The sequence below is a fragment of the Arthrobacter sp. ASL1 genome (assembly GCF_056680475.1).
The window spans coordinates 2819279-2933488 of the sequence record NZ_CM155284.1; the positions used below are offsets into that span (position 1 = coordinate 2819279).

General features: G+C 68.0%; 104 protein-coding genes, 1 tRNA gene, 2 pseudogenes and 2 riboswitches (2 of these 109 only partly in view). Of the genes and pseudogenes, 63 read left to right on the forward strand and 44 right to left on the reverse strand.

Features of this window, described 5'->3' with window-relative positions; genetic code table 11:
• From AC1MEQ_RS13325 to AC1MEQ_RS13360, 8 genes are all read left to right on the forward strand, one after another.
• Positions 1-631 carry the end of a permease gene (locus tag AC1MEQ_RS13325; RefSeq protein ID WP_479791318.1) on the forward strand. The gene continues 686 nt to the left of window position 1, outside the view, so only the last 631 of its 1317 coding nucleotides appear in the window; the start codon falls outside the window, past its left edge; its stop codon occupies positions 629-631.
• A 215-nt stretch (positions 632-846) separates the two neighbouring features.
• A complete protein-coding gene (locus tag AC1MEQ_RS13330) occupies positions 847-1824 on the forward strand; it encodes a siderophore ABC transporter substrate-binding protein (RefSeq protein ID WP_479791320.1) in 978 nt (325 codons plus the stop codon).
• Positions 1825-1839: 15 nt separating this feature from the next.
• The gene (locus AC1MEQ_RS13335; RefSeq protein ID WP_479791321.1) at positions 1840-2820 is read left to right on the forward strand and encodes an ABC transporter permease; all 981 of its coding nucleotides are present in this window, start codon (positions 1840-1842) and stop codon (positions 2818-2820) included.
• Positions 2813-3868 carry an iron chelate uptake ABC transporter family permease subunit gene (locus AC1MEQ_RS13340; protein WP_479791322.1) on the forward strand — a complete coding sequence of 352 codons (1056 nt, stop codon included), beginning with the start codon at positions 2813-2815 and terminating at the stop codon, positions 3866-3868. Before AC1MEQ_RS13335 ends, AC1MEQ_RS13340 begins: the two co-directional genes overlap by 8 nt.
• On the forward strand, positions 3865-4620 hold the full coding sequence (locus AC1MEQ_RS13345; protein ID WP_479791324.1) for an iron ABC transporter ATP-binding protein: 756 nt from the start codon (positions 3865-3867) through the stop codon (positions 4618-4620). Before AC1MEQ_RS13340 ends, AC1MEQ_RS13345 begins: the two co-directional genes overlap by 4 nt.
• Positions 4621-4692: 72 nt before the next feature.
• Positions 4693-5232: a GNAT family N-acetyltransferase gene (locus AC1MEQ_RS13350; RefSeq protein WP_479791328.1), complete on the forward strand. Its 540-nt coding sequence runs from the start codon at positions 4693-4695 to the stop codon at positions 5230-5232.
• A gap of 105 nt (positions 5233-5337) precedes the next feature.
• A complete protein-coding gene (locus AC1MEQ_RS13355) occupies positions 5338-5616 on the forward strand; it encodes a hypothetical protein (protein WP_479791332.1) in 279 nt (92 codons plus the stop codon).
• A gap of 382 nt (positions 5617-5998) precedes the next feature.
• The gene (locus AC1MEQ_RS13360) at positions 5999-7468 is read left to right on the forward strand and encodes a S8 family peptidase (RefSeq protein WP_479791337.1); all 1470 of its coding nucleotides are present in this window, start codon (positions 5999-6001) and stop codon (positions 7466-7468) included.
• Between the two features lie 39 nt (positions 7469-7507).
• Here the strand turns inward: AC1MEQ_RS13360 and AC1MEQ_RS13365 are convergent, their stop codons facing one another.
• The 3 genes from AC1MEQ_RS13365 to AC1MEQ_RS13375 form a co-directional block, all read right to left on the reverse strand.
• Positions 7508-7633: a hypothetical protein gene (locus AC1MEQ_RS13365; protein WP_479791339.1), complete on the reverse strand. Its 126-nt coding sequence runs from the start codon at positions 7631-7633 to the stop codon at positions 7508-7510.
• Positions 7634-7678: 45 nt separating this feature from the next.
• Positions 7679-8482 (reverse strand): SDR family NAD(P)-dependent oxidoreductase, encoded by an 804-nt coding sequence (locus AC1MEQ_RS13370; protein WP_479791343.1) that lies wholly within the window; start codon positions 8480-8482, stop codon positions 7679-7681.
• A 250-nt stretch (positions 8483-8732) separates the two neighbouring features.
• The gene (locus AC1MEQ_RS13375) at positions 8733-9548 is read right to left on the reverse strand and encodes an MBL fold metallo-hydrolase (protein WP_479791346.1); all 816 of its coding nucleotides are present in this window, start codon (positions 9546-9548) and stop codon (positions 8733-8735) included.
• Between the two features lie 98 nt (positions 9549-9646).
• Here AC1MEQ_RS13375 and AC1MEQ_RS13380 point away from each other — a divergent pair, with 98 nt between their 5' ends.
• Both AC1MEQ_RS13380 and AC1MEQ_RS13385 read left to right on the forward strand, forming a co-directional pair.
• Positions 9647-11542 carry an SIP domain-containing protein gene (locus AC1MEQ_RS13380; RefSeq protein WP_479791349.1) on the forward strand — a complete coding sequence of 632 codons (1896 nt, stop codon included), beginning with the start codon at positions 9647-9649 and terminating at the stop codon, positions 11540-11542.
• A 66-nt stretch (positions 11543-11608) separates the two neighbouring features.
• The gene (locus AC1MEQ_RS13385; protein ID WP_479791353.1) at positions 11609-12115 is read left to right on the forward strand and encodes a GNAT family N-acetyltransferase; all 507 of its coding nucleotides are present in this window, start codon (positions 11609-11611) and stop codon (positions 12113-12115) included.
• A 6-nt stretch (positions 12116-12121) separates the two neighbouring features.
• Here the strand turns inward: AC1MEQ_RS13385 and AC1MEQ_RS13390 are convergent, their stop codons facing one another.
• Complete coding sequence (locus AC1MEQ_RS13390) at positions 12122-13075, reverse strand: oxidoreductase (RefSeq protein ID WP_479791355.1); 954 nt, start codon at positions 13073-13075, stop codon at positions 12122-12124.
• A 42-nt stretch (positions 13076-13117) separates the two neighbouring features.
• Positions 13118-13660 carry a MarR family winged helix-turn-helix transcriptional regulator gene (locus AC1MEQ_RS13395; protein WP_479791358.1) on the reverse strand — a complete coding sequence of 181 codons (543 nt, stop codon included), beginning with the start codon at positions 13658-13660 and terminating at the stop codon, positions 13118-13120.
• Positions 13661-13761: 101 nt separating this feature from the next.
• On the opposite strand from AC1MEQ_RS13395, the gene AC1MEQ_RS13400 reads away from it, so the two are divergent.
• On the forward strand, positions 13762-15663 hold the full coding sequence (locus tag AC1MEQ_RS13400) for an ABC transporter ATP-binding protein (RefSeq protein ID WP_479791362.1): 1902 nt from the start codon (positions 13762-13764) through the stop codon (positions 15661-15663).
• A 1326-nt stretch (positions 15664-16989) separates the two neighbouring features.
• Here AC1MEQ_RS13400 and AC1MEQ_RS13405 read toward each other — a convergent pair.
• Together AC1MEQ_RS13405 and AC1MEQ_RS13410 are read right to left on the reverse strand one after the other, a co-directional pair.
• Positions 16990-18282 carry an MFS transporter gene (locus AC1MEQ_RS13405; protein ID WP_479791364.1) on the reverse strand — a complete coding sequence of 431 codons (1293 nt, stop codon included), beginning with the start codon at positions 18280-18282 and terminating at the stop codon, positions 16990-16992.
• A 42-nt stretch (positions 18283-18324) separates the two neighbouring features.
• Positions 18325-19725, reverse strand: a complete 1401-nt coding sequence (locus AC1MEQ_RS13410) for a M20 family metallopeptidase (RefSeq protein WP_479791365.1) — start codon at positions 19723-19725, stop codon at positions 18325-18327.
• 237 nt (positions 19726-19962) lie between these two features.
• Between AC1MEQ_RS13410 and AC1MEQ_RS13415 the strand changes: the two genes are divergently transcribed.
• From AC1MEQ_RS13415 to AC1MEQ_RS13445, 7 genes are all read left to right on the forward strand, one after another.
• Positions 19963-20865, forward strand: a complete 903-nt coding sequence (locus AC1MEQ_RS13415) for a LysR family transcriptional regulator (RefSeq protein WP_479791366.1) — start codon at positions 19963-19965, stop codon at positions 20863-20865.
• 213 nt (positions 20866-21078) lie between these two features.
• Positions 21079-21360 (forward strand): helix-turn-helix domain-containing protein, encoded by a 282-nt coding sequence (locus tag AC1MEQ_RS13420; protein ID WP_479791368.1) that lies wholly within the window; start codon positions 21079-21081, stop codon positions 21358-21360.
• The gene (locus tag AC1MEQ_RS13425; protein ID WP_479791369.1) at positions 21357-22631 is read left to right on the forward strand and encodes a HipA domain-containing protein; all 1275 of its coding nucleotides are present in this window, start codon (positions 21357-21359) and stop codon (positions 22629-22631) included. The genes AC1MEQ_RS13420 and AC1MEQ_RS13425 overlap by 4 nt, the downstream gene beginning before the upstream one ends.
• A gap of 220 nt (positions 22632-22851) precedes the next feature.
• The gene (locus tag AC1MEQ_RS13430; protein ID WP_479791371.1) at positions 22852-23253 is read left to right on the forward strand and encodes an ATP-binding cassette domain-containing protein; all 402 of its coding nucleotides are present in this window, start codon (positions 22852-22854) and stop codon (positions 23251-23253) included.
• Positions 23226-23420 carry an ATP-binding cassette domain-containing protein gene (locus tag AC1MEQ_RS13435; RefSeq protein ID WP_479791373.1) on the forward strand — a complete coding sequence of 65 codons (195 nt, stop codon included), beginning with the start codon at positions 23226-23228 and terminating at the stop codon, positions 23418-23420. The genes AC1MEQ_RS13430 and AC1MEQ_RS13435 overlap by 28 nt, the downstream gene beginning before the upstream one ends.
• A 9-nt stretch (positions 23421-23429) precedes the next feature.
• Positions 23430-23603, forward strand: a complete 174-nt coding sequence (locus AC1MEQ_RS13440; RefSeq protein WP_479791374.1) for a hypothetical protein — start codon at positions 23430-23432, stop codon at positions 23601-23603.
• A gap of 129 nt (positions 23604-23732) precedes the next feature.
• A complete protein-coding gene (locus tag AC1MEQ_RS13445) occupies positions 23733-27422 on the forward strand; it encodes a YobI family P-loop NTPase (RefSeq protein WP_479791377.1) in 3690 nt (1229 codons plus the stop codon).
• Positions 27423-27586: 164 nt separating this feature from the next.
• Here the strand turns inward: AC1MEQ_RS13445 and AC1MEQ_RS13450 are convergent, their stop codons facing one another.
• Entirely contained in the window at positions 27587-28288 is a 702-nt protein-coding gene (locus AC1MEQ_RS13450; protein WP_479791380.1) for a metal-dependent transcriptional regulator, read from the reverse strand.
• The gene (locus AC1MEQ_RS13455; protein ID WP_479791382.1) at positions 28288-29532 is read right to left on the reverse strand and encodes an Nramp family divalent metal transporter; all 1245 of its coding nucleotides are present in this window, start codon (positions 29530-29532) and stop codon (positions 28288-28290) included. Before AC1MEQ_RS13455 ends, AC1MEQ_RS13450 begins: the two co-directional genes overlap by 1 nt.
• Positions 29533-29638: 106 nt before the next feature.
• On the opposite strand from AC1MEQ_RS13455, the gene AC1MEQ_RS13460 reads away from it, so the two are divergent.
• Positions 29639-30751 carry a glutathione S-transferase C-terminal domain-containing protein gene (locus AC1MEQ_RS13460; protein WP_479791383.1) on the forward strand — a complete coding sequence of 371 codons (1113 nt, stop codon included), beginning with the start codon at positions 29639-29641 and terminating at the stop codon, positions 30749-30751.
• 5 nt (positions 30752-30756) lie between these two features.
• Here AC1MEQ_RS13460 and AC1MEQ_RS13465 read toward each other — a convergent pair whose 3' ends face one another.
• Positions 30757-31221 carry a hypothetical protein gene (locus AC1MEQ_RS13465; RefSeq protein ID WP_479791385.1) on the reverse strand — a complete coding sequence of 155 codons (465 nt, stop codon included), beginning with the start codon at positions 31219-31221 and terminating at the stop codon, positions 30757-30759.
• Between the two features lie 76 nt (positions 31222-31297).
• Between AC1MEQ_RS13465 and AC1MEQ_RS13470 the strand changes: the two genes are divergently transcribed.
• Genes AC1MEQ_RS13470 through AC1MEQ_RS13480 form a run of 3 tightly spaced genes read left to right on the forward strand, consistent with a single transcriptional unit; the run spans position 31298 to position 35011 of the window.
• Positions 31298-32338 (forward strand): RNase H family protein, encoded by a 1041-nt coding sequence (locus AC1MEQ_RS13470; protein ID WP_479791387.1) that lies wholly within the window; start codon positions 31298-31300, stop codon positions 32336-32338.
• Positions 32339-32375: 37 nt separating this feature from the next.
• On the forward strand, positions 32376-33521 hold the full coding sequence (locus AC1MEQ_RS13475) for a serine hydrolase domain-containing protein (RefSeq protein ID WP_479791389.1): 1146 nt from the start codon (positions 32376-32378) through the stop codon (positions 33519-33521).
• Positions 33522-33571: 50 nt separating this feature from the next.
• Positions 33572-35011: an FAD-dependent oxidoreductase gene (locus AC1MEQ_RS13480; RefSeq protein WP_479791390.1), complete on the forward strand. Its 1440-nt coding sequence runs from the start codon at positions 33572-33574 to the stop codon at positions 35009-35011.
• A 62-nt stretch (positions 35012-35073) separates the two neighbouring features.
• Here the strand turns inward: AC1MEQ_RS13480 and AC1MEQ_RS13485 are convergent, their stop codons facing one another.
• Entirely contained in the window at positions 35074-35892 is an 819-nt protein-coding gene (locus AC1MEQ_RS13485) for a PhzF family phenazine biosynthesis protein (RefSeq protein WP_479791392.1), read from the reverse strand.
• A gap of 125 nt (positions 35893-36017) precedes the next feature.
• Between AC1MEQ_RS13485 and AC1MEQ_RS13490 the strand changes: the two genes are divergently transcribed.
• The 4 genes from AC1MEQ_RS13490 to AC1MEQ_RS13505 all read left to right on the forward strand — a co-directional run bounded on the left by AC1MEQ_RS13490 (position 36018) and on the right by AC1MEQ_RS13505 (position 39936).
• Positions 36018-36959 carry a MerR family DNA-binding transcriptional regulator gene (locus tag AC1MEQ_RS13490; protein ID WP_479791393.1) on the forward strand — a complete coding sequence of 314 codons (942 nt, stop codon included), beginning with the start codon at positions 36018-36020 and terminating at the stop codon, positions 36957-36959.
• 61 nt (positions 36960-37020) lie between these two features.
• Entirely contained in the window at positions 37021-37779 is a 759-nt protein-coding gene (locus tag AC1MEQ_RS13495; protein ID WP_479791395.1) for a B3/B4 domain-containing protein, read from the forward strand.
• 65 nt (positions 37780-37844) lie between these two features.
• Complete coding sequence (locus tag AC1MEQ_RS13500) at positions 37845-38741, forward strand: dihydrodipicolinate synthase family protein (RefSeq protein WP_479791397.1); 897 nt, start codon at positions 37845-37847, stop codon at positions 38739-38741.
• A gap of 4 nt (positions 38742-38745) precedes the next feature.
• On the forward strand, positions 38746-39936 hold the full coding sequence (locus AC1MEQ_RS13505; protein WP_479791398.1) for an MFS transporter: 1191 nt from the start codon (positions 38746-38748) through the stop codon (positions 39934-39936).
• Between the two features lie 52 nt (positions 39937-39988).
• On the opposite strand, the gene AC1MEQ_RS13510 is transcribed toward AC1MEQ_RS13505, so the two are convergent.
• Both AC1MEQ_RS13510 and AC1MEQ_RS13515 read right to left on the reverse strand, forming a co-directional pair.
• Entirely contained in the window at positions 39989-40819 is an 831-nt protein-coding gene (locus tag AC1MEQ_RS13510) for an FAD:protein FMN transferase (protein ID WP_479791400.1), read from the reverse strand.
• The gene (locus AC1MEQ_RS13515) at positions 40816-41121 is read right to left on the reverse strand and encodes a hypothetical protein (protein ID WP_479791402.1); all 306 of its coding nucleotides are present in this window, start codon (positions 41119-41121) and stop codon (positions 40816-40818) included. The genes AC1MEQ_RS13510 and AC1MEQ_RS13515 overlap by 4 nt, the downstream gene beginning before the upstream one ends.
• Before the next feature lie 293 nt (positions 41122-41414).
• On the opposite strand from AC1MEQ_RS13515, the gene AC1MEQ_RS13520 reads away from it, so the two are divergent.
• The gene (locus tag AC1MEQ_RS13520) at positions 41415-42176 is read left to right on the forward strand and encodes an SGNH/GDSL hydrolase family protein (protein WP_479791404.1); all 762 of its coding nucleotides are present in this window, start codon (positions 41415-41417) and stop codon (positions 42174-42176) included.
• Positions 42177-42204: 28 nt separating this feature from the next.
• Here the strand turns inward: AC1MEQ_RS13520 and AC1MEQ_RS13525 are convergent, their stop codons facing one another.
• Positions 42205-42507 (reverse strand): putative quinol monooxygenase, encoded by a 303-nt coding sequence (locus tag AC1MEQ_RS13525; protein ID WP_479791407.1) that lies wholly within the window; start codon positions 42505-42507, stop codon positions 42205-42207.
• A 53-nt stretch (positions 42508-42560) separates the two neighbouring features.
• On the opposite strand from AC1MEQ_RS13525, the gene AC1MEQ_RS13530 reads away from it, so the two are divergent.
• Entirely contained in the window at positions 42561-43295 is a 735-nt protein-coding gene (locus AC1MEQ_RS13530) for a VIT1/CCC1 transporter family protein (RefSeq protein WP_479791409.1), read from the forward strand.
• On the opposite strand, the gene AC1MEQ_RS13535 is transcribed toward AC1MEQ_RS13530, so the two are convergent.
• Positions 43292-44773, reverse strand: coding sequence for an amino acid permease (locus AC1MEQ_RS13535; protein ID WP_479791411.1), 1482 nt, complete (start codon positions 44771-44773; stop codon positions 43292-43294). The two genes, AC1MEQ_RS13530 and AC1MEQ_RS13535, sit on opposite strands and share 4 nt — an antisense overlap.
• 198 nt (positions 44774-44971) lie before the next feature.
• Positions 44972-45071: riboswitch (glycine riboswitch) on the forward strand.
• A gap of 166 nt (positions 45072-45237) precedes the next feature.
• Here AC1MEQ_RS13535 and gcvP point away from each other — a divergent pair.
• The 7 genes from gcvP to AC1MEQ_RS13570 all read left to right on the forward strand — a co-directional run bounded on the left by gcvP (position 45238) and on the right by AC1MEQ_RS13570 (position 54441).
• Complete coding sequence (gene gcvP / locus AC1MEQ_RS13540) at positions 45238-48123, forward strand: aminomethyl-transferring glycine dehydrogenase (RefSeq protein WP_479791413.1); 2886 nt, start codon at positions 45238-45240, stop codon at positions 48121-48123.
• Between the two features lie 37 nt (positions 48124-48160).
• On the forward strand, positions 48161-49288 hold the full coding sequence (gcvT, locus tag AC1MEQ_RS13545) for a glycine cleavage system aminomethyltransferase GcvT (RefSeq protein ID WP_479791417.1): 1128 nt from the start codon (positions 48161-48163) through the stop codon (positions 49286-49288).
• 40 nt (positions 49289-49328) lie between these two features.
• On the forward strand, positions 49329-49709 hold the full coding sequence (gene gcvH / locus AC1MEQ_RS13550; protein WP_479791420.1) for a glycine cleavage system protein GcvH: 381 nt from the start codon (positions 49329-49331) through the stop codon (positions 49707-49709).
• An 8-nt stretch (positions 49710-49717) separates the two neighbouring features.
• Positions 49718-51031: a serine hydroxymethyltransferase gene (gene glyA, locus AC1MEQ_RS13555; protein ID WP_479796135.1), complete on the forward strand. Its 1314-nt coding sequence runs from the start codon at positions 49718-49720 to the stop codon at positions 51029-51031.
• A 176-nt stretch (positions 51032-51207) separates the two neighbouring features.
• Complete coding sequence (locus AC1MEQ_RS13560) at positions 51208-52617, forward strand: L-serine ammonia-lyase (RefSeq protein WP_479791423.1); 1410 nt, start codon at positions 51208-51210, stop codon at positions 52615-52617.
• Entirely contained in the window at positions 52611-53147 is a 537-nt protein-coding gene (locus tag AC1MEQ_RS13565; RefSeq protein WP_479791425.1) for a GNAT family N-acetyltransferase, read from the forward strand. The genes AC1MEQ_RS13560 and AC1MEQ_RS13565 overlap by 7 nt, the downstream gene beginning before the upstream one ends.
• A 154-nt stretch (positions 53148-53301) precedes the next feature.
• Complete coding sequence (locus AC1MEQ_RS13570; protein ID WP_479791427.1) at positions 53302-54441, forward strand: baeRF2 domain-containing protein; 1140 nt, start codon at positions 53302-53304, stop codon at positions 54439-54441.
• Positions 54442-54548: 107 nt separating this feature from the next.
• Here AC1MEQ_RS13570 and AC1MEQ_RS13575 read toward each other — a convergent pair whose 3' ends face one another.
• From AC1MEQ_RS13575 to AC1MEQ_RS13585, 3 genes are all read right to left on the reverse strand, one after another.
• A complete protein-coding gene (locus tag AC1MEQ_RS13575) occupies positions 54549-55502 on the reverse strand; it encodes a metal ABC transporter solute-binding protein, Zn/Mn family (protein ID WP_479791429.1) in 954 nt (317 codons plus the stop codon).
• 37 nt (positions 55503-55539) lie between these two features.
• Positions 55540-56841, reverse strand: a complete 1302-nt coding sequence (locus AC1MEQ_RS13580) for a YibE/F family protein (RefSeq protein WP_479791431.1) — start codon at positions 56839-56841, stop codon at positions 55540-55542.
• Positions 56842-56953: 112 nt separating this feature from the next.
• The gene (locus tag AC1MEQ_RS13585; protein WP_479791434.1) at positions 56954-58918 is read right to left on the reverse strand and encodes an acyl-CoA dehydrogenase family protein; all 1965 of its coding nucleotides are present in this window, start codon (positions 58916-58918) and stop codon (positions 56954-56956) included.
• A 190-nt stretch (positions 58919-59108) separates the two neighbouring features.
• Here AC1MEQ_RS13585 and AC1MEQ_RS13590 point away from each other — a divergent pair, with 190 nt between their 5' ends.
• The 4 genes from AC1MEQ_RS13590 to rpsN all read left to right on the forward strand — a co-directional run bounded on the left by AC1MEQ_RS13590 (position 59109) and on the right by rpsN (position 60704).
• A complete protein-coding gene (locus AC1MEQ_RS13590; RefSeq protein ID WP_479791436.1) occupies positions 59109-59582 on the forward strand; it encodes a MarR family winged helix-turn-helix transcriptional regulator in 474 nt (157 codons plus the stop codon).
• Between the two features lie 408 nt (positions 59583-59990).
• Positions 59991-60227, forward strand: a complete 237-nt coding sequence (gene rpmB / locus AC1MEQ_RS13595) for a 50S ribosomal protein L28 (protein WP_343901652.1) — start codon at positions 59991-59993, stop codon at positions 60225-60227.
• A gap of 1 nt (position 60228) precedes the next feature.
• On the forward strand, positions 60229-60396 hold the full coding sequence (gene rpmG / locus AC1MEQ_RS13600) for a 50S ribosomal protein L33 (protein ID WP_372697255.1): 168 nt from the start codon (positions 60229-60231) through the stop codon (positions 60394-60396).
• 2 nt (positions 60397-60398) lie between these two features.
• Positions 60399-60704 (forward strand): 30S ribosomal protein S14, encoded by a 306-nt coding sequence (gene rpsN, locus AC1MEQ_RS13605; RefSeq protein ID WP_479791443.1) that lies wholly within the window; start codon positions 60399-60401, stop codon positions 60702-60704.
• Positions 60705-60789: 85 nt separating this feature from the next.
• On the opposite strand, the gene AC1MEQ_RS13610 is transcribed toward rpsN, so the two are convergent.
• Positions 60790-61473, reverse strand: a complete 684-nt coding sequence (locus AC1MEQ_RS13610) for a DnaJ family domain-containing protein (protein WP_479791444.1) — start codon at positions 61471-61473, stop codon at positions 60790-60792.
• A gap of 398 nt (positions 61474-61871) precedes the next feature.
• Here AC1MEQ_RS13610 and AC1MEQ_RS13615 point away from each other — a divergent pair, with 398 nt between their 5' ends.
• The 7 genes from AC1MEQ_RS13615 to AC1MEQ_RS13645 all read left to right on the forward strand — a co-directional run bounded on the left by AC1MEQ_RS13615 (position 61872) and on the right by AC1MEQ_RS13645 (position 70100).
• Positions 61872-62156, forward strand: a complete 285-nt coding sequence (locus tag AC1MEQ_RS13615; protein WP_479791445.1) for an HU family DNA-binding protein — start codon at positions 61872-61874, stop codon at positions 62154-62156.
• A gap of 160 nt (positions 62157-62316) precedes the next feature.
• Positions 62317-63003: a copper resistance CopC family protein gene (locus tag AC1MEQ_RS13620; RefSeq protein WP_479791446.1), complete on the forward strand. Its 687-nt coding sequence runs from the start codon at positions 62317-62319 to the stop codon at positions 63001-63003.
• An 83-nt stretch (positions 63004-63086) separates the two neighbouring features.
• A complete protein-coding gene (locus AC1MEQ_RS13625) occupies positions 63087-65240 on the forward strand; it encodes a bifunctional copper resistance protein CopD/cytochrome c oxidase assembly protein (protein ID WP_479791447.1) in 2154 nt (717 codons plus the stop codon).
• Positions 65230-66042: a hypothetical protein gene (locus AC1MEQ_RS13630; protein WP_479791448.1), complete on the forward strand. Its 813-nt coding sequence runs from the start codon at positions 65230-65232 to the stop codon at positions 66040-66042. Before AC1MEQ_RS13625 ends, AC1MEQ_RS13630 begins: the two co-directional genes overlap by 11 nt.
• Before the next feature lie 142 nt (positions 66043-66184).
• Positions 66185-68140, forward strand: coding sequence for an NHL domain-containing thioredoxin family protein (locus AC1MEQ_RS13635; protein WP_479791449.1), 1956 nt, complete (start codon positions 66185-66187; stop codon positions 68138-68140).
• Between the two features lie 179 nt (positions 68141-68319).
• Positions 68320-68757 carry a MarR family winged helix-turn-helix transcriptional regulator gene (locus AC1MEQ_RS13640; protein WP_479791450.1) on the forward strand — a complete coding sequence of 146 codons (438 nt, stop codon included), beginning with the start codon at positions 68320-68322 and terminating at the stop codon, positions 68755-68757.
• Positions 68754-70100 (forward strand): MFS transporter, encoded by a 1347-nt coding sequence (locus AC1MEQ_RS13645; RefSeq protein WP_479791451.1) that lies wholly within the window; start codon positions 68754-68756, stop codon positions 70098-70100. The genes AC1MEQ_RS13640 and AC1MEQ_RS13645 overlap by 4 nt, the downstream gene beginning before the upstream one ends.
• A gap of 6 nt (positions 70101-70106) precedes the next feature.
• On the opposite strand, the gene AC1MEQ_RS13650 is transcribed toward AC1MEQ_RS13645, so the two are convergent.
• From AC1MEQ_RS13650 to AC1MEQ_RS13680, 7 genes are all read right to left on the reverse strand, one after another.
• Positions 70107-71099 (reverse strand): hypothetical protein, encoded by a 993-nt coding sequence (locus AC1MEQ_RS13650; protein WP_479791452.1) that lies wholly within the window; start codon positions 71097-71099, stop codon positions 70107-70109.
• A gap of 62 nt (positions 71100-71161) precedes the next feature.
• Positions 71162-72727 carry a helicase HerA-like domain-containing protein gene (locus AC1MEQ_RS13655; protein ID WP_479791453.1) on the reverse strand — a complete coding sequence of 522 codons (1566 nt, stop codon included), beginning with the start codon at positions 72725-72727 and terminating at the stop codon, positions 71162-71164.
• 162 nt (positions 72728-72889) lie between these two features.
• Positions 72890-73576: a GNAT family N-acetyltransferase gene (locus tag AC1MEQ_RS13660; protein ID WP_479791454.1), complete on the reverse strand. Its 687-nt coding sequence runs from the start codon at positions 73574-73576 to the stop codon at positions 72890-72892.
• Between the two features lie 65 nt (positions 73577-73641).
• The gene (locus tag AC1MEQ_RS13665) at positions 73642-74406 is read right to left on the reverse strand and encodes an amino acid ABC transporter ATP-binding protein (protein ID WP_479791457.1); all 765 of its coding nucleotides are present in this window, start codon (positions 74404-74406) and stop codon (positions 73642-73644) included.
• A complete protein-coding gene (locus AC1MEQ_RS13670; RefSeq protein WP_479791462.1) occupies positions 74393-75058 on the reverse strand; it encodes an amino acid ABC transporter permease in 666 nt (221 codons plus the stop codon). The genes AC1MEQ_RS13665 and AC1MEQ_RS13670 overlap by 14 nt, the downstream gene beginning before the upstream one ends.
• 22 nt (positions 75059-75080) lie before the next feature.
• Positions 75081-75899 carry an amino acid ABC transporter substrate-binding protein gene (locus AC1MEQ_RS13675; protein WP_479791467.1) on the reverse strand — a complete coding sequence of 273 codons (819 nt, stop codon included), beginning with the start codon at positions 75897-75899 and terminating at the stop codon, positions 75081-75083.
• A 133-nt stretch (positions 75900-76032) separates the two neighbouring features.
• Positions 76033-76539 (reverse strand): MarR family winged helix-turn-helix transcriptional regulator, encoded by a 507-nt coding sequence (locus tag AC1MEQ_RS13680; RefSeq protein WP_479791472.1) that lies wholly within the window; start codon positions 76537-76539, stop codon positions 76033-76035.
• Between the two features lie 104 nt (positions 76540-76643).
• Here AC1MEQ_RS13680 and AC1MEQ_RS13685 point away from each other — a divergent pair, with 104 nt between their 5' ends.
• Both AC1MEQ_RS13685 and AC1MEQ_RS13690 read left to right on the forward strand, forming a co-directional pair.
• A complete protein-coding gene (locus tag AC1MEQ_RS13685; protein WP_479791477.1) occupies positions 76644-77309 on the forward strand; it encodes an NADPH-dependent F420 reductase in 666 nt (221 codons plus the stop codon).
• A 28-nt stretch (positions 77310-77337) separates the two neighbouring features.
• Positions 77338-78384: an LLM class flavin-dependent oxidoreductase gene (locus AC1MEQ_RS13690; protein WP_479791483.1), complete on the forward strand. Its 1047-nt coding sequence runs from the start codon at positions 77338-77340 to the stop codon at positions 78382-78384.
• Between the two features lie 15 nt (positions 78385-78399).
• Here the strand turns inward: AC1MEQ_RS13690 and AC1MEQ_RS13695 are convergent, their stop codons facing one another.
• The 6 genes from AC1MEQ_RS13695 to AC1MEQ_RS13720 form a co-directional block, all read right to left on the reverse strand.
• Positions 78400-79329 (reverse strand): AEC family transporter, encoded by a 930-nt coding sequence (locus AC1MEQ_RS13695; protein WP_479791486.1) that lies wholly within the window; start codon positions 79327-79329, stop codon positions 78400-78402.
• Positions 79330-79332: 3 nt separating this feature from the next.
• Positions 79333-79764 carry an aspartate 1-decarboxylase gene (gene panD / locus AC1MEQ_RS13700; protein WP_479791491.1) on the reverse strand — a complete coding sequence of 144 codons (432 nt, stop codon included), beginning with the start codon at positions 79762-79764 and terminating at the stop codon, positions 79333-79335.
• A gap of 57 nt (positions 79765-79821) precedes the next feature.
• A tRNA-Gly gene (locus tag AC1MEQ_RS13705) sits at positions 79822-79892 on the reverse strand.
• A gap of 93 nt (positions 79893-79985) precedes the next feature.
• The gene (locus AC1MEQ_RS13710) at positions 79986-81179 is read right to left on the reverse strand and encodes a cation:proton antiporter (RefSeq protein WP_479791496.1); all 1194 of its coding nucleotides are present in this window, start codon (positions 81177-81179) and stop codon (positions 79986-79988) included.
• 9 nt (positions 81180-81188) lie between these two features.
• Positions 81189-81671, reverse strand: coding sequence for a cation:proton antiporter regulatory subunit (locus AC1MEQ_RS13715; protein WP_479791502.1), 483 nt, complete (start codon positions 81669-81671; stop codon positions 81189-81191).
• A 110-nt stretch (positions 81672-81781) separates the two neighbouring features.
• Complete coding sequence (locus AC1MEQ_RS13720; RefSeq protein WP_479791506.1) at positions 81782-82270, reverse strand: SseB family protein; 489 nt, start codon at positions 82268-82270, stop codon at positions 81782-81784.
• A gap of 132 nt (positions 82271-82402) precedes the next feature.
• Between AC1MEQ_RS13720 and AC1MEQ_RS13725 the strand changes: the two genes are divergently transcribed.
• Positions 82403-84109, forward strand: coding sequence for a fumarate hydratase (locus tag AC1MEQ_RS13725; protein WP_479791510.1), 1707 nt, complete (start codon positions 82403-82405; stop codon positions 84107-84109).
• 27 nt (positions 84110-84136) lie between these two features.
• On the opposite strand, the gene AC1MEQ_RS13730 is transcribed toward AC1MEQ_RS13725, so the two are convergent.
• A complete protein-coding gene (locus tag AC1MEQ_RS13730; protein WP_479791512.1) occupies positions 84137-85087 on the reverse strand; it encodes a M15 family metallopeptidase in 951 nt (316 codons plus the stop codon).
• 101 nt (positions 85088-85188) lie between these two features.
• Here AC1MEQ_RS13730 and dcd point away from each other — a divergent pair, with 101 nt between their 5' ends.
• Positions 85189-85770, forward strand: coding sequence for a dCTP deaminase (gene dcd / locus AC1MEQ_RS13735; protein ID WP_479791516.1), 582 nt, complete (start codon positions 85189-85191; stop codon positions 85768-85770).
• Positions 85771-85799: 29 nt separating this feature from the next.
• On the opposite strand, the gene AC1MEQ_RS13740 is transcribed toward dcd, so the two are convergent.
• Both AC1MEQ_RS13740 and AC1MEQ_RS13745 read right to left on the reverse strand, forming a co-directional pair.
• Positions 85800-86567 carry an SDR family oxidoreductase gene (locus AC1MEQ_RS13740; protein WP_479791521.1) on the reverse strand — a complete coding sequence of 256 codons (768 nt, stop codon included), beginning with the start codon at positions 86565-86567 and terminating at the stop codon, positions 85800-85802.
• Positions 86564-87913 carry an MFS transporter gene (locus AC1MEQ_RS13745; protein ID WP_479791525.1) on the reverse strand — a complete coding sequence of 450 codons (1350 nt, stop codon included), beginning with the start codon at positions 87911-87913 and terminating at the stop codon, positions 86564-86566. The genes AC1MEQ_RS13740 and AC1MEQ_RS13745 overlap by 4 nt, the downstream gene beginning before the upstream one ends.
• Positions 87914-88065: 152 nt before the next feature.
• Between AC1MEQ_RS13745 and AC1MEQ_RS13750 the strand changes: the two genes are divergently transcribed.
• The 6 genes from AC1MEQ_RS13750 (at position 88066) to mnhG (ending at position 94573) form a co-directional block, all read left to right on the forward strand.
• Positions 88066-91053, forward strand: coding sequence for a Na+/H+ antiporter subunit A (locus AC1MEQ_RS13750; RefSeq protein ID WP_479791530.1), 2988 nt, complete (start codon positions 88066-88068; stop codon positions 91051-91053).
• Positions 91050-91622 (forward strand): Na(+)/H(+) antiporter subunit C, encoded by a 573-nt coding sequence (locus AC1MEQ_RS13755; RefSeq protein ID WP_479791534.1) that lies wholly within the window; start codon positions 91050-91052, stop codon positions 91620-91622. The genes AC1MEQ_RS13750 and AC1MEQ_RS13755 overlap by 4 nt, the downstream gene beginning before the upstream one ends.
• Positions 91619-93247: a Na+/H+ antiporter subunit D gene (locus tag AC1MEQ_RS13760; protein ID WP_479791538.1), complete on the forward strand. Its 1629-nt coding sequence runs from the start codon at positions 91619-91621 to the stop codon at positions 93245-93247. Before AC1MEQ_RS13755 ends, AC1MEQ_RS13760 begins: the two co-directional genes overlap by 4 nt.
• Before the next feature lie 125 nt (positions 93248-93372).
• Positions 93373-93915, forward strand: coding sequence for a Na+/H+ antiporter subunit E (locus tag AC1MEQ_RS13765; protein WP_479796136.1), 543 nt, complete (start codon positions 93373-93375; stop codon positions 93913-93915).
• Positions 93912-94178, forward strand: coding sequence for an MrpF/PhaF family protein (locus AC1MEQ_RS13770; protein WP_479791539.1), 267 nt, complete (start codon positions 93912-93914; stop codon positions 94176-94178). Before AC1MEQ_RS13765 ends, AC1MEQ_RS13770 begins: the two co-directional genes overlap by 4 nt.
• A 5-nt stretch (positions 94179-94183) precedes the next feature.
• A complete protein-coding gene (gene mnhG, locus AC1MEQ_RS13775; RefSeq protein ID WP_479796137.1) occupies positions 94184-94573 on the forward strand; it encodes a monovalent cation/H(+) antiporter subunit G in 390 nt (129 codons plus the stop codon).
• An 8-nt stretch (positions 94574-94581) separates the two neighbouring features.
• Here the strand turns inward: mnhG and AC1MEQ_RS13780 are convergent, their stop codons facing one another.
• Positions 94582-94851: a DUF4235 domain-containing protein gene (locus AC1MEQ_RS13780; protein WP_479791540.1), complete on the reverse strand. Its 270-nt coding sequence runs from the start codon at positions 94849-94851 to the stop codon at positions 94582-94584.
• Positions 94852-94919: 68 nt separating this feature from the next.
• Positions 94920-95046: riboswitch (TPP riboswitch) on the forward strand.
• 52 nt (positions 95047-95098) lie between these two features.
• Between AC1MEQ_RS13780 and AC1MEQ_RS13785 the strand changes: the two genes are divergently transcribed.
• From AC1MEQ_RS13785 to AC1MEQ_RS13795, 3 genes and pseudogenes are all read left to right on the forward strand, one after another.
• The gene (locus AC1MEQ_RS13785; protein WP_479791541.1) at positions 95099-95719 is read left to right on the forward strand and encodes an ECF transporter S component; all 621 of its coding nucleotides are present in this window, start codon (positions 95099-95101) and stop codon (positions 95717-95719) included.
• A 4-nt stretch (positions 95720-95723) separates the two neighbouring features.
• Positions 95724-97298, forward strand: a pseudogene (locus AC1MEQ_RS13790) (ABC transporter ATP-binding protein); the annotation flags it as partial.
• 117 nt (positions 97299-97415) lie between these two features.
• Positions 97416-98153: pseudogene (locus AC1MEQ_RS13795) on the forward strand (energy-coupling factor transporter transmembrane component T family protein); the annotation flags it as partial.
• A gap of 15 nt (positions 98154-98168) precedes the next feature.
• Here AC1MEQ_RS13795 and AC1MEQ_RS13800 read toward each other — a convergent pair.
• Both AC1MEQ_RS13800 and AC1MEQ_RS13805 read right to left on the reverse strand, forming a co-directional pair.
• A complete protein-coding gene (locus tag AC1MEQ_RS13800) occupies positions 98169-99428 on the reverse strand; it encodes an SH3 domain-containing protein (RefSeq protein WP_479791542.1) in 1260 nt (419 codons plus the stop codon).
• Between the two features lie 25 nt (positions 99429-99453).
• Positions 99454-100401, reverse strand: a complete 948-nt coding sequence (locus tag AC1MEQ_RS13805) for an aminodeoxychorismate lyase (protein ID WP_479791543.1) — start codon at positions 100399-100401, stop codon at positions 99454-99456.
• Between the two features lie 76 nt (positions 100402-100477).
• On the opposite strand from AC1MEQ_RS13805, the gene cls reads away from it, so the two are divergent.
• Positions 100478-101965, forward strand: a complete 1488-nt coding sequence (cls, locus tag AC1MEQ_RS13810; protein WP_479791544.1) for a cardiolipin synthase — start codon at positions 100478-100480, stop codon at positions 101963-101965.
• Positions 101966-102014: 49 nt separating this feature from the next.
• Here the strand turns inward: cls and AC1MEQ_RS13815 are convergent, their stop codons facing one another.
• Genes AC1MEQ_RS13815 through AC1MEQ_RS13840 form a run of 6 tightly spaced genes read right to left on the reverse strand, consistent with a single transcriptional unit; the run spans position 102015 to position 107902 of the window.
• Positions 102015-103253, reverse strand: coding sequence for an FAD-dependent monooxygenase (locus tag AC1MEQ_RS13815; RefSeq protein WP_479791545.1), 1239 nt, complete (start codon positions 103251-103253; stop codon positions 102015-102017).
• The gene (locus AC1MEQ_RS13820) at positions 103250-105379 is read right to left on the reverse strand and encodes a chorismate-binding protein (RefSeq protein WP_479791546.1); all 2130 of its coding nucleotides are present in this window, start codon (positions 105377-105379) and stop codon (positions 103250-103252) included. The genes AC1MEQ_RS13815 and AC1MEQ_RS13820 overlap by 4 nt, the downstream gene beginning before the upstream one ends.
• Positions 105369-105872, reverse strand: a complete 504-nt coding sequence (locus tag AC1MEQ_RS13825; protein WP_479791547.1) for a low molecular weight protein-tyrosine-phosphatase — start codon at positions 105870-105872, stop codon at positions 105369-105371. Before AC1MEQ_RS13825 ends, AC1MEQ_RS13820 begins: the two co-directional genes overlap by 11 nt.
• Positions 105873-105925: 53 nt before the next feature.
• A complete protein-coding gene (locus AC1MEQ_RS13830; RefSeq protein WP_479791548.1) occupies positions 105926-106552 on the reverse strand; it encodes a LysE family transporter in 627 nt (208 codons plus the stop codon).
• A gap of 21 nt (positions 106553-106573) precedes the next feature.
• A complete protein-coding gene (locus AC1MEQ_RS13835) occupies positions 106574-107404 on the reverse strand; it encodes a methyltransferase domain-containing protein (RefSeq protein ID WP_479791549.1) in 831 nt (276 codons plus the stop codon).
• 36 nt (positions 107405-107440) lie between these two features.
• Positions 107441-107902: a MarR family winged helix-turn-helix transcriptional regulator gene (locus tag AC1MEQ_RS13840; protein ID WP_479791550.1), complete on the reverse strand. Its 462-nt coding sequence runs from the start codon at positions 107900-107902 to the stop codon at positions 107441-107443.
• A 33-nt stretch (positions 107903-107935) separates the two neighbouring features.
• On the opposite strand from AC1MEQ_RS13840, the gene AC1MEQ_RS13845 reads away from it, so the two are divergent.
• From AC1MEQ_RS13845 to dnaK, 3 genes are all read left to right on the forward strand, one after another.
• The gene (locus AC1MEQ_RS13845; RefSeq protein WP_479791551.1) at positions 107936-110131 is read left to right on the forward strand and encodes an MMPL family transporter; all 2196 of its coding nucleotides are present in this window, start codon (positions 107936-107938) and stop codon (positions 110129-110131) included.
• A 294-nt stretch (positions 110132-110425) separates the two neighbouring features.
• Positions 110426-112108, forward strand: a complete 1683-nt coding sequence (locus AC1MEQ_RS13850) for a DEAD/DEAH box helicase (RefSeq protein ID WP_479791552.1) — start codon at positions 110426-110428, stop codon at positions 112106-112108.
• Between the two features lie 243 nt (positions 112109-112351).
• A protein-coding gene (gene dnaK, locus AC1MEQ_RS13855) for a molecular chaperone DnaK (protein ID WP_479791553.1) crosses the window boundary here: on the forward strand, positions 112352-114210 show its 5' portion. Its footprint extends 1 nt past the window's final position; the window shows 1859 of its 1860 coding nt (coding positions 1-1859); the start codon lies at positions 112352-112354; its stop codon straddles the right edge of the window (only 2 of its three bases are visible, at positions 114209-114210).

Sequence of the window (114210 nt, forward strand, 5' to 3'; positions counted from 1 at the left end):
CGCCTTCGCCGCCGTGCTGGCGGTGCTCAACGTCGTCGGGCCCTGGGTCGTGGGGCTGCTGGCCAGACGCTCATTGCGCACGGCCGAGACCCCCGAACGGCTCCTGGCCGCCCGCATGATCCTCGAATCCCCGCAGGCGGCCTGGCGGCAGGTCTCCGGCGTGGCAATGACCAGTTTCGTCGCCGTGTTCGGCGGTTCTGGGGCGGCCATGATGAAGGCCACCTCGGCCGGCCAATCGAGCCCGCAGGACCTGGCCCTCGTCGACGATGTCCTGACCGGGGTGCTGGTGACGATCCTCGCCTCCTTCCTCGGCGTCTGCTGCTCGGCGGTCATCAACCAGTGCGCCCTCACCCTGGACCGCCGCGACCTCTATGCGAACCTGGGCCGGCTGGGCATGGATCCGGCCACGATGGACCGCGCCCGGGTGCGCTCGGTCATGGCACCGCTGCTGTGGGTCTCCCTCGGGTCGGCACTGGTCGCCGGCGTCCTGCTCCTGCCGCTGGTCGGCATCGCGATGATCACCTCCCCGCTGACCGTCCTGGTGGTCGCCGCGACGCTGGCGGCCGGGGTGCTGGCGGTCAGGGGAGCACTGACGCTGGCGGGTTCACGCACTGTCCTGCGGGCCGCGTAGGCCCCGGCACACACAACGCGGGGCGGGGCATCGGAAGTGACGCCGGTGACCCGTCCCGCCTTTGGGTGCCAGATTCCGTTGGTTTAATCAACATTTCTCTATGTGACATGAATAACACCAGCATCAATGATCGTTATCTACATAGGGCAGGCTAAGTTAACGGAGAGCCCCTACCTGCTGGCCACCGCGACTCCCATCACTCGTAAGGATCAACGATGTCCTCCATCAAACTGCGCCTCGGCGTCCTGCTCGGCGTCTCCGCCCTCGCCCTCACCGCCTGCGGCGGCACGTCGTCGGCATCGACCGACGCGGGTGGCGACACCACGACCATCGAGGTCCAGGACAACAACGGCACCCAGAACGTGAAGACCCCGCCCGCTTCCGTCGTCGCCACCGACAACCGGACCTTCCAGACCCTCTCGGACTGGGGCGTCGAGCTCTCCGCCGGTGCCGTCAGCCTGATGCCGGACAGCATCGCCTACACGCGGGATGACTCCATCGTGGACCTGGGTAGCCACCGCGAACCGGACCTGGAGTCCGTCGTCGCCGCCGAACCTGATCTGATCGTCAACGGACAGCGCTTCGCCCAGTTCCACGAGGACTTCGCGCGGCTGGCGCCCGAGGCCACCATCCTGGAACTGGACCCCCGCGACGGACAGCCGCTCGACGCGGAACTGAAGCGCCAGACGAGCGTGCTCGGCGAGGTCTTCGGCAAGCAGGCCGAGGCCAGGCAGCTCAACCAGGAGCTCGACGCCTCCATTGCCCGCGCCAAGAAGGCCTACGACAAGAACGACAAGGTCATGGCCGTGATCACCTCCGGTGGCGACATCGGCTACTCGGCACCGGGCAACGGGCGCACGCTCGGACCGGTGTTCGACATCCTGGGCCTGACCCCGGCACTCGAGGTCGATGATGCGAGCGAGGACCACCAGGGCGACGACATCTCCGTGGAGGCCATCGCGAAGTCCAACCCCGACTGGATCCTGGCGATGGACCGCGACGCCGCCGTTGCCGCCGAGGACGCCTCCTACCAGCCCGCCGACAAGCTCCTCGCATCGTCCGCGGCACTGGAGAACGTCCCGGCAGTGAAGAACGAGCGCATCGTCTACATGCCCGCCGACACGTACACCAACGAGGGCATCCAGACCTACACCGAGTTCTTCAACTCCTTCGCCGACGCCCTCGAGGGCTAAGGACGATCCGGCACGATGACCACCACGGCCCAGCGCGCCGCCCCCAAGGGCAGGCTCTTCGAACCACGGCTCCTCATCGGCATCGCCGTCGTCGGTGCCCTGCTGGTGTTCTCCCTGTTCACCGGCGTCTACGACATCTTCGGCGGTGAACAGGGCCGCGAGATGTTCGGCATCACGCGCATCCCACGCACCATCGCCCTCGTCCTGGCCGGCGCGGCCATGTCGATGTCCGGCCTGGTGATGCAGCTGCTGACGCAGAACCGCTTCGTCGAACCCACGACGACGGGGACCACGGAATGGGCCGGGCTGGGACTGCTGGCGGTCATGATCGTGAACCCCGGTGCCAGCATCACCATGAAGATGATCGGCGCCGTCGTCGCCGCGTTCATCGGAACGATGGTCTTCTTCGGCTTCCTGCGCCGGGTCTCGCTGAAGGAGTCCCTGACGGTCCCGATCGTCGGCATCATGCTCGGGGCCGTCGTCGGGGCGGTCTCCACCTACATCGCCCTGCAGACCGACATGCTCCAGAGCCTGGGGATCTGGTTCGCCGGTAGTTTCACGTCGGTGTTGAAGGGCCAGTACGAGGTGCTGTGGATCGTCGCCCTGGTGGGCATCGCCGTCTTCCTGGTCGCCGACCGGTTCACCGTCGCCGGTCTCGGCGAGGAAGTGGCCACCAACGTCGGTTTGAACTACCACCAGGTCATCCTGCTGGGCACCGGTTTGATCGCCATCGCCACGGGGGTCGTCACGGTGGTGGTCGGCAACCTGCCGTTCCTCGGTCTCATCGTGCCGAACATCGTCTCGATGTTCCGCGGCGACGACCTGCGCGGCAACCTGCCGTGGGTCTGCCTGCTGGGCATCGGCATCGTCACCGTCTGCGACCTGATCGGACGCACCATCATCATGCCCTTCGAGGTTCCCGTCTCGCTGATCCTGGGAGTCGTCGGGGCCATCGTCTTCATCGGACTCCTCCTGAGGCAGCGCCGTCGTGCTTGAGACCGCAACACCACCAAGTGCCGCCACCGCCCCGGCCCGCACCACGCCGCGCGGCTCCGGCCCCCTGCCCACCGCCCGCTCGCGCCGGCGCTACCGCATCGTGCTGGGGATCCTCATCATCCTCGCCGCCGGCTTCGGCTGGGGCCTGCTGGCGTGGGACAACCCGATGCCGCCGGGAACCGCCGGATTCTGGCGGATCGCCGAATTACGGGGCACCAGCGTCGTGGTGATGCTCGTCGTCGCCTTCTGCCAGGCCATGGCGACCGTCAGCTTCCAGACGGTGACGAACAACCGGATCATCACCCCCTCGATCATGGGCTTCGAATCCCTCTACATCGCCGTGCAGACCGCTGCCGTGTTCTTCCTGGGGGCCGCCGGCATCACCGCCGTCCAGGGCATCCCGCAATTCATCCTGCAGGTGGTGGTCATGGTCGGGCTGTCGGTCGCCCTTTACGGCTGGCTCCTCTCGGGCAAGTACGGGAACCTGCAGGTCATGCTGCTGATCGGGATCATCATCGGCGGAGGGCTCGGATCCGTATCCACCTTCATGCAACGGCTGCTCTCCCCGAGCGAATTCGACATCCTCACCGCCCGGCTCTTCGGCTCCGTCTCCAATGCCGACGCGTCCTACCTGCCGATCGCCATCCCGGTGTGCCTGGTCGCCGGCGGGCTGATCTGGGCGAACTCCCGGCGCCTGGACGTCGTCGCCCTCGGCCGGGACACCACCATGAACCTCGGGCTCAACCACCGCGCCGAGGTGATGCGGAGCCTGTTCCTGATCTCGCTGCTCATGGCCATCTCCACCGCCCTGGTCGGCCCGATGACCTTCCTGGGGTTCCTCGTCGCGACGCTGGCCTACCAGCTGGCCGGCACCCATGACCACCGCTACGTCTTCCCGGTGGCCGTGCTCATCGGGTTCGTCGTCCTGGCGGGCTCGTACTTCATCATGAAGAACGTCTTCTATGCCCAGGGCGTGGTCTCGATCATCATCGAGGTCATCGGCGGCTCCGTCTTCCTCTACTTCATCCTGCGAAAGGGCCGCCTGTGATCACCCTCAACGACGTCCGCAAGAGCTACGGCGACGACGTCGAAATCGGTCCCGTGAGCCTCGAGATCCCGACCGGCGGCATCACCGCGCTGGTCGGGCCCAACGGCGCCGGTAAATCGACCCTGCTGACCATGATCGGCCGGCTGCTCGGCCTCGACTCCGGTGCCATCGAGGTCGCCGGCTACGACGTGGCCAGCACCGCATCGAAGGACCTGGCCAAGATCGTTTCCATCCTGCGCCAGGAGAACCACTTCACCGCGCGCCTGACGGTCCGCCAACTCGTCGGGTTCGGCCGGTTCCCGCACTCGCGCGGCCGCCTCACCGTGGTCGACGAGGAGGCCATTTCCCGCTCGATCGACTTCCTGAACCTCGGCGACCTCGAGAACCGCTACCTCGACCAGCTCTCGGGTGGCCAACGCCAGCGCGCCTACGTGGCCATGGTGCTGGCCCAGGACACCGAACACGTCCTGCTCGACGAGCCGCTGAACAACCTCGACATGATGCACTCGGTCCAGATGATGCAGCACCTGCGCCGTGCCGCCGAGGAACTGGGCCGCACCATCGTCATCGTCATCCATGACATCAACTTCGCCGGGCACTATGCGGACCACATCTGTGCCGTGAAGGAGGGGAAGGTCGTCGAATTCGGCACCCCCGCGCAGATCATGACCGATGACGTGCTCAGCAGGGTCTTCGACACCCCGGTGCAGGTCATCGACGGCCCCCACGGGCCGCTGGCCGTCTACTACTGATGTGAGTTCCGCCGGAGGCCAGTCGAGGGTCGGTGGTGGCCATGGTCGGTTCCGTCGGGGATCATTCGATGCATGACCCGACCGCTGGCACTTCCCGACCCACCGCCCGCTTCCGGCGAGGTGTTCCTCCGCGCCTTCACGAGCGCCGACATCGCGATGGTGCGCGATCTGGCGACCGATCCCTACGTCCCCCAAATCGGCACGCTTCCCGCCCACGCCGACACGGCCCAGGCCCTCGAATACATCGAACGCCAATGGGCCCGTCTGGTAGCGGGCACGGGATATTCCTTCTGCGTGGCACTGCGCGAAACGGGGCAGGCCGTCGGCCAGGCGGGACTCTGGACGAGCGGAGCGCAGGTGGCTTCGGCCGGCTACGCGATTGCCCCGGCGTATCGGGGCCATGGGTATGCGGGGCAGGCATTGAGGGCCCTGGCGGACTTCGGACGTGCCTTGCCAGACGTAGATCGCATCGAGCTGCACATCGAACCGTGGAATGCCCCATCAATCAGGACGGCCGAAGTGGCGGGGTTTCGCCACGACGACACCACGCGGCATCCCCGCCGGTCCGGTTCCGAGCCGGTGGAGATGCTCCTGTATGCCGTCGGCCGGTGACCTTGCGGTCGCGGCGACAAGCGCCGCATCGTGGGATGAACGGGTCGCCGACAGCCACGTCAGGGGTGCAGTGACCGGGTGTGCGGCGTTGCCTATAGTTGGCCCATGAACATCCGGATCCTCATGCGTTTCCTGCCCCTGGCAGCGGTGGCAGCCGTGATCGGGGGACTCGTCGTCATGCTCCGGGCCGAGGCCCGGCCCGCGACCTTCGGGTGGTTCGCCTATGCGCCCCTGCCCGACGCGACCGGCTCCCTGGAGGGCGTGCACGTCACCTCGACGGCAGGGGTCGTCGGAGCCATCGTCCTGGTCGCCGGGCTGGTGGTTTTGGCGTTTTGGGCCGGCTTGCGCCTGGGTGGACGTCGGCGCCGCCTGCGCAATCCGTAGTCCGACACCAGGCAGCATGCGGTGATATACGGCCGCCGGTGTCCGGTCGGCTCATGACTGTGTGGCTTCCTCCGCGCGGTCGCCATCGACGACCGGTTTCGAAAAATTCTCGGGACTTTAGTCCGGCCTTAGCGTAAACCACTCGGCCACGGGACCGGCGTGTCGCGGGCCGAATTCCCGCAGGACGCCCGGGGAATCCACTTCCCTATGACAGCCACTCTCCTTGTCGACTGTAAAGACAACTCTCAAGTTCTTGATTTTAAATATTGAAGAACTCTTTCAAAAGTAGTCAACACATGCTTAGTATCCGTTGCGTGACTCGGCTGATCCCACGGTGGCGCAGCCGGGCGCATTAGGCGAGAACGACACAAAGGAGTGCACTATGGGTCCGAAACCCAGCAGATCGATCCGTACCATGGCCCTGTCCGCGGCAGCCGTGGTCGGTACCTGTTCATTGATCGGCGGCCTCTCCGTGCTTCCGGCGCAGGCCTCCGGCCCCACAGCCCGGCCGGCATCCACGGACGCACCGGCGGCCCAGCTGGCAACGGTAGCGACGGGTGCCCTGGAATCAGGGCAGAAGTACGACCAGTTCGTCGTGACCTACAAGGACTCCGCGCGCACTGCAACGAAGCAGGCCCGCGTGAAGTCCCTGAGCCCTGCGGCACAAGATGCCGGGGTCAGCATGAAAGAACTGCGCCCCACGGCCACCGGTGCCCACGTCATGAAGGCCGACGGCAAGATGACGGCGGCCGAGGCCAAGCGGTTCATGGTGGATGCCGCCGGTAGCGGGACCATCGCCTCCATCGAACCCGACGTGCTCATGAAGATTTCAGCGCTCACGCCCAACGACTCTCGCTACGGCGAACAGTGGGACTTCACCGGTTCCACCGGCATGCGCACCCCGACCGCCTGGGACTACTCGACCGGCAGCGGTGCCGTCGTGGCGGTCCTGGATACCGGGATCACCAGCCACTCCGACCTTAATGCCAACGTCGTGCCCGGTTACGACTTCGTCTCCGACTCCACGGCGGCCCGCGACGGGAACGGCCGGGACGCCAATGCCGCCGACCAGGGCGACTGGTTCAACGCCGGCGAGTGCGGTTCCGGCAGGGGAAGCAACTCCTCTTGGCACGGAACCCATGTCGCCGGAACCATCGCCGCGGTGACCGACAACGGAAAGGGAGTCGCCGGCGTCGCACCGGATGCCAAGGTCGTCCCCGTCCGGGTCCTGGCCAAGTGTGGCGGCATGCTCTCCGACATCGCCGACGCCATCGTGTGGGCCTCCGGCGGAACCGTCCCGGGCATCCCGTCCAATCCCAACCCCGCAGATGCGATCAACATGTCGCTCGGCGGAGGCGGTGCCTGCGGCACCACCTACCAGAATGCCATCAATTCGGCCGTTTCCCGCGGAACCTCGGTGGTCGTAGCCGCCGGCAACGAGCAGCAGAACGCCGCCAACTCACGTCCGGCCAACTGCAACAACGTGATCACCGTGGCCGCCAGCGACAAGTCCGGTGGGATGTCCTGGTACTCCAACTACGGTTCGCGGATCGACGTCACCGCCCCGGGCGGTGACACCTCGACCGCCGGAGGCGGCATCCTCTCCACACTGAACTCCGGCCGGACGACGCCGGGTGCCGAGGCCTATGCCGAGTACCAAGGCACCTCAATGGCCACCCCGCACGTCGCGGGAGTCGTGGCACTCATGCGCTCCGAGAACCCTTACATGAGCCCGAGCTCGGTGGAGTACTGGCTCAAGCAGGGGACCCGGCCGTTGCCGGGCGGTTGCTCGCTGGGCTGCGGCGCAGGCCTGGTCGACGCCGGAAAGGTCCTGTACAACGTCGGCAGCTGACGCGCTGTAGGACCGGGAGGTCACGCTGGCCGGAACGCCTCAGGGCGTCCCGGCCAGCGTTCCGTCGTGGAGGTGGAGGACGCGTTCAATACGGTCAGCAAGGAGCTGGTCGTGGCTGGTGACGATGGCCGCCACCTCGGCGTTTCGCTCATGCTGCAGCGTCATCCGGTTCGCCGCCACCGATGGCCGGTACGGCCTCGGCGTGGCGGTTCAGCGGCCGCGTTGCGCGATGCGTGCCACCGCGGCGTCTGGGGCGATGCGGGCCAGGAAGGAGATGACCTTGTATTTCGTGCTAGGGATCGACACCGAACGGCCAGCCATGGCATCTGTCAGGCCACTGCGCACGACCTCTTCGGCCTCCAGCCATGACCAGGAGGGGATCGACTTCTTGTCCACCTGCATGCGGTCGTGGAACTCGGTGTGGGTGAAGCCGGGGCAGACTGCGGTGACGGAGATGCCGCGGTCACGGTAGAAGACGTTGGCCCAACGGCTGAAGTTGACCAGGAAGGCCTTCGCCGCGGAGTAGGTGCCCCGCGGGGTGAAGGCGGCGACCGAGGCGATGTTGATGATCCGGCCGCCACCGATTTCCGCCATGGTCCGCAGTGCGGCGTGGGAGAGGATCAGCGGTGTTCGAATGTGGATGCTGATGTGGGTGAGCTCGTCCGCCAGGTCGTTGTCGGCGAAGTTCCCCTTGAGGCCATAGCCGGCGTTGTTGACCAGCGTGGTGACCGGGTGGTTGGAGTCGGCGAGCCGGTTGGCGACCGTCTGCACGCCGGATTCGGTCACCAGGTCGGCGCTGATGGTCTGGACCTGCACGGCGTAGCGGGCCCGCAGCGAGTCGGCCGTGGAGTCCAGGCGCTCCTGGTTGCGGGCCACGAGAACGAGCGAATAGCCCTGCGCCGCCAGCTGTCGGGCGAACTCGGCGCCGAGGCCCGAAGTGGCCCCGGTGATGAGCGCCGTGACGGACGGCTGCGCGGAGTAATGCGTCTCGGGATGCTGCGTGGGACTGGCCATGTCTCGACTGTAGCGGGGCGAACCTGCCAGTCCAAAGAGGCAGCGCGGGCGAGACGGAATCGTCATCGGGAGGCAATAGGGAACCTGGACTTTGCGTAATAACCGCGGCTAAGGCTAGCCTAACAAGACAATGTTCTTCCGGGTCGTTCCCGGGGCCAACCGTGAGGGGAGACCAGCGTGGATGCCAGATGCCATGCCCGCCCCTGCCTGCCGTACTCGGCGCGGGCCTGACGTGCCGGCCGCCGTAACCCTACGCCCGTCCCGTGGCCCCGAACAGGTAATCCAATTGGGCGGCCACCGAGCGTTCGGCTGCCCCGCGCACCGCCGAGTCGACGTCGGCATAGACCAGGTCGGTGACTTTCCCGATGGATGGCCGCGGGTCCGCTTCCCCGGCGCTGGTCCTGGCGACGGCCGCGCGGACCTGGTCCAGGCGCTGCAGGCGATGCGACGCGTACTGCTCGATCACGGTGCCCAGGTGCGGATGCGTCGGCCCATGGGCCGGGAGCATGGCGGCACGGCCGAAGCCGGAGAGCACATCGAGGCTGGCCAGATAGTCGCCGAGCGTCCCATCGGGGAAATCCAGGATCGTCGTTCCGCGACCCAGCACGGTGTCGCCGGTCAGGACGGAGCCGTGGTGGCCATCCTCCGGCAACAGGAAGCACAACGAGTCCGAGGTGTGCCCGGGAGTGGCCACCACCTGGATCGCGACCCCCGCGGCCGCGATGACCTCGCCGTCCACCAGTGGCTCGGCGGACCGGCAGTGTTCCGCGAGCGCGGCGCGCACCGGCGCACCGGTCAACTCATGCAGCCGGTCGATCCCCTCGGTGTGGTCGGCATGCCGGTGGGTGACCAGGATGAGCTCGACGCGCCCCTGGCCCGCCAAGGCTTGCAGGTGGCCCTCGTCGGCGGGCCCCGGGTCCACGACCACGACCGAGTCGGCGTCCGGCGTGGCACGCAGCAGGTACGAATTCGTTCCGTCCAAGGTCATCGGGCCGGGGTTCGGGGCCGTGATCATGGCGGCGCACGTGGTCACGTGCAGGAGCGGGGCGGGCGTCGGCTGGGTCATGCCGCCAGTCTAGGGCAGCAGCACCGAGCCGTATCCGTGAGCCGACTAGCACCAAACCGCGCATGCGCCGCGGCCAAACCCGACCACCGGAGGAAGACATGAACACCCTGAAGGCCGAGAGTCTGTCCCTGGCCGTTGCGTCCCGCGCGGTGCTGCAGGACCTGACGCTGGAATTCCCGACGGGCCAGATCACGATGGTCATCGGAGCCAACGGCAGCGGCAAGTCGACCCTGCTGCGCGATCTCGCGGGGGGTTCCGCGGAGGCCCCGCCCGGCATGGCGGGCCTGCTGGCCGAACCCCATCCGGAGGTCGATGTCGCCACCGCGCGGGAGTACGTTGCCCTCGGCCGGGCGCCGTGGGGCACTGCCTCCGACGGGTGGACGCAGGCCGACGACGAGGCAATCGACCGGGCGCTCGCCTCGACCGGGTGCTCCGGCCTCGTCGACCGTACGGCAGCGGACCTGTCGGCCGATCAGCTCCAGCTGCTCGCGGTGGCCCGGGTCCTGTGCCGGGAGACCGGCGTCGTGCTCCTGGACGAGCCGACCAGTCACCTGGACGTGGCCCAACAGCTGTTCCTGCTCGATGCGATCGCCGACCTCAACCGCCGTCAGGGCACGACGGTCGTCATGGTGGTGCACGACGTCAACCTGGCCACGCGTTACGCCGACCACCTAGTCGCGCTGGTCGGCGGCACGGTGGCCGCCGCCGGGCGCCCCTCCGAGGTCCTGACCGCCGAACTGGTCCAGAACGTGTTCGGGCTGCCGGCCCGGGTGATCACCGACCCCGTCGCCGGCTCCCCGCTGGTGCTGCCGATCGGCCGGCACCGCGTGCAGCGCCCGGAGGCTGCGGAGAACGTGGGCGCCACGCGGTTCCGCACCACCCGGCTGGACGACGAGACCCCGGCCCGGGACGAGGGTTTGGCGGGGGAGCAGGCCCCGGGGCTGGAGGCCGCGGCAGTGCAGGAAGACGGGAAATCCGCCATCGTGCCCGAGCCGCTTCGCCCGGCGGTGGAGGTGTGCCCGACCCTGGCGTTCGGCCTCACGGCCGTCGACGTCCAGGACCTCGGCCCCAGCTTCCGCCGGTTGACTCTGGCCGGCCCCGAGCTCGGGCACTTCGGCACCGGCGGACACCCGCTGGATCTGCGGATCAAGGTCCTGGTACCGCCGCCCGGCGAGGGGGCCATCGAGCGCATGCGCGGGCTCTTTGCCGATCTGTCCCCCGGCGGGATGATCAGCGACGAGGACGCATCGGGCTGGTACCGCGCCTGGCTGGCCAAGGACCCGTCCGAACGGGGGGCGATGCGCACCTATACGGTCAGGTCCTTCCGCCCCGCCGGGCACCCCGGGAATGCCGGGGAGGACCCCGAACTGGACCTGGACTTCGTGCTGCATGTGCGCCGCGAAAACGGTGCCCTGGTCGGCGGGCCCGCCTCGGTGTGGGCCGCGGAGGCGCAGGTCGGTGACGAGGTCATCATCCTGGGACCGAACCGTGCCCTGTGCGGCCACGACTACGGTGGCATCGAATTCCGTCCCGGCCAGGCCCGGCGCATCCTGCTGGCCGGCGACGAGACCGCCGCCCCGGCAATCTGCTCGATCCTGGAGTCGCTGCCGCCGGGCATCACGGGCGACGCGTTCATCGAGGTGCCCTCGGTGGAGGACATCCAGGGCTCGTTCACGCGCTCCGGCGTGGCGGTGCAGTGGCTGCCGCGTGGGATGCAGGCCCCGGGGAACCTGCTGGAGGCGGCGGTCCGGTCCGCTGTCGCCGTTCCCGGTGCGGGTGCGGTGGACCCGGGCAAGGACTTCGAGGACGTGAACGTCGACGAGGGCATCCTCTGGGAGACGACGTCGGGATCGGGCCAGCCGTTCTACGCGTGGATCGCCGGCGAGGCCGGGGTCATCAAGTCGATGCGCCGCTACCTGGTGCGCGACGTCGGCATCGATCGCAAGCAGGTCTCCTTCATGGGTTACTGGAGGGCCGGCCGGGCCGAGGGGTAGCAGGCACAGCCGCTCCCGTCGGGCCGTGCGTGGCCGGGGGACCCTCCGGCGTGCGAGGGTGAGGGCATGACAAGCCCCACGGTCCGACAAGCTGGCGGCCACGACTGGCACGCCTTGCGGGCGGTGCGCCTGCAGGCGCTCGCCGATGCCCCGGCGGCGTTCTGCGCCACCCGGGCCCGCGAATCCGGCTTCACGGAAGCGCAATGGCGCCAGCGGGCCACCCAGGGGAACTGGTTCCTGGCCTGGCCCGAGGCTCCCGCCGGTGCCCCGCCCGTCATACCCGAGGGTGTGGCCAGCGGGATCCTGCGACCCGGATCCGGCGGTTGTGAACTCGCCGGCATGTGGGTGGGGCCCGCGGCCCGAGGATCGGACGTGGCTGGCGAACTCATTGCCGCCGTCGCCGGCTGGGCACGACGATCGGGTGCCGGGCGGCTTGACCTATGGGTTTTTGCGGATAACCGGCGGGCCCGCACCTTCTACCTCCGGCAAGGCCTCCTCGAAACCGGTGAAACGCAGGAGCTCCCCGAACGTCCAGGGCACGTGGAGATTGGCATGACGCTGCCGCTCATCTGACCCAGGTCAGCTTCCGGCCGGGGCGTCCAGGTAGCTGACGCCGGTGAGCCGTTCGGAGACATCCCACAATGTGCGGGCGGCCTCCCGGTCCTGGGCGCCCGCCGCTTCGTGCGCCAGCCGGGGTGCCCCGCGCAATTCACCGGGACCTCCCGGTCCGAAGTATTCGCCACCGGTGGCCGCTGGATCGGTGGCCGCGCGCAAGGTGGGCCGGGCGCCGTCCCGTGGGCGCGGCATCACCGCGTTGAACACAGCACGGGCAGGACGGAGCGCGGGCCGGTCGAAGACATGGCCGAACAGATCAGTCCCCACGACTCCCGGGTGCGCGGCGACGGCGATCGTGTCGCGGTCCGCCGCTTTCAGCCGCCGGTCCAGCTCGTGCGTGAAGAGCAGATTGGCCAGCTTTGAGCGGTTGTAGGCGGTCGTGGGGGAGTACCCGCCCCGCTCGAACATCAGGTTGTCGAACTCCATAGTCCCGCCACGATGGGCCAGGCTCGAAAGCGTGACGACTCGCGCCCGGGGAGCGGCTCCGAGAGCATCCACCAGCAGGCCGGTGAGCGCGAAGTGGCCGAGGTGGTTGGTGCCGAACTGGATCTCATGACCATCCGCGGTGACGCCGGGAGGCGTCATCATGATGCCCGCATTGTTGACCAGCAGGTCGAGTTTGGGGTGGTTTTCCAGGAACTCCGACGCGAAGGAGCGGACCGTGGACAGGATGGACAGGTCCACCGGCATGACCTCCGCACGCACTTCGCCAACGGCTGCGAGCACCTCGGCGCGCAGCTGTTCCACAGCGGCCCGGCCCTTTTCTGCGTTCCGGCAGGCCAGCACCAGGTGGGCACCGTGCAGGAGCAGCTCGCGGGTCGTGGCCAGTCCGAGTCCGTTGTTGGCGCCGGTGACCACGACGGTCTTGCCGGACAGGTCGCCGATATCCTCGGTGGTCCAGCGGGGGGTGCGGGGCATGTGGTGCGCTCCTGGGGGTGGGTGGATGCGTGCCGTCCCACCCTAGACCCGCTGCCCGGCGTGCGCCTCCTCGGCCAGGACGCCCAGCAGCCGGGCCAATTCGGCGCGCTCGCCGGAATCCAGCCGGGCGAAGTATTCGTTGGCCTGCTCGCGCCGCGCGCGCTGCACCCCGGAGCGCAAATCCTGCCCGGTGTCCGTGAGCCGGACCAGCACGGCGCGGCGGTCGTGGGGGTCGGGGATCCGTTCGACCAGCCCCTTGGCCTCGAGCTGGTCGACCACCTCGGTGGCCGAGCGTGGCGCGATCCGCAGCTGCTCGGCCAACGCCTTCAGGCGCAGCACCCCCTCCGGTGAGGCGACCGCTGCACGTAGGGCCTCCGTCGTTCCTCGCCCCGCGCCTGGTGCACAGGCATCCCCGTGCCGGGCCAGCGTGTTCAGGGCGCGCCACTGGTGCGGCGTCATTTCGAATGGGGCCAGTTCGTGGGTCCAACGGCTGCGCAGCCCGCGGAACGCGGCGTGGAAGAGCTCGCCCAGGTCGGGTTCGTCGGCGAACCCTGCGGCGGGGAAGTCGGCATCGCGGGAGGTCATGGAACCAGTGTACCTATTTGCGCGGCAACCACATAGTGAGGTAACCTCTGCATAGTTTACGCGAAACCCGCGCGACCCCTTCGACCCAGGAGGTGGTGCCGATGGCATCGGCCCCAAATCTCACCCCGTCCTCCGCCCCGTCCTCCGCCCCACCCGCAGCCGGAGGCATGGGAGGCGACCGCCCCGGCGGCCCCGGCCCCGCCAAAGTCAGCGCCGCAGACCGCAACCAGCTCACCGACCACCCGGTCAGCCTGCGCCGCGTTGCAGCGCTGTTCTCCCCGCACCGGCGCATGATCACCGTGCTGGTACTGCTGATCAGCCTCGCCTCGATCGCCGGGCTGGCCCAGCCGTTCCTGATCCGCGCGATCATCGACGACGCCATCCCGAACGCGAACATCCCGTTGCTCGCCACCCTGGCCGGCGCCATGGTCGTCATCGCGGCCATCACCGCGCTGATCGGCGTCGTGCAGACCTGGATGGCCACCGACATGGGCCAGCGCGTCATGCACACGCTGCGCTCGGGCATGTTCACCCACCTGCAGGCCCAGTCGCTCGCCTTCTTCACCCGCACCCGCGGAGGCGAGGTCCAGTCCCGGCTGACCAGCGACATCGCCGGCATGCAATCGGTGGTCACCACCACCGCGACGTCCATCGCCTCGAACCTGACCACCGCCGTCGCCACTGCCATCGCCATGGTTGCCCTCTCGCCGATGCTCAGCATCCTCTCGCTCATCGTCATCCCGCCCGCAGTCATTCTCAGCCGCCGGGTGGCCCTGATGCGCCGCGACATCACCGCCGACCGCCAGGCCGAGCTCGCCAATCTCTACACCCAGGTCGAACAGGGCCTCTCCGTCTCCGGGGTGCGCCTGTCCAAGACCCTGGGCACCACCGAGCGCGACGCCGAACGCTTCACCACCAGCTCCCACCGCCTCATCGGCCTGGAACTGCGCTCCCAGCTGGCCGGGCGCTGGCGCATGGCCACCATGCAGATCGTCTTCGCCGCCATCCCCGCGGTGATCTACCTGGCGGGCGGCTTCCCCGCGGCCACCGGAGGCATGACCATCGGCACCATCGTCGCGTTCACCTCCCTGCAGGCCGCGATCTTCCGCCCGATCATGGGCCTGCTCAACGTCGGGGTCCAATGGGTGACTGCCATGGCGCTGTTCAGCCGCATCTTCGAATACCTCGACCTGGTCCCGGAGATCACCCCGCCCGAACACCCCGTCGCCATCGACCCGGCCACCGTGCGTGGGGAGTTGCGCTTCGAGGGCGTGGGCTTCTCGTACGACGGCGATGCCCAGGTTTTGTCGGATATCGATCTGCTGGTGCCGGCAGGGACCGCGACGGCGATTGTCGGGGCCACCGGCTCGGGCAAGTCGACCCTGGGCTCGCTAGTACCGCGCCTGCATGACACCACCGACGGCCGGGTGACCATCGACGGGATCGACGTGCGGGACTTGTCTCCGGCGGACCTGTCGCGGATCGTGGGCGTGGTCTCGCAGGAGTCCTACCTGGTGCACGCCTCGATCCGGGAGAACCTGCTCATGGCTGATCCCGACGCCGACGAGGACACCCTGTGGGCCGCGCTGAAGGCAGCGCAAATCGACGGGCTGATCGCCTCCCTGCCCAAGGACCTGGACACTCTGGTCGGTGCCCGCGGGCACCGGTTCTCCGGCGGAGAGCAGCAACGCCTGGCCATCGCCCGGACCATCTTGCGCAACCCGCGGGTCCTGGTGCTCGACGAGGCGACGTCGGCGCTGGACAACACGACCGAGGCCCTGGTGCAGGCGGCCCTGGACCGGCTGGCGGAGGGCCGGACCACCATCACGATCGCCCACCGGCTCTCCACGGTCGAGCAGGCCGATCAGCTGGTCGTGCTCGATGGCGGACGCATTGTGGAGCGCGGGACGCCCGCCGAGCTGCGTGCTGGCGACGGCCCGTTTGCCCGGTTGGCCCGCTCCCGGTCCCAGGCGGATGGCTTGTCGCTGGGGATCAACCGGTAGATTCGGTCGCATCAACCCCCAATGGCTGGACCAGGAGGCAGCCGGCGTGCCAGCCTTGGGCATCGAGACGGCGAGCACCAAGGAGCGGCGATGGGACGACTAGCAGGCAGGCAGTTCAGCGCAGCGGGGGGCCGCGTTTTCGCCGTCGTTTTCAAGGTCTTGAAGCGGGTTCGCCCTGACCGGCCGATCCACCCGGAAGGTGTGGCCCTGATGGGGACCCTTAAGCGGTACGGCCACGATTCGGCGTCGGGGATACCCTGGGTCGACTCCCCGGGCATGGCGCACATCACTGCCCGGTTCTCCCGATCCCTCGGCCTTCCGGACGCCTGGCCCGACATCCTTGGGCTCGCTGTGCGGATCCCCAACGGGGAAAAACAGGCCGACGTTCTACTTGCCTCCACCGGTGCTTCCCGGGCAGGCCGATACATGCTCACACTGCACCGTCGAGCTGCCGCGGCCGTGTTCACAACCATGATGCCCTACAAGGGCGCAGCCGGGCCGATACTCTTGGCGGCCCGCACCCTTCATGCTCCGACCCGGCTCCCGGCCGCCCCCAGCTCGTTCCGTCGGGTACTTGGGACTCACCAGTGGATTCTCGGTTTGTACTACGCGCGGCCGTGCGATGCCTGGACCCAGTTCGCGACCCTCACCCTGGAAACCGCGCCCGAACTCGCCGACACCGCCACGCGCTTCGACCCGGTCCGGAATCCGCTGTTCGGAACCAGCACCTACGGATGGGCAAGCTGGCTCCGTGAGCCCTCATACGCAACAGCCCGTCGACAGCCACCTTCATCAGCCGGAGGGTGAGCCACACAGCCATTCGGGATGCGGCGGGACGTATCCGGTGGTGCTTGGTCCCTGTAGAGAATGAGGGCGAGGAACTTCAAGCATGTCCCTGCCGCCGACTGCTGACTGCCACGACCATAGCTGGGCAGGCGCGAGGGGTCTCGGGCCTGCCCGACGCAGCGCAGTTCCCCCGCGACAAGGGCTCAACGTCGATGAGTTAAGTCGCGCAGGGGATCGGCGGACGCCGCGCTGGTTGTCGTTACTCCAGCGTTCTTCTTTGGGCTACGCTTTTTTGATCATGATCAAAATGAGGCCAATGGGCCCGTGTCGCCTCGAGCGTTTTCGCGTGGTCTGTTCGGCGGGGCACGAAATGTTTGCCGGTTCCTCCGATACTTGGGGCCGAAACAGCCTCCGAGGGAACCTGCGCTTTCGAGGCATCTTTCCTATGCGGGATTGTTGTGCCCTGAACCTCCCGGTAATGGCAGAAGCGGTGTGATGCGCTTTCCATGACGAGTGGCCGTGAGGCCGTGTGGCCGAGGTTTATCGTTTGCCCAACTTTTTCCAGAGCACAACCATGGAAACGATGCTCACGATGGCAGCGAAAAGGACCCAAAAGCTTGGAGCCATATCATTTCCGGTGGCGTTGATAAGCAAGGTCGCGATTAGCGGTGTGAAGCCGCCAAAGATGGTCACGCCAATGTTGTAGCCGACTGCCATGCCGGTGGCACGCGTTTCTGCAGGAAAGATGGCCGCCATCGCTGCGCCCATCGGGCCGTAGTAGGTGGCCTTGAGCAAAGCCATAAAAAAGAGGACGAGCAGCAGTGTCCCGAGAGCCGGTACCGAGACCATGAGGGCAAACATCGGGTAAATCAGGAGGAGGATAAGTCCGGCGGCCGGAATCATTATTCTCAACTGGCCAAATTTGTCGGAGAAGTGCCCGGCAAAGGGGGTGACTACAAGCAGCACCAGGCCCGCGACGATGGTGGCCATGAACCCGCTCGAGTCGGGAAGGTGCAGGGTCTTGATGGCGTACGTCGGGATGTAGGTGATCATGTAGTTGAGGCAGGTGGTCACCGCGAGCAGGCCTACGGTGAGCAACACCAGCAACTTCTGGTGGCGGAGGATGGTGCGGACCGGTGTCTTGGGTAGGTCGCTCTTGATGTGTGCCTCAGCTTCCGCCGTTTCGGGGATGTGCTTGCGGATGTAGATGCCCACGGGACCTACGAGCAGGCCGAACACGAAGGGGATGCGAAATGCCCATGACTCGATTTGTTCGGAACTCAAGGTCGTGGTCAGCAGGGTACCGATGCCGGCGGCCATCAAGCCGGCCATGGCCTGGCTTGCGAACTGCCAACTGGCCGCGAAGCCCCGACGTCCGGGAAGATGTTCGACCATCATGGCCGTCGCCGCCCCGAATTCGCCGCCTGCGGCGAAGCCCTGGATGAGACGGGCCACAAGAATGCCGATCGGGGCTGCGACGCCAATGACCGAATAGGTCGGCATGATGCAGATGAGCAGTGAGCCGACGACCATCAGGCCAAGGGAGAGCGTGAGTGCTGGCTTGCGACCCGCTCGATCTGCGTATGAGCCGAGGAGAAGTGCTCCGAGAGGCCGGATCAGGAATGACACCGCAAAGGTGCCCAATGCGAGGACGAGCGAAAAGGCGGGATCTTCATTGGGGAAAAACACACGTGCGATGTACACGGCAAAGTAGCCGTAAATTGCAATGTCGTACCATTCGAGGGCATTGCCGACACAAGCCGCGGCAATGATCTTCGAAGGGCTCAACGGCTTCTTGGTGCTCGTCGAGTCATACGTGGCTTTGGTACTCATGACTTACTCCTTGTTGTGACTGAATGTTGTCCGAAACCACGATTAGTCCGCGGTCGAAAGCCAATCCGGATCGAGCTCGCCCAGATCCCAAAAGAGTCCGGCCATAATCTGCATTGCCTCCCTCATGAGGGGAGCCAACAGATGCTCGTTGGGCGCGTGCTGTGCGCAGCCGGGATAGGAATGCGGAATCCAGATCGTCGGCAATCCGAGGACATCGGCGAACGCATCGTTGGGCAAGGTTCCGCCCAGGTTGGGGAGGACCGAAGCTGTCTTGCCGGTAGTGGTTGCTAAGGACGCGAGGGTCCATCTCACCCACTTGTTTTCCGGGTCGAGCCTCGTAGCGGCGACCCCGTGCTCGACATTGACGTCGACCATGGAAAATCCCCGGCTGTCGAGGTGCTCTCGTAAGATCGATTTGGCCGCTTGCCAATCTGTGCCGACGACGAAACGCAGTTGGCAGTGTGCGCGCGCACTGGCTGGGATGGCATTGACCGGCCCGTCGGGATTTCCTGCCGTCATGGCGAGGATCTCCAACGTGTTCCACCCGAAGAGACGCTCGCTTGGGGTAAGCCCCGGCTCGCCCCAGTTTTCTTCGATCCTTGGGCTTTCAGGCGAAGTATCGACGGAGATGTCTGCCAACGCGGCTCGGACTGAAGTGGGGATCGAAGATGGCCTGAGTCCTTTGACAAGAATCTCGCCCCGTCCGCTCACCATGCTAGAAAGGGCGTTGGCCAGCACGATGGCGGGGTTGCTCAACACTCCACCCCAGTTGCCTGAATGGTGGCTCTCGTCGCGTGAGTCGACGGTGAGGGTGAAGTTGACCGCGCCCCTCGCACCCAAGAAGAGTGTGGGGTTTTCGGCAGCGAGCCGCGGCCCATCGGAAGCGATGAGAAGGTCGGCGGACAACTCGTTCTGCAGTAGTTCGCATATCTCGTTGAGACCCGGGGAGCCAGACTCTTCACCCATGTCCAGGAGGACCGTGACGTTGAAACCCAGACGGCCTCCGCGAGCTTGGACAACGCGTTCCAATGCCGCCAAATTGACCGTGTGTTGCCCCTTGTTGTCGGCGGTTCCCCGGCCGTACCAGCGGTCATCTTCCATGACGATTTCCCATGGATCGAGGCCTGCTCGCCAATCAGGCTTATGGGCTAGCTGCACGTCGCCATGGCCGTAGGTCAGTACCGTGGGATACGACGCGTCTTCATTTCGGTGGGCAACGAGAAACGGATGATTGCTGGACACCGGGTTCTCAACCACCCGTGCCGTGAAGCCCATGCGCTCTACATGCGGAATGATTTCATCCGTGAGGTATGCCTGCATGACGGTTGCGCTCTCGGGGTCCTGACTCTCCGTTCGATACGACACCCGCCGGTCAAGATCGGTTTTGAACTGCCCGGAGTCGAAGTATTCTGTGGCAAGTTCGATCGCAGAAGTGCGGGTCAAGTGGGATCCTCCGATGGATCTGATACGCGCAGCACATGGCAGCGGCAGTTGCTGATGTTCCAACTTGTAACCATGATCTGGTCGTACGTTGCTGGCAAAATATGATCGCCTTGGTGGCGGCTCCAGATCATGTTTGCAGGGTGACGTACCTCATACAAGACGAATTCCTCGATCTGGTTCTAGCAATTTGTAGACGCTAGCGTTGCCGCAACGGCAATGGTCCAGTAAGTTCAGTAGGTGCCCCTCTATGATCCTGCCCTGCGATATTTCCTCGCGGTCTTCGAGTCCGGGTCGATCAATGCCGCTGCCCGGCAACTGCATGTGGCCGGCTCGGCCGTTAGCCGGCAAATCAGCAGACTCGAAAAGGAAGTTGGATCCGTCCTTTTTGAACGCTTGCCATCGGGCGTTGTGGCGACGGAATCCGGCGACATGTTTGCCGGATTCGCGCGACGGGTGATCCAGGATGCCGGACATGTCGTCGACGAGATCCACGAGCGCCGCGGCGCGGAATCGCTCATCTCGATCGCCGCACCGAGTGGCGTCGGACACGAATTTCTGCCTCGCATAGCTGCCGACTACAGGAAGATTCATACGGGAACGCGGTTCGTTCTCAAACTGACCGAGCCGGCTACAGCTACTCAGATGGTTCGTGACGGTGCGACAGATTTGGCCGTGACCTTCAACCTCGCGATTGATGCGGGTGTCAAAATCATTGATTCGCGTACTGCGCCACTGATGGCCGTAGTGCGCGCCGGCCACCCTCTGGCATGTGAATCGTCGATTCGTTTGCGAGAGCTCCTCTCGTATCCATTGGCTCTTTCCGCACCCAATACGACCAACCGGCATCTTTTTGACGTTGTCGTCAAGACCGCGTCCCGGGGCGTCGAGCCGGTCTTCGTCTGCGACAACCCGGATGCATTGCTGAGCTTCGTGCGACAAGGGGACGCGGTAACCCTGATGGGTCGAATCACGACCGAGCGCGACTTGGCAGCGGGTGACGTCGTGGCGATTCCCCTCAAAGAGAAGGAACTGGGGCAACGAAACTTGCAGGTTCAGACGAAGGCAGGAAGGGAGCTACCCGCTGCCTTGGCGGATTTCATCGACTTTCTTGTTGCTGCCCTTGGGGCGACGGAAGTCTAAAACCCGGCAAACTGGACCTCGGGGATTTCAAGCGTGGCCACGTCATCTCCCGGGGCGGCCGATGCCCGGCGGTGAGGCTCTGCCCAGCAAACCGCTTATGTGGTCGTTTTTGTCCCTTTAGATCTTCGAAAATCTATTGGGGTGGTTTTCGACCCCAATAGTGCAAATTTATGCTAATGTGTTGTTATCCACCCCATTAGCGCAGGAGGAGCAGTGGACCACCAACTGCAACGCATCGGAGTTGCACTCCGTGCCCGACGCATCGAACTCGGCCTGTCGCAAGGGGAGCTCAGTGACACCACTGGGCTCGACCGCAAGCGGATCAGCAACATCGAACGCGGCGTGCCCGGCCGCTCCTCCATCCTCACCGAAGTCGCCAACGCCTTGGGCATGGACTTGGTTGCCCTCCCGCGCGAGGACCCCCGGGCAGCATCGGCCAGATACGAAGCCGACAACTACGATGCAACGCGTCGACGAGGGCGGAATCAACCATGACGCTCATCGCGTGGCTCAACGGGGACCCTGTCGCCGAACTCCATGACGCGGGTCAGGGATACATGTCCTTGAGGTACACGGAAGAGGTCGTTCGGCAACATGGGCCGGGAAGCATCCTGCTCTCCCTCAAGCTCCCCGTGCGCGCCGCGCCGTACCCTGGGACGGAGGCCAAATACTTCCTGGACGGGTTGCTCCCCGAAGACCACGTCCGTGCAGCCCTCGCGGACAGGGCCCGGGTATCGACCGAGGACACCTACGGACTCCTCAAGGTCTACGGGCTGGATTGTGCCGGCGCTATCCAGGTCACCGAACCAGACCAGGGCCCCGACACCAGGCAAGGCGGAGTCCATTGGCTCGACGGCTCCGACCTGAAGAAGGCGATCTCCGATCTGCCCGCCGCACCTCTGGGCATCGACGTCGACCCCGGTGTCCGGTCTAGCCTCGGAGGCCTGCAGGGCAAGTTGGCCGTGGTCCTCGCCAGCGAACGGATGGGACTGCCGGTGAACGGCGCCCCGTCGACTCATATCCTCAAACCGGCCAGGCTCACCGACGAAGGCATCGAGAGATGGCCGGGCATAGCGGCAGCCGAACACTTTGCCATGCGGTTGACCTTCCTGGCCGGCCGGTTGAAGGGCATGAAGGTCAGCGCAGCGGAAACAGAGGTCCGGGACATGGTGGGTCGGTCCGCCATCCTCGTGCGCAGATTCGACAGACGAGGGAACGGCAAGTCTCTGCGCCGGATACACCAGGAGGATTTCGGGCAGTCGCTGGGCATCACGGAGAAATATCAGAACAACTCCTACGAGATGCCCCGTCTCGTGGACATCGCCCAACTGCTCGTCCAACACTCGACCGGAATCGCCATGCAGCCGCTCCTTGAACGCCTCACCCTGGGAACGATCCTGGGGGACTGCGACGCACACGTCAGAAATCATTCGGTCCTGTTGGAGGACGGGCGGGTGGAGCTATCGCCCGCCTATGACGTGGTGCCCACAGCGGCATGGGCCGACCATAGCCGAGAACTCGCACTGCGTATTGGCGGGGAGATATTACTCGACGATGTCCGGGGCCGGGATCTCGTCGACGAAGCAATGTCCTGGGGGATGAGGCGCCCGGCCGCCACGATGATAATCCGGCGGTCCCTGGAGGTGGCCAGCTCGCTCATGCCGGTCCTGCTCGCCGAATCTAGAGACCAGGGCTGGTACCACCCCGTCCTTGGGGACGTGATCCGGGGCGCCGAAGAGCGCATCCGCGCTCTCGCCCCCAGATAGCCGCTCTCCGTCTGGCAGCCGCCACATTGGTCCTGCGCACGAACCGCGGCGGCCGTAACCAAGGCCTCCGGCGAACGTGGACGTCGGGTCCGAGGTAAGCAGGCTAACCCAAAAGCGTCGCAGATGACCGGTCCCTGCCTGCCGACGGTAGTCGCCGGCAGCATGACCGCCGGCAGCATTGTCGTCCGCACCCCCGCAGTCGGCGATCGTCTGTCCGATCGTGGGCCTGCTCAACGTGGGCGTGCAGTGGGTGACCGCGATGGCGCTGTTCAGCCGCTTCTTCGCATACCTCGACCTCGTCCCGGAGGTCACCCCGCCGGAACACCCGGTGGCCATCGATCTGACCACCGTGCGCGGGGAGCTGCGCTTCGAGGGCGTGGGCTTCTCGTACGACGGCGATGCCCGGGTCTTGTCGGATATCGACCTGCTGGTGCCGGTAGGGACCGCGACGGCGATCGTCGGGGCCACCGGCTCGGGCAAGTCGACCCTGGGCTCGTTGGTCCCGCGCCTGCATGACACCACCACCGGCCGGGTCACCATCGACGGTGTCGACGTGCGGGACCTGGCCCCGGCGGACCTGTCGCGTGGGCAGCGTTGGAGGCCGACCGGATCGACGGGCTGATCGCCTCCTTGCCGGACAGGCTGGAGACGCTGTTGGGCACCCGAGCGCACCGGCTCTTCAACGGCGAGCAGCAACAGCTGGCCATCGCCCGGACGACCCAGCACAATTCGCGGGTCCTCGTGGTGGATGAGGCGACGTCGTCCTTCGACAACACGACCGAGGCCTAGGTGCATGCCGTGCTCGATCGGCTGGCCGAGGACCTGATGACGATCACGATCGCCCACCGGCTCTCCACCGTCGAGCAGGCCGACCAGCTCGTTGTGCTGGACGGCGTGTGCATCGTCGAACTAGGGACGGTGGCCGAGCTGCGCGCCGGAGTTTGCCCCTTTGCTAGGCTGCTGCGGTATTGACGTGCGCGAAAACGCATTGCCCGCGGTCGGAAAGTTCGCACAATGCGCTTGTACTAATTTGGTTGAGGTAATAGTTATAGCAGGAGCCGTTCAAACGGTTACGTGCCTAGTTGATGGAGCAGAGCCGACGTGGAGCCGACGCAGTCACCCGAGCCGCATAAAGTCGCCGATCTTCATCCTTTAACTCCGGAGTACCAGGCGGAAAAGCACGCCGTGTACTTCGACGCGATCGAATCAGCGCTCGGATGGACTGGCGAGAGGGCTGTGCGGAACATTGCGCTGACCGGTAGCTACGGCGTGGGCAAGAGCAGCATCTTGCGACAGGTCGCTAACGACCCGAAGCGGAAGGTGATTCAGGTATCGCTCTCGACGCTTGGATTTGGGACCGAAGCCTCTGCGTCTAAAGCGGCGACGCCAGGTCAGGATGACGACGATCTAGCAAATCCGCGGCGCGAAACGAAGACGAATCAAATCCAGAAGGAAATAGTCAAGCAGCTCCTGTACACGCAGATACCGGAGAAGATGCCCGGCTCACGATACCGTCGGACGTCTGCCTTCAACCCGAAGCGCGAGACGCTCTTCTCGCTTGCCGCGGGCGTTCCGATCTCGTTGATATTCTTCCTCCTCGGATGGACCTCGAAGCTCGCCGCCCTATTCACCGTCCCCGATGATTGGGCGATCGCGGCCAACGCCGCCATGGTTTTGGTATCTGCGGCGTTCGTCTTCGAGATCCGGTACGTGACGCACAACAAGATTCGCATAGATAGCGTAACCGCAGGGGCCGCGACGATCACCCTGTCCGCGGCTTCGGACACGTACTTCGACGAGTACCTCGATGAGATCGTTTACTTCTTCGAGGTAGTAAATACGGACATCGTCCTCTTTGAGGACATTGATCGCTTCGAGGATGCTCACATTTTCGAGACGCTGCGGGAACTCAATTTCATCCTGAATGCGGCGAAGCAGCTCGACGGTCGAGTCATCCGGTTCCTGTATGCGATCAAAGACAGCATCTTCGAAGAGCTCGGCACCCGAGCCGCCCGCGAAGCGGCCGTAGGACCGGACGCGCCCGACGAACCAGCCACTGACGCAGCAACGCTCGAAGTGGCACGCGCAAATCGCACGAAGTTCTTTGACCTCGTGATTCCGGTCGTCCCGTTCGTCACGCACCAGAGCGCCCGCGAGCTCATGGCAGCGGAGCTCGCCGACTTCACACATTCGATCTCCGACGGCCTCATTGACTTGGTCGCTCAGCGCGTAGCCGACATGCGTCTCATTAAAAACATCCGCAATGAATTCGTGATTTTCAAGGAGCAGGTGATCAGCAAATCATCACTTGAACTGGATGATGACCGCTTGTTCGCAATGGTGCTCTACAAGAGCACGCACCTCTCTGACTTCGAGCGCATCAAGCTCGGCACGAGCAACCTCGACATCCTGTACCGCGAGAGCCGGCAAATAGTGCAGAATCATACCGCCCGGCTCAACGCCGAAGTGGCCGTTCTGCACCGACGGCTCCGGAACGGCAACGACCAGTTGGCGCGGAGCAAGAAGGTCGGCGACGCGGTCGAGGCCTATATCGACTTAGTTCTCGGCCACGTTGACTTTTCGATCAATGACATCCGGTACGACGGCACGCCGATCCCCTTACATGATTTGCGGACTACAACATTCTGGCAGAAGTATGCGGCCGGGAACGCTGGCCTCTCGTTCACCTATCAAAACCCATACCGGGGCAGTATCCAAGCGTCTAGCCTTCCCCGTGAGGAACTCGAACGCGCGACCGGAGACTCGCTAGACCCGTCGAAATGGGAGTCCTCGTCACGCACCGAAATAGATGCCAAAATCACCGCCGCACGCCAAGACATTGCGTTCCTTAGCAGGGCCGACATAGGAGATCTAATAGCTCGGCCAGACCTCAAAATGAAACGCGACACAAATGCCGCCGTATCATTCGCTGAACGCACCTCATCGCTCCTCGGATCGAAATTGGCGGTTGAGCTGGTCGCCCAGGGATACGTCGACCGCTACTTCACGCTGTATACGTCCACTTTCGTGGGGGACCGAGTCAATGCCAATGCGATGAACTTTATTCTGAAGAACGTTGACACAGGCTCTATGGACTTCTACTTTCCGTTAAACGTCGAAGAATCAAAGGCCGTGCTGCACGAGCGACCGAGAGTGGCATTGCGCGAAAAGTCCGCATACAACTTCGATTTCTTGGATTATCTGCTCAACGACGACGAAGCCTCCGCCGAGATGGTCGTGACTAACTTGCGAAAGAACGGTGACGAGGAGAAACAATTCCTACAGGCCTATCTGTCGAGCGAACGAAATATCCTGCTGCTCGTGGGCCTACTTGTCCGCGACTGGCCCGACGTGCTCATCGTTCTGGCGACGGACCTGGAACTGGACGACGACCGGCGTCTTCAAGCATTTGACGCCGCACTCGCCGAACTTGCGGGTGGCGTCGACTACCGCGTTAGCGGTGGAGTTGCGCGCTATCTTGAGGACAACCACGGCGCCTTCATTGCCTTTACTGACCCGCAGACGACAGCAAGCGCCGAGCGCGTCGCGAAGGTCGTGGATGCAGCTGATTTCCTTGTGCCGGACCTCACACCGCTCAGCGGGACGGCCCGACGAGCAATTGTCGACGTCGAGCGGTTCGAAGTGACCCGCGGTAATCTGCTGAAGGCGATCACTCCGTTAACCGACCTATCGCTCAACGCCTTGAAAAAGGCCTCGGAACACCTTTACCAACGTGTCATCATGGACCTCGATTCTTATCTCACCCTGCTTGCCGAGGACGAACAAACAGTCACAGATTGTGACGCTTTCGTACCCATCATTGAAGACATCGACCAGGTTGATCGCGAGTCGCTCGCAGCGATCGTGGGGCGATCGGCCGATGAATGCTGCGTGCCTCTCCTTAGCAGCGTTGCCCCGGGTACATGGCCGGCGCTCGCCTCTCACGCGCGTTTTCCGCCGGAGTTCAACAACGTCTCGGCCTACGTGGAGCAATACGGGCTTGACGATAATCTTGCTGCCGTCCTTGCCTTTGGGACGATCGTGGTCGGGGACGAAGTTGAAGAGGCAGAGAAGCTCGAACTCGCATCGAAGCTGCTCAGCAGCGCTGGCTGCCTGCGTTCCGCCGAATTGCGCACATCGCTCCTTGCGAGTCTGCAACTTGGGGACTTTCTGCCCGCCTCATCGGTGCCGACCGAGCCTGGAGAGTGGGTCGGTCGCCTTATCGAGAATGGCGTCATTAGCGATGATGCCGAGAGCTTCGCGTTGATCGCCAGTGACGACTGGCAGGGGCTTGAATATGCGATCGCTGCATCGCAATCCCTCGCCTCGTTCATCAGCCCTGAGATCCTCGTGCCGTCAGTACTGGCTCGGTTCCTCGTCAGTGGCAAAGTCTCCGAGATTCTCAAACGGAGGGTTGTGGAGCGATTCACCGAGTTCGCTAATGGTGCAGACAGAGACGCGTTGCAAGCACTCGCTGCTTATGCCGTAACGCAGCGCGTTAAAATTTCCTGGGGCGACGTCATGCAGGCAGCCCATGCACATATCGACCGTTCACTCACGCTTGGCCTTGTGCAGCGTTTCCTCAGCGGAATCGGCCTAGAAGATCTCGTACCAATCCTTGATGCGCTCGGCGGCGACTACCCAACGCTCGGCGTGCCAAATGGGAAGCGCCGCCGCTTCGCGAACACGGAGGCGAACAGGGCTCTTCTCGAACGGCTCAAAGAACTTGGCACCGTCAACACGATCATTCCGGACGGGACCGACCTAAAGGTCAACATGAAGCGGCATTGACACGCAGGGCGATCGCCGAGCGAGACTGCTCTAAACGTGAACGTCGCCCGGTGCTCGATTCCATTTGCTTCCACATGTGCGAGAAGAGGTAGACAACCACGATGTCTGGGCTCGCTGCTTCGTGATCCATCGGGATCGAAATGAGACGCAAGCAGTTCCAAAGCTCAGTCGTTGTCTACCAGCCAGAGCGCGGCTGCAGCATCACGTGGCAGCGAAGCCAGCCCACCGTCGTCGACCTCGAGGGGGATCGAGCCGGAACCGGCGTCGCGGGGTCCCACGGTGACAATAGACCCGGGCCGCAGACCGTGCTCAGCGAGCAGGCGCAGGACGGCCGGGTCGTCGTCGGAGATGCGGGTGACTTCGTAGCTGCCGGGGGTGGCTTCGGTGAGGTTGACTGCGTGGGGCGGGTGTGGCGAGGTGCCGTCGGCCGCGGGGATCGGGTCGCCGTGTGGGTCGCGGTCCGGGTGCCCTAGCAGGGCGTCGATGCGCTCGATCATGGTTTCGGAGACCGCGTGCTCGAGGTTCTCCGCCTCATCGTGCACCTCCTCCCACGAGTAGCCCAGAGTGCGGACCAGGAACGACTCGATCAGCCGGTGCTTGCGGACCATGGCCACCGCGTGGCGCTCGCCGGCTGGGGTGAGGCGGACCGGCTTGTAGGGCTCGTGGCTGACCAGGCCCTGCGCGGTGAGGCGGCGGATCGTATCCGAGACGTTGGCGGCGGTGGTCCCGAAACGCTCGGCCAGCGCCTTGCCAGTGATGGGCGCACCGCCCCATTCGGTGGCGGACCAGATGGCCTTCAGGAAGTCTTCGGCCACGCGGCTGATGCCCTCGGCTGGCGGCGGAGTGGAAGGGCTGCGGGGTTCCATCAGGCGGCTCCCGTCACGGTGAGGTAGATGAGCAGGAGGTTCAGCGCGACGATCGCGCCGGTGATCGTCCACGCGAAGACCTGGGTCGCGGCGGAGTTGGCGTTCGGGCCCATGAGCGAGCGCAGGCCGGTGTAGCGGACCAGCGGGATCAGCGCGAAGGGGATGCCGATGGAGAGGAACACCTGGCTGAGGACCAGCGCCCAGGTCGGGTCGACGCCGATGGACAGGATGATGAGCGCGGGGATCAGCGTCACCAGACGGCGGGCCAGCAAGGGGATGCGCCGATGCAGCAACCCGGACATGATCGCCGAACCGGCGTAGCAGCCGACCGAGGTGGAGGCGAGGCCGGAGGCGAGCAGGCCCACCCCGAACACGACACCGATGAACGGTCCCAGCGCCTCAACGATGGCGGCGTGCGCGCCCTGGATGGAGTCGGTCCCCTCCACGCCGCGCAGGCTCGTGGCGGCCAGCAGCAGCATGGCGATGTTGACCGAACCGGCGACGACGAGCGCCAACCCGACGTCCCAGCGGTTCGCCCGCAGGAGCCGTTTCAGCCCAGCGGGGGAGTGGCCGCCGCCGTGGCGGTCGCGGGAGAGCGAGGAGTGCAGGTAGATGGCGTGCGGCATGACGGTCGCGCCCAGCATCCCGGCGGCCAGCAGCACCGTTCCGGCACCCTCGAAGCGCGGGACCAGGCCCCCGGCGGCGGCGCCCCAGTCGGTCGGGCTGACGAACAGGCCGGCGACGAAGCCGATGGTGATCAGCACCAGCAGCGCCATGATGACCAGTTCGAACGGCCGTTGCCCGTGGCGTGACTGGATGGCCAGCAGAACCATCGACACGATGCCCACCAGCAACCCGCCCAGGGGTAGTGGCAGGTCGAAGAGGATCTGCAGGGCGATCGCGCCGCCGATCACCTCGGCCAGATCGGTGGCCATGGCGATCAGTTCGGCCTGGCCCCAGAAGGCCAGCCGGCCCGTGCGCGGCAGGCGCTCGCCGAGGACCTCGGGCAGCGACCTCCCGGTGACCAGGCCCAGCTTGGCGGAGAGGTACTGGATCATGACGGCCATGACGTTGGCGACTACCAGCACCCACACCAGCAGGTACCCGTGCTGGGCTCCGGCCGTGAGGTTGGCCGCGACGTTCCCCGGGTCCACGTAGGCGATGGCCGCCACGAAGGCCGGGCCGAGCAGCCAGATGAGCCGGCGCTGGGGTCGGCCCTGCCGCTCGATGACCGAAGTCGTCATGGTGCTCCCTTGTCGCCGTCGTGCAAAAAAGTTAAGTCAGGTTAACTTAGCGCGATTGGTGACGAACCGCCAGCAGCGTACAACCGGTCCGGCGTACGCTGGCACCATGAGCGAGAACCAGCACTCCACCCGTGGCGCCTACGTGACGCCCGGCGCCGAATTCACCCGGGACACCAACTACATCGACGACCGGATCGTCGCCGATCCGCAGGCCATCCGCGCCTCCACGGCCGAGCCCGGCGGGGCGATCGGCAACCCCGACACCGGCCTGGCTGAGGGCGCGCATGCCTGGCCCGTCGAGGCCGGCCGCTACCGGCTCGTGGCAGCCCGTGCTTGCCCCTGGGCGAATAGGACGCTGATCGTCCGTCGCCTGCTCGGTCTCGAGGACGCCATCAGCATTGGCCTCCCGGGCCCGACCCACGACGCCCGTTCCTGGACTTTCGATCTGGACCCCGACGGTCGCGACCCGGTGCTGGGCACCGAACGGCTGCAGGAGAACTTCTTCGCCCGTTTCCCCGACTACCCGCGCGGCATCACGGTCCCGGCCATTGTCGACATCCCCACCGGCGGGGTCGTCACCAACGACTACCCGCAGATGACCTTGGACTTCTCGACCCAGTGGAAGGAGTTCCACCGCGAGGGCGCCCCGGACCTCATCCCCGCCGGCAGCTGGGAGGAGATGGCCCCGGTCATCAAACGGATCTTCACCGAGGTCAACAACGGGGTCTACCGCTGCGGATTCGCCGGTTCCCAGGACGCCTACGATGCCGCCTACGACCGCCTCTGGACGGCGATGGACTGGCTGGAGGAGCGGCTCACCGGCCAGCGCTACCTGATGGGCGACACCATTACGGAGGCCGACGTCCGCCTGTTCACCACGCTGGCCCGCTTCGACCCGGTCTACCACGGACACTTCAAGTGCAACCGGAGCAAGCTCGACGAGATGCCCGCCCTGTGGGCGTACGCCCGCGACCTGTTCCAGACGCCGGGCTTCGGGGACACGACCGACTTCGTGCAGATCAAACGCCACTATTACATCGTGCACGAGGACATCAACCCGACCCAGTTCGTCCCGCAGGGCCCGGACCTGGCCAACTGGCTGGACCCCCACGGCCGCGAATCCCTCGGCGGCTCGCCGTTCGGTTCCGGCACTGCGCCCGGTCCGGTGCGCGCCGGCGAAGAGGTGACGCCGGGCCACAATCCGCTCTACCCGGCGTAGGGGTCCTACGGACTGGGTTGGGAAGACGGCATCGGCTGGAGGCTCTTGACGAACACGTTCCGGCCGATCTGCTTCCAGCCGGCGGACGTGAGGGTCGAAACGTCGAAGCTGTCCGGGACCAGCTGGACGGCGCCAAACTCGCCCATCGAGGTGACGGGCAGGCCACCGCAGGTGGAGGTCTCGGCCTCGGCCACGATGATGCATGCGCCGGGACGCGCCGGCATGGATTCAGAGTCGTCCTCTCCGGTCGGCAGGGCCACGTAGAACGTGAGGCCGTCTTGATGCGCAGCGAACCGTGCAGTTCCCGATTTGATGCGCTCGAGGTGGCTGCCCGACGGCAACGCGTCGGCCACGGTCGCGGGCTCTTCGAGTAGCTCGATACCGGAGGCGGCGGTGGATGCCGAGCATCCAGCCAGCAGCGGCAGCGACACCGCGGCGACCAGGAGTGCTGACAGGCGGTTGACGTGCATGTTCCCCCCAAGGTTGTCGCCTCACCCTAGCGGCACCGGCACCCAAGCAACAGCCCTACGTGGCAGGATGGGAACCATGACGATCACCGCCGCAGCAGACGGCTCAGCGCTTGGAAACCCTGGACCGGCCGGCTGGGCGTGGTACGTCGACGACACCATGTGGCGTGCCGGCGGTTGGCCGCACGGGACCAACAACATGGGCGAGCTCATGGCCGTGCTGGACCTCTTCCGTGCCACCGCCCATGTCGCCGACGAGCACCTGCGCATCCTGTGCGACTCGCAGTACGTCATCAACTGCGTCACCAAGTGGATGCCGGGCTGGAAGCGCAAGGGCTGGAAGAAGGCCGACGGCAAGCCGGTGCTCAACGTCGAGCTCCTGAAGCAGATCGACGAGGCGATCCGCGGCCGCGACTACAGCTTCGAGTGGGTCAAGGGCCATGCCGGGCATTACCTGAATGAGGCCGCCGACGAACGCGCCCGTGCCGTCGCCACCGCCTACCAGGCAGGACGCGGCAGCGACATGGGGCCGGGCTACCCGGGAGCCGGGACGGCCGGGGCCGGGACGTCGTCCACCCCCGCTCCCGCCTCTACGGCGGAGGCCGGCCCCGCGCGAACGCAGACCGCCACGCTGCCCGCCCAGGACGATCTCTTCTCCTCCCTCGAGGACCCGGCCGAAACAGGGCGGGGCAGCGCCGACATCGACGCCGTCGTCACCCTCGAACGCGAACTGCTGGATCCCTCGGTCCGCTCGGACGCCGGGCAGCTGGAGTTCCTGCTGCACCCCGACTACCGCGAGATCGCCGCGGACGGCAGCCTGCGCGAACGCGACACCGCGATCGCCGTGCTGACCTCCCAGGCCACCGACCTGCCGGAGGCCACCGGCGAAGGCCTCGAGGACGACGACGATGCACCCTCGGCCAGCTACGCGCCACCGGTTGCGTGGTCGAGCGCCGAACGCACCTTCGAGCTGCTCGAGGCCATGCAGGTCGGCATGGACTCCATCCACCTGGCCTACCGGCTGGTCGGGGACGAGGCGGCGACGGCCGTCAGCTCCCTCTGGCATCGCCAGGACCAGCGCTGGCGGCTGCGCTTCCGCCAGGAAACCCCCGAACTCTAGCCACGGCACCCACCCCGATCCCCAGGAGAACCACCACGTGACCGATCCGCGTTTTGCCCCCGTCGTCGACCTGCTGGAATCCTTCGCCGCGGCGGACCCCGACTATTCGGCCCAGCTGTGCGTCTACGCCGGGGGCCAGCCGGTCATTGACCAAGTGGTGGGGCCGAACAGCACCGCCGACTCGCTCACGGGAGTCTTCTCCGCCTCCAAGGGCGCCGCTGGGATGGTCCTGGCCCTGCTGGTGCAGGACGGCCTGCTTGACCCGGTCGAGCCGGTGGCGACCTACTGGCCGGACTTCGCGGCCAACGGCAAGGCAGCCATCACCGTCGGCCAGCTGCTCAGCCACCAGGGCGGCCTGCCGGGGATCGACGGCGGCCTGACCGTGGGCCAGTACACCGACTCCGCCACCGGGGCGGTCCGCCTCGCCGCGGCCCCGCCGGTCTGGAAGCCGGGCTCGACGCACCAGTACCATGCCCTGACGCTCGGTGTCTTCGCCGAGGAGCTGGTCCGGCGCATCACCGGCGAGACGTTGCAGCAGGTCTACGAAACCCGGATCCGGGCGCCGTTCGGCATCGACTTCTACCTCGGGCTGCCCGAGGACGAGGAGACCCGCTACCGCGACGTGCTCAAGCCGGTCCAGGTCCAATCGCCGCCCTTCACCGACCCGTTTGGGCCGATGGGGCTGGCCTTGAACTCCACCGGCGGGTTCGATGTCGGCGACGGAGCCTCCTACGAACTGCTGGACCTGCCCAACTTGCCGGTGATCCGCTCCAGCGGTATCGCGGCCGCCGGCGGCGTGGCCAGCGCCCGCGGCCTGGCGCGGCTCTACGCGGCGGCGAGCACCGGCGTCGTGCGTGAGGACGGGGCGGCCGACGGGCCCTTCCTGACGGCCGAGACGATCCACGCCGTCGCCGACGAGCGGGTGTTCGGGATCGACCGGGCCAACGGGTTGACCGGCGCGTTCGCGCTGATGTTCATGAAATCCATCCCGCGCAACGACTTCGGCTCCTGGCGGGCCTTCGGGCACGACGGCGCCAACGCCACGCTGGCGTTTGCCGACCCCGCCTACGGCATCGGCTTCGGCTACGTGCCGGCGCGGGCGGAGGAGAGCGGAACCGGATCCCGTGGCGGGCAGCTCACCGTGGCCCTACGCAGCGCGCTGTTGGACGCGGCCACCGACTGACACCGACCGTCCTGCGAGGGCGGGTCCCACCGAGGCAAAGGAGCAACATCATGGAGCAACTGGACGTCGATACCCTGGTGATCGGATGGGGCAAGGGCGGCAAGACCCTCGCCGGGCAACTGGCCCGCAGCGGACGCCAGGTTGCCCTGGTGGAGCGATCACCGCAGATGTATGGGGGCGGCTGCATCAACGTGGCCTGCGTGCCCACCAAGGCGCTGATCCACCAGGCCGGCGGCCGGCGCGACGGGGACGAACCGATCGAATGGTTCACCGCCTCGGTCGCCGCCCGCGACGGGCTCATCGGCAAACTGCGGGCGAAGAACCACGAGATGCTCGCGACCGTCTCCACGGTCACGCTCGTCGACGGGGATGCCCGCTTCGTCGCGGCCGGCGACGACGGACAGGATGGCGCCGGGCCAGAAGCCGCGGCCCCGGGCCGCCTGGTCGAGGTCACCGGCGGTGGCGAGACCCTGCGGATCAGCGCCGCGCACGTGGTCGTCAACACCGGCACATTCCCGGCCCGCCCGGCGCTGGACGGCCTGGCGGTCCTGGAACCGGCCGACGGGGTCTACGACTCCACCACCATCCAGCATGCGGACCCGTTCCCGCGTCGGCTCACCATCCTGGGCAGCGGCTACGTCGGCCTCGAATTCGCGGGCATGTTCGCCGACTTCGGCTCCGAGGTCACCGTGGTGGGCCGCTCGGATGCACTGCTCTCCGCCGAGGACGACGACGTCGCCGCGGCTGTGCGCGAGGGGCTCGAAGCGCAGGGGGTCGTCTTCAGGCTCGGCACCTCGGCCACCTCGGTGTCGTCGTCGGGTGGCATCGTGAGCCTGGGTGTCTCGGACGCCGCAGGGGAAGCCTCCATCGAGGCCGACGCCCTCCTCGTGGCCACGGGCAGGACCCCGGCCACCGCGGCCCTGGGACTGGAGGCGGCCGGCATCGCCACCGACGAGCGCGGCTACATCGTCGTCGATGACTTCCTGCGCACCGGCGTCGAGGGCGTCTATGCCGTCGGCGACGTCAACGGCGGGGACCAGTTCACCTACATCTCGCTGGATGATTCACGCATCCTGGCCGACCAGCTGATGGGCCGGGGCACGCGCAGCCGGGCCGATCGGGTCGCCGTCCCGTCCACCACGTTCCTCACCCCGCCGCTGGCCCGGGTGGGCCTGGACGAGAAGCAGGCGCGTACCGCGGGGCGCGACGTGCTGGTCGCGTCGAAGAAGGTCGCCGAGATCGCCGCGATGCCGCGGCCGAAGATCATGGAGCAGACCCGCGGCGTCATCAAGTTCGTCGTCGATCCGGACACCGACCTGGTCCTCGGCGCGACGCTGAACTGCATCGATGCCCAGGAACTGGTCAACCTGGTGGCCCTGGCCATGCGCGCCGGGGTCACCGCCAGCGAGCTGCGTGATGGCATCTGGACGCATCCCTCCACCACTGAGTCGCTGAACGAGGTCCTCGCCGGATTGGCGCCGTTGGAGTAGCGGTACATGCTGGGGCAGGCGGCGAATCGTGGCCGCGTCAGGGGGCGTGGCCGCCGTGGAATCTAGTGCAGGGAGGCGGTCCCGGAGAGGACGACCTCGGTCCTGCCGCCCACCCACACGTCGCCGCTACCGCCGTCGATGTGGATCCGCCCGCGGCGCCCGATTGCGGTTCCCTGGGCGGCCACGTAGTTGGCCGGAGCCCGGCCCGAAGCGATGAGCCACTGCGCGGCCGCCGCGTTGAGGCTTCCCGTCACCGGGTCCTCCCGCAGCGGGTCCGCCCCTTCTGTGAAGAACGCGCGCACCTCGAACGCGGTCTCGGCGCCCGGCTCGTGGGGCCCGACCACGCCGATGTCCCAGCGGCCCGGGTGCGACGACGCGTCGGGGCGCAGCCCCAGTACGGTCTGGGCGCTGTCGAGGAACAGGCCAACCCAACCGGGCCCGTTATCGAGCCACTCGGCGTCCAGGACGTGTTCGCGGCCGATCCCGAGGATGTCGACGAGCTCGCCGAGCAGATCGGGGTCGACGGTACCGGACCGCAGGCGCGGGGGAGCGGCGAAGGCGAGGCGGTCGCCATCGATGCGCACGGGCATCAGGCCCGCGCCGCACTCCTGCATCACGACCCATGGTGTTTTCGGAGTGCCGCCGGCGTCCAGCCAGGCTCGGGCCGTTCCGAGGGTCGGGTGCCCCGCGAAGGGAAGCTCCGTGTTCAGGCTGAAAATCCGCACCCGGTAGTCCGCTTCCTGTGCCCGCGGGGGAAGCACGAAAGTGCACTCCGAGAGGTTGGAACAGACCGGGAACCTGCGCAGTGCCTCGTCGTCTAATCCCTCGGCGTCGAGCAGCACGGCGACCGGGTTGCCCATGCAGGTTTCGGCGCCGAACACGTCGATCTGGCGAAATCTCCGTTCTCGAGGGCAGCGTAATCCATGCGTCCGAGCGGCGGTAACATCCGAGCCCAGCTTGACCTTGTCCCAGGGGGCAAGGTTTACGGTTGCATCGGAGGTGGCAGATGAAGATTGGTGAGGTGGCCCGTCGGGCACGTGTGACGCCAAAGGCCGTTCGCTACTACGAACGGCTCGGGTTGTTGACGCCCGAACGTGCACCCAACGGTTACCGGGACTACGAGGACGCCCACGTGCGGGTCGTGATCGAAGTACGGGAACTGGCGACGCTCGGGATCCCTCCCGGGAAGGCCCACCCGTTCGTGGAGTGCCTCGACGCCGGTCACCAACACGCCGACGACTGCGTCTCCTCCATGGCTGTCTATCGCGACAGCATCGCCGATCTTGATCGCATCATCGCAGCGCTCTCCGCACGACGGACGGACCTCGCCAACCGATTGGACGAGAGCGCCTCACGGACCTTCCCCCAGGAGAAACCCATGACGGACTTCAGCATCCTCCCCGACGATCTCCCGGCCCCCGCCGACGACGGTGCCGCCGACCACCTGCCCGGCCGCGACATGCCCGACCTGCAGTTGTCGACCAGCAGCGGCCACGACGTTGACCTGGCAAACCTCGGAGACGGTCGCGCCATCATCTACCTCTACCCGTTGACCGGGCGCCCCGGCGTAGACCTGCCAGATGGTTGGGACGCGATTCCCGGCGCGCGGGGCTGTTCCACCGAAGCATGCGGCTTCCGCGACCACTTCCAGGATCTGCAATCCTGTGGAGTCGATGCGGTATACGGGCTCTCGAGCCAGACACCGCAGTACCAGGCCGAGGTCGTCGAACGGCTGCGACTTCCCTTCACGATGATTTCCGACGGGCAGTTCCAGTTGGCGGACCTGCTGGACCTGCCGACGTTCAACGCCGAAGGACACGACCGCCTCTACTCGCGTTTGACGCTCATCGTGCGGAACCGAAGGATCGAGAAGGTGTTCTATCCGATCTTCCCGCCGAACACCCACGCCCAGCAGGTCCTCACGTGGCTGCAGGGACATCCCGCCTGAACCCCACCGATCAGCGTCGACCGCGTCCAGGACGCACCATCACCGAACGAAAGGAACCCACGTGTCCGTACCCGCCGCACTCCAGGCCTTCATCGACCAAGCCCACGTGGATGCCCCGGTATTCGAGTTGCGGCCTGACTACCGCGCCCTCCTGCTGGCCGTCGACGGCATCGAGCCCGGGGCAAGCGATGCGGAGAGCGAGGCCCTGCTCCAGGCCGCGGAGGAATCCGCCCGGACGCTGCTAGCCCGCCAAGACGTCGAACAGGTACCCCATGTCGCCGCCTGGCGGGAGGCCTACCGGTCCTTTGGTGCCAAACCCCAGCGGACCCGCAACAGCCTCGAGGCCCTCCTGCGCCGGGCGGAGTCCGGTCTGCCGCGGGTGAACCGGCTGACCGACATCTACAACGCGGTCTCGGTGCTGCACCAGGTACCGCTGGGCGGAGAGGATCTCAACCGATACAGCCGGGCCCCGCGCCTGGTCCGGGCCACCGGCACGGAGGCCTTCGACACCACGGCCACGGGCCAGGACGTCACCGAGCACCCCGAACCAGGTGAAGTGGTGTGGCGGGATGGTGCCGGCGTCACGTGCCGGCGCTGGAACTGGAGGCAGGCACGCCGGACGCAGTTGCGCGACGACACGACCGCCGCGTTGTTCATCCTCGATGCCCTGGAACCGCTGACCGACGACGAGTTGCTGTCCACGGCCGAGGAGCTGGCCACCCGGTTGAGACGCTTCGGTCCAGACATCCAGATCGTCCAACGCCTGATCGCCCCCGACGGGCCGGACGAACCCGGGAACCCGCCACCACAGCGCATCTGAGGCACGATAGTCCACCCTGGATCCCACCACAGACCCTGCACCCCGCTTCCTCCAAGGAGACCCTGATGTTCACCGGCTTGAGCGCCTTCCCCCTGACTCCACTGGCAGACGACGCCATCGACGAAGCAGCCTTTGTCGGCTTGATCGAACGGCTCAGTACCAGTGGCGTGGACTCCATCACCGCATTGGGGTCCACCGGGTCCTATGCCTACCTGGACGGCCAGGAACGTGCCCGCGTGGCCCGGCTTGCCGTCCAGCACGCCGGGGGTACGCCGGTCGTCGTCGGGATCGGGGCACTGCGCACTTCCCACGTCCTGGCCAATGCCCGGGAAGCGGAGCAGGCAGGAGCAGCCGGCCTGCTGCTCGCCCCGGTCACGTACCAGCCCCTCACCGACGACGACGTCTTCGAGCTCTTCCGCACGGTGACGGAAAACTCCCAGCTCCCGGTCATCGTCTACGACAACCCCGGCACCACCCACTTCAACTTCACCCCCGAACTGTACGGGCGCATCGCCGGCCTCGACGGCATCGCATCGATCAAGATCCCCGGCGTCCCGGCCGAACCCGGTGCGGCGATGGAACTTCTCACCGCGATCCGACGGGTCATCCCGGCGCACGTGAGCATCGGCGTCTCCGGGGACGCGAGCGCCGCTGCCGGCCTGGCGGCAGGGTGCGACGCCTGGTACTCCGTCATCGGCGGGACGCTGCCCGCACCCGCCCTGGCCATCACCCGCCCTGCCCTCGAGGGCCGGGTGGCGGAGGCCAAGGCCGAATCCGAACGGCTGGCACCGCTGTGGCGCCTCTTCGCGGACTTCGGCGGCAGCATCCGGGTCATGGCCGCCATCGCCGAACACCTCGGCCTCGTTTCCCAAGGGTCCCTGCCCTTGCCGATCCAGGGGCTGGACCCGGATGGTCGGGCGCGCGTGGCCGGAGTGGTCGATGAACTCGGACTCGACCGCTAGGGACGTGTCCGCCCCTCAGCGGGAAGGGGCCCACCGGACCGGTGCGCTGGCCCGCTACGTCTTCGCGGCCACCCTGGTGCGCAGCGCGGACGGGGGCGCCGTCGTCGCCATTGTGCTGCTCGCCCACGCCGCCGGGAAGCCGGGCTGGTTGGCCGGGCTGCTGGGCGCGGCGATCACCGCACCCCACCTGTTGGGGCCCTTCATAGCGCGCCGGCTGGATACCGCCCGGGACGGGCGCAAGCTCATCGCGGCGTCGGCTGTCCTCCATGGGACACTGCTGGGGACCGCGGCACTGCTCATCCCCGCGACCTGGGCCATCCTCCCGGTCCTCCTCCTGGGCATTTCGGGGCTTTTCGGGTCCATGCTCACCGGTGGGGTCAGCAGCCGGTTGCCCTCCATCGCCGGACCGGAGCTGCGCAGCCAGCGTCGGGCGCACAGCTGGGACGTGGCCACTTACGGGCTCAGCGGAACACTCGGGCCGGCCGCCGTGGCGTGGATCGCAGCGGGATCGAGTCCCCTCACTGCGACCCTGGTCCTGGCCGCCGCCGCGGTGGTCGGGGCCGGTGCCGTCCTGGCTCTGCCACGACAGTCGCCACCGGAAGACGCAGGAGAGGTGCCCTCACCTACTCGGACGCTGATCCTGATTTGGAGGTCCGGCCCCCTGCGTCGCACGCTCGGGCTGACCGTGACGATCGCCTTTTCCGTTGCCGCACTGCCGATCTATGCCGTGACCGTCGCTCCGGCTCTCGGCGATGCTTCGGCGGCCGGGGGCCTGGTCGCGGCCTACGGGGTCGGGAACCTGCTCGGATCCGCCCTGCTCATGATCTGGCCCTTGCGCCAGGACGCAGACCGCCTGATGATCCGGCTGGCCCTGTTCGTGGCGGGAACACTGGTCCTGGTCATGTTCACACCCAGTCTCGCCACGGCCCTGGTGGCGTTCTGCCTTGCCGGGGTGGCCAATGCATTCTTCTTCGCGGCGACGTTGGCCGCCCGCAGCGAATACGCGCCGATCCAGGCCAGGGGGCAGGTGTTCATCTGGGTGGGCGCCCTCAAGATCGCCGCGGGATCGGCCGGGACGGCGGTAGCGGGCGTGGCCATCGGCCTCCACGCCTGGGTGCCGCTGGCACTGGTCATCGGGCTGGCGGTCGTGGCGGCCACTGCCGCCGGCATCGAGCGGGCGCGCGGACCCCGGTGAGCCCGAACCCGCACCGGGGAGGTCCGGGCTCACCGGGGACCCGTCCGGCGGCCTACGCCGGGATCTGCAGCGGCCAGCCCGCGGAGGCGAGCAATTCGCCGTCGTGCCCGGAAACCAGGACGGCCACCCCGAACTCGCGGACCGCGGAGTCGAGGGTGGACGACCCGCCGGCGAGGATCGCCTTGGAGAGCACATCGGCGGTGACGATGTCCTCGGCCAGGACGCTGACCTGCAGATACGCGTTCGAGCGGCCGTAGCCATGTCCTGACGAGGTGGCCAGCGCCGCGGTGAATCCCGGCGTACCTGCCAGGGGAACGTCGGCGACCAGCGCGCCGGCATCGAAGGGGTCGGTGATGCCGGCCTGCCAGTGCCGTCCGTAGAAGGGATCGGCCCCGGTGGGTTCGGCCGGGAAGGGCGAACCGCTGCACAGCACGTCGCCGCCGGCGGTGACGGACCAGTGCGGCAGCTCCAGATCCATCATGGCCTGGCCGGCGTGGGCGATCGCCCAGCCCTTGACGAGCCCGCGCAGGTCGACCGGACCGGTGGGGGTGTGTGGGCTGAATGCGCCCTCGGTGGCGTTGCGCCAGCTGATGGCCTGTTCGTACAGGGTGCGCAGGCGGTGGTGTGAGTAGCGCAATTCGATCTCCCCGCGGCGCAATCCCTCCACGGAACCACGGCCGCCCACGCCGAAGTACTCTTCGGTCTCTGCGAAGACCCGGCGGACCGTCTGCACTGCGGCATCCAGTTCGTCGGGATCCATGGGGGCGCTGATGGAGACCATCGTGCCCAGCGCCTCGAATGTGCGGTTGGCCAGGCGTGGGACCGGAGGATCGCCGACGTCGTCCGGCCCGTCGTCCATGTCGTGCACGGTCAGGGCACTCACGCCAGCGACGAGTCGAGCGCGGCCTGCTGCGTCAACGTGTAGGCGGCGGGGGAGTACCCCGGACCGCTGAGCAGCTGGACCGGCTGCGCGCTGCGCAGCTGCCCACGCCGAACCGTCGCGAGCGCGGCCGAGGCCGGGGCAAGCCGTTGCGTGGCCGTCGAAGTCCCGGTGGGAGCCGAACCGAGGCGGTGGGTGGTCGGCGCCGAGGCGGACGGTGCGGTGGGTGCCGTGCCGCCGAGCCAACCGGAGGCCAGTACCCCGGCGGAAGCCACGGAGGCGAAGATCGCCTGACGGATGTTCACAACGGGGTCCTTTCGGTGCCGGGGAGGGCAGGGACAGGTAGGTCATGCATGGCTCCAGCCTGTCGAACCGAACTGTGAGCCCCCTGTGCCACGGCTCGATATCGGCTGCGCTGGGGCGCGTTTCAGCCGTCGGCGCAACCAATGTGCGGCACTGGGCCGGCCGTGTCCGGGCAACCGCCGGTATGCCTGGCCGCTAATGGCAACTTTCCGGACAGGACCGCCACTGCGGGCGTTCGGCCCGGCCTAGCGGCCCAGGGGCCGGCCAACGGGCCTTGGCGGCGTAGGGTGGATCCGTGGAATTTGAGAAACGGTATGTGGCCCTGGGGGATTCGTTCACGGAAGGCGTCGGCGATGACGACCCGACCCGTCCCAACGGGGTGCGTGGTTGGGCGGACCGGGTGGCCGAACAACTGTGCGCTGCGGACCCCGCATGGGGATACGCGAACCTGGCGATCCGCGGCAAGAAGATCCGCCAGGTCATCGACGAGCAGCTCGAGGCCGCTCTGGCCCTGCAGCCGACCCTGGTCACGCTCTACGCCGGCGGCAACGACATCCTGCGCCCGCGCGTGGACATCGACGCGCTCATGGCAGGGTACGACGACATGGTGGCCCGCCTGCGCGGCTCCGGAGCCGCCGTCGTGCTGTTCACCGGGTTCGACTCCGCGGCCTCGGCCGTCTTCAGCACCACGCGTGGCCGGACGGCGATCTACAACGAATGGGTGCGCGAGGCCGCCGACCGGCATGGCGCAGTCGTCGCCGACTACTGGCGCTGGCGCGAGTTCAGCGACCTGCGCTACTGGGCCCGGGACCGCCTGCACATGGGCACGCCCGGGCACCTGCTGATGGCCAAGAAGGTGCTCGGGGTGCTGGAGGCCACCGACGCCATCGAGACCCCGGAGCTCGAAACCGCGCCGTCCCGGACCCGGCGGGCTCGGATGCAGGAGGACGCGCGCTGGGCGCGTGATCACGTGGTCCCGTGGGTCAAACGCCGGCTGACGGGGACCTCGTCCGGCGATGCGCTCAGCCCGCGCTACCCCGGGTACGTGCGGCTGTAGGACGGCGCGTGGAGCGGCCGGGCCCCGGTCAGCCGCGCAGCGGAGAGCCCACGACGTCGAAGCGCAGGCCGCCGAATTCGCCGGAGAGCAGTGGCCGGGCGGCGGCGATCGCCGCCTGGACCTCGGGCAGCGCCAGCGAGTCCCGGTGCGCCGCTTCACTGACCCAGAGTTCGATCACGTAGACGGTGTCAGGATGCCCGTTGTCGACCCCTACCTCGTAGGCGAGGCACCCGATGCGGCCCAGGACATCGCTGCGCCGGGTCAAGTGGGCGACCAGCTCGTCACGCTTGCCGGGGAGGGCTCCGAGGGTTCCCACGTTGGCGAAAGTCATGCCTTCAGCGTAGCGCTGGCCCGCCGCGCGGCTGTGGTGGTTGACTAAGCCGCATGAGCAGCCTGTCCGACCCCGCACCCCATGCCAATGAGCCGCACGAGTCCGCCGGACTTGCCGAACGGCTGAACTGGTTGCGCGCGGGCGTCCTGGGGGCCAACGACGGGATCGTCTCGACGGCCGCCGTCGTGGTCGGCGTGGCCGGGGCGACCACCGCCACCGGGCCCATCCTCACGGCCGGCGCCGCGGCCCTGATCGGCGGTGCAGTCTCCATGGCGCTGGGGGAATACGTCTCGGTCTCCAGCTCATCCGATTCGCAGAAGGCGCTGATCGCCAAGGAACGCCGCGAGCTGGCCGAGATGCCCGATGAGGAGTTCGCCGAACTGGCCTACCTTTACGAGCAGAAGGGCCTCAGCGCCGAGACGGCGGGCGCGGTCGCCCGGGAGCTCACCGCCCACGATGCGCTCGGCGCGCATCTGGACATCGAACTGAACATCGACCGCGATGAGGTCGTCAGCCCATGGAACGCCGCGGCGGCATCAGCGGTCGCCTTCACCATCGGTGCCCTGCTGCCATTCCTCACCGCCGTCCTGCTGCCCACCGCCCTGAAGATCCCCGTGACCTTCGCCGCGGTACTGGGGGCGTTGGCGATCACCGGCGGGCTGGGCGCCCGATTAGGCCGCGCGCCGATGTTGCGGCCGATCGTGCGGGTGGTCATCGGCGGGATGCTGGCGCTGGGTGCCACGTTCCTCATCGGCACCTGGCTCGGCAGCAGCGGTGCCATCGGCTAGGCGCGGGAGGAGGCCCCGGCGTCGAGCCTTGAGGCCACCGTGGAGCGCCGCCGGCCATAGGCGAGGTAGATCCCGGCGCCGATGACCATCCACAGTCCGAACACGATCCAGGTCATCCCGCCCAGGTTGACCATGAGGAACACGCAGCCGGCAACAGCCAGGATCGGCGTCACCGGGTAGAACGGCACGCGGAACGTGCGCGGCAGGTCGGGGCGGTTGCGGCGCAGGTAGATCACCGACAGGCTGACCAGGCTGAAGGCGAAAAGGGTGCCGATGCTGGTGGCGTCGGCCAGCTGGCCCAGCGGGACCAGGCCGGCGGTGAGCGCGATCGTGCCGCCGGTGATCAAGGTGTTCAGCACCGGCGTGCCGGTCCGCGGGTGCAGCTTGCCGAACACCCGCGGGACCATGCCGTCGCGTGACATCGCCACCAGGACGCGGGTCTGCCCGTAGAGGACGGTGATGACGATACTGATGATCGCCACCACGGCACCGATGGAGAAGACCAGGGCCACCCAGGGCTGCCCGGTGATCTCCTCGAGGACCTGCACCAGGGCGGCCTCCTTGCCGATGAACCACTGCCAGTCCTTCGCGCCCACGGCGGCGACGGCGACGAGGATGTACAGCACGGTCACGATGATCATCGAGGTGATGATGGCCCGGGGCAGGTCGCGCTGCGGGTTCACGGCCTCCTCGCCGGCGGTCGAGGCGGCGTCGAAGCCGATGTAGGAGAAGAACAGGCGCGAGGCCGCGGCCGAGACGCCCGCGGTGCCCATCGGCAGCAGCGGGGCGAAGTTCCCGGTGTTGAACGCGCTGAAGGCGATCACGACGAAGAAGATGAGTACGGCGATCTTCAGGAACACCAGCACGGTGTTCACCGTGGCCGACTCCTTGGCCCCACGCATCAGCAGGACCATCGCCAGCAGGACCACGACGACGGCGGGGATGTTGAACACGCCGCCATCCGGGCCAGGCGGGTTGGTCAGGGCCGCTGGCAGTTCGACGTTGAAGGTCCCGGCCAGCTCGTTCACGTACTCGCCGGCACCGACGGCAATGGCGGCCACCGACACCCCGTATTCGAGGATCAGGCACCAGCCGCAGATCCAGGCCAGGCCCTCGCCCATCGTGGCGTAGGTGTACGAATAGCTCGAGCCCGATACGGGCACGGCCCCGGCCATCTCCGCGTAGGACAGCGCGGCCAGCAGGGCGGCGATCCCGGCGATCGTGAAGGAAATCCACACGGCGGGCCCGGCCAGCGGCACCGAGGAGCCCAGGACCACGAAGATCCCGGTGCCCAGCGTGGCGCCGACGCTGATCATCGTCAGCTGCAGCACGCCCAGGGTGCGGCGCATCGTGCCCCCACCGGATCCGTGTCCGGCCTCGGCGCTGAGCGCCTCGACGTCCTTGCGCAGCAGCAACTGGCGGCCCAGGGACAACCGTGGCCGGGTGCCCGGTTCGGGATGGTTGGCGGATGCCTGCATGGCGTGTCCTCAACGGGCTCGGTGGGGCCCGGGTCAGGTGGTGGTCGCCGGATCGCGGCAACAACCGGTGGTGGAAGGGTCGGCTCATATTTTTGCACCGCCATGCATGGTTACAAAACCGGAGTGTCGGCAACTCGGCTTGTTTGTGGCGTGGATCTCGCCGTATCATGGAGGGGTGCCCGCGAGGGCACGCGCCAATGACATGCGGCGGGAGAGTCCCGTTCAGAACCACTGGCGGGCGCCGTAGGAGCAATACCCTCCCCGGGAATCTCTCAGGCATCCGTACCGCCGCGCTGAGGCAACTCTGGAAAGAAGCAGCACCCCTCGGGGTCTGCTCACCGACGGTGCAAGCCACGTCCGGGACACCGGGCACGGCGGAATCTCTCAGGTCCAATACAGAGTCGGGGAGGAACCGAAGCTCATTCGGCGTGCACCGCACACCGACCACACTTGGAGTTCCCCTGATGACCGAGACCACGGCCCGTCCCACCACCAGCCCCGCCGGCGAGCTTGCTTTCGCCGACCGCCACATCGGACCCCGCGGTGATGCCACCGCGACGATGCTCAAGCACCTCGGCTATGCCACCCTCGACGACCTCGTCGACACGGCGATCCCCGCCGACATCCGCCAGTCCGCCCCGCTGGACCTGCCGGCCGCCCGCTCCGAGGCCGAGGTCCTGTCCGACCTGCGCGCCATCGCCGCCAAGAACGTCATGAAGACGCAGATGATCGGCCAGGGCTTCTACGACACGTTCACCCCGCCGGTCATCCTGCGCAACGTCCTGGAGGACCCGGCCTGGTACACGGCCTACACGCCGTACCAGCCGGAGATCTCGCAGGGCCGCCTCGAGGCACTGCTGAACTTCCAGACCATGGTCTCGGACCTCACCGGGCTGCCGATCGCCAACGCCTCGCTGCTCGACGAGGCCTCCGCCGTCGCCGAGGCCGTGCTGATGATGCGCCGCGCCAACAAGGCCAAGGGCGAGGCCAAGACCGTCCTGGACGCCGACCTCTTCCCGCAGACCATCGCCGTCGTCGAGGGCCGCGCGAAGGCGCTGGGCTTCGAGCTCGAGATCGCCGACCTCTCCGCCGGCCTGCCCGACGGTGAGATCTCCGGCATCGTGCTGCAGCAGCCGGGCAACTCCGGCCGCGTGGTCGACCAGGCCGCCATCATCGCCGCCGCCAAGGAGCGCGGGGCCATGGTCACCGTCGCCGCCGACATCCTCTCGCTGACCCTCATCGTGCCCCCGGGCGAGCAGGGCGCCGACATCGCCGTCGGCAACACCCAGCGCCTGGGCGTCCCGCTGTTCTTCGGTGGCCCCCACGCCGCCTACATGTCGGTGCGCAAGGGCCTCGAGCGCTCCCTGCCCGGCCGCCTGGTCGGGGTCTCCAAGGACGACGCCGGCCTGCCCGCCTACCGCCTGGCACTGCAGACCCGCGAGCAGCACATCCGCCGCGAGAAGGCCACGTCCAACATCTGCACCGCGCAGGCGCTGCTGGCCATCACCGCGTCGATGTACGGCGTCTACCACGGCCCGGAGGGCCTGAAGGCGATCGCCCGGCGTGCCCACCTGCACGCCAGCACGCTGGCCACCGTCCTGGCCGATGCCGGCTTCGGGCTCGCGGCGGAGGAGTTCTTCGACACCCTCACGGTCAAGGCCGCCGGCACGGCCCAGGCCATTGTCACCGCCGCCGAGGAACGTGGCGTCAACCTGCGCCGCGTCGACGCCGACACCGTGGGCATCTCCACCGACGAGACCACCACCACCGACCACCTGGTCGCCATCGCCGAGGCCTTCGGCGTCGCCGACGCGGCCACCGCGGTGGAGCGCGCGGAAGCCGGCGCAGCGGAGAAGCTGCCCTCCGCCGTCGTGCGTTCGAGTGAGTACATGACGCACCCGATCTTCCATTCGGTCCGCTCGGAGACCCAGATGCTGCGCTACCTGCGCCGCCTCTCGGACCGCGACCTGGCCCTGGACCGCACCATGATCCCGCTGGGCTCGTGCACCATGAAGCTCAACGCCACCGCGGAAATGGAATCGATGTCGTGGCCGGAGTTCGCCTCCATCCACCCCTACGCCCCGGCACACCAGACCGAGGGTTGGCGCCAGCTGATCACCGATCTGGAGAACCGGCTGAGCGCCATCACCGGCTACGCGGGCGTCTCCATCCAGCCCAACGCCGGTTCGCAGGGTGAGTACGCGGGCCTGCTGGCCATCCGCCAGTTCCACGTCGCCAATGGCGACGATGCCCGCACCGTCTGCCTGATCCCGGCCTCCGCCCACGGCACCAACGCCGCCTCCGCGGTGCTGGCCGGCCTGAAGGTCGTGGTCGTCAAGACCGCGCCGAACGGCACCATCGACGCCGCCGACCTGGACGCGAAGATCGAGGCCAACCACGACTCGCTGGCCGCCATCATGATCACCTATCCGTCCACCCACGGCGTGTACGACGCCGATGTGCGCGAGGTCTGCGACAAGGTCCACGCGGCCGGCGGGCAGGTCTACATCGACGGCGCCAACATGAACGCGCTGGTCGGCCTCGGCCAGCCCGGCAAGTTCGGTGGCGACGTGTCCCACCTGAACCTGCACAAGACCTTCTGCATCCCGCACGGCGGCGGCGGACCCGGCGTCGGCCCGGTCGCCGTGGCCGAGCACCTGCTGCCGTTCCTCCCCGGAGCCCCCACCGGGGAGGCCACGGACCGCAACGGCACGCCCGTCGCGTCCACCACCTATGGTTCGGCTGGCGTGCTGCCGATCTCCTGGGCCTACGTGGCCATGATGGGCGCCGAGGGGCTGACCAACGCCACCAAGAATGCACTGCTGACCGCGAACTACGTCGCCTCACGGCTCAACGAGTACTTCCCCGTGCTCTACACCGGCAACAAGGGCCTGGTTGCCCACGAGTGCATCCTGGACCTGCGCGATGCCACCGCCAAGACCGGCATCACCGCCGAGGACGTCGCCAAGCGCCTCATCGACTACGGCTTCCACGCACCCACGCTCGCCTTCCCGGTGGCCGGGACGCTGATGGTCGAGCCGACCGAGTCCGAGGATCTGGCCGAGATCGAGCGCTTCATCGAGGCCATGATCGCCGTCCGGAAGGAAATGGACCAGGTCCTGGCCGGTGACTTCACCGCCGAGGAATCGCCGCTGCGGCTGTCCCCGCACTCCGCTGCCGCCGTCGTCTCCAGCGAGTGGGACCGCAAGTACACCCGCGAACAGGCCGCCTTCCCCGTACCGGGACTGCGCCAGGACAAGTACTTCCCGCCGGTGGGGCGCATCGACGGGGCCGGCGGCGACCGGAACCTGATCTGCTCCTGCCCGCCTCCCGAGGCATTCGAGAACTAACCCGGATCCCCGGAACCCGACGAAAGGCAGACTCCCCGTGAGCACCGAAACCACCACCACGCCGAAGCAGACGCCCCTGCACGGCGAACACGCAACGCTGGGCGCGAACTTCACCGACTTCGGCGGCTGGGACATGCCGCTGAAGTACGCCTCCGAGCTCGCCGAGCACCAGGCGGTCCGCGAGGCCGCCGGACTCTTCGACCTCTCCCACATGGGCGAGGTCTGGGTCGAGGGCCCCGACGCGGCCACGTTCCTGAACACCGCACTGGCCGGCAACATGGCGGTCATGAAGGTCGGCAAGGCCAAGTACTCGGTGATCTGCAACGCCGAGGGCGGGATCATCGACGACCTGATCACCTACCGCCGCGCCGAGGACCGCTTCCTGGTGGTCCCCAACGCGGGCAACGCCCCGGTCGTGGCCGCCGCCCTGGCCGAACGTGCCGCCGGGTTCGACGTCACCGTCAAGGACGCCTCCGCCGACACGGCGCTGGTCGCGGTCCAGGGTCCGATCGCCGAGTCGATCCTCCTGGGGCTCGTGTCCGCCGAGGACGCCGAGATCGTCACGGGCATGAAGTACTACGCCGCCGACGAGGTCACCGTGGCGGGGATCGACGTGTTGCTGGCCCGCACCGGCTACACCGGCGAGGACGGCTTCGAGCTCTACATCCCCAACGCCGACGCCGTCGCCCTGTGGAAGGCACTGCTGGAGGCCGGCACCGACCGCGGGCTCATCCCCGCCGGGCTCGCCAGCCGCGACTCGCTGCGTCTGGAGGCCGGCATGCCGCTTTACGGCAACGAGCTGTCCCTGGAGACCACCCCCTTCGACGCCGGACTGGGCCCGATCGTCTCCTTCAAGAAGGAAGAGGACTTCGTCGGCCGCACCGCACTGGAAGCCAAGAAGGCCAACGGCGCGGCGCGCAAGCTCGTGGGCCTGAAGGGGCTCGGGCGTCGCGCGGGCCGTTCGCACTACGCTGTGTTGAAGGACGGCAACGTCGTCGGAGAGGTCACCTCGGGACAGCCCAGTCCCACGCTGGGGTACCCGATTGCCCTCGCCTATGTCGACGCCGCCCTGGCAGAAGTCGGCACCGCACTGGACGTCGACCTGCGCGGCAAGCCGCAGCCCTTCGAGGTCGTGGCCCTGCCGTTCTACACCCGCAACAAGTAACGCCCACCCGTACTGGATCCCAGAGACAAAGGACAACACCATGAGCAAGGTTCTTTCCACCCTCCGCTACTCCGCCGAGCACGAGTGGGTCGACGGCGCGACCCCGACCAAGGTCGGCATCACCCAGGTGGCCGCCGATGCACTCGGCGACGTCGTGTACGTCGACCTGCCCGAGGTCGGCTCGACCGTTACCGCCGGCGAGACCTGCGGCGAAGTCGAATCCACCAAATCGGTCTCCGACCTCTACGCGCCGGTCACCGGCACCATCGTCGAGCTCAACCAGGAAGCCGTCGACAACCCGGCACTGCTGAACGAGGACCCCTACGGCACCGGTTGGCTCTTCACCGTCGAGGTATCCGAGGAAGGCCCGCTGCTCTCCGCCGCGGACTACGCCTCCGCCAACGGTGGTGACGTCGAGTGACCACGACGATGGCGCCCGTGGCCGCCCCGTCCCTGACGGCGTCGTTGGCCGAGCTGGATCCCGAGGTCGCTGCGCGGATCGATGCGGAGTTGGCCCGCCAGCAGGAGGGCCTGGAGATGATCGCCTCGGAGAACCACACGGCGCAGGCCGTGATGGCCGCGCAGGGTTCGGTGTTGACGAACAAGTATGCCGAGGGCTACCCGGGCCGGCGTTACTACGGTGGCTGCGAGCATGTGGACGTGATCGAGTCGTTGGCGATCGAGCGGGTCAAGGCCCTGTTCGGTGCCGCGTTCGCGAATGTGCAGCCGCACTCCGGCGCCCAGGCGAATGCGTCGGTGATGCACGCGTTGATCCGTCCCGGTGACACGGTGATGGGTTTGAACCTGGCCCATGGTGGGCACCTGACGCACGGGATGAAGATCAACTTCTCCGGCCGGCTCTACAACATCGTCCCGTACGGGGTCGACGAGGCCTCCTACGAGGTCGACATGGACCAGGTCGCCGCGCTGGCACACGAGCACCGGCCGAAGATGATCGTCGCGGGCTGGTCGGCGTATCCGCGGCAGCTGGACTTCGCCCGGTTCCGGGCGATTGCCGATGAGGTCGGTGCGTACCTGTTCGTGGACATGGCGCACTTCGCGGGCCTGGTGGCCGCGGGGTTGCACCCGTCGCCGGTTCCGCATGCGCATGTGGTGACGTCCACGACGCACAAGACGTTGGCGGGTCCGCGCGGCGGGATCATCCTGACCAACGATGCGGAGGTGGCCAAGAAGGTCAATTCGGCGGTGTTCCCGGGTCAGCAGGGCGGGCCGTTGGAGCATGTGATCGCGGGCAAGGCGGTCGCGTTCAAGATCGCCGGAACCGCTGAGTTCGCCGAGCGCCAGGAACGCACCCTGGCCGGTGCCCGGATCCTGGCCGGGCGCCTGACGGCCCCGGATGTGTCCGCGCGGGGGATCAGCGTGTTGACCGGGGGCACCGATGTGCACCTGGTGTTGGTGGATCTGCGTGATTCGGTGCTTGATGGCCAGCAGGGCGAGGACCTGTTGGCGCGGGTGGGGATCACGGTGAACCGCAACGCGGTTCCGTTTGATCCGCGTCCGCCGATGGTCACGTCCGGGTTGCGGATCGGGACCCCGGCGTTGGCCACGCGTGGCTTCTCCGAGGAAGCGTTCACGGAGGTCGCGGAGATCATCGCCGAGGCGTTGATCGCCGGCACCACCGAGGGTGGTGCCGACGAGACAGTGTTGGCTTCGCTCGCCGAGCGGGTTTCCGCCCTGGCGGCGGCCCACCCGCTCTACCCCGAGGTGGCCCCGCTCTCCTGAGCCGCGCACCGTCGTCGGACGCAGTGCCAGCGGGCCCGGGGGCTCGATTTCCCCGGGCCCGCTGCGCACCACCACCTCGACGACGCGTCACCGGGGGAAGCCCACCAGCCTCCTCCTACCCGTGGATCCGGCCCCTGCCGCCTCCGCACCCCCTCTCGTTCAAAGGAAGTACCAGCATGGCCATCAGTGTCTTCGACCTCTTCTCGGTCGGCATCGGTCCCTCGAGCTCCCACACCGTCGGACCCATGCGGGCCGCCCAGCGCTTTGCCGCGGGACTCGTGGAGCAGCAGCTGGCAGCCACCACCGCCGACCTGCGCATCGACGTATACGGCTCCCTCGCCGCCACCGGACGGGGACACGGCACCTTCACCGCGGTCATGTTGGGCCTGGAGGGCTTCGCGCCGGAGAAGATCCTGCCGGACCAGGTTGAGGAGCGCCTGGCCGACATCGCGGAAACCGGCACGTTGCGCTTCTGCGCCGAACTCGGGGCCCAGAACGACCTGAAGTACGCGGTCGAGGACATGGTCCAGCACCCGCTGACCGTCCTGCCGCGCCACACCAACGGCATCCGCTTCCAGGCCCTCGACGCCGATGGCGGGGTTCTGCTCGATGAGACCTACTTCTCCGTCGGCGGCGGTTTCATCGTCCGCGAGGGCGACGAGGATGCGGCCGCCGCCGAACTCGACGAGGTCAACCAGGAGCTCCCCTACCCGTTCCGCACCGCTGCTGAACTGCTGGGGCACTGCAGCGCCAGCGGGATGGGCATCGCCGACGTCATGCTGGCCAACGAACTCACCTACCGCAGCCGCGAGCAGATCCGCGAGGGCCTGCTGCACATCTGGACCGTCATGGAGGAGTGCAAGGACTCGGCCATCGCCCGCGACGGGCTGCTCCCCGGCGGGTTGAAGGTCCGCCGTCGGGCGCCCGACTGGCATGAACGCCTCACCAAGGAGGACAAGGACCGCGATCCGCGCTACTGGCAGGAGTGGGTCAATCTCGTCGCCCTGGCGGTCAACGAGGAGAATGCCTCCGGTGGACGGGTCGTCACCGCCCCGACCAACGGCGCCGCCGGGATCATCCCCGCGGTCATCTTCTACGCCACGCATTACCTGCCCGGCATCGAGTACGCCACCGGTGCGGACAAGGAGGACATCATCGTCCGCTTCCTGCTGACCGCCGCTGCCGTGGGCGTGCTCTACAAGGAGCAGGCCTCCATCTCCGGGGCCGAGGTCGGCTGCCAGGGCGAGGTCGGTTCGGCTTCCTCGATGGCCGCTGCCGGGCTCGCCGAGGTCCTGGGCGGCAGCCCCGCCCAGGTGGAGAACGCCGCCGAGATCGCCATGGAGCACAACCTCGGGCTCACCTGCGACCCCATTGGCGGGCTCGTGCAGATCCCCTGCATCGAACGCAACGCCATCGGCGCCTCCAAGGCGGTCAACGCCGCCAAGATGGCCCTGATGGGCGACGGCGAACACCGCGTCTCCTTGGACGAGGTCATCATCACCATGCGCGAGACCGGCAAGGACATGAGCGACAAGTACAAGGAGACCGCCATGGGCGGCCTCGCAGTGAACGTCGTGGAGTGCTAGAAGCACCACAGGACGCCGGGCTGTCGCTGCGCCGCCTGGTTCCCGGCGACGAGGACCAGGGGCTGGCCGCCCACGCCGAACTCGCCGCCGACGGTTTCGATTTCCTGCTCGGTTACGACGACGGCGAGGACTTCGCGGCGTATGCCACCCGCCTGGCTGCCCAGGAACACGGCAGGGAACTGCCTGAGGGCTTCGTCCCGCACACCTTCCTGGTCGCCGAGGTCGAGGGCCAGCTCATCGGCAGGATTTCGATGCGGCACGAACTGACCCCGATGCTCGCCTCGATCGGCGGCCACGTCGGCTATGCCGTCCGGCCCGGGGTCCGCCGTCGCGGTCATGCCGGCGCGCTCCTGCGCGGGGTGCTGCCCCTCGCGGCCCGGCAAGGTCTGGATGCCGTGCTGGTAACCTGCGATGACTCCAACGTGGCATCGCGACGCGTCATCGAGGGCGCAGGTGGCGTCCCGGACGGCGCCGTCGAGCTGGTTCCCGGGCACTCCAAGCTGCGCTACTGGGTTCCCACCGGCGTTTAGGCCCGATCGCCGATTCCGGCGGTCTGACTAGGGGCGTACCGCACGGCCGTCATCCCGCGGGCATGCCCTGTTCGCTGCGCCGCCACGATGCTACGGTGGGCTCACGGACCCAGTAATCACGCGGCGAAGGCGTCGCGTGGGAAGGAGTTTCCCCATGGCCAATAGGGCAGGTTCCAGCGGAATTGATGCCACGTTGTTTCGACAGGAAGGCCCCTGGTGCACGGCCTTCGTAGATGCCTCGCTCGGTACAACGGCGGCCCAGGAGGCCGCTGATGCCCTGCCCGACGCAGTCGCCCAACTCCTGAAAAGCCAGCAAGCCAGCGCCGAGGACATCGAAGCCATGCGCTCCGCGCTCCATCCGGCAGAGGGGCGACCGGCCCCCGTCTCGCGTTTCGTCGCCGTCACCGGCGGGAAAGTCGTCCTCGATGAACTCGTCCAGGGTGTGAAAACCGGGTCACCGAAGGTGGACTGCAGCGAATTCCCCAATCTCGTCCCCCTGGCCCGCGCCCACGGCGGCCAATTCCCCTACCTCGTGGCCGAGGTCGGCCGCGATGGCGGAGAGGTGCGCTTGCGGCACTCGGCGGTGGCCGGCGTGGCAGAGGAGTACCGCGTCGCCGGCGACCGGGAAGAAGCCCATCATGCCCGGCGCGTCCCCGGGCGCTACGAGGAATCGAAGAACCAACACCAGACCACCGAGATCTGGCGGCGCAATGCCGACGAGATCGCCCGTCTCGTCGACGAGGTCGCCCGTGACACGCGTGCCCGACTCGTGGTGCTCGCCGGTGACACGAAGGCCCGAGAACTGGTCCTCACCCAGTTGGCGGAGCCGACCCGTGCCCTGGCGGTGACGCTGGACCAGCACACACGCACGGGCGGCGCCGATGCCCATGCCGTCGAGAAGGACATCGAGGCGCACGTCGCCGCCTTGCTGGCGGACGACATCCGTGAGCTCGCGGAGCGTATCTCAAACCAGGCCAATGCCCCCCAGCCCGGAGCCGTTCTCGGTTTCGATGAGGTGGTCTGGGCCCTGCAGCAGGGCCAGGCCCAGACCGTCGTCGTGGCCGAATTCCAGGACGAACATTCCCTGCTCGCCCTCGGTGGCGAGCCCTGGTTGGCCGTGGAGGATTCCGACGTCGAAGGTGCCGACGCGCTGGGATCGTGGCCCGCGCCCGAGGTGTTGTTGCGGGCCGTTGCCATGACCGACGCCTCGATCCGCTACGTCCCGGCCGGCGTCCTGCCCGATGGTGCGGGCATCGCCGCGCTGCTGCGCTGGCCCAAGGGCGCGGCATCGTGATCTGAGCCGGAAACGAGGAGGCCGGGGCCCGGTGGTATCGCCACCGGGCCCCGGCCTCTCCGCCTTCCGGGACGCTTCCGAGCAGACTGGTGCCGTCCCGTGCGGCGTCAGCCCTTGAGCGCCGCCTGTATGGCGTCGATGTTCGATCCCATCCAGTCCAGATATCCGGAGTTCTCCGGCAAGGTCTCGGTGAAGTCCACCACCGGCACCCCGGCCTTCTCTGCCTGGGCCCGCACGGCCTGGGTCTGGGGGCTGCTGGTCTGTGCGTTGTAGGCCAGCAGCGAGATGTCACCCGATGAGAGCTTCTTCTCCAGCGCGTTCAGCGTCAACGGCGAGACGTCATTGCCCGCTTCGATGGCACCGCTGAAGCCCTCGGGGGTTCCGTCGGACAGGCCGGCGCCCTCCAAAAGGTAGTAGGGGACCGGCTCCGTCATCGCGTACTCGGCGCCCTTGGCCGCCGGTGCCAAGGCGCTGAGCCGCGTCTCCAACGCATCCACGCCGTCCTCGAACTGGTCGGCGTTGGCGGTAAAGGCCGCGGCGTCCTCCGGTTTCAGCTCACCCAGGCGCTTGGCCACTTCCGTGGCGACGGCCGCAGCAGTGGGCAGGTCGTACCAGACATGCTCATTGAAGGCCGCATGGTCGTGTCCTTCGTGTCCGGCTTCGGCTCCGTGGCCCGCCTCGGAGGACTGCTCGCCGGCGTGGGCGGCCTTCGAATAGTCCACGGCGGTGACGATGTGGGCCTTGTCCGTTCCCAGGTCCTGGGTCAGCGCGTCCATGAAGGCGTCGTAGCCCCCGCCGTTTTCCACGACGAGGTCGGCATGGGAGAGCGTGAGCTTGTCCTGGGGCGTGGCCTCATAGGAGTGGGGGTCCTGGGAGGCCCTGTTGATGATTGATTCGACGGTGACCGCGTCGCCGGCCACCTGGCGCACGATGTCCCCGTAGGCACTCGTCGAGGCCACCACGGTCAGGGAGCCATCGTCGCCGGCGGGGGCTGGGCCCGAGCAGGCCGCCAGGCCGAGGCCGGCCAGAAGGACGGGGATGACGGCGAGTCGGGATCGCATGGGTGGCCTTTCGAACGGGGATGGGAACCGTCACAGCCTATAGTAAATGAGAATCGTTTGCATCTTGGGTCAGGCGGTCGTCGTGGCTCCGGGGGGAGACGTCGCCTGGTCCGGCATCGGCCCTCCCGGGCCCGACAGCCTTGACCACGGCCACCGCGACCGCCGTTGTCACCGGGATGGCGAGCACGAGGCCGATGGACCCGACGAGGATGTGGGCGACCTCCTCGGCCATCTGACCGGTGGTGAAGGTGTCCAACAAGGGCCGGTCGTAGAGGCTGACCAGGACCAGGACGGGCAACGCCGCCCCGGCGTAGGCAAACGCGATGGTGTAGACGGTGGAGGCGATGTGGTCGCGGCCGATGCGCATGGCCGACGTGAAGAGATCCCGGGCGGAAGAGCGCGGCGATAGCTCGGCGAGTTCCCAGACCGCCGAGGACTGGGTAATCGTCACGTCATTGAGCACTCCGAGACCGGCGATCAACAACCCGCAGAGCAGAAGGCCGGAGAGACTCAGTTCCGGCACCGTGGTCGACAGGGTATAGCTGGTTTCGTCGCCAACGCCGGTCAGGTAGGCGGCGTCCGATACCCATACCGCCAGCAGCACCGTGACGGCCAGGCCGAAAAGGGTGCCGAGCAATGCCGTCGACGTCCGGGCCGAAAAACCGTGGGCAAAGTACAGGGCGCCGAACATGATCACCGTGGCGCTGACGAGCGCAACCAGCAAGGGCGGGCGGCCGTCGACCAGGGCAGGGAGCATGAAATAGCCGATGAACGCGAAGCCTCCGGCCAGACCGAGCAGGGCACGGAAACCGCGCCATCGGGCGACCAGGCAGACCACGAGGGCGTAGGCGATCGCGAGGAGCACCAGGGGGACGGTGCGCACGAAGTCGACGAAGACATAAGGTGCGGCGATGGCCGTGGACGCCTGGTGCAGGTCCAGGAAGCGGATCTGGTCACCGGGCTGCAGCGGACGGGATGCCACGGTTTCCGGGGGTACCTCCACCGGCACGGCGGCACTTCCACCACGTGGGATGACATAGGAGACCTGGCAGGAGAGTTCCTTTCCCCCAGCCTCCGCCATGCCCTTCGACGACGGACAGGTTTCCTCGACCGTGCGCTCCACGGTCCCGGTCTCCATCGCCACCCCGGTGGCCACGCCATAGGGGTCGCCCAGCGAGACCCGGTCGGCAGCAGGCCCCGGCCACAGCAGGAACGTGCCGATCACGGCGGCGAGAGCGGCCGGAACGAGCAACACTGCCAAAAGCAGATGGGCACGCCGGCGCCGACGGGGATCGGCCAAGATCTGGACATCGGACGCGTGGGCATGGCTGCCGCCCATGGGGCTCCTTCAAGGGGGGATGGTGGAGAGCCGGGGACGGCCACTGCCCCTAGTCTAGGGACTCCGCGTCCGCCCGCGGTCCGATGCCCCGCCACCCAGCCGCCCCTTGCGGTCAGGGTTCGCGATCGCCCCTGCCATAGGGCCGACGCAGGTCAGGACGCCGTTCATCGGATGCGGACCATGCGGCGATCCACGGCCCCGTGCCCTCGGATGCATCGACGATGCCCTCCTCGGCCCAGGTGTAGTCGCCGGCCAGCACCCGGTGCGCGAGGGTGGAATCGCCGTCGTCGGTGTTGTCCCACAGGTCCGTGAACAGTCGTTCGACGCGTCCGCGCGACTGCCGGCAGAACGCCTCGGCCAGCTCCCGTGCGGCATCGGCGTGCTCCGGGTCGGTGGCCCGCAGCGACTCCACCCGCGAGACACAGGCCGACATGGCGAACAGCTCGGCACCGATGTCCACCACCCGGCCCAGGAACACCTGCCGCGTCTCCAGGCCGGCCTGCCAGCGCGCCATCCCGGCGAAGGTATGCCGCGCGAGCCGCCGGCTCGCCCGTTCGACGTAGCGCAGGTGGGTGCCCAGGGAGCCGGCACCCGAGTACGACGTCGGCACCATGCCCGCTCCCGTGGCCAACGTGGGCAGCCACCTGGCATAGAACCCGGAGGCCCCGGCTGCCGCGCGGGCCTTCTCCGCCAGCGTTGCGTCGGCCCGGGCCAGGTCGCCCGCCGCCTTGAGGTGGGCGTCGACCGCCTCCCGGGCGATGAGCAGGTGCATGATCTCCGTCGAACCCTCGAAGATCCGGTTGATGCGCAGGTCCCGCAGCAGCTGTTCGGCCGCGACGGCGCGTTCGCCGCGGGCGGCCAGGGAATCGGCGGTCTCGTAGCCGCGGCCGCCGCGGATCTGGACGAGGTCATCGGCCATCCGGCAGGCCATCTCGCTGCAGAAGAGCTTGGCCAGGGCGGCCTCGATCCGCACGTCCTTCATCCCCGCATCGGCCAGGGCGGCCGAGAGCTCGAACACGGACTCCACGGCGAACGACGTGGCGGCGATGAAGGCGATCTTGGAGGCCACCGCCTGGTGCTTGCCGACCGGCCGGCCCCATTGGACACGTTCGGCGGACCACTCCCTGGCGATCTTCAGGCTCCACTTCCCGGCGGCGGCGCACAGTGCCGGGATCGAGAGGCGGCCGGTATTCAATGTGCTCAGGGCGATCTTCAGTCCCTGGCCCTCGCGCCCCAGCAGGTTTTCCGCCGGCACCTGGACCCCGTGGAAACGGGTCACCCCGTTCTCGATCCCGCGCAGGCCCATGAAGGCGTTGCGGTTCTCCACCACCAGGCCCTCGCTGTCGGCTTCGACGACGAACGCGCTGATCCCGCCACGGGCCTCCTTCCCCTCGGATCCGGCATGGGGCAGTACCCGCGCCATCACCACCACCAGGTCCGCCACGGCACCATTGGTCGTCCACAACTTGGCCCCTTCGAGGACATAGGACTTCCCATCCGCGGAGAGCTCCGCCGTCGTGCCCAGCCGGGCGGGGTCCGAACCGACATCGTTCTCGGTGAGCAGGAACGCGGTGATCGCCCCGGCGGCACAGCGCGGGAGGAACCGCTGCTTCTGCTCCGCGTTGCCGAACATCTTCACCGGCTCGGGTACGCCGATGGACTGGTGGGCCGAGACCAGCGCCCCGATGCTCGGGCTGACGGATCCCAGCAGCATCAGCGCCCGGCCGTAATAGGCCAGCGACAGGCCGAGCCCGCCGTATTCGGTGGGGATCTTCATGCCGAAGACACCGACCTCTGCCAGCGTGCGGATGTAGTCGTCGGGAATGCGTGCCTCGCGTTCGATCAGCCGCCCGTCGAACGGGGCGATGGCGGTGCGCAGCGTGTCCAGGAAGGCCTCCCCGCGAGTCTGCTCTTCGGGCGAGGGCCGGGGATGCGGGTGGATGAGGCCGAAATCGGTGCGCCCCAGGTAGAGGCCCTGGGCGAAGCTGGGCCGGGCGTCCCCGGCATCGCGGGCGGCCTCGGCCACTGCCCGGGCGGTCTTCTCGTCGATCGTGGTGCGTGCGCCGGTGGCGTCCATGGACACTCCCCTGGGATCTCGACGTGTCGCAGGCCGCGCGGTGGCAGGCACCGGGGCCCGCCGCGGGACGGCGGCCCTCACGCTGTTCCCCTAGGCTACGCCGTCGACGCAAGAGCCGACCGGGGTGGTGTTGCCCACAGCGGCGTTGCTGCCCGAATTGCCCCAAACTTCATATGACATCATGGTTTCCATGACCGATACCCGCTGGCTTTCGCCCGAGGAACGCGAGTGCTGGCTGGCACTGATCTCCGTATCGATGCAGTTGCCGAGCCTGCTCGACAGCGAGCTGCACCGCCAGGCGCGGATCACGCTCTTCGACTACAACGTGCTGGCCATGCTCTCCGAGGCCGATGACCACCTGCTGCCCATGAGTGAATTGGCCGGACGGACCAACGCCTCGCTGTCCCGCCTGAGCCATGTGGTGAAGAAGCTCGAGGGCCGCGGCTGGGTCGAACGCACGCAGAGTCCGGTGGACGCGCGCGTGACCGTGGCCCACCTGCGCGACGACGGGATGGAGATGCTGGTCGGTCTGGCCCCGGAACACGTGAACTCGGTGCGCCGGATCGTCTTCGACGGATTGGACCAGCAAGACGTGGAGGATCTGGCCCGGATCGGCCGCAAGCTGGTCGGACGCATGGACCCGGAGCACTGGATCCTGCGGTGACCTGCGCGGCGGCGAGTCGGCCCCGGAAGGGGGCCTCGGCGTCGTACCCTGCGTTTGGTGTTCGGCCCCCCGGCGTTCTAGGATGGTAAGGCGTTAAGTCACGTGCCCGTTGTGGTGTGCTCCGACAGGAGCGGACCAGATCGAGAGCGTGGTTACCCGTATACCGAATAGCGCGTCCCGACCGAGTAGGGAAAAATGCTCACCCGGGACGCTGTATTCACCGTTCTTTCGCGCAAGTAAGGCGCTTCGGTTGGTTCTCACCCAGCCTGGTTACCTTCGCAAGTCGCAGTAATTCACGGTGTCACAACTGGTGGCGGGACTCTTCAACGCAGGTTCAGAGGCAGCAACACCGCGCTGTGATCTGTTTTATCGAGTACCGCCAATATTTACTACTACTGAGGAGTGATCATGGCAGCTGTATGCCAGGTGACAGGTGCAGTTCCGGGATTCGGACACAGCATCTCCCACTCGCACCGCCGCAACAAGCGTCGGTTCGACCCGAATATCCAGAAGAAGCGCTACTGGGTTCCGTCCCTGCGCCGCAATGTCACGCTGACCCTGTCGGCGAAGGGCATCAAGACCATCGACGTCCGTGGCATTGACCGCGTTGTCGCCGACCTGCTGGCGAAGGGTGTGAAGCTCTAACATGGCAAAAGCACAGGATGTACGCCCCATCATCAAGTTGAAGTCGACTGCCGGGACCGGGTTCACCTACGTGACCCGCAAGAACCGTCGTAACAACCCGGACCGCATGGTCCTGAAGAAGTACGACCCGGTTGTCCGCAAGCACGTCGAATTCCGAGAGGAGCGCTAAACATGGCCAAGAAATCCATGATTGCCAAGAATGAACAGCGCAAGGTCATCGTTGAGCGTTACGCCGCAAAGCGCGCGGAACTGAAGAAGACCCTGGTCGACGAGACCGCGACCGACGAGGCACGCGAAGCCGCCCGCCTGGGCCTGCAGAAGCTGCCCCGCAACGCATCGCCGGTGCGCGTGCGCAACCGCGACTCGATCGACGGCCGTCCGCGCGGCACGCTCCAGAAGTTCGGGATCTCCCGTGTCCGCTTCCGCGACATGGCCCACCGTGGCGAACTTCCGGGCATCACCAAGTCGTCCTGGTAGACACCAGCGATTTTCCCCGAGGGTCCCTTCCGGCAACGGAAGGGGCCCTCGGGCGTTAACGTCCCCCGCAGGTCGGCGGGCGGGTTTACGCCGAGGGGGACATGAGCCATGCCCACGCACGCCGCCAGCGGCCCGGCGGGCGGGGTGCCGGAGGGGTGCCCGCAGGGGATCCCTGGTGCGGGCCCAGCCCGGCGGTGGCGCGGCGTTCACGCCAGCGCCGGGCCTCGGTGTCCGGGTCGCGCAGCGCGGTGATCACCGGCGGGCCGCCGAGCAGTTGGCGTCGGGCCTCGCGGATCCGCGCGTTGAAGTCGGCGATCGTCTCGCGGACCTGCGCCTCGCCGGGCAGTGCATCCAGGGTCTCGTCCAGCACCGCGTCCTCGGTGCGCAGCAGCAGCGCGGGCGGACCGACCCCGCTGATCCGTTCGCGCTGCATCAGCGACTTGAGCCACCAGTCGGGGTCGGTGGAGGACAGCGAGGGAAGTGGTTTGCCGGCATATTCGAGGTGGTCGAAGTCGCCGCGGGCGATCGCCCGGTCGATGGTTGGATTGGCGATTTGCCAGGCCTCGTCGGTGGCATGGAAGACCGGCGGATTCTCCAAGGGCCCCTCGGCGGCGATACCGGCGCGGTCCGCCTTCGCACGGAAGGCCGACCCCGACCGCTGCTCGTATTCATCCACGGGCGACGGCGCCTGGGCGGCGTCCAGGGCGTCCCGGTAGCGGACGGCATCCAGCCGCGTGGCGTCGTGGTCGTGGGAGGGTGTTCGCGCCATGATGGCTACCGCCTCGGGGTCGGGATCTGCTGCCAGCTTACCGAGATGCTGGTTCGCCCGGCAATGGATTGGCCGATGGCCCCCGAGGGAGGCCGGGGGTTGCGCCGCTGGTTCCGGTGGCCGGGAAGCGGCGGATGATGGGTCTTCCGGACACCGGCGGCCGCCCCGCCGGGGCGTTTTCCGCGGCGGGCGAATGAGGGGCTGACACGGCTCCCAGAGGCCCGTGAGGCCAAAAAACCGCCAAAATCCGGGGAAAAACCAAAAAATTCGGGCCAAAAGCCCTGAAACTGGGCGTGTCTGTCGGTGAGGACTGGTAGTTTCCTTCTCAGTAGTCCCCGCAACCGCGGGGCAACCCGGCCGGAAACGGACGGGCACGTAACAGTCCAGGAGGAAATACATTGGCTTTGAACCGAAGTGAACTCGTTGCAGTCGTCGCCGAGAAGACCGGCAACTCCCAGGTCGCCGTGAACGCCGTGCTGGATTCGGTGTTCGAGACGTTCGTGGAGCAGGTCTCCAAGGGCGAGAAGGTGTCGATCCCGGGCTGGCTCGCCGTCGAGCGCACCGACCGTGCAGCCCGCACCGGCCGCAACCCGCAGACCGGCGAGAGCATCCAGATCCCGGCCGGCCACTCCGTGAAGCTGACCGCCGGCTCGAAGCTGAAGGCTGCCGTCTCCAAGAAGTAGATCCCCCTTCTGTGGATCCGAGGGTCCGTTCCGCCATCCGGCGGAACGGGCCCTCGATTGCTCTGCGCCCGATCCACTACCACCAAGCGTTCTACGTAGCGTAGAATTTAGGCGATCCGGCAGTCGTCTGCCGAGGCACCCCAGGTACCGAAGGACAACGATGAATCCCTCCAACACCGCCCGCCAGCACGCACCGCGGACGACGGCTGCCCCGCGCCCGGCCCCGGGCAAGATGAGCCGCTCCGTCCTCGCCGCTGCTGCGGCCGCCCTCATGGTGGCCTTGGCCCTTGTCGTGGCGCCGTCGGCCTCGGCCCATGATTCGCTCATCGGATCGACCCCGAAGGACGGGGCCACCGTGGACGGTGCGCTGGAGACGGTGGAACTCGACTTCAGCGGCGAGCTCAAGCCAATCGGCAACCAGGTCAGCCTCAGCGACGCCGAGGGGGCCAAGCACGACGCCGAGACCTCCATCAGCGGAAGCACCCTGACCGTGGACTTCGGCAAGGCGCTGCCCGCCGGCAAGTACACACTCGTCTGGCGCGTGGTCTCCAGTGATGGACATCCGATCGAAGGCACGACCGCCAACCACGAAGCCCTGACCTTCACGGCACAGGGCGAAGCCGCCGTCTCGTCCGCGCCGGCCATGTCTTCGCCCGCCACGGCACCGTCGAGTGCACCAGCGCAGGACCAGTCCTCTGCAGCTGCTCCGGTTGCCGGTTCCGAGCAGGACAATTCCTCCGGAGGCCTGCCGGGCGCCGTCATCTGGATCATCATCGCCGTGGCCGTGGTTGCCGCCGCGGCGACCGTCGTGGCCAAGGCCCGGCGCCAGGGCGGGACGGGACGATAGCCGGTCGGTGAGCCAGGACACCGGGGCCGCCGACGTCGCAGCCGAGGTGAGAGAATGGAAGGCATGGAAGCAGGGTTGAAGCAGTGAGTCAAAGCGTCTTGCCGGGTCGCGGCCCGGCTCCCTCGACCCCGCCGTCACCCGGTTCGGCACCCGCTGGGCGGAAGTCCACACGCCTCTGGCAGATCCTGCTGCTCCCCGCCATCCCGATCGGCCTGCTCGTGCTGGCCGTCGCCCTGGAATTCTCGGGGGCTGCGCAGGGCACCGAATTGGCCGATCCCGGGGCCTTCACCCGGTGGTCCCTACCGGTCGCCACCCTGATCCAGCACACCTCCATGGCGGTCACCATCGGCGCCCTGGTCTTCGCTGCGACCGTCCTTCCCCGCTCGACCAAGCCGCATCGTGCCCGCAAGGGCTCCGGGGGAACCGACGGCGGGGAAGAGCACCCGGCGTTTGCCCGGGCCATGAACGTCGCCGCCGGCGCGGCCGTTGTCTGGACGCTTGCCGCGGTCGCCGTGCTCATCCTGACCTTCTCCGATGTCGCCGGCCTCCCGCTCTCGGCGGACGCAGCGTACACGGACTCCATGAAGGACTACATCCTCAACATCTCGCTGGGCCAGGCCTGGTCGTGGATGATCGTCATCGCCGCCGTCGTCAGTTCCCTGGCGTTCGTCGTCCGCTCGCCGGTCGGGGTCGGACTCAGCGCCGTGTTCTCCCTCGTCGGCATCCTCCCGCTCTCGCTCATCGGCCATGCCGCCGGCGGCGACGACCACTGGGGTGCCACCAACGCGATCCTGCTCCACCTCTTCGGCATCTGCCTCTGGGTCGGCGGCATCGCCGTGCTGGCCTGTGTCGCCCCGTTGCTCGGTGCGCCGGCCCCCGGAAAGTACCGTTCGGCCCGCCCGGTGCTCGCCGGCGTCGTGCTCCAGCGGTTCTCGGGACTGGCCACCCTGGCCTTCTTCGTGGTCTTCGCCTCCGGGGTGATCAGCGCGTATGTGCGCATGGACCACTGGTCCCAGCTGCTCAGCGGCTACGGGGTGCTGGTCATGGTCAAGGCCGTGCTGACCTTGGCCCTGGGGGCACTGGGGCTGGCACACCGGCGGTGGGCCATTCCCCGGCTGCTCTCCGGCGCGGCATCCGCCACCGGGACCGCCTGGCGCATCGTCGCCGGGGAGACGATCCTCATGGCCTCCACCATGGCCGTGGCGACGGCCCTGGCGCGCACCGCGCCGCCCGTGCCGGAGGAACTGCCCCCAGAAGCCACCCCGGCACGCATCCTCACCGGCTACGACCTGCCGCCCGAACTCGTGCCCTCGAGCTGGCTGACGGTCTGGCGGATCGACTGGCTCTGGCTGGCCATCATCATCTTCCTCGCCTTCGCCTACCTGAAGGGCCGGCGCACGCTGGGCCAACGCGGCGACAGCTGGTCGGTGCTGCGCACGGTGTCCTGGTTCGTCGGCCTCGCCGCGCTGTTCTACATCACCTCGGGCGCGCCGGCGGTCTACGGCGTCGTGCTCTTCTCGATGCACATGGTCGGCCACATGGCCCTGACGATGGTGGCACCGTTCTTCCTGGTACTCGGCACCCCGATGACGCTGGCCCTGAAGGCGCTGCCCTCGCGCACCGACGGGACGCGTGGTCCCCGCGAATGGATGCTGGCCGGGATCCACTCCAAGTTCTCCCAACTGGTCACCCATCCGATCTTTGCCGGGGTCAACTTCGCCGGTTCCATCGTGCTGTTCTATGCCACCGACCTGTTCTACTTCGCCATGGCCGAACACACCGGGCACGAGCTGATGAACTTCCACTTCCTGGTCACCGGCTACATCTTCGCGCTGAACATGATCGACGGGGACCCGCTGCCACGGCGGGCCGCCTACCCGATCCGGCTCGTGCTGCTGCTGGCCACCATGAGCTTCCACGCCCTCTACGGCGTCTCGCTGATGGGCAGCAACCAGCTGATCCAGGCGTCCTGGTTCGGCAACATGGGCCGTGACTGGGGGGCGCTGCCACTGGAGGACCAGCGGCTCGGTGCCGGAGCCATGTGGGGGATCGGCGAAATCCCCACGCTGCTGCTGGCACTGGGCGTCATGATGACCTGGAACAAGGCCGACCGCCGCGAGGCGATCCGATCGGACCGCAAGGCCGACCGCGACAACGAGGCCGACCTGCAGGCCTACAACGCCATGTTCGCCCAGCTGAAGGAAGACGACCGGAGGCTCGATCGCGGTGGCCGCTAAGTCCCCTGGCCGGACCCCGCCACCCGGGGTCCGCGCCCAGAAGACCGCGCTCGTGGCCGCCCGCTGGCTCGCCCTGGTCGTGCTCATCATCGTGGTCGTCATCGCCGTGACCAGCTGCTCCTCGGGATCCGGTGCCGGACAGGCCCCGCCGTCGAACCCCCACGAGGGCTCCGGGAGCGCATCCCCCTCGACGCCGGCTCCCACGGGATCGGCCGCAAACGCCGTCGCCGCGGGAATCGAACGGGCCGCTTCCTACAACTTCACGCTCTCCGCCGTTGCCTCGGCGGCGGACCTCGAGGCCCTGCGCGCCGCCCCACAGGACACCTTGCAGGGCGCCACCGTCACGCCCGCCGCCTGCCGGAACGCCGTCCGGGAACTGAACTGGTCACCGGCCGGACTCGGGAAGGACGCCGCCCGCACCGACTTCGCCGCCGAGGGCGTGGACGCCACCGGCTCGGTGGAGGTCGCCCGCATCACCGACCGGTCGGCACTGGACGGGCACTACGCCACCGTGCGGCAGATGCTCGGCACCTGCTCGGACGTGACCCTGTCCATCTCCGGCACCGATGTGCCGCTGCGCAGCACCGCGCCTGCCGGAAAGGCCACGGACGCGAAGTCGGCACTGCTGTGGAGCCGTGCCGGGAAGGGGAGCGACCTGCGGCAGCAGGCGCTGGTCCTCATCGGGGAACGCAACGGGTACGTTGCCATGGTCTCCTTCATCGGCACCAGCGGCCTGGACGACGCGAAATTTGCCACCATGGCCGATGGCATCCTCGACGCCACGCTGAAGGACCTCGCCTGAGCCGACCCGGGCGGCCGGGGGCCTGCTCGGGCACCGTCGCCCCGGCGTCGTACACCGTCATCCGCCTCCCGGCCCGGGAACATTCCCGGCCATAATGGGGTTGAGACCCTTACGTCAGCCGACAACCAACGGGAGCCTTTTCATGAGTGCAGATTCCACCGCCACCGCCGATTCCGTCCGCGCCGCCTACCGGGTGCGGGCCTCAGACCTGGTGGGCCGCAACTGGCTGAACACCGGCGGCAAGCAGCTGGGGCTGGGCGACCTGCGCGGCAAGATTACGATCCTGGACTTCTGGACCTTCTGCTGCATCAACTGCCTGCACGTGCTCGACGAGCTGCGCCCGCTGGAGGAAAAGTACTCGGACCTGCTGGTCATCGTCGGCGTCCACTCCCCGAAGTTCGAGCACGAGGCCGATCCGGTCGCCCTCGCGGCTGCAGTGGAGCGCTACGAGATCGCCCACCCCGTCCTGGACGACCCGGAGCTGGAGACCTGGCAGGCCTACTCCGCCCGCGCCTGGCCGACCCTGGTGGTCGTGGACCCCGAGGGCTATGTTGCGGCACACCTCTCCGGGGAGGGCCATGCCGCCGGGCTCGAATCGCTGGTCGACGAGCTGGTGGCCGAACACGAGGCCAAGGGCACCCTGAACCGCGGCGACGGACCCTACGTCGCCCCGCCGGCCCGCGAGGGCGACCTGCGCTTCCCGGGCAAGGTCCTGGCGCTGGCCGACGGCACGTTCCTGGTCGGCGACTCCGGCCACCACCGCCTCGTCCAGCTCGACGGCGACCTGTCCACCGTCATCCGCACCATCGGCTCGGGGGAGCGCGGCCACGCCGACGGCACCGCCGACACGGCGGCCTTCAACGAACCCCAGGGTCTGGCCCTGCTGCCCGCGGACGTGGCCACCGTGGTCGGCTACGACGTCATCGTCGCCGACACCGTCAACCACCGGCTGCGCGGGGTCGACCTAGCCACCGGGAACGTCACCACCGTGGCCGGCAACGGCATCCAGCGCCTGCTCGACGCCGAGACGGCCCGCGCTGCCGGCGATGCGGCCAACGATCCCGACGCGTGGGTCTCCGACCTCGGTGCCGAACCGCTGGACACCTCGCTCTCCTCGCCGTGGGACGTGCTCTGGTCTGCGGCCTCCTCCCGGGTCATCATTGCGATGGCCGGCACCCACCAGATCTTCGCGTTCGACCCGGTCACCGGTGCGCTGGACGTCTTCGCCGGCACCGGGCTGGAGGGCCTGCAGGACGGGGCGCCCGGGCAATCCTGGTTCGCCCAGTCCTCCGGACTGGCCGACGACGCGGCGGGCAACATCTGGGTCGCCGACTCCGAGACGTCGGCGCTGCGCGTGCTGCGCCTGGACGAGGCAGGATCCGTCGCCACGGTCGACACCGCGATCGGCGCCGGGCTGTTCGACTTCGGCTTCCGCGACGGCGAGGCCGACCAGGCGCGCCTGCAGCACCCGCTCGGCGTCACCGTGCTGCCGGACGGGTCGGTGGCAGTCGCCGACACCTACAACGGTGCGGTGCGCCGGTACGATCCGGCCACCGGGACGGTGTCCACCCTGGCCCGCGATCTGGCCGAGCCCTCCGATGTCCTGCTGGACACCTCGGTTGACGGGGACCCGGTGCTGCTGGTCGTCGAGACCAACCAGCACCGCCTGGTCCGCCTGCCGCTGCCGAAGGAGGCGCTCACCGTCGACGAGGGTGCGGCGCAGACCCAGCGGCCCAAGACGCCGGTCGCACCGGGCATCCACGAGATCAGCGTGCGCTTCTCGGCCCCGAAGGGCCAGAAGCTCGATGACCGGTGGGGGGACCCGACGCAGCTGAAGATCTCCTCCTCGCCCGAGGAACTGCTGCTGGCCGGTGGCGGCACCTCCACCGGCCTGACGCGCACGCTGGAACTGAACCCGGACATCGCCGATGGGGTCCTGCACATCACCGCCCGCGCCGCCTCCTGCGACGGCGAGCCCGGCGGCGAGATCCCCGACCATGCCGCCTGCCACCTCTACCAGCAGGACTGGGGCATCCCGGTGGTGCTGGAGCACGACGGCGACACCGGGCTGACGCTGGACCTGCGCGGCCTGGACTAGGCACCCCGACCCCACCAGGCGGCGGGAAGTCCCACGACGGGGCTTCCCGCCGTCGTCGTTGGGTGACCGGCGCCATGGTGAAGACACGGCGACGAGAGTATTGTTAGCATCGCTAAGCAACTAATTGTCCGCGCGCGACGACGCCCAGCCGCCGACCCGGATGCGAGCCCAGGAGTGCCGTGCCCCCGCAGGAAACCGAAGAATTCGACGACGACCTTGCCGCCCGGTTGCGGGTGGCCATCATGCGCGTCTCGCGGCGCCTCCGCGTGGAGGTCGGGGGCGGCATGGTCACCGCCGGACAGTATTCCGTCCTGGTGGCGCTATGGCATGATCCGCAGACCCTGGGGCAGCTGGCAACCCGCGAACGCGTCACCGCACCCTCGATGACCCGGATCGCCAAGGCGCTGGAAGAGGGCGGCTACGTGGAACGCACCGGGCACCCCGACGACGGCCGGCAGGTGCTGGTGGTCCTCACCGATGCGGGCCGGACAGTCGTGGACCACGTCCGCAACCAGCGCACGGCCTGGCTCTCCCGCCACGTCGCCGACCTCGACGCGGACGACCGGGCCACCCTGCGTCGGGCCGCCGAACTGCTGACGGAGATGAACGCCCGATGAGCCAGATGTTCAAGGCGCTGGCCACACCGAACTATCGGCTGTGGGTCTCCGGGGCACTGGTGTCCAATATCGGGACCTGGATGCAGCGCGTGGCGCAGGACTGGCTGGTGTTGACCGTGCTGACGGACAATTCCGGAACGGCCACCGGTATCACCACCGGGCTGCAGTTCCTCCCGATCCTCTTCCTGGGTCCCTACGCCGGGCTCGTCGCGGACCGGTACGACAAACGCAAGCTGCTGCTCATCACCCAGACCATCATGGGGCTCTGCGCGCTCGTCCTCGGCCTGCTGGTGCTCACCAACACCGCCGAACTCTGGCATGTGTACCTGCTGGCCTTCGTGCTGGGGCTGGCCAGCGCATTCGACGCACCGGCCCGGCAGGCCTTCGTCTCCGAGGTCGTCGGACCGGACGACGTGCCCAATGCCGTGGCCCTGAACAGCGCCTCGTTCAACCTGGCGCGCCTGGCCGGCCCCGGCGTCGCCGGTCTGGTCATCGCCTGGTTGGGTACCGCCCCGGCGTTCCTGATCAACGCCGCCAGTTTCGCCGCGGTGCTGCTCTCGATCTGGAAGATGAAGCCGGAGCTGCTCTACACGCCCAAGCCTGCGGTGCGCGCCAAGCACCAGATCCGCGAGGGCATGCACTACATCAAGGGCCGCCCCGACCTGGTCATGATCCTCGTCCTGGCGGGCGTGATCGGTACCTTCGGGCTGAACTTCCAGATCACCAACGCCATGATGGCCACCCAGGCCTACGGGGTGGGGCCGGGGGAGTACGGGCTGCTCGGTTCCGTGATGGCCGTCGGGACGCTCGGCGGTGCCCTGCTGGCCGCCCGCCGGGGCCGGTTCAGGCTGCGTTACCTGATCGGTGGCGCGATCCTCTTCGGCGTGTTCAGCATCGGCGCCTCGGTGATGCCGACGTTCTGGCTGTATGCCCTCGCCCTGATACCGGTTGGATTGGCCTCGCTGACGTTCCTGAACAGCTGCAACACCTCGATCCAGCTCTCCGTCGAGCCGCGGTTCCGCGGACGCGTGCTGGCGATCTACATGATGGTCATCCAGGGCGGTACGCCCATTGGCGCCCCGCTGGTCGGGTGGCTCGGCACCGAGTTCGGGGCCCGCTGGTCGATCGCCGCCGGCGGCATCATCGCCCTGGCCGCCGGTCTCTGGGCGCTGCAATTCGTCCGCCGGGGCCGCCTCAACCAGCCGGTGTTCGCCACCGGCGACGGCCAGCCGGCCGGAGCCGAGCCGGAAGCCCAGGGCCACGACGTCCAGGAACAGGACCTCCGGGGCGGGGACGACGACGCCCGGGAGGGCCGATCGGCATCGAGCCAGCGGCCGGAGTAGCCCGGGTCAGTATCCGACGACCGGCGTCACGGTCACCGAGTCGCCGGAGAGCTCCAGCTTGGCCGTGAAGCCGAAGTCGTGCTCGATGGTGTTCTCCATCCTGACTCCGGTCATCAGGTTCTGTTCCACCAGGTTCAGGGACGTGCCGACCTCCAACGGACGCAGCACCCAGCCGCCGTCGTAGGGGCCGATTTCGACCTCCGGGTACCGGGTGATCTTCCAGTGGATCGAGTCCGAGGAGACCCGTGCCTCGGTGTCGTAGCTCAGGGGGCAGCCGGCGGGTTTGAGGACCTGCTGCTTCGCGCAGTCGTCCAGGTACTGGTGCAGTTGTGCGTCGACGTCCTTGACCAGCTTTTCGGTGGGCTTGGTCGTCAGCTGGAGACCGTCGGTTCCGGCCGCGGATGCGGAGTCGACGACGACGCGGCGTTTGGCCCCCTGGAAGTACTTGTCCCGGTAGCTGGACTCGACCACCGCGGGGAGGAAGACGGGCAGCTTCGCCGCACCCTTGGCCAGCGGAGCCGCCTGGCCGTTGACGCGCACCTCGTTGGTCGTGTCCGCGGTGACGGTGACCTGCGGAAGGTCGGTGGCGGCAAACGCCCAGCGGTCGAAGAACAGCCAGTCCCGGCCCGTCCGGGTCAGGTGGAACACGGTTTCGTGGTCCTTCCCGTTGACCTGGTACGTGGTGGTGACCTCGACCTTGCCGTCGGTGACCTCCCGGGCGTCCTGCACCGTGAAGCCCTCGATCGGCTGGACGGCGGCCTGCAGGGCCTCGCCGTCCAGCAGCAGGGCGTTGCCCTTCGGGGCCGCGGGGTCCAACAGGCCCATGGCCTGTTCACCCTCCCCGGCCTGCAACATCCCGAAGTATGAGCTGACCTGCCGTTCGGGCCCGAAGACCTTCTGGTTCACCAGCGTGATGGTCACGACGGCGGCGATGGCGAGGACCATCAGCACGGCCAGCCAGAGGGCCAGGACCCGGATGGGCGAGGAAGCGTTTTTCACCTGTTACACGTTACCGGGAATGCCGTCGCCCCCGTGAAACGAGGACGACGGCGGTGATCGGCCTAGCGGCGACGGCGACGGCGGGTGCCGAACATGCCGCGCATGAATTCCTTGCCCAGGATCCCGGCGGCCTGAAGTGCGAAGTCCATGACGGGATTGTCCTGCTTGGCCGGCGGCCGGCTCTTCGACGGGCGTCGTTCCTCGGGCGCCCGCCCAGGCTCCGCATCGCCAGTGGCGCCCTCCGTGCCCGGGGCGACGGCGTCGTCGTGCCCTGCGGCGCGGGCCGCGAGGACCTCGAAGGCGGATTCACGGTCCACCGCGGTGCCGTACTCCTGCATCAGCGGGGAGGAGGCGGCGACCTGCCGGACGGTGTCGGCGGGGGAGGCGCCCATGTTCGAGGTGGGGCTCCACATCCGTGTCCACGCGACGGGGGTCGGCGCCCCCCTCTCGTTCATGACGACGACGACCGCCTCGCCGGTACCGGCCTGGGTCAGCGCCTCGTTGAGGTCGTAGTCGCTGGACGGGAACGTGGAGACGGTGGCCTTCAGCGCCTTGGCGTCGTCCGGGGTGAAGGCGCGCAGGGCATGCTGGACGCGGTTGGCCAGCTGGCCGAGGATCTCCCCGGGAACGTCCTTGGGGGTCTGCGTGATGAAGAAGACCCCGACGCCCTTGGAACGGATCAGGCGCACCGTGTTGGTGATCGAATCCATGAACGCCTTGGAGGCGTCGTTGAAGAGCAGGTGGGCCTCATCGAGGAAGAAGACCAGTTTCGGCTTGTCGGCATCGCCGACTTCCGGCAACTCCTCGAAGAGGTCGGCCAGCAGCCAGATGAGGAACGTGGAGAAGACCAGCGGCTGCTGCAGCAGCGAAGGCAACTCCAGGCAGGAGAGCACCCCGCGGCCGTCGTCGGCGATCCTGAGCAGTTTCGTGGTGTCGAATTCCGGTTCGCCGAAGAACTTCTCCATGCCCTTGGCCTCGAGGGCGACCAGTTCGCGCAGCAGCACCCCCGCGGTGGCCGAGGACAGCCCGCCGAGTTCGGCCAGGTCGGCCTTGCCCTCGTCGGAGGTCAGGTGCTGGATGACCGCCCGGAGGTCCTTGAGGTCGTAGAGCTCCAGGTCCTTTTGGTCGGCGTAATGGAAGACCAGCAGGAGGCTGGACTCCTGCGTCTCGTTCAGCTCCATGATGCGGGCCAGCAGCACGGGCCCGAACGAGGAGACGGTGGCGCGGATCGGGATGCCCTCGCCGCTGCCGCCCAGGCTGTAGTAGTCGACCGGGAAGGACGCCGCCTCCCATTCCATGCCGACCGACTGGGTGCGCGCGAGCAGCTTCTCGCCGCCCGTGCCCGGGGTGGAGAGCCCGGTCAGGTCGCCTTTCACGTCCGCCAGGAACACCGGGACCCCGGCATTGGAGAGCTGCTCGGCCATGACCTGCAAGGTGATGGTCTTGCCGGTGCCGGTCGCCCCGGCCACCAGGCCATGGCGGTTCATCATCTTCAGGGGCAGCCTCACCTGCGCCTCGGGATGGACTTGGCCGTCGACCAGGGCCGCGCCCAGGGAGATCGACCCGCCTTCGAAGGTGTAGCCGCTGCTGATCTTCTCGACTTGCTGTTCCGGTGTGCTCTTCGCCATGGGGTCAGCCTATGCGCACGCAGGCCGCGTCGCACGGGATTTCCTCAATGACGTGCGGCGCGGTCGCTGTGGTGTGCGGCGCAGCCGGCTCATCCGATGGCGGAAACCATGGGGCCGGGGGCTACGGGACCGGATGCGACGGCACCGCCCCCGTCGGGTCGGCTATCCCAGAAAGGCGGCCAGGTTCCCGCCGTAGGCGGAGAGGCCGAGTGTTTGGGCCAACCGCAGGGAGGGCCGGTTGTCCAGCGCGGACCGCCAGACGACCAGTCCCGAGAGGCGACACGCCTCCGCGCAGGCAGCGCGGCCCAACCGATAGCCCAAGCCGCCCCCGCGAAATCCGGGAGCGACGAGGATGCCCACGTCCGCCGGGGCCCCGTCCCACAGGTGCAGTACTGCGGCACCGGCAATCCTGCCGTCCACATGCAGTAGCAGGACAGTATGTGGTTCGTCGGCCAATCCGGCCTCCGACCATTCGCCGTCGGTGACAACGGACCGCAGTGCGGCCAGGGATGCGCGGTTTCCGACTGTGATGGATGGGTCCCGGACGCGTGCACAGCCCGTCCCGTAGAAGTGACGGGCCGGGCCGATGACCTTCGTGGCGCGGGCGGTTCTGCTCCAGAACAACGGATCCATGAGGCCCCCAGCAGGCAGCCCGCGAATCAGGAGTTCAAGCTCTGCGCGACGCTCCGGCAGGCACCGCACGCGGACCGAAGTGCCGACCTGCACGACCAGGGCACCGTCCCAATCGCCCTCCCGCCCAATGACCCGGGTGGGGGCACTCCGCGACGGCGGGCCGCCCAGGACGTGATCCCAGTAGGTATCGACGCGGTGGCGCACGGCGGAATCCATGTCGACATCATGCCAGCGGTGGCCGCCTGCCGTCATCCGCCGGCACCGTCGACGGCATCGCCGGCTCAGAAGGGGTTGAGCAGGCGGTGCACGAATTGCTTGGTGCGCTCCTCACGGGGTGCGCGCAGGACGGTATCCGGGTGCCCCTGCTCGACGACGACACCACCGTCCATGAACACCACGTGGTCCGCGACCTCGCGGGCGAAGGCCAATTCATGGGTGACCAGGACCATCGTCCACCCTTCCTGGGCCAGTTCCTTGATGACCGTGAGCACGTCCCCGACGAGCTCCGGGTCCAGTGCAGAGGTCGGCTCGTCGAAGAGCAGGAGCGAGGGCTTGAGCGCCAGGGCACGGACGATGCCCACCCGCTGCTGTTGGCCGCCGGATAGCTCGTGCGGGTACTGGCCGGCCTTCTCCGCCAGCCCGACCCGCTCCAGCAGCGATGTCGCCTCCGCGACGGCCTCGGCTTTCGGGCGTCGTTGGACCTGGATGGGACCCTCGATGACGTTCTGCAGGACGGTCTTGTGCGGGAAGAGGTTGTAGTTCTGGAAGACCATGGCGCTGCGGGTGCGCAGCGACTGGGCCACCTTCGTTCCGGTCGAGGCCGAGAACGTGACGGATGGCCCACCGGCGAAGGCAACGGTACCGGCATCGGGTTTCTCCAGCCCGTTCAGGCAGCGCAATACCGTCGTCTTGCCCGAGCCGGACGGCCCAATGAGCGCCAGCACCCCGCCCGAATCCACGGTCAGGTCAATCGAGGTCAGGACGTGGTTGCTGCCGAAGGACTTCTGCAGCCCGGTCACCTGCAGCAGCGGCTCAGTGGGCGACATAGCGATCCAGCCTTTCCTCGATCTTCGACTGCCCGGAGGAGAGGACCAGGCAAAAGACCCAGTAGACCAAGGCGGCCTCCAGATAGAGCAGCATGAACTGCTGGCTGAATGCCGCCACTTCCTGGGCCTTGCGGAACAGCTCCGTCACCAGGATCAACGAGGCGAGCGAGGTGTCCTTGACCAGCGAGATGAAGGTGTTCGACAACGGCGGGACGGATACCCGGGCCGCCTGCGGCAGGATCAACCGGCGCAGGGCCTTGCCGCGCGACATGCCGATCGTGTAGCCGGCTTCCCACTGACCGCGGGGCACCGAGAGGATCGAGGCGCGGATGACCTCGGCGGCGTACCCACCGACATTGAGCGAGAAGGCGATGAGCGCGCTCGGCCAGGGGCTCAGCGTCACCCCGATCGAAGGCAACCCGTAGAAGATCACGAACAACTGCACCAGCAGCGGCGTTCCACGGATGACGGAGATGTAGGCGCGGGCGATCCATGCCAGCACCCGGCTGGAGCCAATGCGCATCAGCGCTACGAGCAATGCCAGCAGCAGGCCGAGCACGAAGCTGGCCAGCGAAAGGGGGATGGTCCCCGCCAGGCCGCCGAGCACGATCGGCCACAGCGAGTCCAGGAACAGGGCCCAGTCGATGTTCATGGGGTCAGACTACGCGCCGGGCCTACTTCGAGACGTCCTCGCCGAAGTACTTGTCCGAGAGCTTGGCCAGGGTCCCGTCGGCCTGCAGTTCCCCCAGCGCGTCGTCGACGGCCTTGACCAGGTCATTGCTGCCCTTCGGGAACGCCAGGGCGCTCTCGGAGGTCTCCTTAGTCTCGGCGGCGACCTTGATCCCCTCGTCCGGAGTGGATTTCTGGTAGTCGAGGTAGGTCAGCTGGTCGTTGATCGTGGCGTCCACCCGGCCCTGCTTGAGCAGTGTGACGGATTGGGCCCACCCTTCGACGCCCTGGACCTTGGCGCCTGACTTTTCGGCCAGGGTCTTCCAGTTGCTGGTCAGCGACTGGGCCGTGGTCTTGCCCTCCAGGTCGGCGAACGAGGAGATGCTGTTGTCGTCGGCCCTTGTGACGATGACCCCCTTGCTGATCGTGTAGGGCGTGGAGAACTCGTACGCCTTCTTGCGCTGGGCGTCGATGGTCACCTGGTTGGCGATGACGTCGAACCTGCCGGCCTCCAGGCCGGCGAAGATCGCATCCCACTGGGTCTCCTTGAATTCCGGCTTGACCCCGAGCTTGTCCGCGACGGCCGTGACGACCTCGACGTCGTATCCGGTCAGGTCCCCGGTGCCGCCCTCATGATACGAGAAGGGCTTGTAGGTACCCTCGGTGCCCACCGTCAGCACGCCGGCGTCCTTGACCTCCTGCAGCGTCAGGCCGTCCGCCACCTTCTCGGACGGGGTCCCCGATTCCGGGCTGGAGGAGCAACCGGAGACGGCGAACGCCAGGGCGAGGGTGGCGGCGGCCAACGGCAGGAGACGACGGTTCATGGGGTGGGGTCCTTCGGGGCGGGCGGACGGTGGTCCGGGATCGGCAGGGGCCCGGCGGTCACCGGGAATTTCGAACGCTAACACCCCCAGCGTCGACGGGCTGTCGATTATTCCGAAGTACGACGGCGGTGCGCTACTGCAGGTGGTCCATGGCTTCACAGGGGCTGGTGCCCGGATCCGTCCGGTGGATGTGCAGGGCGAGGCGCGAGACCAGGCTGCCGAGGTCCCGGGCATCTTGCTCGGCCAGCCCGGCCAACAGCTCGCCCTCGGCGATGGCCACCCGCTGCTCGTACTCGGCGAGCATGTGCCGACCGGCAGCAGTAGCAATGATCTTGCGGGCACGGCGGTCCGCCGGATCCGGAATGCGTTCCACGACGCCGGCAGAGACGAGCGCGTCAAGAAGGTACGTCAGGACCGTTCGGTCAATGGCCAGATGCGTGCCCAGTGCCTGCTGGTTCGGGGGGTCCTGGTGCACCACTGTCGACAGCACCTGGTAGCCGCGGATGCCGGAGGGCATGCCCTCGACGGCGCTCTCGAAGAGGACCTGGTAGCCGCGCAGCACCATGCCGAGGTTCCAGCCCAGGTCGCCGGGTACCGACGTTTTACCGTGCTTTTCCACCGCTTCGTCCACTTCAACCATGGGCCAACTCTACAACAATGAGCGATGTTGCACAGATATTCTGTCGGATATATAGTCTGTGGAACAACATAAATATCTACTAGTCCTTTCATGGAGGGTCCCGGATGAAAAATGAGCTGTCCTTGGCGACAACGGCGACCATAGGGGTCCTCGGCGCAGGCCGCGTCGGCACCGCCGTGGCGCGGCAGGCGCTCAAGGCCGGCTATCGGGTGAAGGTGGCCACCTCCAAACCCGTCGATGAGATCTCGCTCATCGTCGAAGTCGTCATTCCTGGAGCCATCGCCGTGGAGGCCGCCGAAGCCGCGGCCGCCGACCTCGTGGTGGTGGCCGTTCCGCTCCATAAATACAGGTCGTTGGACCCGGCCCTGCTGCTGGGGAAGCCGGTCATCGACGTCATGAACTACTGGCCGACAACCGACGGCGAAATCGACGAATTCATCGACGACCCACGCGGCAGCAGCGAGATCGTCGCCGATTTCCTGTCCGGCGCGCTGGTCGTGAAATCGCTCAACCACATCGGCTACCACGACCTGGAGGAAGACGACAGGCTGCCCGGGGCAGGGGATCGCCGGGCGTTGGCCCTGGCAGGGGACCATGGCGTAGCGAAGTCCCTTGTGGCCACGTTCATCGACCGCCTGGGCTACGACGCCTTCGACGCGGGCCCGTTGGCCGCGGGGCGCTTCTTCGGCCCGGGCACGGAGGTCTTCAACGGCAGCCACTCGCTGGAACAGATGTCGACGCTGCTCGCCGACGCCTCGGTCGCCGCGTAGGCGACCTCCACAACCAGGAGAATGGAGAATGACCATGGAAATCGGCGCCTACAGCTTCGGTGACACCCAGCGCAACCCCGACGGCAGCGAACGAACCACGACCGAGGCCGTGCAAAACCTTTTCGAGGCGATCGTCCACGCCGATGGGGTCGGACTCGACTACTTCGGAATCGGCGAACACCACACCACCTCGATGCCGGCCTCGTCACCCGGAACGATCATCGCGGCCGCTGCCGGCGCCACGCGCAGGATCACCCTGGGCAGCGCGGCCAGCATCATCAGCACCGATGACCCCGTCCGGATCTTCCAGCAGTTCGCCACCGCCGACGCCATCGCCGGCGGGCGCGTGGAAATCACCGCCGGCCGCGGTTCGTCGGTGGAGACTTTCCCGCTCTTCGGCTACGACCTGCGGGACTACGACGAGCTCTACGCCGACAAGCTCGACCTGTTGATGACGATCAACAACAGTCCCACGCCCACCGTGGACTGGTCCGGGAAGCGCAGGCCGGCCATCGGCGGCCTGGCAGTGGTCCCGCGACCCGCCAAGCCACGGCTGCCGATCTGGTTGGCCACCGGGGGAAACGCCGGATCGTCGGCCCGGGCAGGGAAACTCGGGCTGCCGATCTCCTATGGAATCATCGGCGGCGCACCCCACCGCTTTGCACCACTCGCCGAGCTCTACCGGCGTTCGGCAGCGCAGGCCGGGCACGCGGGGGAGCAGATCAAGGTTTCGGTGGCGGCCCTCGGGCTGGTCGCCCCCACCAAGCAGCAGGCGCTGGACCGGTTCCATCCCGGCTGGCACAACCTCAACGTCGAGATGGGCCGGCTGCGTGGCTGGCCCGCGCCCGACAAGCGCGACTTCCTGGCGCAGGCCGAAGCGCCGGGCGCCTACTACGTCGGTGATCCCGACGAAATTGCCGCGCGGATCGTCCACCTGCACGGCTACCTCGGCCACGTCCGCCACTTCCTCCAGATGGATATCGGGGGGCTGCCGCACGAACACTTCCTGGAATCCCTCACCCTGTTGGCCACCGACGTCAAACCACGCGTGGAGCGGTTGTTGGCGGCCAAGTGATCGACCGCTGCAACGTCAGCTGTGGAGAATGACCGGGACGAGCATCATCGCCGGCACCGCCGCGATCGTGGTGAGCAGGACGGTGTCCTTCGCCACCACCAGGCCCTGCTCGTACCGGGAGGCGGTGACGAAGACGTTCTGCGCCGACGGTAGCGCCCCCATGATCACCACGGCGAACAGGTCCGGCCCCTCGAGACGGAAGATCAGCGAGCCGGCCACCCAGGCCAGAACGGGATGAACGAGCAGCTTCAAACCGGTGCCGACCAGGACATCGGAGCGGCGGGCCGACACCTTTTCCAACGGCTTGGACCCGACCAGCGAGATCCCGAACGCAATCAGCATGGCCGGGATCGAGGCGCCCGCAATGAGTTCGACGGGTTCCTGGATGGGCTGGGGCAGCTTCCACCCGAAAACGGCGAAGAGCAGGCCCACCAGCGATGCGACGATCATGGGGTTGCGCAAGGTGGTGAGGACCATGGCCGTGGGGGTGGTCCGGCGGCGTGAGCTGCTGGCATCCAGGAAGATCAGGAAGATCGGGCTCCACAGCGCAAGCTGGAACAGGATGACCGGGGCAGCATGGGACGTGTTGCCCAGGACGTAGGCGGCGATCGGCAGGCCCAGGTTTGCCGAATTCACGGTTGAGGCGCTCATGGCCCCGATGAGGCGTTCGGGGCGGTCCCGCTTGAGCCACCAACCGGTGATCGCGAAGTAGAGGAGGGCGACGCCGGCCGCACTGACGGCTGCGACGCCGAGGCTGGGGCCCAACACGGCTGCCGGATCGGAATCCGCGACGGTGATGAACAGCAGGGCCGGGCTGGCGACGAAGAACGTCAGCCGGTTCAGGACGAAGCGGGCATCGGGTCCGAGGACCCCGGTGCGTCCGACGAGGTAGCCGACGATGATGACGGCCCAGACGACGGAGAAACCGGAGAGGACCCCGAGCACGTCCTAGAAGTCCGCCGGCATTCCGGCGATGGCGTGCGGCGGGCGCACGTCGCCGGTGGAGAGGGACTCCGACGGGTCGGAACCGAGGGCGACCATGGAGTTGTTCGCGTCGACGTGGACCACCCGCGGGACGTAGCTGCGGGCCTCGGCGGTTTCCATCTCTGCATAGCTGATGAGGATGACCGTGTCGCCCGGGTGGACGAGGTGGGCCGCGGCGCCATTGATGCCCAGTACCCCGCTGCCGCGGTCCCCGGCGATGGTGTAGGTCTCGAGCCGGGCACCGTTGGTGACGTCCACGATGCTGACCAGCTCGCCGGGGAGGATGTCGGAGGCCTCGAGGAGGTCGAGGTCCACGGTCACCGAGCCGACGTAGTGCAAATCGGCGTGCGTGACGGTGGCGCGGTGGATCTTTGACTTGAACATTGTGCGTTTCATGGCAGACCTATCCTACGCGTCGCCCGGCGTCCGGGGCGCGTACCCGGACACAAAGAGAGCGGGCGACGGGAATCGAACCCGCGTGTCCAGCTTGGGAAGCTGGCGCTCTACCATTGAGCTACGCCCGCAAAACACCCGCCGGTCCGTTCGTACCCGCGGGTGCATCTCAGCATATCCCACACGCCGCTGACATGCATCTTGTGTCGTCCGGGCCGCCGGTTTCAGCCGGCTCCCGCCGGATGACTGGTGTGGTGCAGGCGGTTCGACACGGCTTGGGTCAGCGGTTCGGCCATGCGGGTTGCCACGGGCCCCAGGACCGCCAACAGCATCACGTAGGTGGTCGCCAGTGCCGCCAGTTCCGGCGAGGCCCCGCCGCCGGCCACCGCCAGGCCGGCGATCACGATGGAGAACTCGCCGCGGGCGATCAGGACCGTGCCGGCGCGGATCCGGCCCGGTATCCCGATGCCGGCCCTCCAGGCTGCCCAGGCTCCCGTGGCGACCTTCGTCACGGAGGTGAGCGCCGCCAGCCCCAGCGCCAGCAGGAAGACCGGCGGAATGGTGGCCGGGTCGGTGTTGATGCCGAACACCACGAAGAACATGGCGGCGAACAGATCGCGCAACGGGGCCAGGACCTTGGCCGCCGAGTGGGCCGTGGATCCGGAAATCGCGATGCCCAACAGGAAGGCGCCGACGGCGGCGGATACCTGCAGGGCGGCGGCGACCCCGGCGACCAGTAGGGCCGCCCCGATGAGCTTGAGCAGGAAGTTCTCCTGGTCCGGGGAGTGGATCAGCCGGGAGATCAGTGGGCCGTACCGCAGGGCCAGCAGCAGGACCGCCGTGACAGCCAGGAGGGCGATACCCACGGCCCGCAACCCGCCCAGGAAGCTCACCCCGGCCAGCGCCGCCGTGAGGATGGGCAGGTATACGGCCATCACCAGGTCCTCGAGGACGAGGATGGACAAGACGACGGGGGTTTCCCGGTTGCCCAGCCGGCCCAGGTCGGAGAGGACCTTGGCGCAGATGCCGGAGGAGGAGATGTAGGTGACCCCGCCCAGCACCAGGGCGCCGATGACCCCCCACCCCAGGATGAGTGCCAGCGCGGCGCCCGGCGCGAAATTCAGGACCAGATCGATCAGGCCCGCCACCCAGGAGCGGCGCAACCCGGTCACCAGTTCCTTGGCGGTGTATTCGAGGCCGAGCATCAGCAGCAACAGGACCACGCCGAGTTCGCTGGCGATGTCGCCGAACTCCGCGATGCCGGAGAGCGGCACGATGCCGCCATGCCCGAAGACCAGCCCACCCAGTAGGTACAGCGGGACCGGGGACATGCCGATCCGACCCGCCAAACGTCCGAGCAGCCCGAGGCCGAGGAAGACAGCCCCAAGCTCGATCAGGACGAGGGTGGTGTGGTCCACTGGCGGGTCCTATCCGTTGTTGAGCAGGTGGGCGGCCTTGTCCAGGCCATCGGGGGTGCCGACCACGATGACCACATCCCCGGCCGCCAGCTCAAACGACGGCGGCGGGGAGGCATGGACCTGGCCGCTGCGGGAGATCGCGACGATGGAGGCGTGGGTGCGGGTGCGCAGGTGGGTGTCCCCGAGGGTCCGGTCTGCATAGGGGCTGTCTTGGCTCAAAACGAATTGCTGGGTGCTCACTCCGGGCAGCTCACGGTGCTCGGCGGTGAGGTCAGCCACCAGTTGCGGGGCGCCGAGCAGCCCGCCGATCGCTGCGGCCTCCTCGTTGGTCAGGGGGATGGCCGCCTGGCAGGCGTCGGGGTCCTGGCGCTCGGAGATGATCAGCTCCATGCCGCCATCGCGTTTGACGACGACACCGACGCGTCGCCCCGTCGCCAACATCACGTCGCGACGTACCCCAATTCCGGGGAGGGGGGTTTCTTCCAGATTCATGCTTCCAGCGTAGACCTCGGGCCGCCCGGCAGCACGGGCCCATCTGCGGGAAAGCAGATGGCCGCCGCCGGGAACCCGGCGGCGGCCATCTGGAGGTGGACTTGGGGCGCTCAGGCGCCCGGGGCAGTCCCGCCGTCGTCCGTCGTGGCGGTGGGTGCCTGCCCGGCAGGGGAGCCGTCGGGGGCGAAGTCCCGCTTGATGGCCTCGACCCCGTCGGCCGGGATCTCGAAGCCCAGCTGGTGTCCGGGATTCAGCACCAGGCCGGCGCCGGAGAGGTTGTCGATGACCGCTGCCCCGACCACGCGCACGGCGAAGGGGGCCTCGGCGATGTAGGTCTCCGGAATACGGTTAACGTGCGTGAACAGGGCGATCACCGGTTCGCCGTCCTTGTTCTGCAGCAGCAGCGGCTGGACGTTGTCGGTTTCCTCGGTCACCTGTTCACGGCTGAGAAAGAAGACCTCCTCGGACAGGAACGTCGCGATGACCTGTCCCGCCTGGGTCTCGTCGGCCTGCCCGTCGTGGAGCACCGTCTCGAGATGCGTCTGCGGTTCGTCGGGATCCGGGGTTCCGGTGGGGGTCTGGGTTGGCTCTTCGCTCATGCCATCCAGCCGATCACGCCCGCCGACGAAGCGCAACCCGCCCCGCCGCAACGAAGGGGCAACGGTTCGGGGAACGGCGCGGCCCCGAATTAGACTGGAGCCAAATACCCCACCGGATGCCAAGGATGCCCCATGACCGAGTTCCAGTACGAGGACCTGCTGCCGATCGGCCAGGACGAAACCACCTACCGCCGCATCGCCACCGAGGGCGTGCGCCCCGTCGAGGGACCCGGAGGCAGGACGTTCCTCGAGGTGGATCCGGAAGCCCTGTCGCACCTGGCGCGGACCGCATTGCACGACATCTCGCACTACCTGCGCCCGGCCCACCTGCAGCAGCTGCGCAACATCCTCGACGACGAGGAGGCCAGCGCCAATGACAAATTCGTCGCGTTGGATTTGCTGAAGAACGCCAACATCGCCGCCGGCGGCATCCTGCCGATGTGCCAGGACACCGGCACGGCCATCGTCATGGGCAAACGCGGGCAGCGTGTGCTGACCCAGGGGCCGGACGAGAAGGACCTGTCGCAGGGGATCTACGACGCCTACACGCAGTTGAACCTGCGCTACTCCCAGCTGGCACCGTTGACGACATGGGAGGAAAAGTCCACCGGCAACAACCTGCCGGCCCAGATCGAGCTCTACGCCGACACCGAACCGGGCCATGAGGACCAGTACAAGTTCCTCTTCATGGCCAAGGGCGGCGGCTCGGCCAACAAGTCCTTCCTCTACCAGGAGACCAAGGCGATCCTGAACGAGAACGCCATGTTGACGTTCCTGGACGAAAAGCTGCGGTCGTTGGGAACGGCTGCCTGCCCTCCGTACCACCTGTCGATCGTGATCGGCGGGACCAGCGCCGAATTCGCCCTGAAGACCGCCAAGTACGGCTCCGCGAAGTACCTGGACAACCTGCCCACCACCGGCGCGATGACCGGACGCGGCTTCCGCGATGTGGAGCTCGAGGAGAAGGTCCTGGAACTGACGCGCCACTTCGGGATCGGCGCCCAGTTCGGCGGCAAGTACTTCTGCCATGACGTGCGCGTGGTGCGGCTGCCCCGCCATGGGGCCTCCCTGCCGGTGGCGATCGCCGTTTCCTGTTCGGCGGACCGCCAGATGCTGGCCAAGATCACCGCTGACGGTGTCTTCGTCGAGCAGCTCGAGACCGATCCTGCCCGCTTCATGCCCGACGATTCCCACCCGGCCCTCGCCGCCCACGACGACGAGACCGACGGGGTCACCGGAACCGGCGGCTCGTCGGTGGTCAAGATCGACCTGAACCGGCCCATGGACGATATCCTCGCCGAGCTGTCCAGGCACCCCGTGAAGACCCGGCTGTCGCTCACCGGGCCGCTGGTGGTCGCCCGGGACATCGCCCACGCGAAAATCCGCGAACGCCTCGACGCCGGAGAGGACATGCCGCAGTACCTCAAGGACCACCCGGTCTACTACGCCGGCCCCGCGAAGACACCCGAGGGCATGGCCTCCGGGTCCTTCGGCCCCACCACTGCAGGACGCATGGACTCCTACGTCGACCAGTTCCAGGCAGCCGGTGGTTCCATGGTCATGCTCGCCAAGGGAAACCGCTCCCGCCAGGTGACCGAGGCCTGCAACAGCCACGGCGGCTTCTACCTGGGATCCATTGGCGGCCCCGCGGCCCGGCTGGCCCAGGACTGCATCCGCAAGGTCGACGTCCTCGAGTACGAGGAGCTGGGCATGGAGGCCATCTGGAAGATCGAGGTCGAGGACTTCCCGGCGTTCATCGTGGTCGATGACAAGGGCAACGACTTCTTTGCCGAGACGCTCAAGCCGACGTTCACCGGGATCCCGGTCCGCGCCCGGTAGCAGGGGCCCACGGGGCCGCCGGCGGCGTCAGCGCGCTGCCGCGGACCGGGCCCACTCGGGCATCCAGCCGGTTTCCTCGGCGCGGCGGGCCTCGCGTTCGGCGGCGGCCTGGCGCAGCGCGTCCTGCACGGCCGCCTGCCGTTGGGCCTCGGCCTGCTTGCGGGCAGTACCTTCGCTCTCTGCCTCCCGGGCCTGGACGAGTTGGTCGGAATACTCTTCGAAGGTGGCGACGCCCTCGGCGCGCATCTTCCGCGCCGCCGTCGTGCCCACATAACGCAGGTGCCACGGTTCGAAGTTGTAGCCCGTCGTCTGCTGCTGGTCCTTTGGATACCGGATGATGAACCCGAACTCGGCGGCGTGCGCGGCCGTCCACTTCCCGGCCGGCAGATCGGCCAGGCAGGCCCGGAGGGAGCACTGGCCGCTGGCCGCGCCGATGTCGACCGAAAGGCCCAGCTGGTGTTCACTGGTCCCGGGCCGCGCCGAGATCTTCGAGGCGTATTCCTTGCCATACATGTTCGTGTACCGGTGGAACAGGGCCACCTGGTGGTCGTAGGAGCGGTAGGCGCTTTCCACGATGAGCCCCTGTCCGTCCTCGCGGGCGGCGGCGAGGAGCTTCTCCAGGGCAGTCGCCGCCTGGGGAACCATCCGTGATCCGGAGCCGTCGACGGGCACCAGCTTCTTCGGCGTGTAATCCCGCGGCCGCAGCGGGTGGTGCTCGTTGACCAGCACCAGCGGGGAGGTGGGGTCGAGGGTGTAGGCCGCGAAGTCCTTTTCCTGGCTGTCGACCGCCGATTTCCGCTCGTGGCCGGCATCCCCCGCGGTGGGCGTCGGATCCGACGACGGCGATGCCTGGGTGTCCTGGAGGTCGCCGACGGGGGAAGCCAGTGCCGCGCTGGTGGGCAGCAGGAAGGAGACCGCGAGGGCGACCGTGGTGGCCACCGCGGCCGGACGGCGGTGCAGGCGAAGGGATGTCGGCATGGGCTTCATGGTGTGCCGGACGGTCCGCGACGCTCGCGGTGCCGCTCAACCCACCGACTTCAGGATAACGCCGTCCGGGCCGCATGGGCTAGTTTGGAACCGTGCTGATCTCAGACCGCGACATCCGGACAGAACTGGACTCCGGGCGCATCGGGCTCGACCCGTATGACCCCCAGATGATCCAGCCCGCCAGCGTCGACGTCCGCCTGGACCGTTTCTTCAGGCTTTTCGACAACCACAAGTACGCCCATATCGATCCGGCCCAGGAACAGCCCGAGCTGACGCGGCTCGTCGAGGTCGACCCCGCCGAACCGTTCATCCTGCATCCGGGGGAATTCGTCCTCGGGTCGACCTACGAGCAGGTCACGCTTCCCGACGACGTCGCCGCCCGGCTCGAAGGCAAGTCATCCCTGGGGCGCCTGGGCCTGCTGACGCACTCGACCGCCGGGTTCATCGACCCGGGGTTCTCCGGGCACGTGACCCTGGAGCTATCGAACATGGCGACGCTGCCAATCAAGCTCTGGCCCGGATCCAAGATCGGCCAGTTGTGCTTCTTCAAGCTGTCCTCCGCCGCGGAACACCCCTACGGTGACGGAAAGTACGGCAACCGGTACCAGGGCCAGCGCGGCCCGACGGCATCACGGAGCCACCTGAACTTCCACCGCACCGAGCTCGGCGCGTAGCCTCCCAGCCCGCGGGCCGGACCCGCGGGTCAGCCCCGGCCGGTGAACGGCATCCCGGTGGCGGTGACCACCAGCGAATCCACCGTGACCTCCAACGGCAGCTCGGCCAGCTGGCGCACGAGGCGGGCAGCGTGTGCCACGTCGAAGACCGGTTCGATCCGGGTGCTGCCGTCGGCCTGCACGGTCCCGGTGGTGAATCCGGCGGTGAGCTCGGTCGCGGTGTTGCCGATATCGATCTGCGACGCGGTGATGGAGAAGCCTCGTCCGTCCAGCGAGATCGACTTCGTCAACCCGGTGATGGCGTGTTTCGTCGTCGTATAGGCGACGGAGGAAGGCCGCGGGGCGTGGGCGGAGATGGACCCGTTGTTGATGATGCGCCCACCCTGCGGGGTCTGGGCCTTCATGGTGCGCACCGCGGCGGCGGCACAGAGCATGCTGCCGGTCAGGTTCACCGCGACGACGTCGTTCCAATCGCCGACGGTGATCTCGTCCACTGCCGCCCTCGGCCCGAAGGTCCCGGCGTTGTTGAACAGCACGTCCACCCGCCCCCAGGTCCGGGAGACGGTGTCGAACAGGGCCTGGACCTGCTCGGGGACGGTGATGTCGGTGGGGACCACGAGGGCCCGCGGGTGGCCGTCGGCGGTCTGTTCCAGGGCTCCGGGCCGGCGTCCGGCCACGGCCACGCGCCAGCCGGTGGCCAACAGTTCGCGGGCCACGGCCCGGCCGATTCCCGACCCGGCGCCGGTGACGACCAGGACTCCTGGATCGGGCGTGTGGGGGTGCAGTGGTGCGGTCATGGGGTGTCGTCTTCCGCGTGGTGTGGCGTGCCCGGCTTGTGCACGGGGATCAGGAGGGCCAGGCCGACGAGCAGCACCAGCATGATGCCCAGGATGCCGTAGCGCTGGGCTCCGCCTGGGGCGACGTGCGGGGCGGCCAGCGCGATGGCGGCCGAGAACAGCGCCGGAGCCAGGAAGGACACCGCCCGTCCGGTGGTGGCGTAGAGGCCGAACAGCTCGCCCTCCTTGCCGGTCGACGCCAGCCGGGCGAGGAACGCGCGGGAGGAGGCCTGGGCGGGGCCGACGAACAGGCACAGCAGGAGGCCGAAGACCCAGAAGCCGGAGGCACCGGGGGAGAGGAAGACGCCGGTGGCGGCGACCAGCAATCCGATGAGGGAGCCGACGATGACCGCCTTGGGGCCGATCTGGTCATCGAGCAGTCCGCCGATCATGGCCCCCGCGGCGGCGACGACATTGCCGACGATGGCGAAGATGATGACCTGGCTGAGCTCGAAGCCGAACGTCCCGGCGGCGATGACGCCGCCAAAGGTGAAGACGGCCGCCAATCCGTCGCGGAACACGGCGGCGGCGATGAGGAAGAAAACGGTGTGCGGCTCGGTGCGCCACAGCGACTTCACGCTGCGCGCCAGCTGGCGGTAGGACTCCAGGAAGCTCACGCGCGCCATCTTCTGGCGGCGCTTGACCTCGGGGACGGCAAAGAGGACCGGCAAACCGAAACCGAAGAACCACAGCGCGGAGAACACGGCGACCAGCCGGAGGTTCAGCGACCCGTCGGTGGAGGCGCCGGGCCAATCCACCACGGGTTGGACGAAGAGGAAGAGCACCAGCGCCAGGGCGAGGATGCCCCCGAGGTAGCCCATCCCCCAACCGAATCCGGAGACCTTGCCGATCGTCGCCGGGGTGGAGATCTGCGGGAGCATCGCGTTGTAGTTCACCGCCGCGAACTCCGAGAAGACGCTGGCCACCGCGATCAGCGTGGCCCCGAGGATGAGGAAGCGCGGATCCGGCAGGACGAAGAAGCAGGCCGCAGTCGCCAGGGCGACCAGCACGGTGTTCACGCCGAGCCAGAACCGCCGTCGACCCCCTGCGTCGGAGCGCTGTCCCGTCACCGGGGCCAGGAGGGCGATGACGACGCCGGCGATCGCCAGGGCATTGCCCAGGACCGCGGAGTTCGCGTCGGTGTCGCCGAAGAGGGAACTGGTCAGGTAGACCGTGAACACGAAGGTCGTCATCACGGCGTTGATCGCCGCGGACCCCCAATCCCAGGAGGCCCAGGCCAGGACCTGTTTCGAAATCGTCGCCGCACCGCGGGACGGGAGGGCCGTGGGCGTGGCGTTCGGGCTCATGCCTGCATCGTAACGCCCTCCGCGAAATAACCGGCGAGACAAACCCCAAAAGGGGGAAATGCATTGATCAACTGTTAAACTCAATTCAAAACCTGACCGAACAAGCTGCGGTGTGGAACCATGCGTGGCCCCGACCCCTTCAGGAGCACATAGTGGCAGTGGTTCTCATCGCACTCTTTGCGGTGAGCGCCGTCGCGCCGTTGCTGTTCCGCAGGTTCGGCCGCGCGTCCTTCTACCTGCTTGGCGCGGTCCCGGCGGCGGCCTTCGTTTGGCTGCTGGTCAACTTCCACTCGTTCACGTCACCAGACCAGGCGGCGCTGGCCGGCGAGCCCAACGCGCCGCCGGGGATCGTCCTCGAATGGATCCCGTCCCTGCAGCTGGAACTCGCTTTCCGGATGGACGCCCTGGCCGCGGTGTTGAGCCTGCTCATCCTGGGCGTCGGCGCACTCGTGCTGTTCTACTGTGCCCGGTATTTCAAGAACGAGGACGCCAACATCGGCCCCTTCGGCGCCCAGCTGCTGGCGTTCGCCGGCGCGATGTTCGGCCTGGTGATCTCCGATGACCTGATCCTGCTGTTCATCTTCTGGGAAATCACGACCATCCTTTCGTACCTGCTCGTCGGTTTCGCCCGGGCCCGCATCTTCGCCCGCCGTTCGGCGCTGCAGGCACTGCTGGTCACCACCTTCGGCGGGCTGGCCATGTTGCTTGGCCTGGTCATGATCGGCCAGAGCGCCGGCACCTACCGGCTCTCCGAGGTCATGGCCATGGCACCGGACCTGGTCTCCCGCGGCACCCTCATCGACGTCGCCATTGCCCTGGTCCTGATTGGAGCGGTCAGCAAATCGGCACTCGTGCCCTTCCATTTCTGGCTGCCCGGTGCGATGGCCGCGCCGACTCCTGTTTCCGCCTACCTCCACGCGGCCGCCATGGTCAAGGCCGGCATCTACCTGGTGGCGCGTCTGGCCCCCGGCTACTCCGACACCGCCTATTGGGATCCGCTGGTCATCGGGCTGGGCCTGGCGACCATGCTCATCGGCGGGTGGCGGGCCCTTCGCCAGACGGACATCAAGCTCATCCTGGCCTACGGCACCGTCTCCCAGCTCGGGTTCCTCATGCTGATCATGGGGCAGGCCAACGCGGACGCCGCCATCGCGGGACTGGCCATGATGCTGGCCCACGGCTTCTTCAAGGCCGCGTTGTTCCTGGTGGTCGGGATCATCGACCACCAGGCGGGAACCCGCGACGTCCGGCTGCTCTCCGGACTGTGGCGGACCACCCCGAAGCTGTTCGTCGTCGCGCTGCTCTCTGCGGCGTCGATGGCGGGCATCCCGCCGCTCTACGGGTTCGTGGCCAAGGAATCCGTGCTCGAGGTCCTGGCCGCCGGGGACGGTGCCTGGGGCACCGTGGTGCTCATCGGCGTCGTGCTCGGGTCCATCCTCACCGTCGCCTACAGTGCCCGGTTCATCTGGGGCGGGTTCGCCGGCAAGCAGGGCATGCCGGACACCCCGTTCAAGGCCATCCCCTGGCTGTTCCTGGCGGCACCGGCATTGCTCACCGCGGTGACGGTGGCCTTTGGCCTGTACCCGGCACCGATCGAGCACGCGGTCGCCTCCTTCTCCAGCCTCTTCCCGGCCTCGGGGCAGCCCATCCACCTGGCCCTGTGGCACGGCATCACCCCGGTGTTGGGGCTCTCGGCCATCATGGTCGTCGGCGGCCTGCTGCTCTTCCACTGGCGCACCGGTTTCGGCGCCCTCCAGGCACGGGTGCCGGCGCTGCTGGACGCCGAGCGGATCTACAAGGCGACCCTGAACGTCATCGACGAGCTCGCCGTCTGGGTCACCGGACGCACCCAGCGCGGTTCGCTGCCGTTCTACCTGGGCGTCATCCTGTTGGTGGCCCTCATCGTCCCGGCCTTTGCCGCCTTCGCCAACGACACCCCGCTGCCGACATCGATCGCCTGGTTCGACACCCCCGCCCAGCTGGTCACGGGCCTGTGCATGATCGTCGGCGCCCTGGCCGCGGTCCGGGCCAACAAGCGCTTCCTGGCGGTGCTCATGGTCTCCGTCACCGGATACGGCATGGCGTTCATCTTCGCCCTGCAGGGCGCACCCGACCTGGCGCTGACCCAGCTGCTGGTCGAGACGATCGTGCTGGTGGCCATGGTGCTGGCACTGCGGGTGCTGCCCCCGCCCCTGTGGACGCAGAACCCCTCCGGCCACCGCGTGGCCCGGGCGGTCCTGGGGATCGGATTCGGGCTGGCCATGATCGCCATCGCCGCCACCGCCATGGCCTCGCGCACCGCAGACCCCATTTCGCTGTCCTTCCCCGAGCTGGCCTACTACGGCGGGGCGGGCAAGAACATCGTGAACGTCACCCTCGTGGACATCCGTGTCTGGGACACCTTCGGGGAGATCACCGTGCTTGCCGTGGCGGCGACCGGGGTGGCCTCGCTGATTTTCGTCCGCGGCCGCGGCGACGCCCGCCGCCGCGCCCACGACGTCGAACCCGGGTCCGTCGGGCGCGCCCGCGCGGACGGCTCCGGGGGCAGCCGGTCCGCGGCCGCGCTGGCGACCGCACGGCATTTTGCCCAGTCGGCCAAGGACGCCTGGCTGGTGGCCGGCAAGACCATGGCACCGGAAAGCCGGTCCATCATCTTCGAGGTCGTCGCCCGCCTCGTGTTCCATACGATCATCCTCTTCTCGATCTACCTCCTGCTCGCCGGGCATAACAGCCCCGGCGGGGGGTTCGCGGGTGGGCTGCTGGCCGGGCTGGCCATGACGATCCGGTACCTGGCCGGTGGGCGGTTCGAGCTGGTCGAGGCCACCCCCATCAGCCCGGGCACCCTGCTCGGGCTGGGGTTGGGCACCGCGGCCCTGTCCGGCGTCGTGCCCCTGCTGCTCGGCGGCCACCTCTTCCAGTCTGCCGTCCTCGAATTCGCATTGCCGTTCTTCGGGGAACACAAGTTCGTCACCGCGACCTTCTTCGACATCGGCGTCTACCTCGTCGTCGTCGGCCTGGTGGTGGATGTGCTGCGCAGCCTGGGATCGGAGATCGACGAGAAGACCGAAAAGCGCGGTGCCCGCTCCGGCGGGGGCCGGCGCAGCACCGAGGCCCGGCAACGGACGGGGGCCGGACGATGACCGTGAACGTGACCCTGCTGCTGGTGATGGGCGTGCTCTTCGCCGCCGGTATCTACCTGCTGCTCGAACGCAGCCTGACCCGTGTCCTGTTGGGGATCATCCTGGTCGGCAACGGGGTGAACCTGTTGATCCTGGCCGCCGGGGGGCCGAGCGGGCTGGCCCCGCTCTATGAAGCGGGAACACCGGCCGAGGACTATGCGGACCCCCTGCCGCAGGCGCTGATCCTCACGGCGATCGTGATCACCTTTGCGGTCACCGCGTTCCTGCTGGCCATGATCTACCGGTCCTGGGTCATCGCCCGCCGCGATGAACTCACCGACGACGCCGAGGACCGCCGCGTCGCGGAGAAGAGCGCCTACGACTTCGAGGAGGACTCCGAGGTCGCCGTGGAGACCTCCGAGTTCCCCGAGGACGCCGATGACGACGGGGCCATGGAGCGGACGGGCGAATCGGCCCATGCAACCGCTGCCCGGGAGGCCGGGGAACGGCTCGCCAATGATTTCCGGCAGGCTTCCTCCGAGGAGAGCGCCGGCACCAGCAACCACCGCAGGAACAGGAAGGCGCGATGATGGGCACACAGACCGCAATCGATTTCGCGCCTTTGGCGGTCCTGCTGCCGATCTTCGGGGCGGCCCTGGCCTTCGTGCTGCGGCGCCACGTGATGGCCCAGCGCAGCGTGACGATTGGAGCGCTGGTCGTCACCCTCGCGCTCGAGTCCTGGATGCTCGTCTCCGCCTGGCAGAACGGGGCGCAGGCGGTCATGATCGGTGGCTGGGCGCCACCGTTCGGCATTGCGCTGGTGGTTGACGAGTTCTCCGCGTTGATGCTGGTCGTCTCCACCGCTGTCAGCCTGACCGTGTTGCTCTATGCCACCGGACAGGGCATGGCCGACGGGGACGAGGACGGACCGGTCTCGGTCTTCCACCCCGCCTACCTGATCCTGGTGGCCGGCGTCTCCAACGCCTTCCTGGCCGGTGACCTCTTCAACCTGTACGTCGGCTTCGAGATCCTGCTGACGGCCTCTTACGTGCTGCTGACATTGGGTGGGACCACTGCGCGCATCCGTGCCGGGGTGACCTACGTGGTCGTGTCAGTGGTCTCCTCCGTCTTGTTCCTCGTGGCGATCGGCATGATCTATGCGGCCACCGGCACCGTGAACATGGCCGACCTGGCCGGCAAGCTCGCGGACATCGACCCGGGCACCCAGATGGTGTTGCACGTGATGCTGCTGGTCGCCTTCGGCGTCAAGGCAGCAGTCTTCCCGCTGTCCTTCTGGCTGCCCGACTCCTACCCCACGGCGCCGGCCCCGGTCACCGCGGTGTTCGCCGGGCTGCTGACCAAGGTCGGCGTCTACGCGATGATCCGCACCGAGACCCTGCTCTTCCCGGGCGACCGGCTCAACGGGGCCTTGATGGTGGTGGCCCTGCTGACCATGCTCGTCGGGATCCTCGGTGCTCTGGCGCAGGCGGACTTCAAGCGGATGCTCTCCTTCACGCTGACCAGCCACATTGGCTACATGGTCTTCGGCCTGGCCACGGGCAGCGCTGTAGCACTCGCTGCGACCGTCTACTACGTCGCCCACCACATCATCGTGCAGACCTCGCTGTTCCTCGTCGCCGGGCTCATGGAACGCCGGGGCGGCACCACCAACGTGGACCGGCTCGGGTCCCTGGCCAAACTCTCCCCGGTGCTGGCAGTCCTGTTCTTCGTCCCGGCCATGAACCTGGCCGGCATCCCGCCGTTCTCCGGCTTCCTGGGCAAGCTCGGGCTGCTGCGCGGCGGCGTCGACCTCGGCACCCCCCTGGCCTGGGCCCTGCTCGCCGGGGCACTGGTCACCTCGCTGCTGACCCTGCTGGCCGTGGCCCGTGTCTGGAACCGCGCCTTCTGGCGTCGCGCGGACGACGCGGAGGACCCGGATCCGATCCTGCTCATCACCGCCGACGGCGGAACGCACCCTGCCACGGGTGAGACCGCCACGATCACCCCGACCCGCCGTGCCGGCCGGGGGGAGGGTGACCTGCTCCCGCGGACCATGGTCTACTCGACCGGGGCCCTGGTGCTGCTCGGGGTCTCGCTGACGGTCTTCGCCGGCCCCCTGTTCGACCTGGCCGACCAGTCAGCCCAGCAGATGATGGAACGCACGCCGTATATCGACGCCGTTTTGGGCGGCACGAATGCCGGGGGCGGATCATGAGCCCGCACCGGCACCACCTGCGCCCGGCACGGCCCTCCGAGCTGCTCACCGGTGCCCGGGGCGCCCGCGCCAGGGCACGGCGGCGACGCGCACGGTTCCTGATCGAGCTGCCGCTGACGGTCTGGATGGTGGTGGTCTGGGGAGCCCTCTGGCAGGACTTCAGCCCGGGCAACCTGGTCTTCGGATTCGTCATCTCGCTGGCCGTCGTCGCGACGTTCAAGCTGCCCCCGGTCGAGCTCAGCGGACGGTTCAACGTCTGGCAGGCAGGGCTGTTCGCCCTGCGGTTCATGTGGCAGGTCGTCAAGGCCAGCATCCACGTCGCGATGGTGGCAGTCTTCCGCGGACCGACGGTCCGCAACGCCGTCGTGGGCATCCGCATGCGCAGCCACGAGGACCTCATGGCCACCGCGCTGGGCCACGTGCTGACCCTCATCCCCGGCTCCTTCGTCGTCGAGGTCGACCGGACCACCTCGACCCTCTACCTCCACGTTCTGGACATCAACGACGAGGCGCAGGCCGAAACATTCCGACGAGAGGTGCGCGACATCGAGGCGGCGCTGATCCGCGTCATGGGCAATCGTGAGGACTTGGCGGCACTGCGCGCCGAGGATCCCGCGGGCCCGGATGCCGCGCAGCCGCAGGGTCCGCAGAGGGAAGGGAAACCATGATCATCATTGCCGCCTGGATTTCCGGGATCGCGCTGGCCATCGGTGGCGTCATGGCCCTCATCCGCCTGGCCCGCGGCCCCTCGATCCTGGACCGGACCCTGGCGCTGGACGTCCTGCTGATCATCATCATGTGCGGGCTCTGCCTCGACATGGCCGTGAACCGGCACCTGAACCACATCGTGTTCATCGTCGTCGGCTGCCTGGTGGCCTTCATCGGCTCGGTGACCATAGCCCGCTACGTCACGGATCGGAGGACCCCTTGATCGTCATGGCCCTGGTCGACGGCGGAACGGCCGACACCGTGCTGGACTGGATCACCGCCGTCTGCATGATCGGCGGCGCCCTGATGTCCGTTGCCGCGGGGATCGGCCTGCTGCGCTTCCCCGACCTGTTCTCCCGCATGCACGCCGCCACGAAACCACAGGTGCTTGGGTTGTTCCTGCTGCTGCTCGCCGTTGCCCTGCAGATCAGGGCGTGGGCTGCCGTGCCCGTGCTGCTGCTCGCGTGGTTGTTCCAGCTGCTCACCGCCCCGGTCACCGCACATATGGTGGGGCGCGCCGCGTACCGGACAAAGCACCTTAAACCAGACACGCTGGTCCTCGATGACCTCAATGAAGTGGTCTCCGAGGCCCAGCGCCGTCTGGACGAACGGGGGTAGCGGTCTCGCTACACCTCGTCCATGTTGTCGACGAAACGGGCGATCGCCTGCTGCGTGCCACGGTTGGTCAGCACCTGGATCACGGCGGCCACGACGGATGAGAGCACCGCGAAGCCCAAGGCATGACGCAGGGTGGCCTCGGCTTGGGCGTCCTTGTCCTTCGCCTTCGGGGGCGTCTCCCCGGTGATCGCCGACCACACGACGTCAACGAGCTTGCGCCCGGCGAAACCGGCGCCGATCGACACCACCACGCCGACGATCTTTAGTAATGCGTTCACGAACGATTCTCCCGTCGGTAGGTGATTACCCTCCCAGCATAACGCGCTGTAGACTGGCCCCACTGAATCACCTACGACAGGGGAGCGTCGCCGACCGGCCATGGCCGGATCCGAGGACGCTGAGAGTGCGGATTGCCGCAGACCCTCGAACCTGCTCCGGCTCGTACCGGCGAAGGGAGTCGAGAATCTCAGGATGCGCGGGTCCCGCGTTGTCCTCCCCTCCTTGAACACCAAGGAGGAAAACCTCATGAGCAGCACCTTCACGGCGGCTCCGTCCGTCCGCTACACCTGGCGCGTCGTCGACATCGTCGTCGCATCCGTCATCGCCGTTGCCTCCGGCGTCATCTTCTGGGCCTGGAACACGACCCACCACCTGCTCGACTTCCTCTTCCTCGCTTTCCCGCCGTCGTCGGCACTGTTGGCGGGGATGTGGCTCTTCCCTGCGGTGCTGGGCGCGCTCATCATCCGCAAACCCGGCGCTGCCCTGTTCTGCGAGATGGTGGCCGCCGTGGTCTCCTCGCTGCTGGGTTCCGAATACGGGTGGACGGTCTGGGTCTCCGGCCTGGTCCAGGGCCTGGGCGCCGAACTGGTGGTCGCCCTGTTCCTCTACCGGCACTGGTCCCTTCCGGTATCCCTGTTGGCCGGGCTGCTGACCGGCGTCTTCGGCGGCGTCAACGACGCCTACGTTTTCGCCTGGTTCCCCGACTACACGACGACGATGAAGTTCGCCTACGTCGTCTGCATGGCCGTGTCCGGCCTGGTCATCGCCGGGCTGGGTAGCTGGGCGCTCACCCGTGCGCTGTCGCGTACCGGTGCGCTCTCGGCGTTGGCGTCGCGGCGGGCGGCGCAGGAGCGGACCTTCGGTTGATCCGATGAGCCGCCACCTGCCCACACCTTCCCGGGCTCCCGCCCGATTCCAGGACGACGGGCACGATGCGGTCCGCCCCGCGGCCGTCAGCGCCCGCGGCTGGGGCTGGCAGCATGCCGGGCGAGACAAGCCCGCCCTCAGGGGACTGGACCTGGACATTGCCGCGGGCGAACGGGTGCTGCTGGTCGGACCCTCCGGGGCCGGGAAATCCACGCTGCTCCACGCTCTCGCGGGTGTGCTGCAGGACGATGGGGACAACGCCTCGGCCGGCCAGCTGCTCATCGACGGCCGGCCGGCCGACGCAGCGGCGACCCGCACCGGACTCATGCAACAGGATCCCGAGACCCAGGTCGTCCAGGCCCGGGTCGGCGACGATGTGGCGTTCGGCGCGGAGAACCTCTGCGTCCCGCCCGCGGACATCTGGCCGCGGGTTTCCGCGAGCCTGCGGTCGGTCGGCCTCGACCTGCCGCTGGACCACCCCACCTCCGCGCTGTCCGGCGGACAGAAGCAACGCCTCGCGTTGGCCGGGATCCTCGCGATGCGCCCGGGGCTCGTATTGCTGGATGAACCCACGGCGAATCTGGACCCCGGCGGGGTCATCGAGGTCCGTGACGCCGTCGTGGAGTCCGTGGCGCGCAGCGGCGCGACGATGGTCATCGTCGAGCACCGGCTGGCGGCCTGGGCCGACGCCGTGGACCGGGTCATCGTCCTGGAGCCGGGAGGAGGAGTGGTGTGCCAGGGGCGTCCGGCCGACATGTTCGCCCCCGGCCCCGTCCGCGACCGGCTCATCCGGGCCGGGATCTGGGTCCCCGGCCACACCCCGCAACTGGACCGCCGCGAACCGGCCACGGCAGCGGGCCCGGGACTGCTGCGCGCGCGGCGCCTCGCGGTCGCCCGGACCCCGCGCACCGTTCCCGCGGTATCGGGTGTCGACCTGGAAGTGGTTGCCGGGCAGGCGTTGTGCATCACCGGGTCCAACGGGTCGGGCAAATCGACGCTGGCGCTGACCCTGGGCGGATTGCTGCCCGAACGCTCCGGAGAAGTGGAGGCCCTTCCGGCACTGTGGGGGGCGGAAGCCCCTGCCGGGGCCAACGGCGACGGCCCCCCGGGGCGTCCGTACCTCTGGCGTGCCGGTGAACTGGTCGCCCGCATCGGAACCGTCTTCCAGGAACCCGAACACCAGTTCGTGACCGCCAGTGTGCGCGACGAGCTCGCCTATGGCCCCCGGCACGCCCGACGCCCGGGCGGCAGGGAACGCCTGTACGACGACGAGGAAATCGAGCTGCGCGTGGAGGGCCTGCTCGACCGGCTGGGCTTGCGGGAGCTGCAGGACGCCAACCCGTTCACCCTTTCGGGAGGGGAAAAACGCCGGCTGTCGGTGGCCACCGTGCTGGCGGCCCGACCCCGTCTGTTGATCCTCGACGAACCCACCTTCGGGCAGGATGCCCTCACCTGGCGTGAACTCGCGCTGCTGCTGCGCGAAGAGCTCGACGACGGGGTCGCCATCATCGCCGTCACCCACGATACCGATTTCGCCACCGCGTTGGGGGCAACGACCTACCCGGTGGACTCCGCCCCGTTGCCGGACCAGGGGCCCCGCCTACCGGAGCCCGCTGTGCTGGAGCGCGGGGGCGGGACACCGGGAATCGAACCCGATGCCCCAGCCCGGGCCAGCTTCTTCGGCAGGTGCAACCCGCTGGCCAAGCTGGCGGCCGTCGTCCTGGCGACGACACCGCTGATCGCCTCGCTGGACCTGGTGAGTTCGAGCCTGGTCGCCGTGGCCAGCGTGCTGTTCCTGCCCTTGGCGGGGATCAAGCCGTTGCGCTTCCTCATCCGGGCCTGGCCGTTGCTGGTGGCCGGGCTCTTCGCCGCCTGGGGGACCGCCCTGGTGGGCAACGACACCGGTGCGGTGCTGCTGGACCTGGGCGTGGCCACCATCAGCGAGGGATCGTTGGCCTCCGGTCTGGCCACGGGCCTGCGCGTGTTCGCCGTGGCCGTGCCGGCGGTCATCGTCCTATCGAGCACCGACCCGACCGATCTGGCCAATGCGTTGGCCCAGCAGGCCAGGTTGCCGCATCGATTCGTGTTGGGGGCCCTGGCCGGGATGCGGTTGATCGGGTTGCTGGCCGAGGAATGGACGACGCTGGGCATGGCCCGCCGGGCCCGGGGCGTCGGATCCCAGGGCGGGGCCGTGCAGCGGCTGAAGGCCAACGCCGGCCAGAGCCTGGGGCTGATGGTCCAGGCCATCCGCCGTGCCTCGCGTCTGGCGGTCACGATGGAGGCCAAGGGATTCGGGGGCCGGCAGCGCACGTGGGCCCGGACCGCCAGCTTCGCCTGGCGGGACGCGGGGCTCATCAGCGCGGGCCTCGCGCTCGGAACTGGGGCCGCCGTCGCCGCGCTGGCGGCCGGGGCCTGGAACCTCGTCTGGGCGTGAGCCGGGGGCGCCGACTCAGCGCATGTACTCGAAATGCCACGCCTCGGCATAGGGCGAGCCCTGCTCGTACACCTTGTGGTGCACCCACCCGAACCTCTTCGAGTAGGCCTTGAGCCAGATGTGGTATTTGCCGCCGAAACCGTAGTCGCGCGTCTCGGGGAAGTCGATCGCCAGGCCCCACCCGTGGTTCGACGTGCCCGGTTGGGCAGCGATCATCCGGCCCAGCTCGCGGTACAGGTATTCCTGGGTGCCCCGCGTGCGGTAGGTCAGGTCGATCTCGAGGTTGCGCCCGAACTTCTTCCTGAACGCCTTGTTCATTTTGGTCAGGTCGCCCAGTGCCGGCCCCGCGATCAGGTTCTGCCCCGGGTCCCAGGAGATCGCGACGAGGTTCGAGGACGCGAGCCGGCCATTGGCCATGCGGCGGATCTGTGCCGCCGTCGTGCGCCGGGACCACCTGCCCGTCCGCGGCTGGCTGCGCCGCAGCGTGCTCGCCCGAACCCAGCCGGTGGCGCCCGCGGTGCGCACGCAATACCAGCCCCTGGGGGTGGCGTGTGCCTTCTCCATCCGGGTGTCCCGCCAGGCGACGGTCCCGGCAGGGAGGTCACCGATCATGACCGCGCCGTTGGCGAGGTAGGACAGGTCCGAGCCGTTGGCCGAGAAATAGTACCTGGCGGTGGTGGGCAGGCCGTTGCGCGTGGAGGTGTAGGCCGGTTCCTTCGAGGTGTCGGGCTTGAGGTACCGGTGCGAGACGTATCCGGTCTTGCCCCGGTAGCTCAGCCGATACCAGCCGTTGGCGGCCACACCGGTGGCGGTGAACCGGGCGTTCTTCGCCAGCGTGCCCAGCCGCCTGCCACCGGAGGACGCGGAGGTCCTGACGTTCAGTGCGGCCAGGGTCTGGACCCGGGCCCTGATCGGGGCGACCTTCGGGGCGGCTGCCTTCTTCGTCGCGGCGACGACCTTGGCATACCGGTTCGAGATGTACCCGGTCCTGCCGCGGTAGCTGATCCGGTACCAGCCGTTGGAGGCCCGCCCGGTCGTGGTGACCGTGGTGCCCTTCGCCAGCGTCCCGAGCCGACGCCCCGCCGTGCCGGCGCTGGCGCGGACGTTGAGGTTCGCCGTCGTCCTGATCCGGGTCGATGCCGCGGCCGCCGTGTCCGGGACCAGCAGCCTTCCGGCCCCGCCCAGGAGCGAGGCGGCGGCCACCGCGGCGACGCCGAAGAGCCGGCGGCGGTCCAGGGCCGTCTCGGCCGGGTCGGGTGCAGGTGTGGTTTCCATGGGGGTCCTTCCCCGTTGGTGGTGCCTAGCGGATGTCCCGGACCATGGCCGAGAGCTCGTCGTGCAGTTCGTGGTCGCGGCCGATGGCGGTGCCGTCGATGGAGGTCACCGGTGCCAGCAGGCGGATGCTGGAGACCAGCCACACGGCGTCGGCCTCCATCAGGTGGTGGGGTTCCAGCGGGCCGTAACCCAGCGTCCAACCGGCCTGCCGGGCCGCGGAGAAGACCGCGCCCTGGGTGGTCCCGGGCAGGATGCCGGTTTCCAGCCGGGGCGTCACCAGGCGCTTGACCCCGTTCTCCCGGGTGGCCAGCAGCACCGTGGAGGTCGGGCCCTCCAGGACGCGCCCGTCGCTGGAGGTGAAGATGACGTCGTCGGCACCGCGCGAGCGGGCGTGGCGCAGCGCGGCCATGTTCACCGCATAGGACAGGGTCTTGGCGCCCATCAGCAGCCACGGGGCCCGGTCCGCGAGCGAGGAATCGTAGCCGCGGTCCAGCAGGACGACGGCGATGCCCTCCTGCCGCTGGCGCCGCCCGGCTTCCGGGGCCGGGGAGACCGTGATCCAGGCGGCGCCATGCGCCCCGCCTTCGGCGCCGCGGGTGACGACCAGTTTCACGACGGCCTCGTCGGCGCCATCCGGTTCCCCCGGTTCGGCCAGTGGCGAGGATACATGCCACCCGTCCTGCCCGTCGCCGTGCGTGCCGGGGCGTTCCGCCTCGTAGTGGTCGACCGCGGTGGCGATGGCTCGGCGCCAGGCGTCCTCGTCGGGCAGGGCCAGCTCGCAGCTGGCCGCGGACGAGCGCAGGCGCGCCAGATGGGCGTCGAGCTTCCGCACGGTCCCGCCGGTGTAGAGCATCGACTCGAAGATGCCGTCCCCGCGGACGACCCCCTGGTCGGTGACGAGCAGTTGTGGAACGGAGGCGTCGGCCACCCGGCCGGCAGGCGTGGCGGAGTCCACGAAAACCAAGACAGTCATGCGCACCAGATTACCCTCGGGCCATCGGCCACGACAGCTAGGCTGGTACCGACCGTTCAGGCTGGAAGGTGCATCGTTGACTGAGTCATTGTCGTTGTTTCTCTGGGGCGATCTTCCCGGGTGGCTAGTGGCGATCCTGTGGACCATCGACATCGGCATCCGGGTGGTCATGCTCGGTGTGGTGCCCGGCAACCGGCGCCCGACCACGGCCATGGCCTGGTTGCTGTCGATCTTCTTCCTGCCCGTCGTTGGATTGGGCCTGTTCCTGCTTTTCGGCAACTTCAAGCTCTCCCAGCGTCGGGTCGACCGGCAAGCCGACGTCAACGAGCGGGTCTTCGAGGCCACGCAGCACCTGGACCTCCACGACGACGACCTCGATGCCCCGGACTGGGTGCAATCCGCGGCGCTGCTCAACAGGAACCTCGGGGCCTTCCCCATCCAGGAGGGCAACCGGATCGAATTCATCACCGATGCGCGTGATTCGATCCGGCAGATGACCGAGGCAATCCACACCGCGGAGAAATACGTCAACGTCCAGTTCTACATCGTGGGGGACGACCCCGAACTGACCGATCCGTTCCTGCGCGCCCTCGAGGAGGCCGTCGTCCGCGGGGTCAAGGTCAGGTTCCTCTTCGACCACCTCGGCACCATGCGCACCCAGGGCTACCTCAAGCTGCTGCGCCGGCTGGAGGCCAGCGGCATGGAGTGGCGCCGCATGCTGCCGGTCTCCCCGTTGCATTGGAAATGGCGGCGTCCGGACCTGCGCAACCACCGCAAGATCCTGGTGATCGACGGCGAGGTCGCCTACAGCGGGAGCCAGAACCTCATCGAACCCGGCTACAAGCGGGCCTCGGCGCACAAGATCGGCCGCGAATGGATCGACCTGATGGCCCGGGTCAAGGGACCACTGGTGACCGCCCTCGACGTCGTCTTTGCCACCGACTGGTCGCAGGAGACCGACGAGAACCTGATCGAGCACGTCAATGAGGGCGGTGTGCCGACGGCCCGTGGCGACATCACCGGACAGCTGGTTCCCAGCGGCCCCGGGTTCATCGCGGAGAACAACCTGCGCCTGTTCAACACGCTGATGTACTCGGCCACCGAGAAGCTCACCATTACCAGCCCGTACTTCGTCCCGGACGATTCGATGCTCTACGCCATCACCACCGCAGCCCAACGAGGCGTCGAAGTGGAATTGCTGGTGTCCAGACGCGGCGACCAGCCGCTGGTCCACCACGCCCAGCAGTCCTACTACCTGCAGCTGCTGCGGGCCGGGGTGAAGATCTACCGCTACGCCGAGCCCTACGTCCTGCACACCAAGTGCTTCACGGTCGACGACGAGGTGGCGGTCTTCGGTTCCTCCAACATGGACATGCGTTCGTTCTCGCTGAACCTCGAGGTCTCCGTCATGCTCATCGGCTCGCGGGCCGTGCGGGAGATCGACCGGATCCAGGCCGAGTACAAGGAGAAGTCCACGCTGCTGACGTTGGAGGACTGGCAGGGCCGCTCGCGGCTGAAACGCTACGTGGACAACGTCGCGCGGCTGACCTCGACGCTGCAGTAGCGGGCCGCTGCAAGATCTCCGGCGGCACCGCCGGGGGGGCAGCCGGGGATCAGCCGGCCGGATGGCCCTTGGAGGGGAGGCTGGCGCGGAAGATCCGGCGCGCGACCAGCCCCCCGACGCCGGGCAGGCCCATGACCAGGAAGGCGCCGCGGCGCAGGAGCTGCCCGGTGCGCCCCGCCGGGATGAAGAACGTGGCGTTGCGCCGGCCCGCGGCCTGCTGCTCCGCGGTGATCGGCCGCCAGCTGGCCTCGTAGGCGGCCAGCCCGGCGGCCACGTCGTCCCCGTGTTCGCGCAGTGACGCCACCAGTACGCGGGAGCCCGCCAGCGCCAGCGATGCGCCCTGCCCGGCCAGCAACGAGACCGCGTAGGCCGCATCCCCGGTGATGACGACCCGGCCGCGGCTCCACTGCGGGCATTCGGACTGGGCGACGACGTCGTAGTAGACCTCGCCACCGGCCCGGCTCATGACGTCCGGGATGCGCCAGCCCAGCCCGGTGTAGGCGGCGGCCAGGTGGGCCGCCGGATCCTGCGGGACCGCCGGGTCGGCCGTGGCCTCCACGGCGAACACGGCCACCCGTCCATCGGGCATGGCATAGAGCCCGGCCTGGCGGTGCAGTGAATCGGTCAGGGTCACCACCGGCCCCAGGTCCCGCGCCAACGGGGGGTCCTCCACGATGAAACCGGCCACGTGGTAGCCGAGCAGCCGCAGCGAGTCCTCCCCGCGGGCGAAGACTTCGCGGCGGACCGTGGAGTGGATGCCGTCCGCCCCAACCACCAGCTCCGCCTCGAACCGGGCCCCGTCCCGCAGGACGACGGCGGCCGGCCTGCCGGGAGCCCCGGGGCCGGTGCCGGTCGATCCCGGTTCCACCGCGACGACGTGAGCGGACTGGTGCACCGTCACCGCGTCGGGCAGCCATTCGCGCAGGCCGTCCTCGATGTCGGGGCGCAGGATGCTGAAGAACCGGCCGTCGGCGGCCCGGAGGAAGGCGTCCATGGTGAGTTTCGCCGTCGTCCGCCCGGTCCCGTCGACGTAGCGCAGCGAGTCGTACAACACGCCGCGGCGGCGCAATGCCGCCAACAGGCCGATGGCGTCGGCGGCCTCGAATCCCGGGCCGAAGAAGTCGATCATGTACCCGGCCGGTCGTGGGCCCGGGGCCTGCTCGAGGACGTCGACCACCCAGCCGTCGGCGGCGAGCTGTCCGGCGATGGCCAGCCCGCTGATGCCGGCCCCCACGATGACCGCGCGGCGGCCTGGGGCGGCGGGACCTGGGGCGGGCGCGGCGTTCATTCCCCCAGCGTAGGTCCCCCGGCCCCCGAAGCGTAGGGGTCGCCCGATGGATTGCCGGCTCCCGCACGCGCGTCGAAAGTGGTGCCCACCGCCTGCAGGACACCGCGGGACTTGGTCCTGACCTCGTCCCACTCACCGGCCGGGTCCGAGTCGGAGGTGATGGCGCCCCCGAGGCCCAGGCCCAGGTCCCACCGGCCGTCGTGCCCGGGGCCGCGTTGGGCGATGAGGGTGCGGATGACCACCGCCAGGTCGGCGGCCCCGGTGTGGGAGAAATAGCCCGCCGCGCCGGCGTACACCCCCCGGGGGCGCCCGTCCTCCAACCGGTCGAGGATGGCCATGGTCGAGATCTTCGGCGCACCGGTCATCGAACCGGGAGGGAAGGCGGCGGCAACGGCCTCGGACCGGGAGGCATCGGGGAGCAGCCGGGCCTCGACCGTCGAGACCAGCTGGTGCACCGTTGCATAGGTCTCCACAGCGCACAGGCGCGGTACCCGCAGCGTCGACGGGTCCGCGAACCGGGAGAGGTCGTTGCGCAGCAGGTCCACGATCATGATGTTCTCCGCCCGGTCCTTCGGCGCCGTGGCCAGGTCCTCGGCGAGTGCGGCATCCTCGACCGGGTCGGCGGCACGCGGGCGGGTGCCCTTGATCGGCTCGGCACGCAGCAACCCGGTCGCGTCGACCGAGAGAAAGCGTTCGGGGGAGGAGCTGGCGACGGCGATGGGGCCCCACCGGATGAAGTGTGCGAAGGGTGCCGGGCTGGAGCGGCGCAGCGACAGGTATGCGGCCCACGGTGAGAAGCCGGCGTCGCGGTCGTCGCGCCGGCCAGCGACGCTCGCGTGCAGGGTCGTGGTCAGGCAGATCTCGTAACTGTTGCCGTCGGCGATCTCGCGCTGGGCAATCCGGATCTTGTCCAGGTAGCCGGTCCGCGAATCGGCGGCCGTGAAGCACGGCGCCGGGCCGGACCCCGCAACGGCCAGTGGGCCGGCCGGGTCACTTTCGGGCAGGACGGCCTCCGTCGCATCCAGCCACCCCTCGGCGTCCGGGGAGGCCAGGGCCAGGAGCCAGGCTTCGGACCGCTCGTGGTCCAGGACCACGGCCCGTCCCGGGTGGAACAGGGCCGCATCGGGCGTCGGGCTCGAGGTGTTGTCGACGCCGCCGGATTCCCGGCCGAGCTCATAGCCGAGCCAGCCGAGCCAGCCCAGCACGAAACCGCACTCGAACCCCTCGGGCGCTTCCAGCCGTGCGGTGCCCCAGTTCCGGTCAAGCCAGGCGAAGAAATGCCCGGCCAGGCGCGTGCGGGTACAGCCGATGGCCACCTCGGTGGTCCCGGCACGGTGTTCGATCCGCAGGGCCTCCGGGCCGCGGTCGTCGGCCAGGATGCTGAAGCGGCTGCGGGTGGCCCCCGGGGTTCGGGCGGTCGAGGAGTCCAGGAATACCGCGTGCTGGCCCGTGAAGTGCCTCTCGAAGACGCCGGCGGCGTCGATCGGCTTGCCCGGCAGGGGCAGCCGCCGGGAGAGCAGCGTCGGGGCGGCGGTGGCCTGGATCTCGGGGCGCAGGGTCTCCTGCAGGCCGGGAAGCTGGGCCAGGGCGCGCAGGGTGTCGGCCGGGGCGCTGCCGTCCGCACGGTTGAACACCAGGACATCGGCGGCCTCGGGGACGGGGTCCGTGTCGAGCCAGACGCGCTCCTGCGCGGCCCAGCGGTCCCAATGCGGGGCGAAGGTGTCGCCGTCGCGCTCCAGGGCCCGCCGCCGTCGTGCGGCATCCTCGACCTCGACCCAGACGACGGCGTCCAGGTAGGGGCGTGCCTCGCGGCACCCCGCACCCACCCCCTCGACGATGACGAGGTCGGCCGCCACGGTGCTGCGGCGCTCGCCGTCGGCGTCGTGGACCCAGTCCCAGGAGGTCCAGCGGGCGTCCTCGCCCCAATACAGGGATTCCAGGACCTGGCCGACGTAGCGTCCGCGACCGTCGGCCAGGCCGTCCCAGCCGGTGTAGACGTCCTCGAGGTGGAACACCGAAACGCTGCGGTGGGCCCGCAGGGCGGTGGCCAATTCCAGGGCCAGGGTGCTCTTGCCCGCGCCGGAACGGCCGTCGACCGCGATGATGGCGGGGGATCTACGCGCCACGCGTGTGTGCGGTCTGGTTCTTGATGTGCTGCACCAGGCCCGGCAGCGCTGCGGCGATGAGCTGGGACGTCGTCTCGAAGTCGGCGTCGTCGCCGTACCAGGGGTCGTAGATGCCCTGGCGCGCCGGTGCCTCACGGGACAACCCGGGGTCGAAGGAGCGCAGCATGCGGATCTTGGACCGGTTGGTCTCGTTGCCGGCCAGGCGCCGCAGGTGGTTGAAGTGGTCGGTGTCCAGTGCCAGGACCAGGTCGGCTTCGCCGAAATCGGTGGCAGTGAACTGGCGGGCCACATGCCGCGAGCTCTCGATGCCGTGCTGGGCGAGCTGTTCGGCGGCCCGCGGGTCGATCGGGTTGCCGGTCTCCCAGTCGCTCGTGGCGGCTGAGGCGATCTCGACACCCTTGATGCCGGCGTCGTCCACTGCCTTGCGGAGCATGTACTCGGCCATCGGCGACCTGCAGATGTTCCCGGTGCAGACTGTCATGATCCTGTACATGAAACCAGTCTATGCACCTGGCGGCCCGGACGGCAGGGCACGCGCGGGCGGGGCTACTGGTGCATGAACAGCAGCAGCGCGGCGACGAAGATGAACAAGGTGCCGAACACCAGGTTCAGGATGCGCTGGCCGCGGGCGTTGCGCGTGAAACGGCGGAACCCCTTGGCGGTGGCGGCGAAGAAGAACCACATGACCAGGATGTCCACGGCCACGATGGTGCCGATGAGCACGAGGTACTGGGCCAGCAGCGGTTCCTGCGGGCGGATGAACTGCGGGGTGAAGGCCAGGAAGAAGACGATGGCCTTCGGGTTGAGCAGGTTCACCCACAGGCCCCGCCGGAACATGGAGGTGGCCGGTTCGTTGGCCCGGACGTCGAGTGCGGCGGTATCGGCGTCGGGTTTGGCCCGCAGCAGCCCGATGCCGAGGTAGACGAGGTAGGCGGCGCCGAGGTAGCGGACCACGGCGAAGGCGATCGGTGAATTGGCGACCAGGACGCCGACACCGGCGGCGACGACCAGCACATGCACCAGCAGAGCCGCCTGTTGGCCCAGGATCCCCCAGAAGGAGCGGCGGAACCCGGAGTTCAGGGCGTTGTTCATGGTGTTGATGGCCCCGGCGCCGGGCGTGAAGCTGATGAGGAGGCAGGCACCCAACAGCGAGAGCCAGAGCGAAAAGGTCACCCGAGGATCCTACGGGGTTCCTCAGTCCTGGCCGATGCGGGCGATGAGCTCGACGCTGGGCATGATGAACACGGCCGTGGTGTCCGCGGCCCAGGCACGCCAGCCGGCGGCGATCCCCTCGAGGGCGGTCTGGTCGGCGATGCCACGTTCGAGCGCCTGTTCGGCGTAGCTGGAGTGCAGGGAGCGTTCGGCCCAGCCGAGGCCGAATTCGTTGCGGCGTTCGGTGGTGCCATGGATCCAGGTCGACGCGGAGATGTCCAGCTCGGCCGCGTCGAATCCGGCGTCACTGGCCCAGGACAGCAGGCGGCGCCCGGCATTGGGTTCGGCGCCGTTGGAACGGGATATGGCGTCGTAGACCTCCCGCCACCGGGTAAGGGCCGGCGCCTCGGGGAACCAGGACATGGCCGCGTAGTCTGCCTCGCGCAATGAGACCAGCCCACCGGGGGCGGCCACTCGGCGCAGTTCGCGCACCGCGGCCACCGGATCCGCGAGGTGGTGCAGGACCTGGTGGGCATGCACGATGTCGAAGGCGCCGTCGTCGTACTGCAGGTCGTAGATGTTGCCCGTCTCGAAGGTGGCGTTGTCGACCCCCTCCGCGGCGGCGCGGTCGCGGGCGGTGGCCAACACGTCCTCGGAGCGGTCGATCCCGACGGCTTGCCCGGCGCCGTCGGGGGAGGCGATGTGGCTGGCGAGGTCCAGGGTGATGGATCCCGGACCGCAACCCACATCGAGCAGGCGCAGGCCGGGGGCCAGATGCGGCAGCAGGTGCGGGGCGGAGTCGGCGGCGGTGCGTACCGCATGGGCGCGGACGACGCTCTCGTGGTGGCCGTGTGAGTAAACCTCGTTGTCCATTCCCCGAGCCTAGGCGTGCGGGGCAGTGACCGGCAGCTACATGTCGAGTTTTTTCGTCGCGTCGTCCACCGCGCGCGACGCGTCGGCCATGAAGCGGGAGATGAGGGCGATGTCGGCGTCGGTGTAGGAGCCGATGGCAGCGCCCAGGGCGCGGGCCAGCGGGGCGAACATGCGCCGGCCCTCGGCCACGGCGTGGTCCGTGACGGCGATCCGCACCACGCGGCGGTCGTCCTCGGAACGGCGGCGGACCACGTGGCCGCTGCGTTCCAGCCGGTTGATGAGCGCCGAGGTCGCCGGCGGGCTCAGGTGCAGTTCGCGGCCGAGCATCGACGCCGTGGGTGGCCGTCCGGCCTGTTCGTGGCGCATGATCACGGAGAGGGCGTTCAGGTCGCTGCGGTGCATGGAGTTGTCGCCGCTGGTGGTGTCCACGAAGCGGTCCGACGCCTGGGTGAATTCCTGCAGGAGCCGGACCAGCTGGAAGTTCGCTCCGTTGTCCACTGTCGAAGTCTAGCGCCGATCAGTTATGATTCCATGGTGAAACTATTTCAGGATGGAAGTACTTTGAAGGCCGAACCGCCGCACCGTCGTGCGCGCCTGTTGGTCTGCGCCGTGCTGGTGCTGGCCTGGTTGGGCATCGCTGGCATCGGCGGACCGACATTCGGCAAGCTGGACCAGGTCCAGAGCAACGACCAGTCGAGCTTCCTTCCCGCCTCCGCGGAGGCCACGCGTGCCCTGGAATGGCAGCAGCGGTTCGACGGCAGCGGCGCCATCCCCGCCGTCGTCGTGCTCGAGGCAACTGATCCAGCGGCCCTGGCCGGCGTGGACCTGAAGGCCCTGGCCGCCGATGTTGGCGGCCTGGACGCCGTCTCGGGCGACGTGGCGGGGCCGTTCCCGTCCGAGGACGGCCTCGCGGCCGAAATGATCGTCCCGCTCGAGGGTTCGGTGGACACGGACCAGGCCGTCGAGGCCCTGCGCCACCTGCTGGGGGCGGACCTCCCGCCGGGGGTCACCGCGTATGTCGCCGGCCCCGCCGGCCTGACCGCGGACCTGATTGGTGCGTTCGCCGGGATCGACGGGATCCTGCTGCTGGCCGCCCTCGGTGCCGTGCTGGTCATTCTCCTGCTGGTCTACCGATCGCTGTTGCTGCCGTTGGCGGTCCTGTTCACCTCGGTGTCGGCGCTCTGCGCGGCGATCCTTGCGGTGTTCTGGATGGCCAAGACCGGATGGATCGTGCTCGACGGCCAAAGCCAGGGAATCCTGTCCATCCTGGTCATCGGCGCCGCGACCGACTATTCGCTGTTGCTCGTCGCCCGGCACAAGGAGGCCGTCGCCGATGGCGCGGGACGGCTGCAGGCGGTCAGGGCGGCCCTGCGGGGGGCGGCGGCGCCGATCGTGGCCTCGGCCGGAACCGTGACCGTCGGCCTGTTGTGCCTGGTCTTCTCCGACCTGAATTCCAACAAGGCGCTGGGTCCGATCGGCGCCTCGGGGATCGTGTTCTCCGTCCTGGCCACGCTCACCTTGCTGCCCGCACTGTTGGGCCTGCTGGGGCGCGGCGCGTACTGGCCGCTCATCCCGCGCCACCACGACCACGTCCCGGCGTCCCCCGTGGAGGGTGCCGGCATCTGGGCGCGGACGGCCCGGCTGGTGCGCCGCCACCCCCGCCGCATCTGGATCGCCACGGCCGTGGTCCTGCTGGCTGGATGCGCCGGGGTCACCCAGCTGCAGGCCACCGGCGTCCCGCAAAGCGAACTGGTCCTCGGGCAGACCGAGTCCGCGGACGGGCAGGACGCGCTCGCCCGGCACTTCGACGCCGGTGCCGGCAGCCCGGCCACGGTCATCGTGGACGCTGACCGCGGTGAGGCCATGCTCGAACGGGTCAAAGAAGTCGACGGGGTCGCCAGCGCCTACCTGCAGGCCCCCGGCGGAGCGCCCGCCGGCGTCGGGGAACCGGGCGCGCCAGCACGGCCCCAGGTCGTGGATGGGCACGTCCTGCTCTCCGTGACGCTGTCCGATGCCGCCGACTCGGCGGCCGCCCAGGAGACGGTCACCGCGCTGCGCACGGCGACCCACTCGGTGGATCCCGAGGCGCTGGTCGGCGGTCCGAGTGCCGTGTCGCTGGACACCAACCTCACGGCCGAGGCGGACCTGGTCAAGATCATCCCGCTGGTCCTGGGGGCGATCCTGGTCATCCTGGTCCTGCTGTTGCGCTCGATCGTGGCCCCGGTGCTGCTGGTGCTCACGACGGTGCTCTCCTACGGGACCGCCATGGGCGTCTCGGCCCTGGTCTTCAACGGGGTCTTCGACTTCCCCGGGGCCGACCCGTCGGTTCCGCTGTTCGGATTCGTCTTCCTCGTGGCCCTGGGGGTGGACTACAACATCTTCCTCATGACCCGGGTACGCGAGGAATCGCGCAGGCACGGCACCCGGGACGGGGTGCTGCGGGGGTTGGCCGTCACCGGGGGAGTCATCAGTTCCGCCGGCATCGTGCTGGCGGCGACGTTCGCGGCCCTGGGCGTCATCCCGATCATGTTCCTGGTCCAGCTGGCCTTCATTGTCTCCTTCGGTGTCCTGCTCGACACCCTGGTCGTCAGGTCGCTGCTGGTCCCCGCGCTGGCCTACGACCTCGGCGAGCGGATCTGGTGGCCCTGGAAACTCAAGTCCCATGCCGGCGTCGACGCCGACACCGGGCGCCCGGCCACCCGGCCCGTGAGATCCGGCACACAATAGGGGAGGGGGCGGAGCCACTGCTAGACTTGGTGGCAGTGGCTCCACGCTTCCCGGCTCCGGTCGGGTGCACGCGGGCCCTGCGTCGACAGATTTGAACCTTTTCCCGCCGCCCGGGCATCGAAACATGATGCGCCGGCAGCAGCGGCGGAAGGCCCGTCGCCTCCGGGCGATCGGCGGAGCACCCCATCCCGGGGGCCCAGGCCATCCTCTTCTTCGGCGACCTGCGCGCCGAACCCGGTTGCGCATAGCAACGACCGAAAGCAGCCCGTGAGCGTTTCCTTTACTTCCCTTGGCGTGCCCGCACGCCTGGCCGACATCCTGTCCGCCCAGGGAATCGATACCGCCTTCCCGATCCAGGAAGCCACCCTTCCCTCCACCTTGGCCGGCAAGGACGTGCTCGGCCGCGGCCAGACCGGCTCCGGCAAGACCCTGGCCTTCTCCCTGCCGCTGGTGGCCCGCCTGGCCGCCGATCCCAAGCCCCGCAAGGCCCGCTTCCCGCGTGCCCTGATCATGGCGCCGACCCGTGAACTGGCCACCCAGATCAGCAAGGTCGTCATCCCGCTGGCCGAAGGTGCCGACCTGCGCACCGCAGTCGTCTTCGGTGGCGTCTCGCAGGTCCGCCAGGAAAAGGACCTCAACGCCGGCGTCGACATCCTCATCGCCTGCCCCGGACGTCTGGAGGACCTGCTCAAGCAACGCGTCGCCGACCTGTCCCGCGTTGAGGTCTCCATCCTCGACGAGGCCGACCACATGGCGGACCTCGGTTTCCTGCCGGTGGTCAAGCGCATCCTGGACCAGACCCCGCGGGGTATCCAGCACATGCTCTTCTCCGCCACCCTGGACAACGGTGTGGACAAGATCGTCCAGCGCTACTTGAGCAACCCGGTCGTCCACTCGGTGGACTCCTCGCAGGCCGCGGTGGACACCATGGACCACCACGTCTTCATGGTCGACGCCGACTCCAAGAAGGAGCTGGTGCTCGAACTGGCATCGGGCACCGGGCGCCGCATGATGTTCATGCGCACCAAGCACCACGCCAAGAAGATGGCCGTCTGGCTCTCCAAGTCCGGCGTGCCCGCCGTGGACCTGCATGGCAACCTCAGCCAGAACGCCCGTGACCGCAACCTCGCCGCCTTCTCCGGCGGGGACGCGAGGGTCCTCGTGGCCACCGACGTCGCCGCCCGTGGCGTGCACGTCGACGGCGTCGAGCTGGTCGTGCACATCGACCCGCCCGCCGAGCACAAGGCCTACCTGCACCGCTCCGGGCGCACGGCACGCGCTGGCTCCTCCGGAACCGTGGTCACCATCGCCACCCCCGACCAGCAGGGTGATGTGAAGTCGCTGATGCGTGCCGCAGGGATCAAGGTCCCGCTCGAGCGGGTCACCCCGCAGGCCGCGGCCGTCGCCGCCGTACGCGGGGACAAGGCCGAGTCCGTCACCTACGTGGCGCCGCAGCCGCATTCCGCCCCGCGGGCCAAGACCCTGGCCGACTCCGATGCAGCGGGTGGCCGCGGCCGTCGCCGCGGTGGCCGCGGCAACTCGCGTCCGGGCCGGACGGAGGCTCCTTCCGGAGACCGACGTCCGGCACGTGATGGCGCGGACCGTCAACGTGATGGCCGCAACCGCGGCGAGAACGCCGGACGACCCGCCACCGGCGAGCGCAGCGAACGCACCGAGCGCGGTGGACGCAACGGTGGCCAGCGCAGCGAGGGCGCGGGCGGCCGCGCAGGCGGCAGCCAGCGTGCCGGCGGCCGTAGCCGCGCCGGTCAGCGCCAGGGCGCCCCGCGCACCGACGGGCGCGGCGGCGACTCCAGCCGGTCGTTCTCGTCGGCACGGCCCGCCTCGTCGGGCAACCGTGGTGGCAACACCATCGGAGACGCCATCGGGTCGAAGACCCAGGAGGCGCTCGGCGCGGGTCGTCCCGGCCGCGGCCGGGGCAGCCGCCGGGCCGGCGCCCCGCAGTCCAACCACAAGTAGGCCGCAAACCGCCGCTCACCCAGGGCGGCCAGTGGGCTCCCGAAGGCGCCGTTTCCCCTGTTTCGACACGGGGGGACGGCGCCTTTTTGTGCCCGTACCCAGCCCGAAAACCAAACTTGAGCGGGCTACACTCAAGTTCGAGTTGACATCAAAACAAGCACGAGTAGACTTGAGTGCAGAACGCTCAACCTCCCGGGTTGGGCGGAGAACCCCAGCATTTCCCACCGGAAAGAAGGATGCATTATGTCCCGTGCCGTAGGTATCGACCTCGGAACCACCAACTCGGTCGTCTCCGTCCTGGAAGGCGGCGAGCCCACCGTCATCGCCAACGCCGAAGGCGCACGCACCACGCCTTCCGTGGTGGCCTTCTCCAAGGGTGGAGAGGTCCTGGTCGGCGAAATCGCCAAGCGCCAGGCCGTCAACAACATCGACCGCACGATCGCCTCCGTCAAGCGCCACATGGGCACCGACTGGAGCACCACGATCGACGACAAGAAGTACACCGCCCAGGAGATCTCCGCGCGGACCCTGATGAAGCTCAAGCACGACGCCGAGTCGTACCTGGGCGAGAAGGTCACCGACGCGGTCATCACCGTCCCGGCCTACTTCAACGACGCCGAGCGCCAGGCCACCAAGGAGGCCGGCGAGATCTCGGGCCTGAACGTGCTGCGCATCGTCAACGAGCCGACCGCTGCCGCACTGGCCTACGGCCTGGACAAGGGCAAGGAAGACGAGCTCATCCTCGTGTTCGACCTCGGCGGCGGAACGTTCGACGTTTCCCTGCTCGAAGTCGGCAAGGACGAAGACGACTTCTCCACCATCCAGGTGCGTTCCACCTCCGGCGACAACCGCCTCGGTGGCGACGACTGGGACCAGCGCGTCGTCGACTGGCTGCTGGCCCAGGCCAAGTCCAAGGGTGCCGACCTGTCCAAGGACAAGATCGCCCTGCAGCGCCTGAAGGAAGCGGCCGAGCAGGCCAAGAAGGAACTCTCCAGCGCGACCAGCACCAACATCTCGCTGCAGTACCTCTCGGTCACCGCCGACGGTCCCGTCCACCTGGACGAGCACCTGAGCCGCGCCAAGTTCCAGGACCTGACCAAGGACCTGCTCGAGCGCACCCGCAAGCCGTTCAACGATGTCATCAAGGAAGCCGGCGTCAAGGTCTCCGACATCGCCCACGTCATCCTCGTCGGCGGCTCCACCCGCATGCCGGCCGTCGCCGAACTGGTCAAGGAACTGGCCGGCAAGGAAGCCAACAAGGGCGTGAACCCGGATGAGGTCGTCGCCGTTGGCGCCGCACTGCAGGCCGGCGTCCTGAAGGGCGAGCGCAAGGACGTCCTGCTGATCGACGTGACCCCGCTGTCGCTGGGCATCGAGACCAAGGGCGGCATCATGACGCACCTGATCGAGCGCAACACCGCCATTCCGACCAAGCGCTCCGAGACCTTCACCACCGCAGATGACAACCAGCCGTCCGTGTCCATCCAGGTCTTCCAGGGCGAACGCGAGTTCACCCGCGACAACAAGCCGCTGGGCACCTTCGAGCTCACCGGCATCGCACCGGCCCCGCGTGGCGTGCCGCAGGTCGAGGTCACCTTCGACATCGACGCCAACGGCATCGTCCACGTGTCCGCCAAGGACAAGGGCACCGGCACCGAACAGTCGATGACCATCACCGGCGGCACCTCGCTGGCCAAGGAGGACATCGAGCGCATGGTGCAGGAGGCCGAGGAGCACGCCGCAGAGGACAAGGCACGCCGCGAGGCAGCCGAAACCCGCAACGCCGCCGAACAGTCCGCCTACTCCGTGGACAAGCTCATCAAGGACAACGAGGACAAGCTGCCCGAGGAGGTCAAGACCGAGGTCCAGGCCGACGTCGACGCCCTGAAGGCCGCCCTCGAGGGCCAGGACAACGACGATGAGGTGAAGGCCGCCTACGAGAAGCTCCAGGCGTCCCAGACCAAGCTCGGCGAGGCCATCTACGCCCAGGCCCAGGCCGACGGCGCAGCCGGTGAATCCGGTGGCGAATCCGCTGGCACCGAGGCCCCGGAAGAGGACATCGTCGACGCCGAGGTTGTCGACGAAGACGACGAGAAGAAGTA

Bases quoted from the DNA above. Each gene is read 5' to 3' on its own strand.
- AC1MEQ_RS13330 (WP_479791320.1), top strand. From the start codon at position 847: ATGTCCTCCATCAAACTGCGCCTCGGCGTCCTGCTCGGCGTCTCCGCC.
- AC1MEQ_RS13335 (WP_479791321.1), top strand. From the start codon at position 1,840: ATGACCACCACGGCCCAGCGCGCCGCCCCCAAGGGCAGGCTCTTCGAA.
- AC1MEQ_RS13350 (WP_479791328.1), top strand. From the start codon at position 4,693: ATGACCCGACCGCTGGCACTTCCCGACCCACCGCCCGCTTCCGGCGAG.
- AC1MEQ_RS13355 (WP_479791332.1), top strand. From the start codon at position 5,338: ATGAACATCCGGATCCTCATGCGTTTCCTGCCCCTGGCAGCGGTGGCA.
- AC1MEQ_RS13360 (WP_479791337.1), top strand. From the start codon at position 5,999: ATGGGTCCGAAACCCAGCAGATCGATCCGTACCATGGCCCTGTCCGCG.
- AC1MEQ_RS13365 (WP_479791339.1), bottom strand. From the start codon at position 7,633: ATGACGCTGCAGCATGAGCGAAACGCCGAGGTGGCGGCCATCGTCACC.
- AC1MEQ_RS13370 (WP_479791343.1), bottom strand. From the start codon at position 8,482: ATGGCCAGTCCCACGCAGCATCCCGAGACGCATTACTCCGCGCAGCCG.
- AC1MEQ_RS13375 (WP_479791346.1), bottom strand. From the start codon at position 9,548: ATGACCCAGCCGACGCCCGCCCCGCTCCTGCACGTGACCACGTGCGCC.
- AC1MEQ_RS13380 (WP_479791349.1), top strand. From the start codon at position 9,647: ATGAACACCCTGAAGGCCGAGAGTCTGTCCCTGGCCGTTGCGTCCCGC.
- AC1MEQ_RS13385 (WP_479791353.1), top strand. From the start codon at position 11,609: ATGACAAGCCCCACGGTCCGACAAGCTGGCGGCCACGACTGGCACGCC.
- AC1MEQ_RS13390 (WP_479791355.1), bottom strand. From the start codon at position 13,075: ATGCCCCGCACCCCCCGCTGGACCACCGAGGATATCGGCGACCTGTCC.
- AC1MEQ_RS13395 (WP_479791358.1), bottom strand. From the start codon at position 13,660: ATGACCTCCCGCGATGCCGACTTCCCCGCCGCAGGGTTCGCCGACGAA.
- AC1MEQ_RS13400 (WP_479791362.1), top strand. From the start codon at position 13,762: ATGGCATCGGCCCCAAATCTCACCCCGTCCTCCGCCCCGTCCTCCGCC.
- AC1MEQ_RS13405 (WP_479791364.1), bottom strand. From the start codon at position 18,282: ATGAGTACCAAAGCCACGTATGACTCGACGAGCACCAAGAAGCCGTTG.
- AC1MEQ_RS13425 (WP_479791369.1), top strand. From the start codon at position 21,357: ATGACGCTCATCGCGTGGCTCAACGGGGACCCTGTCGCCGAACTCCAT.
- AC1MEQ_RS13450 (WP_479791380.1), bottom strand. From the start codon at position 28,288: ATGGAACCCCGCAGCCCTTCCACTCCGCCGCCAGCCGAGGGCATCAGC.
- AC1MEQ_RS13455 (WP_479791382.1), bottom strand. From the start codon at position 29,532: ATGACGACTTCGGTCATCGAGCGGCAGGGCCGACCCCAGCGCCGGCTC.
- AC1MEQ_RS13460 (WP_479791383.1), top strand. From the start codon at position 29,639: ATGAGCGAGAACCAGCACTCCACCCGTGGCGCCTACGTGACGCCCGGC.
- AC1MEQ_RS13465 (WP_479791385.1), bottom strand. From the start codon at position 31,221: ATGCACGTCAACCGCCTGTCAGCACTCCTGGTCGCCGCGGTGTCGCTG.
- AC1MEQ_RS13470 (WP_479791387.1), top strand. From the start codon at position 31,298: ATGACGATCACCGCCGCAGCAGACGGCTCAGCGCTTGGAAACCCTGGA.
- AC1MEQ_RS13480 (WP_479791390.1), top strand. From the start codon at position 33,572: ATGGAGCAACTGGACGTCGATACCCTGGTGATCGGATGGGGCAAGGGC.
- AC1MEQ_RS13490 (WP_479791393.1), top strand. From the start codon at position 36,018: ATGAAGATTGGTGAGGTGGCCCGTCGGGCACGTGTGACGCCAAAGGCC.
- AC1MEQ_RS13500 (WP_479791397.1), top strand. From the start codon at position 37,845: ATGTTCACCGGCTTGAGCGCCTTCCCCCTGACTCCACTGGCAGACGAC.
- AC1MEQ_RS13525 (WP_479791407.1), bottom strand. From the start codon at position 42,507: ATGACTTTCGCCAACGTGGGAACCCTCGGAGCCCTCCCCGGCAAGCGT.
- AC1MEQ_RS13530 (WP_479791409.1), top strand. From the start codon at position 42,561: ATGAGCAGCCTGTCCGACCCCGCACCCCATGCCAATGAGCCGCACGAG.
- AC1MEQ_RS13535 (WP_479791411.1), bottom strand. From the start codon at position 44,773: ATGCAGGCATCCGCCAACCATCCCGAACCGGGCACCCGGCCACGGTTG.
- gcvP (WP_479791413.1), top strand. From the start codon at position 45,238: ATGACCGAGACCACGGCCCGTCCCACCACCAGCCCCGCCGGCGAGCTT.
- gcvH (WP_479791420.1), top strand. From the start codon at position 49,329: ATGAGCAAGGTTCTTTCCACCCTCCGCTACTCCGCCGAGCACGAGTGG.
- glyA (WP_479796135.1), top strand. From the start codon at position 49,718: ATGGCGCCCGTGGCCGCCCCGTCCCTGACGGCGTCGTTGGCCGAGCTG.
- AC1MEQ_RS13560 (WP_479791423.1), top strand. From the start codon at position 51,208: ATGGCCATCAGTGTCTTCGACCTCTTCTCGGTCGGCATCGGTCCCTCG.
- AC1MEQ_RS13570 (WP_479791427.1), top strand. From the start codon at position 53,302: ATGGCCAATAGGGCAGGTTCCAGCGGAATTGATGCCACGTTGTTTCGA.
- AC1MEQ_RS13575 (WP_479791429.1), bottom strand. From the start codon at position 55,502: ATGCGATCCCGACTCGCCGTCATCCCCGTCCTTCTGGCCGGCCTCGGC.
- AC1MEQ_RS13580 (WP_479791431.1), bottom strand. From the start codon at position 56,841: ATGGGCGGCAGCCATGCCCACGCGTCCGATGTCCAGATCTTGGCCGAT.
- AC1MEQ_RS13585 (WP_479791434.1), bottom strand. From the start codon at position 58,918: ATGGACGCCACCGGCGCACGCACCACGATCGACGAGAAGACCGCCCGG.
- AC1MEQ_RS13590 (WP_479791436.1), top strand. From the start codon at position 59,109: ATGACCGATACCCGCTGGCTTTCGCCCGAGGAACGCGAGTGCTGGCTG.
- rpmB (WP_343901652.1), top strand. From the start codon at position 59,991: ATGGCAGCTGTATGCCAGGTGACAGGTGCAGTTCCGGGATTCGGACAC.
- rpmG (WP_372697255.1), top strand. From the start codon at position 60,229: ATGGCAAAAGCACAGGATGTACGCCCCATCATCAAGTTGAAGTCGACT.
- rpsN (WP_479791443.1), top strand. From the start codon at position 60,399: ATGGCCAAGAAATCCATGATTGCCAAGAATGAACAGCGCAAGGTCATC.
- AC1MEQ_RS13610 (WP_479791444.1), bottom strand. From the start codon at position 61,473: ATGGCGCGAACACCCTCCCACGACCACGACGCCACGCGGCTGGATGCC.
- AC1MEQ_RS13620 (WP_479791446.1), top strand. From the start codon at position 62,317: ATGAATCCCTCCAACACCGCCCGCCAGCACGCACCGCGGACGACGGCT.
- AC1MEQ_RS13635 (WP_479791449.1), top strand. From the start codon at position 66,185: ATGAGTGCAGATTCCACCGCCACCGCCGATTCCGTCCGCGCCGCCTAC.
- AC1MEQ_RS13645 (WP_479791451.1), top strand. From the start codon at position 68,754: ATGAGCCAGATGTTCAAGGCGCTGGCCACACCGAACTATCGGCTGTGG.
- AC1MEQ_RS13655 (WP_479791453.1), bottom strand. From the start codon at position 72,727: ATGGCGAAGAGCACACCGGAACAGCAAGTCGAGAAGATCAGCAGCGGC.
- AC1MEQ_RS13660 (WP_479791454.1), bottom strand. From the start codon at position 73,576: ATGGATTCCGCCGTGCGCCACCGCGTCGATACCTACTGGGATCACGTC.
- AC1MEQ_RS13665 (WP_479791457.1), bottom strand. From the start codon at position 74,406: ATGTCGCCCACTGAGCCGCTGCTGCAGGTGACCGGGCTGCAGAAGTCC.
- AC1MEQ_RS13670 (WP_479791462.1), bottom strand. From the start codon at position 75,058: ATGAACATCGACTGGGCCCTGTTCCTGGACTCGCTGTGGCCGATCGTG.
- AC1MEQ_RS13675 (WP_479791467.1), bottom strand. From the start codon at position 75,899: ATGAACCGTCGTCTCCTGCCGTTGGCCGCCGCCACCCTCGCCCTGGCG.
- AC1MEQ_RS13680 (WP_479791472.1), bottom strand. From the start codon at position 76,539: ATGGTTGAAGTGGACGAAGCGGTGGAAAAGCACGGTAAAACGTCGGTA.
- AC1MEQ_RS13685 (WP_479791477.1), top strand. From the start codon at position 76,644: ATGAAAAATGAGCTGTCCTTGGCGACAACGGCGACCATAGGGGTCCTC.
- AC1MEQ_RS13690 (WP_479791483.1), top strand. From the start codon at position 77,338: ATGACCATGGAAATCGGCGCCTACAGCTTCGGTGACACCCAGCGCAAC.
- panD (WP_479791491.1), bottom strand. From the start codon at position 79,764: ATGAAACGCACAATGTTCAAGTCAAAGATCCACCGCGCCACCGTCACG.
- AC1MEQ_RS13715 (WP_479791502.1), bottom strand. From the start codon at position 81,671: ATGAATCTGGAAGAAACCCCCCTCCCCGGAATTGGGGTACGTCGCGAC.
- AC1MEQ_RS13720 (WP_479791506.1), bottom strand. From the start codon at position 82,270: ATGAGCGAAGAGCCAACCCAGACCCCCACCGGAACCCCGGATCCCGAC.
- AC1MEQ_RS13725 (WP_479791510.1), top strand. From the start codon at position 82,403: ATGACCGAGTTCCAGTACGAGGACCTGCTGCCGATCGGCCAGGACGAA.
- AC1MEQ_RS13730 (WP_479791512.1), bottom strand. From the start codon at position 85,087: ATGCCGACATCCCTTCGCCTGCACCGCCGTCCGGCCGCGGTGGCCACC.
- AC1MEQ_RS13740 (WP_479791521.1), bottom strand. From the start codon at position 86,567: ATGACCGCACCACTGCACCCCCACACGCCCGATCCAGGAGTCCTGGTC.
- AC1MEQ_RS13745 (WP_479791525.1), bottom strand. From the start codon at position 87,913: ATGAGCCCGAACGCCACGCCCACGGCCCTCCCGTCCCGCGGTGCGGCG.
- AC1MEQ_RS13755 (WP_479791534.1), top strand. From the start codon at position 91,050: ATGACCGTGAACGTGACCCTGCTGCTGGTGATGGGCGTGCTCTTCGCC.
- AC1MEQ_RS13760 (WP_479791538.1), top strand. From the start codon at position 91,619: ATGATGGGCACACAGACCGCAATCGATTTCGCGCCTTTGGCGGTCCTG.
- AC1MEQ_RS13765 (WP_479796136.1), top strand. From the start codon at position 93,373: ATGGTGGTGGTCTGGGGAGCCCTCTGGCAGGACTTCAGCCCGGGCAAC.
- AC1MEQ_RS13770 (WP_479791539.1), top strand. From the start codon at position 93,912: ATGATCATCATTGCCGCCTGGATTTCCGGGATCGCGCTGGCCATCGGT.
- mnhG (WP_479796137.1), top strand. From the start codon at position 94,184: ATGGCCCTGGTCGACGGCGGAACGGCCGACACCGTGCTGGACTGGATC.
- AC1MEQ_RS13785 (WP_479791541.1), top strand. From the start codon at position 95,099: ATGAGCAGCACCTTCACGGCGGCTCCGTCCGTCCGCTACACCTGGCGC.
- AC1MEQ_RS13800 (WP_479791542.1), bottom strand. From the start codon at position 99,428: ATGGAAACCACACCTGCACCCGACCCGGCCGAGACGGCCCTGGACCGC.
- AC1MEQ_RS13805 (WP_479791543.1), bottom strand. From the start codon at position 100,401: ATGACTGTCTTGGTTTTCGTGGACTCCGCCACGCCTGCCGGCCGGGTG.
- AC1MEQ_RS13815 (WP_479791545.1), bottom strand. From the start codon at position 103,253: ATGAACGCCGCGCCCGCCCCAGGTCCCGCCGCCCCAGGCCGCCGCGCG.
- AC1MEQ_RS13825 (WP_479791547.1), bottom strand. From the start codon at position 105,872: ATGTACAGGATCATGACAGTCTGCACCGGGAACATCTGCAGGTCGCCG.
- AC1MEQ_RS13835 (WP_479791549.1), bottom strand. From the start codon at position 107,404: ATGGACAACGAGGTTTACTCACACGGCCACCACGAGAGCGTCGTCCGC.
- AC1MEQ_RS13845 (WP_479791551.1), top strand. From the start codon at position 107,936: ATGGTGAAACTATTTCAGGATGGAAGTACTTTGAAGGCCGAACCGCCG.